Source organism: Acinetobacter parvus DSM 16617 = CIP 108168, from assembly GCF_000368025.1.
GTDB lineage: Bacteria > Pseudomonadota > Gammaproteobacteria > Pseudomonadales > Moraxellaceae > Acinetobacter > Acinetobacter parvus.
The window spans coordinates 1192511-1274599 of the sequence record NZ_KB849212.1 but is presented as its reverse complement, the minus strand read 5'-3'; the positions used below and the strand labels follow the sequence as shown (position 1 = coordinate 1274599).

Genomic DNA, 82089 nt, shown 5'->3' with positions numbered 1-82089 from the left:
TGAAAACAATAATAAATATTGGCGTCCCTACGGGGATTCGAACCCCGGTTACCGCCGTGAAAGGGCGATGTCCTAGGCCTCTAGACGATAGGGACGTTTCAGAGGTGGGCGTATATTAGGTTGAATTAGGTAGGCTGTCAAACACTTTTCCAAAGAAAATCTAAAAAAATCTTGTGGGTGTCTAAAAATAAAGCGTTGTGCGGAATAAATAAGCAAAAATAGTTTTAAGGTCAGTTGTTTCAGCCAAATCACCTTTTATGGAGATAAAAAATGCAACTTGAGCAAGCCAAAGCGATTGAAGCTTTGGCGAAGTGCAAGTGCATTTTTATTGAGCCAATTTTATGTACGGTCACGATAGAAAATATAATGGCTGAGATAACAGGCTGCAATAAACAGTAAACATCCGATAAAGCCAGCCTGCATTTCAGGATCTGCCGCCATACTTAAACCTGTAATAAAGCAGAAGACAAAACCCAGAATCGGAACAATCGGATAAAGTGGCGCAGCAAACTTGAGGTCTTTTGCGGAGTGACCAGCCTTGTACCATGCACGTCTAAAGTTGAACTGACTCCAGCAGATGCTCATCCACACAATCACCATAGTAAAAGCGGCAATACCGAGTAAATTCTTAAAAATGGTTTCAGGGGCAAAATGCTCTGATAACAGTCCTGGAATTGCACCAAACATGGTGACCACCAGCGCGATTATAGGTGTGCCGCTACTTGACAGGCGTGAGAACACCTGTGGAAGCTGGCGCTGGGCGGACAATGACCACATCATCCGTGATGCTGCATACAGACCAGAATTGGCGGCAGACAACAGTGCGGTAATAATCACGAAGCGCATAATGTCATCGGCATAAGGAATACCAATGTAGTTAAACACAGTCACAAAAGGACTGTTGCTTACACTTTCACCACCCAGGCCTGCAACCTGAAATGGCAATAAGGCACTAATCACCACGATGGTGCCGACAAAGAAAATCAGTAACCGCCAGATTGCGGCGTTGATGGCTTTTGGCACATTCACCGCAGGGTCTTTAGTTTCACCTGCCGCTACGCCAATCAGTTCAGTGCCTGAAAAGGCAAAGTTTACAATCAGCATGGTGGTGAAAATTGGAACCAGTCCCTGAGGAAACCAGCCTTGTGCAGTAAGGTTGTGGAATAAGGGGGCAGACTCGGCACCGTGGAAAGGAATCAGGCCGAAAATTGCCAGCAAACCCAGGATAATAAAGGCAACCACAGTCACCACCTTAACCAGTGCCAGCCAAAATTCAGATTCAGCAAAAATACGGGTTGAGCTGAGGTTCAATGCAAAAATGGTGATGGCAAAGATAATGGTCCAGATCCACATGGAAATATGTGGAAACCACTCCTGCATCAGCAAGGCCGCAGCCGTAAATTCGGTCCCTAGGGTTGCGGTCCATGTCAGCCAGTAGACCCAGGAAATCATGTATCCCGTACCTGGACCAATGTATTTTTGCGCATATGCACCAAAGGAACCCGCTACAGGCATGTGTACCGCCAGTTCACCTAGACAGAGCATGACCATATAGGCGATCAGGCCACCTAAAATATAGGCAATGATGGCAGCTACTGGACCTGTTTGGGCGATGACTTCACCAGAACCAAGAAATAGACCTGTACCAATTGCACCACCTAAAGAAAGCATGACTAAATGGCGGGTACTCATCGCACGTTTCAGTGCCTTGGTTTCTGAATTCGCATTTGAGTTGGAAGATTGCATAGCACAATTTGTCCAAGCATGAAGAAGCGGCTATTTTATGGAAAATTCGGAAATGTGCAATCTGAATAATGGAAAGATTGAGAGAAAAGTATAATTATTGGATAAACAGAATATGGCGTCCCTACGGGGATTCGAACCCCGGTTACCGCCGTGAAAGGGCGATGTCCTAGGCCTCTAGACGATAGGGACAGGTGAGGCAGTCATTTATCTGCATGGCGCAGATGAAAAATACACATAAGAAACTTGGTGGAGTCAAGCGGGATCGAACCGCTGACCTCTACAATGCCATTGTAGCGCTCTACCAACTGAGCTATGACCCCAGTATGTGTGACAGCAATCTTAGGAGGATTGCCATCACACGTCAATGATTAGATTGAATTAATTTTCACTGTTTGCATCATTTTTCGGCAATTTCAGCGTTTCATTCAACTTTTCCCAAACTTTCAGTTCTTTCTTGCTTGGAGAGCCAATAATCTCAAGCGCATGGCGTAGACGGGCAAAGGTCAGGTCAGGCCCAATAGTCACCATGGATTGCATGACAGGCGTGGAGCTGGTTGAACCTGCAATCGCAATAAAGAATGCAGGCATGAAGTCACGCAGCTTCACTTCCATCTGGTTTGCCAAGTCCATCAGGGTCTGGCTGACTGTGTCATTGTTCCAGGTGAACTGGCTTTCCAGACGCCAAATGGCAAACTGTAGACTTTGGCGAACCTGTTCTTCAGTCAATTTCTTGCTTTCAAACTGCTCCTTGCTAATTTGAGGCATGTGGTTAAAATAGAAACCTGCCCAGTTTACTGCTTCAGACAACAGGTTAATACGTGGCTGAATGGCGGCGGCAATATCTTCCAGCGTTTGACGGTCATTTTTCCATGCCAGTAAACGGTCCAGCAATTGTCCAGGAGTCAGTGCCTTGATCCATTGACCATTCAGCCAGTTGAGTTTTTCAACATCAAAGATTGGACCACCTAGTGAAACACGTTGTACATCAAAGTTTTCCACCATTTCCCCTAAGGTGAACACCTCACGCTCATCTGGCATTGACCAGCCCATACGGCCTAAATAGTTGAGTAGGGCTTCTGGTAACACGCCAATGTCGCGATAATAGTTGATGGAGGTTGGATTTTTGCGTTTAGACAATTTTGATTTGTCTGGGTTACGCAATAAAGGCATGTGGCACAGGGTTGGCATGTCCCAGCCAAAATATTGATACAGCAACTGGTGCTTTGGTGCGGAAGGTAGCCATTCCTCACCACGCAATACATGGGTGATTTCCATCAGGTGATCGTCAACCACATTGGCAAGGTGGTAGGTCGGCAAGCCATCAGTTTTTAACAATACCTGCATGTCCACCTGTGCCCATGGAATCTCCACTTCACCACGCAACAGGTCATTGATCTTACATACACCGTGTTCAGGGACTTTCATGCGGATCACATGGGGCTCGCCCGCAGCAAGACGACGTTCCACTTCTTGCTGTGATAATTTTAGCCCACGACCATCATATTTTGGTGTTTCGCCACGCGCCTGCTGTTCAGCACGCATCTGGTCAAGTTCTTCCGCGGTTGCAAAACAGTAGAAAGCATGACCTTTTTCAACCAATTCCAGAGCATACTGCTTATAGATCCCCATCCGTTCCGACTGGCGATAAGGCGCATGCGGCCCACCCACATCTGGACCTTCCGACCAGTTCAGACCCAGCCAGCGTAAAGAATCCAGAATCATCTTTTCAGATTCGGGCGTTGAGCGAAGCTGGTCAGTATCCTCAATACGGAGAATGAACTCACCACCATGCTGTTTGGCAAAACACAGGTTGAACAGGGCAATATAGGCAGTGCCTACATGCGGAAAGCCTGTAGGAGAAGGTGCAATACGGGTACGAACTTTCATAGAGAAATGAGTTTTTAAAATAAAATTGACACCATTATAACGAAAAAGCCTAGTCACGACATGACTAGGCTCATTTAAACATGCAAGGGGACTACATATTTAAAAGATCAGGAATTTTGCTGCTGGAACAGGCTCTGCACAAAACGTGAAAAACGCTGGTTCTGCGTTGCAAAGAAATTCTGTGTTGGCGTGGTGCGGATGGTGTTCAGCATTTTCAATTCATCATCTGTCGCTGGAATCATACTGATGTTGCGTTTTTGCTGATCCAGCGCCTTGCCGATAAGTGAAGATGAGGTCGATTTATCAATCGTTTTTATGTTACTGCTTTCTTTAATTGCAGCAGCATGCCCGAACTGGACTGAACATGCCAAAAATAGACTTAAGCATAGTGTTTTTTTTAATTTTAATGCTCGCATTGATACGCCCCTACATGATTTCGAGTCTAAAAGACTAACTAAGCAAATATACTATTGCTTTAATGATACAATTTAAACATAAATATTAATGAAAAAGTGGAATGGCATCACATTTTTGCAAAAAAAGATAAAGTTCCATTAATTTTATGTCCAATATTTACCCATTGGAGCGTAAAACCTCGGGGTTTAGCCCGAGGATATAAGCGACTGGCGTAAGCCATTAATGCGGTGTTTGCTGTTGTTGAATATACTGCTTAATAATCCCAATAGGCGCACCTGCGCATGATGCAGCGAAGTAACTAGGCGACCACAAGGCATTACCCCATAATTTGCTTTTAATTTCAGGGTGTTTGGTTCGTAAAATTCGACTAGATGCACCTTTCAAGCTATTTACCAAACTAGAAATAGCGACTTTAGGCGGATAATTGACGAGCAAATGTACATGGTCATGTTCACCGTCAAACTCTACCAACTCAGCTTCAAAGTCTAAGCAGACACGTTCAAATACTTCCTGCATGGTTTTAAGCATGGCTTTGGTAAAAACATCTCTGCGGTATTTAGCTACAAAGACTAAATGAACGTGCATATTAAAAACACAGTGGCGACCTGTTCTAATCTCTTGACTATTACTCATAGACCAAATATATTTTAAGTATGAAAACACTTAAATTACGCATAAAAGACAAACATTGCAAGGTGCTAAATCAGATGGCATCTGAGGTGAATTTTGTCTGGAATTACGTGAATGATTTGTGTTTTAAACATCTACAACGAAAACAACAATTCTTTTCAGCATACGATATTGCTAAATACACAAAAGGCACATCGAAAGAATGCAATTTGCATAGTCAAACCATTCAAGCCATAACAGAAGAACTCATTACACGCAGAAAGCAATTCAAAAAAGCAAAATTAAAATGGCGAGTCAGCAATAAAAAATCAGCTAGGCGTTCATTGGGCTGGATACCGTTCAAGAAAGTAGCAATCAAATATGCTAATGGCTATGTTCAATACGGCAAGCATCAATTCAAACTATGGGACAGCTACGGACTAAGCAAATACAATGTTAAAACAGGCTCGTTTGTAGAGGATAGTCGTGGGCGTTGGTATGTCTGTCTTGTAGTTGATTCAATTAAAACAGAGAAAACCAGCGCTAAAACCTCAATTGGTATAGATTTGGGATTAAAAGACTTAGCTACTTGTTCAGATGGTATAAAGCTCAAAGCCCCTAAAATCTATCGCCAATATGAACAAAAACTTGGCATTGCTCAACGTGCAAAAAATAAGAAACGCGTCAAAGCGATTCACGCCAAGATTAAAAATATACGTCAAAACATGTTGCATCAATTCAGCCATAAACTGGTGAATGAACATGCAGCAATCTTCGTTGGCAATGTGAATGCCAAAGCGCTCGCACAAACTAAATTAGCTAAATCAGTGCTAGATGCAAGTTGGACAACACTAAGAACCATGCTCAAGTATAAATGCGAGAACGCAGGGGTATGGTATGAAGAAGTCAATGAAGCGTATACCACCCAAACTTGCTCGTGCTGTGGCTCACGCTCCAGTAGTCCGAAAGGTAGGTCAGGCTTAGGAATAAGAGAATGGCAGTGCATGGAGTGCGGTACGCTCCATGATCGGGATGTAAATTCCGCACTGAATATTCTTGCGCTCGGACATGAGCGTCTAGCAGTAGGAATCCCCGTCCTTTAGGTCAGGGAGGATGTCAATCAGAGAAGCAATAAACACTCAGAACAAAAGCTGCGTCAATAAACGTGAAAAGCAAATACACAGCATGTATTTGCTTTTTTTGCAAAAAAGATGAAGAAAACGGTTTTATCTATAGAAATTTAAGAATTCTCTACAAAAAGTCGTTTGGTACTGGCATAAAACAAGGTAATAATGTGCAGTTACATTTTTAGCTATTGATCTATTTCTTATGTCGCATATTTCTGTCTTACTTCATGAAACCGTTGATGGCGTATTGGCAGGTCGCGACACAGGCATTTATGTCGATGCCACCTTTGGTCGGGGCGGACATACCCGACTGTTACTTTCAAAGCTGGATCAAAATGCGCGTGTTTACGCATTTGACAAAGATCCCCAGGCGCTTGAGGTTGCGGCACAACTGGAACAGGAAGATTCCCGTTTCAGGATCATCCATGCCAGTTTTGCCGATATTCAGGCTGAGCTTGCCAGAATTGGCATTACTGAAGTCGATGGCATTATGGCGGATTTGGGCGTGTCATCGCCGCAGCTTGATCAGGCAGAGCGTGGCTTTAGCTTTATGCAGGACGGGCCACTGGATATGCGGATGGATAATTCGCAGGGTCCAACCGCAGCACAATGGCTGCTTGAAATCGAAGAAGAAAAACTGGCCAATATTATTTATCAATATGGTGAGGAGCGTTATAGCCGCCGTATTGCCAAGGCAATTAAGCAGGCGGGTGAAATCACCACCACCGCGCAGCTTGCTGAAATTGTCAAAACCGCACATCCAAAATGGGAAAAGCATAAGCATCCCGCAACCCGTAGCTTTCAGGCCATTCGTATTGCCATCAACAAAGAGCTGGATGACATTGAGACATTCCTGCCGCAGGCGGTAGAATTGCTCAAGGCAAAAGGGCAGTTAGCGGTGATCAGCTTTCATTCTCTGGAAGACCGTTTAATCAAGCAGTTTATTCAAAAAGAATCGAGTTTGGCTGAAGATTCAGGCTGGGGCATGCCACAGGCACAGGTGGATACCCGACGTTTAAAGAAAGTTTCACGTGTTCGTGCCAGTGAAGCGGAAGTCAAGGCAAATCCCCGTTCGCGGAGCGCATGGTTGCGCGTGGCGGAGCGTTTAGAGCAAAAAGGCAAGCAATGAACAATAACAACAATGATGATATTTTATCAAGCGGCAACAAGGGACTAAAAAAGGTTGTTGTTTACGCTGTACTTGTTGCGCTGGTGTTTGTTAGTGCAATGATGGTGGTGTTTCAGGTATTTGAGTATCGCCATGATTATCGTGACTTAAGTGCCTACATGCGTGAAAAGGATGATTTAAACGCGGAATGGGGCCGTTTGCTGATTGAGCAGCAAACCTTTGGTGCCACGGCACAGATTGGTTCCCGTGCGGTCACGCAATTACGCATGTTTTCACCACCCGCGGCACAAACGGTTGTGATTTCTCTCCCTATGACTTCAAAGCAAGACAAATAAGGTATGCTGTATGGCAGATAAGCGAAGCAAACCAATACGAAAAAAACAGCAGTCCATTTCGGAAAAACCCACCCTTGCGCTGGATATGTGGCGATTTTACCTGCTTTGGGGAACGGTGCTGCTGTGCTTTGTGGTGATTGTAGCGCGTGCTTTCTATGTACAGGTGATTAATAAGGATTTCTTGCAGAACAAGGCCAATGCCAACATTCTGCGGACTGAACGTTTAGAGGCCATGCGTGGGGTGATCAGTGACCGTCATGGCGTGCCACTTGCGATCAGCACCCCAATTATGAAGATTGTCATTGACCCAAGGGATTATTGGGAAACCAAACAGCTTTATGATGAAACGATGGCTGAGCTCAAAAAAGAACCGACCAGTCGTAAATTAAAACGCCAGTTGCCTGATAAAAACCTGAATCTAGATGAGTTGGCGGATGCGGTGGGTATTGATCGCCAGAGCCTGAAAAAGCAGATGAGTGATCGCCCACGGTCACGCTATCTAGTGCTGCAAAAGGAAATTCCGCCGCAACAGGCTGACTTAATTGTTAAGCGTAACTTTCAGGGTGTCTACGCGGAAAAAAGTTATAAACGCTACTATCCTCAGCCCCAACCCAATGCACAGATTATTGGCTTGACCAATAGTGAAGGAACAGGAATTGAAGGTCTGGAAATGCAACTGAACAAACAGTTGGCAGGGCTGGATGGTGAGCAAAAAATTATTCGGGATAAAAAAGGCAACCGTTTAAAGGTTTCAGAGGTCATTAAAGAAGTTGAATCGGGCGAAAATATCACCCTCAGCATTGATTCGCGTTTGCAGTACATCATGTACCGTGAACTGACCGCCGCAGGGGTGGCGAATAATGCACGTTCTGCAACCGCGATTGCGGTAGATGTGAAAACGGGCGAAATCTTGGCAATGACCAGTTGGCCGTCCTATAACCCGAATGATAAAAATGGGCTTTCCAATAAGGACGCGATGCGTAACCGTGGCGCCATTGATATGTTTGAGCCAGGTTCAACCATGAAGCCGTTTACCGTTGCGGCGGCATTAGAAAGTGGCAAATACACGCCGAACAGCATTGTCAACACCTCACCAGGTTCGATGCGTTTGGGTTCACATACAATTCGCGATACCCATAACTATGGTGCATTGACCCTGACAGGTATTATCGTTAAATCTTCCAATGTGGGGTCAGCCAAACTCGCCTTGTCTTTGCCTAAAGATGCCATCCCCTCTTTCTTCCGCCGCGTTGGTTTTGGGCATCGTTCAGATGTTAAATTTCCAGGGGAAAGTGCAGGTCTGCTGTACTCAGGTGATAAATTGAATCTGTCACAATTGGGGACGATGGCCTATGGTTATGGCTTAAATGCAACAATTTTGCAGTTGGCACAAGGTTATGCCATCTTGGCAAATCATGGGGTAGAAGTACCATTAAGCCTGCATAAACTGGATCGGCCACCTGAGGGCAAGCAGGTGCTTGATCCTAAAATTGCCGATCAAGTGTTGATGATGCTGGAGCAGGTCACTATGCCGGGTGGAACTGCGACTCAGGCCAATATTGCTGGCTACCGTGTGGGCGGAAAAACAGGAACCGCACACAAGTTGCGCGCAGACCGCAAAGGCTATTCCAATAATGAGTACCGCGCTCTATTCGCAGGGGTTGCGCCGATCAGTGATCCACGTTTGGCCATGATTGTAGTGGTGGAAAATCCACAGGGACGCTACTACGGTGGTTTGGTGGCTGCACCTGTGTTTGCACGAATGATGCAGGAGTCCTTGCGCCTGCTCAATGTGCCACTGGATAAACCCTTAGATACTCCAAAAAACCCAGTCCGTAGGTAGATTATGTCGATTAGTTTTCAACAGATACATCAAATCAGCATAGATGCGGCTTGGTATACGCAACCGTTTAAAGGTTTCTGTCTGGATAGCCGCAAGATTGAAGTGGGGCAAATATTTATTGCCTTAAATAGTTATAGTCAACCTGAAAAAACACGCTTGTTTGCTGAGAATGCCTTGAATGCGGGTGCATTGGCGGTGATTAGTGAAACAGATTTAGGCCTTGCAAATGAATGGGTCTGTCCCGAAGTCCGTTATTTAATGGGTGAATGGCAGAAACAATATTTGCAGGCAGTCGATCCTGTAACAGCGCTGCGTGGAATTGCGGTCACGGGCACCAATGGTAAAACCACCATTTCACGCCTGATTGCTGAACTGATTAGCTCACAGGGCCAAGGCTGTGCAGTGATGGGGACAACGGGCAATGGCATTCTGCCAAACCTTACGCCATCAACACATACCACTTTAGATGCTTTGCAGTTGCAGAACGCATTGCATGACTATGCCAAACAGGGTGCCAATTTTGTTGCACTTGAGGCCAGTTCACATGGTCTGGAGCAAAGCCGTTTAAATGGCTGTGAGATTGAAATTGCGGTTTATAGCAATTTAAGTCGAGACCATCTGGATTATCATGGCACACTTGAAGCCTATGCTGCGGCAAAGGCTTTGCTGTTCAGGTTTACAAGCTTAAAAGCTGTCATCATTAATCTGGATGATACACATTCCAGTCTCATGCTGGATGCAGCCAAAGCCAATCCATCCCAGCCAAAAATTTTGACTTATTCCCTGACCCAGACAAATGCCGATTATCATATCGCCGATTTGCAATACCGTTTGAGTGGGGCAAGTTTTACGCTTATTAGCCCAGCGGGTCGTTATACAGTTCAAAGTCCACTCCTTGGGCATTTTAATGTTGAAAACCTATTGGCGAGCCTGATTGCAGCAGAATATGCAGGTTTTGCCCTGGCTGATCTGGTGCAGTTTGTACCACAGCTCAAGGGTGCACCAGGGCGGATGCAGGTGATACAGGATGCCGAGCGTTTATTTGTGGTAGATTATGCCCATACCCCTGATGCCTTGATTCAGGTTTTAACCACTTTAAAACGGCATGTCACTGGACAGCTTTGGGCAGTATTTGGCTGTGGTGGTGATCGTGATCGAGGCAAGCGACCCCTCATGACTCAGGCCGCACTGGATCATGCCAATCCTGTGATTTTAACGTCTGATAATCCACGTACTGAAAATCCTGAACAGATTTTTACAGATATGAAGCAGGGAATTGATTTTGCTGATCATATTGTGCATGAAATCCATGACCGTCGTGAAGCGATTAAATTTGCGGTGGCACATGCACAGGCAGGAGATATTGTGGTGATTGCAGGCAAGGGGCATGAAAACTATCAGGAAATTGATGGGGTTCGTCACTGGTTTGATGATGTGGTGGAAGTACAGTCAGCAATTGCTGCACAGTCACATTCTGTAGATTCGGCTTATCCTGCACAATAGGGTCAAAAGGTAAATAAAAACCATGCATACCTCAACCACCAGTACCGTTCCACTTACTCCCTGGACCGCAGAGCAACTTCAACAGGCAACTCAGGGTGAATGGCATCAGCATAAGATTCCTCAAGGGGAAATTAAGCGAATTTTGACTGACTCACGTCATGCGGAAGAGGGTGATGCTTTCCTTGCATTAAAGGGTGAGCGTTTTGATGCGCATGACTTTGTAAAGCAAGTGGCGACACAGGGTTGCCAGATCGCCATTGTCGAGCGACCAGTTGATGCGGATATTGCCCAACTGATTGTAAAAGATACCCGTGTGGCCTTGGGGCAGCTTGGCGCCTATCGCCGTCAGCAGAATCCACAGCTCAAGGTGATTGCCCTCACAGGCAGTAGTGGCAAAACCACCACCAAGGAAATGCTGGGCAGTATCCTGTCTCGTTTGGCACCCACCCTGATTACGCGGGGTAACCTGAATAATGATTTAGGTGTGCCGATGATGTTGCTGGAACTGCGTCCAGAACATCAGTATGCAGTGATGGAGTTGGGAGCCAGTCATCAGGGTGAGATTGATTACACCTCAAATTTGGTACAACCGCATGTGGCTGGGATTCTGAATATTGGAACAGCACATTTGGGTGAGTTTGGTGGACGTGATGGAATTTGCCGTGCCAAGTCAGAAATCTACACACATATCTTGCCGAACGGTAGCGCAGTTGTCCCTGCACATGATGATTTCACGGCCACCATTCGCCAAAATGCAGGCAATCACTCCATCCTGAGTTTTGGCGAGGGCGGTGATGTGTATGCAAGCGAAATTCAGCTTAACCCACAGTCCGCACAATTTAACCTGCATACCCCGCAAGGTAGCCGAGCAGTGAGCCTGCCATTTGCAGGGGCGCATAATGTGCAGAATGCCGCGGCGGCAACGGCTTTTGCTTTGGCGATTGGTATCGAACTGGATGATATTGTCCTAGGTTTGGAGCGGGCGCAGGGAGCGAAAGGCCGTCTGAATTTCATTCAGCAGCAACATTGTTTATTTATTGATGACACCTATAATGCCAATCCAACTTCAATGCGTGCCGCAGCACAGGTGTTGTTGCAGCAGCAGGGCTTAAAAGTCATGGTGATGGGAGATATTGGCGAATTGGGTGACAGCAGTTGGCAGGAGCATCATGATCTGGGTCGTGATCTGTCAGCGTTGCCACTCGACCATTTGGTTGTTGTGGGTGAGTTTGCCACGGCAGCCCAGCAGGGTTCGGCGCATTCAGAAAAGTTATGTGCATGTGCAACACAGGCAGAGGCTTTAGCATTTTTAGTTAATTTAGTTCAAACACATCAACACCAGCCGATCAGTTTCCTGTTCAAGGGGTCGCGCTATACCCATATGGAAACGTTGATGGCGGATTTGATGGAGAAAATTTAAATGTTGTTATGGTTATTTGAGCAATTGGCGGACTATAACAGTTCCTTTCAAGTTGTTCGTTATTTAACATTGCGCTCTTTATTGAGCTTACTGACAGCCTTAACAATTGGGCTGGTATTAGGCCCAGTGATGATTCGTAAATTGCAGGCATTAAAATATGGTCAGGCAGTAAGTTCCTTCGCACCTGAAAACCATGCCAAGAAAATGGGTACGCCAACTATGGGGGGAATTTTGATCCTGCTCTCAATTGGCATTAGTACACTGCTTTGGGCAGATTTATCCAATCCTTATGTCTGGATTGTTCTTGGTGTGATGGTGGTATTTGGTGCGGTTGGCTGGGCAGATGACTGGATTAAAGTTCGTTATAAAGACAATGCGGGCTTACCTGCACGTAAAAAGTTCTTTTGGACTTCAGTTGCTTCGCTCGGTGCAGGTATTGCCCTATATATGATTGCCAAACAACAGGATAATCCTGTTTATACTGCGAATATGCTGGACTTGTTGATCCCTTTCTTTAAAAACCTTTCCATCCCACTTTCGGCTGTTCCATTAGGGTTGGCATTTATTGGCTTTACTTATTTGGTGATTAATGGAGCATCCAATGCGGTGAATCTCACCGATGGTCTGGATGGTCTGGCGATTATGCCAATTGTCATGGTTGCGGCAGGTCTGGGTGTGTTTGCCTATCTGTCAGGTGACATCCGTTTTGCCAACTATCTGCATATTCCTTATGTAAAATATACATCGGAACTGGTGGTGATCTGTTCTGCCATGGTGGGTGCTGGTCTGGCATTCCTTTGGTACAATGCACATCCTGCACAGGTATTTATGGGTGATGTGGGGGCATTGGCACTCGGTGCAATGCTGGGAACGATTGCGGTGATGGTTCGCCAGGAAATCGTATTTGCGATTATGGGCGGTGTATTTGTGATGGAAGCGGTTTCGGTGTTCCTGCAAATTGGTTCATTGCGGATGCGGAACAAGCGTGTATTCCTCATGGCGCCTTTGCATCACCATTATGAAAAACAGGGCTGGAAAGAAACCCAGGTGGTGATCCGTTTCTGGATTATTACCATTTTCCTGGTTGTGTTGGGATTAATGACCTTAAAATTACGTTAAGCCATGATTCAAGAGAGAAGCTGGTGAATACCAGCTTTTTTTATGTTTGGAGAAAATAGATGAGTGTATTGATGTGTCCTGTTTGTCGCCAAGCATTGAATTTGGCCGCAAATTCTTGGCAGTGTGAAAAAGGGCATCATTATGATGTGGCCAAACAAGGCTATGTTAATCTGCATGTGGTCCAGCATAAACACAGTAAAACCCCAGGGGATACGCCAGAGTCGGTACTGGCACGCCGAGAATTTTTACAGGCAGGTTTTTATCAGCCCTTACAGCAGGTGATGGTGGAGTTGCTGCAACAACTCAAGCCAAAAGCGGTTCTGGATATTGGCTGTGGCGAGGGCTACTATACCCATGCCATGCAGCCTTGGACAAAACACTGTGTTGGTGTTGATATTGCCAAAACCGCAGTGCAAAGGGCAGCAAAACTCAATTCACGGGTAATCTGGGTGGTGGGTACAGGGGCAATATTGCCTGTACAGGATCATTCGGTTGATGTCTGTACCAGCCTATTTAGTCCCATTCCTCAGCAGGAAATTACAAGGGTATTGAAAGATGAGGGTTATCTAATCATTGCCACACCTGCACCAAGACATCTTTATGCATTGCGTGAGGCATTATTTGAACAGGTCAAACTGCATGAGCCGCAGAAATTTGTTGAGCAACTGAATGCTGAATTTGAAGTGAAACATGAACAGCTTGTTGAAGCACCCTTGTCATTGGATCAGCAGGCATTAAAGAACCTGATAGCCATGACCCCTTATGCATATAAAGCCAATCCAGAACGGCGAAAGGCGATTGAGCAACAACAGTATTTTGCAGTGACAGCCGCATTTCAAATTTATGTTTTCCAGAAAACAAACAGGCCATCAATTTGATGGCCTGTTTGTTTTACTGAATTTCATTGATGAGGTTTTCAATCTGATCCCTTTGTGGGGGATTCTGTTGAGAGGAACCCATTGCTGGTGGCTGTTTTTGGGTTGGCACCATGATTTGCTCCTCACCTGTGGTTGAATCAGGTAGGTCTGAGAAGTCATTTTGTGCTGAGCGATCAGGTACTGGTGGTGCTGGACGGTACAATGGACGTGCCAACGGTGGAGAGGCGCGATATTCCTTTTTGTCGTCGCCTTGCTGGAGCTGTAGCTTATCGCGGGAAATAGGCTCTTTTGCCTCCCTATCCAGACGTACCCAGGCAGATGGCGTATCTTTTAGTGAGTTCGCCATAAAGTTGGTCCAGATTGGCAAGGCTGCGACACCACCATATTCACGGCGGCCCAGAGTCCGTGGCTGGTCAAATCCAACCCAGGCAATTGCAACCAGTTTTCCATTAAATCCAGCGAACCAGGCATCTTTGGCATCATTGGTGGTTCCTGTCTTGCCACCCAGATCATCACGACCAATTTTGAGTGCGGCACGACCTGTACCATGCTGAATCACGTCACGTAAGATATTTGCCATGTCATAGGCCGAGCTTGATTTTAAAATACGTTGTGCCTGACGATAGTCACTGTTGGTTTTGCTTGCTTTATCAGAGTCTGTAGCTGTAATTTGGCTTTCAGAAGCAGCAGTTGCATCATCTAGAGTCTGATTGGTGATTTCCTTAACGTCACCCTCTTGCTGTTTTTCAGCTTCTTCGGGTTGTGGCTCATTATACGCATTGGGATCATTAATACATGGAATACACGCATACTCAGGCTTGGTCTCGTAAATCACCTTGCCAGAGGCATCTTCAATCCGCTTGATGAAATGGGGCTGGATTCGGTAGCCACCATTGGCAAAGGTGGCATAACCTGTCGCCATTTGTACAGGCAGTACCTGTGGGGTTCCCAGCGCAATGGTGTAGTTACGGGGAATCTGTTCCTCTTCCAGACCAAAATCCATAAACAGTTGGCGTGCACGCTCAATACCCACATTTTGCAACAGTCGGACTGATACGGTATTTCGTGATAAATAGAGTGCACGACGGAGTGGAATCATCCCCAGATAGCGTCCATCGGAGTTTTTGGGGGACCACTTGCCAATGGTGATTGGACTATCGTTCACCATGGTGTACGGGGTCATGCCACGTTCTATTGCGAGTGCATAAACGAAAGGTTTAATGGTTGAACCAGGCTGTCTCCAGCCCTGTACAGCACGGTTAAACTTGGATTGATAGAAGTTATAACCGCCAACCACCGCTTCAATTGCCCCGTCATTTGGATTGAGGGCAATCAATTGTCCCTGAACTTTAGGCACTTGAACCAAAGACCAGACGCTCTTGTTCTCATTTGGACGCAAACGGATGATATCTTTTACTTTTACAATTTGTGAGGCATTTGAGGGCGCACCACCTACGCTGTTGGCATTACGATAAGGTCTTACCCAGGACATGCCTGACCAATTCACTGTAACTGTGGACCCATCCTGCATTAATGCATCAAAGGAATGATTATTGACCTTAACCACTTCTGCTGGATAAGTATTGGCATAGGCCATAAACTGGTTGAGTGGTTTATCATGCGCTTCAGGACCGCGCCAGCCATGACGGCGGTCATATGCTTCCAGACCCTCCTGAACAGCTTCCTCTGCATAACGCTGGCGATTACTGTCAATGGTGGTATAGACCTTATAGCCAGAATCAATTGCCTGTTCACCAAAATGCTCAACCAGCTCGGCCCGTACCATTTCCCCCACATAAGGAAAGACGTTGCTTACGGAACGGTCAATCATGTTGAGGTTAATCGGTTCGGCAACAGCTTTCTGGTATTGGGCTTGATTGATATAACCCAATTGCAGCATGCGACCAAGAATCCAGTTTCTCCGCTCAAGCGCACGTTCTGGGTTGACCACAGGATTGTATTTGGAAGGTGCTTTTGGCAAGCCCGCAATCATTGCCATTTGTGCTGTAGTTAATTCATTAATATTTTTGTTGTAATAGATTCTTGCCGCCGCCGCGATGCCGTAAGCATTTTTGCCTAAAAAGATTTTATTAACATAAGAACTTAAGATTTCCTGCTTGGTCAGGTTTTGCTCTATTTTGCGAGCAAGAAAAACTTCAGTCAGTTTGCGTTTAAGAGTTCTTTCAGGACTTAAATAATAGTTTTTTGCCACCTGCATGGTAATGGTTGAACCGCCTGTTTGCACATCCGAACCTGTCACGGATTCAGTTAAGGCTCGCCCCAAGCCCTTGAAGCTAATACCGTTGTGTTCAAAAAAAGAGGAATCCTCAGCAGCCAGAAAAGCATGGATAAAGGTAGTAGGAATTTCCTCATACTTTACGGGAATGGAGAGTTTGCCACCATACTCAGCAATGAGCTTGTTATCCGCCGTATAGACTTGCAATGGTTTTAATAAAGGTGCCTTTTTTAATGAACTCATATCTGGCAATGAGGGTGCTAGATAGAGATACATGCCATAAAATCCCATTGGAAGTGAGACTAAGATAATAATAAGGATCAAAAAAAATGGCCGAACAATACCAGAACTGGATAGCTTTTTCATAATAAGTAAGTTTTAATAAGAGCGAATGGCAAACTAATTATGGTCAGTATATCCTTTAGACATACGGATTGTTAGATGAGATATTGTATCCGTATCAATTAAAGACCAAAACAGATTAGTGGGTTGTACTTTTGGGGATAAAAAAATAAATAGGAAAGAACTGTGCTCAGGTTATATCGTAAACCAAGTAAGGGGTTAGTAGGGGTCGATATTAGTTCGACAACTGTTAAGTTATTAGAGCTCTCTGTAAAGAACGGTAGATATTGGGTTGAAAGTTATGCCGTGATGCCACTGCCTGAAAATAGTGTGGTGGAAAAAAGCATTCTCAATCCAGAAGCAGTGGCTGACGCACTTGAAAGAGTCGTTAACCTTGCGAACCCTCACACTACGCATGTGGCAGTTGCCGTGCCTACCTCAATGGTGATTCATAAAATCATTGAAATGGATGCCGATATGTCGGATGAAGAGCGAGAAGTTCAAATCCGTATGGACGCTGAGCAATATATTCCGTTCCCTTTGGATGAAGTCAGCCTTGATTTTGAGGTTCTGCCCGACCGTCTGGCAAACCCGAATCGTGTCAATGTACTTTTGGTGGCCACACGAACTGAAAACGTGGATACCCGTGTTGAAGTTCTGGAACTTGCTGGTCTAAGCGCGAAAGTTGCTGATGTCGAAAGCTATGCTATGGAACGTGCCTTTAGCGTATTTGCCGATACATTGCCAATGGGCGCAAATACCGTTGGTATCTTGGATATTGGTCATACCATGACGACCTTGTCTGTTATGCAGAAAGGCAAGATTATTTATACTCGTGAACAAGTGTTTGGTGGTCGACAATTAACTCAGGATGTTCAGAGCCGTTATGGTTTGTCTTTCGAAGAGGCAGGCCGTGCGAAAAAAGAAAGAACCTTGCCAGATGACTATGACACTGAAGTACTGGAACCATTCCTTGATGCAGTAGTTCAACAGGCCGCTCGTTCACTTCAATTCTTTTTCTCCTCTTCTCAATTCAATGAAATTGATCACATTCTACTTGCTGGCGGGAATGCGAATATCCCAGGTCTGGCAAAATTATTACAACAAAAACTAGGTTATCGCGTCACGATTGCCAACCCGTTTTTACAAATGGGCTTTTCTCCCCAGATTGACATTAAAAAAATTGAAAATGATGCTTCCTCATTGATGGTGGCATGTGGTCTAGCATTGAGGAGTTTTGATTAATGGCAAAGATTAACCTACTCCCTTGGCGTGATGAGCTAAGAGAACAACGAAAGAAAAAGTTTGTTGCATTTTGTGTTGGGGTCGCTGCATTAGGGGTTGCATCAGTCTTTTCGGGTTGGGTGTATTTTGATCAGAAGTTGGATGATCAGGAACAGGCCAACCAATTGATTGTCAGTACCAACCAAAATCTGGATGCCCAGTTAAAATCACTAGACGGTCTGCAAGAGCGCCGTAATGCGATTATCGAGCGTATGAAATTGATTCAGGGATTGCAGGGGCAACGTCCAATAACCGTGCGTCTGGTTGATGAACTGGTACGTGTGACACCGCCAACCATGTATCTTACTAAATTTACCCGTACAGGGGATAAGTTCACCATTGAAGGAAAGGCGGAAAGTCCAAATACAGTGGCTGAACTGTTGCGTAATCTTGAGGCATCACCTTGGTATCGCAATGCCTTTATGAATTCATTTCTGGCAGCTGAAGAGAAAAAAGATAAAACAGCAGCATCTCTTGTGCCACGTGTTGAAGAAAACTATGGAAGCTTTGTTGTAACCGTGGATTTAGGGGAAATAGGGACAACTGCGGAAGCTGATCCAGCAGCATCAGGAGTGGCGCAATGAACTTAGAGAAGTCAGATGATTTAAATCAAGAGACGGTGGCGATCAAGAAAAAGAAGATGACTGTAGAGCAGTTCTTCCAACAATTTAATACGTTGGATATGAATAACTACGGTAGCTGGCCTGCGTCTGTCAAAATAACCTGCTGGATTTTTATTTTTCTGGCTGTGCTTGCGCTTGGCTATTTTGTGGTGATCAAGTCACAGTTGGAGGAAATCGCAAATGCACAGGCAAAAGAGCAGAGCTTGCTGAATGAGTTTAAGGAGAAAGACTCAAAACTGCGTAATTTGCAACAATATCAAACACAATTGCAGGAAATGGAAGCAAACTTTAATCAGCAATTGGAACAGTTACCTAAAGAGACTGAAATTCCAAGTCTGGTTGAAGACATTAACTTGACTGGTGTGAACTCTGGCTTGAAGTTTAAAAATATTCGTCTGGAAAATGAAGTTAAGCAAGAGTTTTTCATTGAGCAGCCCATTAGTATTGAAGCTACGGGGGATTATCATGCATTTGGGGCGTTTACAACTGGGATTGTTGCCTTGCCACGTATTGTAACCTTGCATGATTTTACGGTTGAAGCAAAACAAGATACTGAGAAAAAATCTGATATTCCAGTCATTAATTATACGGTAAAAGCAAAAACTTATCGCTATGTCGGTGCGGATGAGCAAACAAATAGTGATACGGTTGCTGCACCTCAAACAGGTAGTAATCAACCTACACCTGCTCAGGGAGGAGAGTAATAATGAACCAGTATAAGTTGTTACTATGTTTCTTCATTGGCATGTCGTTGATCGGATGTGATTCGCGTATTGATGCAGTCAATCAACAGATGGCAGAAATTCGCAATCAGCCACCTTTACCGATTGAACCTGCACCTATATTTATACCTGTACCATTATTTAACTATGCAGCACATCAGTTAAAAAGCCCGTTTATGCCAAGTTCTCTGGCTGCTGAACTTAAGATTATGGCAGGTAAGCGTGTTTATCCTAATTTTAATCGTCAGCCACAGCCATTAGAGAGTTATGCTTTGGAATCGCTGATTATGAAAGGCAGTATGCGCGGTAAATCCAATGATACAATTGCCTTAATCCAAACGCCTGATGGACAGATTGAGCGTGTTCAGGTAGGTAGTTATCTGGGTATGAATCAGGGACGTATTATTAAAATTAGTCCAACTCAGATTGATTTGGTGGAGATTGTGCCAGATGGGCGAGAGGGTTATGTGGAAAGGCCTAGAACACTCGTTTTAATTGGACCAGCACAGTAGATTAAGGGAATAACAATGAAAAAACAGTTTAAAGATTCTTTATTTGGGGAAGCGAAGACCATGAATCATGCATTCCGTCAGTTTTCTATGGGTGCTGTTGCCATCGCAATCATGCAGGTTGCATCAGCACAAGTGAGTATGACCAATATTGTGCCAATGAGTTTGGCCGATCAGGGTACAGAAATCCGTGTCATGTTTAATGGTTTGCCGCCTCAGCCACAGGCCTATCAGCTTGAGCAACCTTCCCGCTTGATCCTGGATTTTGATAAGGCACAACAAAGTTTAAAACAGACCTCGATACCAGTTTCAACCAGCGAGGCAAGTTCCATTGAGGTTGCTGCGGATGATCAGCGCTCTCGTGTCATTGTGAACTTAAAGGATGCAGGTGCATTTACCACACGTGTAGAGGGAAACACCTTTGTTCTTAAAATTAATTCAGTTCGACCATCGGCAACGAATGCGCCTACGGTAGCACGTCAGCCTCAACAAGGCGTATCTAATATTGGATTTCAACGAGGCAAGGATGGCGAGGGCTTGGTTGTCATCGACCTTTTGGGAGGTAATACCCCTGTTGATGTACAGCAACAAGGTAGTAAGATTGTGGTGCGCACAATGGGCAATAAAATTCCAGCTCACTTGGCACGTCGTTTAAATACCAATGACTTTGCTACCCCTGTTGCCAGTGTGGATGCTTATAATGATAAAGGTAATGGTGTGATCACCATTCAGTCTGCAGGCAGTTATGAATATATGGCTTATCAGGCAGAAAATAAATTAACGATTAGTTTAAAACGTCCAGAGGATAAATCTCCAGCAAAAGCAAAATCACAAATCTATACAGGTAATAAGATTTCTTTAGATTTTCAGGATATCGAAGTACGCCGTGTCTTACAACTTCTTGCAGATTTCACTGGCATCAATATGGTGGCAGCTGATACCGTACAAGGTAATATTACGCTGCGTTTGAAAGATGTGCCTTGGGATCAGGCTCTGGATATTGTATTAAAAACCAAGAATTTGGATAAGCGCCGTAATGGCAATGTGATCTGGATTGCACCTGTTTCTGAGTTAATTAAGGCAGAAGAAGAAGAAGCCAAAGCGATTGCACAGAGCGTTAAACTGGCACCATTGCAGACAGAGTATATTCAGCTTAGTTATGCAAAAGCTGCTGATATTGAGAAATTAATTACTCAGGGTAAAAATAGTGGCTCAGGTAACAGCTCTTCAGGTTCGAATAATAATGCTGATCCATTGGGAGATAGTGTTGGGAGTTTATTGAGTCCTCGTGGTACGGTTTCTACTGACCCTCGCACGAATACACTGATTATTAATGACACGTCACAAAAAATTGATCAAATTCGTAAAATGGTTGATTTATTGGATGTGTCGGTTAAGCAAGTGATGATTGAGGCACGTATTGTCAGTGCAAGTACCGATTTTAGTAAAGAGATGGGGGTGAAGTGGGGTGTGCTTTCTCAAGGAATTACCAATAATAGGAATTTATTGGTAGGTGGAAGTGATACAACCTTGTGGAATTTGAGAGAACCTGAGAAAGATTCTGAGTTAGGTGGTTATAAGTATACAATTGAACGTCCAGATAATTTGAATGTGGATTTAGGAGCGGTAACGCCAGGTGCCAGTCGTATTGCATTTGGCTTAATTAGCTTGTCTGACTTTATGTTGGATTTAGAGCTTTCAGCTGTACAGGCAGATGGCTATGGTGAAGTCATTTCAACACCAAAAGTAATGACAGCAGATAAACAGTCCGCAAAAATTGAGGCAGGTACACAAATTCCATATGCCTCTTCTTCAGGTTCTGGGGCAACTGCGGTACCTAAGACAGAATTTATTAACGCCACCCTCAGTTTGGATGTAACCCCAAGCATTACTCCTGAAGGTAAGGTGATGATGAAATTGAATATTACAAAAGATTCGCCAGGTCCTGCAACACCAACAGGGCAGCTAACCATCAATAAAAATGCTATTGATACCAATGTATTGGTGGATAATGGTGAAACTGTGGTGTTGGGTGGTATTTTTGAAGAAACCAGTAATAACTCTCAAACCAAAGTACCATTCTTGGGTGATATTCCATATCTTGGAAAATTATTCCGTCGTGATTCGAAAACTGAAAATAAACGTGAACTACTTATTTTTGTGACCCCGAGAATTGTTAATGACACCTTGACCAGAAATCATTAATATATTTTCAATAGTTGCAATGAATATAGGTGGCGCGTTGCCAAGCAAAGCGTTTGAAACTCTGCCAAATATTTATTTGGTGGGGCCAATGGGGGCGGGAAAAACAACAGTTGGTCGACATTTAGCCGAGTTGTTAGGGCGAGACTTTCTTGACAGTGATCATGAAATTGAGCGGAAAACTGGTGCGACCATTCCCTGGATTTTTGAGAAAGAAGGTGAAGCTGGATTTCGGCTGCGTGAAACCAATGTGTTAAATGAACTCACTACGCGCTCCGCACTGGTTTTGGCCACGGGTGGTGGAGCGGTTACTCAATCTGCGAATCGAGAGTTCCTTAAACAACGTGGTATTGTTGTCTATCTTTATACACCTGTAGAACTTCAGCTACAGCGAACCTATCGTGATAAAAACCGTCCATTATTACAAGTCGAAAATCCAGAACAAAAACTACGAGAGTTATTGACTGCACGTGATCCTTTATATCGTGAAGTTGCACACCATATTATTGAGACAAATCAGGGTGCTGCACGTGATTTAGCACAACGGATTCTCCAAATTATTTTATCTCGGTCCGTCAAGTGATTCTTTTAGTGGTTTAATTATATGCAAACATTATATGTTGAATTAGGTGAGCGTCGTTATCCGATTTTTATTGGCAGTCATTTAGATCCTGAAAAATTACTTAAACCTTATCTGCATGGTCGACAAGTGATGCTGGTTTCAAATACAACAGTAGCCCCTCTATATATGCAGCATTATGTGGACGCATTGAGTGCTCTGGATAAACAGGTTGCACAATGTATATTGCCTGATGGTGAGCAATATAAAGATATTCAGCATCTAAACCTGATTTTTGATGCCTTACTTGAGGCTGGCTTTAACCGTGACTGTACTGTATTGGCACTGGGTGGTGGTGTAATTGGAGATATGGCGGGTTTTGCATCGGCCTGTTTTCAGCGTGGGGTAAATTTCGTTCAGGTACCGACCACCTTGTTGTCCCAGGTGGATTCAAGCGTAGGCGGTAAGACAGGAATTAATCATCCACTTGGCAAGAATATGCTGGGCGCTTTTCAACAGCCTCAAGTCGTATTGGCCGATATGGCCCAATTGGATACTTTGCCTGACCGTGAACTGTCTGCTGGTTTGGCTGAAGTGATTAAATATGCCTTGCTGGGTGATGTGGAGTTTCTGGTCTGGTTGGAGCAGAACATGGATGCACTGGTAGGACGTGATGCCAACCTGTTGGCTGAGGCGGTATATCGTTCCTGTGCACATAAAGCCAGAATTGTCGCTAATGATGAAAAAGAGCAGGGCGAACGGGCATTATTAAATTTAGGGCATACCTTTGGCCATGCGATTGAATCCTATCTGGGTTATGGTGTTTGGCTGCATGGTGAGGCTGTTGCAACAGGTATGGTCATGGCGGCGGACTTGTCCTATCGCCTGGGCTGGATTTCGGCTGAAGATGTGCAGCGTACAAAAAAAATCATTCAACGTGCCAATTTACCGATATCATGTCCAAAAATTCCATTAGCTGAGTTTTTGGCTTATATGTCACATGATAAAAAAGTCTTAAATGGTCAGTTGCGTCTGGTTTTACTTCAGGAGTTGGGGCTAGCTGTCCTCACCAGGGATTTTGATCTTGAGCTGATGAAGCAATCCATTCTTGCAAATCAATCTGCGTAATTAACCTTCAGGAAAAGCATGGCTGTGTCACGATCAATCTCGCAAAATATTCAACAGTACAGTTGGCTGGTTTTTGCGCTAGTTTGTTTAATTGCTGCATTGGTTTTTTGGGCGATTACAGATAATAAAGCGTTGGTGGAGATTGAACAGCCAGTTAAAACTGAAGCGCAGGTGCAGATTCAGCCAGAGAAAGTTGCTGCGACTGCCCATTTGGGAGCACTCTCTGACGAAGTGAAACCCCTAGACTTAACCACACGGGTGGTAGTGTCGAATGAGCATGCGCCCGAATTTCGCGGCACAAAGTTTATCAAGGAAAATCAGCGTCAATGGACTATGGAAATTTTTCGTAGTTCAGATGAAGCGATTGTGAAAAACTTTCTGTTAAACCGTGCCGATCGGAAAAAGTTTATCTATTTCCGTTTAAGTGGTCAGGATCAGGTTGAGCAGTATGTTTTGGCCTATGGTATATTTTCGAATGCAGAAGATGCCAACCGCCAATTTACCCAGTTAAATCTGGTTTTGCCTGAATCCATTCAACCTAAAGCTCAGCAACTATCAAGCTATGCCGATTTTGTAAATGATCTGGGTTCTGATGAGCTAAAATCTGCTGCAAACCAGCTATATGCGATTCAATTAAAACCTGTGGCCCTCCCGAAAGTTGATGAAACGCTGCTGATCGGCACCAACACCTTGCAAAGAACAGCTGGGACTGGGGGTGAGCGTGCATTAAGTGACCCAGTGACAACCGTGAAAACCACGGTAACGCAACGTGATGCACAGGGTAATGTGGTTAATGTGAGGCAGAGCCAGTCTGCGGCTCAACCTATTTCCAGTTCTGAAAAATTAAAAGAAAATTCAGATTCCGAGAGGAGAGAGATCAGTGATCCATTCAACTGATTTTGCACCAATATGAAACAATATTGATTCTTTTTATGGCAATGTGATTTTTTTTGGTGCAATTTTATTTCTTGATGTTTAGAGCTTAGTTTCTATAATTTAAAGTTATTTTAATTTTTTTAATGATTTAGTAAATGTATATTTATTTGGCATATTTTTTGCTTTCTTATGATGCTAATTTGTCTACTTATTGCCCTTTTTTGTGCGAAAAGATTCATTAATTGAGTGAAATAGAAAGTTTTTTGTACTTTACAAGTGTTTGTTAAAGTGTAATAACTGAAAACACTTTATATAGTGAAATACGCTGATTCTTGCATAAGAAAGACGTATATTTGCAAATCCGCCAGTGAAAATGTTTTTTTGCGAAGCATTGAACTTTAAATGAGTTAATCGACAATATCGCAGAAAATGAATTGATTGTTTGTTGCTCGAAAGAGCCATGTTGAAAGAAGGGTACGCTATGCACATGCCATCGCCTAATACTGTAGCTCCCGCTCAAGGTCTATATCAGCCTGATGAGTTTAAGGATAACTGTGGTTTTGGTCTGATTGCCCATATGAAGGGTGAATCAAGCCATCATCTGGTCGAAACCGCGATTCACAGTTTAAGTTGCATGACGCACCGTGGTGGTATTGCCGCAGATGGTAAGACGGGAGATGGGTGCGGATTGCTATTGGCTATGCCGAAACAGTTCTTTCGTGACGAAGCTCAGAAGTTAGGTGCTAATCTTACTGAGATTTTTGCTGCGGGTACTGTATTTTTAAATATTGACCCTGCTTTAGCTCAAAATGCAAAGAATATTTTAAATAAAGAAATTGCAGCAGAAGGTTTAACGGTTACGGCATGGCGTGTTGTACCCACAAATAATGATGCTCTCGGTGAGATTGCTCTGCAATCATTGCCTGCATTTGAACAAATTCTTGTGAATTGCCCAATGGGCTTAACTGAGGTTGAGTTTAACCGTAAACTTTTCCTGGCACGCCGCCGTGCTGAACAACAATTACAAAATGATCCTTTGTTCTATGTCACCACTTTGGCGACCACAGTCATCAGCTATAAAGGCTTGATGATGCCAGCAGCGATTGCCGACTTCTATACCGACTTGGCTGATGAGCGCTTAAAATCACATATCGTGGTATTCCATCAGCGTTTCTCGACCAATACTTTGCCACGCTGGCCATTGGCACAACCATTCCGTTACCTTGCCCATAATGGTGAAATTAATACCATTACAGCAAACCGTAACTGGGCTTTGGCACGTACGCCTAAATTTGAAAACCCATTATTGCCAGGTTTAACTGAGCTTAATTCGATCGTAAACCGTACTGGTTCGGATTCATCAAGCCTAGACAACATGCTTGAAATTCTTGTGGGTGGCGGAATGGACTTATTCCGTGCGCTACGTATGTTGGTTCCACCAGCATGGCAGAATGTTGAAACTTTAGATGCTGATCTACGTGCATTCTATGAATTCAACTCTAAGCACATGGAAGCTTGGGATGGTCCAGCAGGTTTGGTGATTCAGGATGGTCGTCACGCGATCTGTATGCTAGACCGTAATGGCTTGCGTCCAGCGCGTTGGGTCATCACTAAAAATGACTACATCACTTTGGCATCTGAAATCGGCGTGTGGGGTTATGAGCCAGAAGATGTGGTGTCTAAAGGTCGTGTTGGTCCTGGTCAAATCCTAGTGGTTGATACATTGACTGGCAAAGTGCTAGATACCAAAGATGTCAGCAATCATCTTAAGAACATGCGTCCATACCGTGAATGGTTGCGTGATCATGCGATTCGCTTACAGGCCAATCCACAGCTTGAAGAACAACTTTTGGATCAAGGCCTTACAGGGGATAAGTTAAAAGCAGCACAAAAAATGTTTATGGTAACATTTGAAGAGCGCGATCAACTGTTACGTCCTATCGCAGAAAGCGGTCAGGAAGCTGTCGGCTCAATGGGTGATGATACCCCAATGGCAGTATTGTCTCGTCAAGTGCGCCATGTTTCTGACTATTTCCGTCAGCAGTTTGCTCAGGTCACCAACCCGCCAATCGATCCATTACGTGAATCGATTGTGATGTCATTGGAAACTTGTTTAGGTCGTGAGCAAAACGTATTTGAACAAGGTCCAGAGCACGCTGACCGCATCATTATTTCCAGCCCTGTATTGTCTAATTCAAAAATGCAGCAGCTTCGCGATGTTGAAAAAGAGCGCGAAGGCTATGGCGTTGTTGATATTGACCTGAACTATGCAGAAACCGAAGGTTTACAGGCAGCAATCGCACGCATCTGTGAAGAAGCTGCACAAGCTGTTCGTGATGGTAAAACTTTAATCGTTTTGACCGATAAAAATATTCGTGAAGGTTTCTTGCCAGCAAACTCTGCATTGGCAACAGGTGCGGTACATCACCATTTGATTAAAACGGGTTTGCGTACTGATGCAAACATTTTAGTTGAAACAGGTTTTGCACGTGATCCACATCAGTTTGCAGTACTACTAGGTTTTGGTGCGACTGCGGTATATCCATATCTTGCCTATGATGTCATCAATGATCTGGTTGCTAAAGGTGAGTTACTGGGCGATCCAATTCATGCACAATCCAATTTCCGTAAAGGGATTGAGAAAGGCTTGCTCAAGGTTCTTTCTAAAATGGGGATCTCGACAGTTGCTTCTTATCGTGGCGGCCAATTGTTTGAAGCGGTCGGTTTGTCCTCTGAAGTGGTTGATAAATGCTTCCTTGGCGTACCAAGCCGTATTCAGGGTGCAACCTTTGCTGATCTTGAAAATGACCAGAAGAAACTGGCAAGTTTAGCTTGGTCAAATCGTAAGCCAATTGATCAGGGTGGTTTACTCAAATTCGTATTTGGTAAAGAGTACCATGCGTTTAACCCAGACGTGATCAATGCTTTGCATAAAGCTGTACGTTCTGGTCAATATCAAGACTTTAAAGAATATGCTGAGCTAGTAAACAACCGTCCAGTTGCTACGATTCGTGACTTATTCAAGTTAAAAACAACTAATTCGATTGCGATTGATCAAGTTGAAACGATTGAAGAAATTCTACCGCGTTTTGACTCTGCGGGAATGTCTTTAGGTGCATTGTCTCCAGAAGCACATGAAGCCATTGCAATTGCGATGAATACGATTGGTGGTCGTTCGAACTCAGGTGAAGGCGGTGAAGACCCTGCACGTTATGGCACCATTCGTAACTCGAAAATCAAACAGATTGCATCAGGTCGTTTTGGTGTAACTCCTGCGTACTTAACCTCTGCTGAAGTGTTGCAGATTAAAGTGGCACAGGGTGCAAAACCAGGTGAAGGTGGTCAGTTACCAGGTGGTAAAGTGAATGGCTTAATTGCACGTTTACGTTACTCAGTACCAGGTGTGACTTTGATTTCTCCGCCTCCACATCATGACATTTACTCAATTGAAGATTTGTCACAATTGATCTTTGACTTGAAGCAAGTCAATCCTCAAGCGATGGTATCGGTAAAACTAGTATCAGAGCCAGGTGTTGGAACGATTGCGGCAGGTGTGGCAAAAGCATACGCTGACTTTATTACCATTTCAGGTTATGACGGTGGTACAGCAGCATCTCCACTTTCATCGATTCACCATGCAGGTTCGCCGTGGGAACTGGGTTTAAGTGAAGCGCACCAAGCACTTCGTGTCAATGATTTGCGTGGTAAGGTTCGTGTGCAAACCGATGGTGGTTTAAAAACAGGTCTAGACGTAATTAAAGCTGCAATTTTAGGTGCTGAGAGCTTTGGTTTTGGTTCTACGCCAATGATCGCATTAGGTTGCAAATACCTGCGTATCTGTCACTTGAATAACTGTGCAACTGGTGTTGCAACACAGCAAGACCATTTACGTAAAGAGCATTATATTGGCGAACCAGAAATGCTGATCAACTTCTTCAAGTTTATTGCTGAAGAAACACGTGAATGGCTGGCTGCTTTAGGTGTTGCATCACTCAAAGATTTGATTGGTCGTGTTGATTTGCTTGAGGTTTTACCAGGCGAAACTGAAAAGCATGCGCATCTTGATCTCAGTGCATTATTGACATCACATCCTGCTGCTGAAGGCAAAGCTCAATATTGCCAAGTTCAAGGTAATGCACCATTTGATAAAGGTGTTTTAGCTGAGAAAATGGTGGCTGAGATGTTGCCAGCAATTGAAGCAGGTACAGGTGGTTCGTTTAACTTCACTGTCGGTAACTGTGACCGTTCAATTGGTGCGCGTATTTCTGGTGAAATTGCACGCCGTTATGGCAATTTGGGCATGGAAAACAATCCAGTAGTCATGAATCTTGTCGGTACTGCTGGTCAGTCACTTGGTGTTTGGAACGCTGGGGGTTTGCATATCAAACTTGAAGGTGATGCAAACGATTACGTGGGTAAAGGTATGGCGGGTGGTCGTGTGTCGATCTTCCCACCAAAAGGTTCACCGTTCCAAACACAAAATACTGCAATCATCGGTAACACTTGTTTGTATGGTGCGACTGGCGGTAAGTTATTTGCTGCGGGTACTGCGGGTGAGCGTTTCGCTGTTCGTAACTCAGGTGCTTTTGCGGTTATTGAAGGTGCGGGCGACCACTGTTGTGAATATATGACAGGTGGTGTGGTGACAGTACTGGGTAAAGTCGGTCATAACTTCGGTGCGGGTATGACAGGCGGTTTCGCTTATGTACTTGACCTTGATAATGATTTTGTAGACTACTACAACCATGAGCTGATTGACCTCAATCGTATCTCTACCGAGTCGATGGAAGATCACAAAGAAAATCTACTGCGTATCCTTGATGAACATATCAAAGAAACAGGTAGTGCTTGGGCATATAAAATTCGTAATGAGTTCGACTTCTATAGTCGTAAGTTCTGGCTTGTAAAACCAAAAGCTGCTAATTTGCAAACGCTTTTGAAAACAACCCAAGCTGATCCACAATAATTCCACGACTGCAAAGACATAGGCAGGTGCAGAGATGAGAGACATCGCTGCGCCTACCCACGGAGAGAGACATGGCAGAACGCCTCAATAATGACTTTCAATTTCTGGATGTACCACGTCAAGATCCAGAGAAAAAAGATATTACTGTCCGCAAAGCAGAGTTTGTGGAAATTTATAAACCTTTTACAGCGGAAGTGGCTGCAAACCAGGCTCACCGCTGTTTAGGGTGTGGTAACCCGTATTGTGAATGGAAATGCCCAGTACATAACTACATTCCAAACTGGTTAAAGCTGATTGCAGAAGGTCAAATTTTTCAAGCGGCTGAACTTTGCCACCAGACCAATACCTTGCCAGAAGTTTGTGGTCGTGTATGTCCTCAAGACCGTTTGTGTGAAGGTGCATGTACTTTAAATGACGGCTTTGGTGCGGTCACGATTGGTAATGCAGAAAAATATATTAATGATACAGCGTTCGCTTTGGGCTGGCGTCCAGATATGTCTGGCGTGAAATGGACCAATAAAAAAGTGGCCATCATTGGTGCGGGTCCAGCAGGTTTAGGCTGTGCGGATATTCTTGCCCGTGGCGGTGTGAAACCAGTGGTATTTGACAAGCGTCCTGAGATTGGTGGCTTACTAACATTTGGTATTCCAGAATTTAAAATGGAAAAAGATGTGATGAAACGTCGTCGTGAAATCTTCACGGGGATGGGCATTGAGTTCCGTTTGAATACTGAAATCGGTGTTGATGTCACGATTGAACAACTGCTTGCTGAATACGATGCCGTATTTATGGGGATGGGAACTTATACCTACATGAAAGGTGGTTTCCCTGGCGAAGATCTTGATGGTGTTTACGATGCCCTAGATTTCTTAATTGCGAATGTAAATCGTTGCCAGGGTTGGGAAAAAGATCCAAGCGAATACATCAGTGTTGATGGTAAGAAAGTGATTGTTCTGGGTGGTGGTGACACTGCAATGGACTGTAACCGTACTGCATTACGCCAAGGTGCACATGATGTGACATGTGCTTACCGTCGTGACGAAAGCAACATGCCGGGTTCTGCGCGCGAAGTGAAGAATGCCTATGAAGAGGGTGTAAAATTCCTATTCAATCGACAACCAATTGAAATTGTAGGCGAAAACGGTAAGGTGACTGGTGTTAAGGTTGTCACTACACAAATGGGTGAGCCTGATAGTCGCGGTCGTCGTAGTCCTGAACCTGTTCCGGGTTCTGAAGAAATCTTACCAGCAGATGCGGTATTACTCGCGTTTGGTTTCCGTCCAAGTCCTGCTGATTGGTTTGGTTCTGCAAATGTAAGTTTAGATGGTTCAGGCCGTGTCGTTGCGGCAGAACAACAAGAATTTAAATTCCAAACATCTAATCCAAAAATCTTCGCTGGTGGAGATATGGTGCGTGGTTCTGACCTGGTTGTGACTGCAATTTGGGAAGGTCGCCAAGCAGCAGAAGGTATTTTAGATTACCTTGGTGTTTAATCCAGAAAATATTGTAAAATACGTCTAAGTAGAGCCTGCATTTTGCAGGCTCTACTATTTTCATCTTATCTTTTAGGTCGTTTTAGCAAATCTTGTAAGCTTTCTGCCCTGTCGCTGATCATTTTTCAGCATGATACTTGAAGACCAATCAGGAAATTGTGCAGGCAATAAAGATGGCTGTTGTAAATGCAAATTCAGAGAAAATTATTTAAATCGCCTCAAGGCATTGGGGATTACCGTACGACGGTTACAGTTCTCCGATGATTCTATGCAATGATATAAAGATTTCAACAAATAAATGTTACACAGCGAACAAAAAATCACATTACAATGAATTATGGCAAAAATATAAAGAAAAACCTGAGGATAAATTTTTATGAAAGTGATCAAACAAACTGCGCTCGCAACTGTATTGGCAAGCACCTTATTGTTCACAGGCTGTGGCTATAACACCTTGCAGGTGAAAGATGAAGCCGTGAATGCTTCCTGGTCTGAAGTACAAAACCAGTATCAACGCCGTGCTGACCTTGTGCCTAATTTGGTCAATGTAGTGAAAGGCTATGCCAAACATGAAGAGCAAGTCCTCACAGAGGTGACGCAAGCTCGTTCTAATGTTGCGGGTTTAAAAGTAGATAAAGAAGTGTTGGAAGACCCAGCGCTATTCGAAAAATATCAACAAGCACAAAGTCAATTGACAAGTGCATTATCTCGTTTAATTGCTGTTTCTGAAAATTATCCAGATTTAAAAGCCAATGAACAATTCCGTGATTTACAAGCACAATTGGAAGGTACAGAAAATCGAATCGCGGTTGCTCGTAACCGTTATATTACGACAGTGCAAGATTACAATTCATATGTGCGTCAGTTCCCACAAGCAATGACAGCAAAAGTGATTGGGATGAAAACCAAGGAAAACTTTAAGGCAGACTCATCTGCACAACAGGCGCCAACAGTTTCATTTAATTAATCGTTGAAATTGTTTTCGGCTTAGGAGGGGCGTATGTTGATCAAGTTAAAGCAAAAATTAAAATATGTTTTAACCATCATTTTTGCAATGCTTTGTTTTCAACATACAACCTGGGCTGAGACCGCCACTGCGACAGATCAAGGTGATCTAGTGGTTGCTGGAAAAATTATTCAGCAACAGCAGCAACAAACTAAGTCATCGACAACCACAGAACAGCCTCCCGTACTAGCTACAGTTGCCAATGATATGGCGGATGGGGAATCTATACGTGGTTTACCCACTTTAAACCAACCTGTGATTGATCAAGCTAAGATATTGAACGAGGCTGAAATCCAGCAACTCAATCAAAAAATTCTAGCCCTTTATCAACAGGGTAAAGCTCAAATTGGAGTCATTATTGTACCCACCACAGGTCAGGAAGCGATTTTTGATTTTGCTTTGCGTACAGGTGAAAAATGGCAGCTAGGTTCAGCAAAACGTGATAATGGTTTGTTGATGGCAATTGCAGTCAATGATCGCAAAATCCAGATTCTGACGGGTTATGGGCTGGAAGGTGTTTTACCTGATGTAGTACTCAGCCGTATTATTCGCAACCAAATTACACCTGCATTTAAACAGGGACAATATGCACAAGGGATTTCGGCTGGGTTGGATGAAATTAGCCGTATTGTAAACCTTGATCCAGAGATCGCTCAACAATCTGCTCAAGAGCTCAAAGAGCGACATGAGCAGGCAATTCAAGCACAACAAGCCAAAGATAATACGCTTACGATGGCGCTATTTATTTTAATTGCTGGTGTCGTAGGTTCCTTTATTGTGGGTAACCGTTTAAGTGCTTCCACTGCGGCTGTGGCAGCAACGGTTGCGGGACTGGTCAATGGTGCTGGTCTGGTGATGAGTTTATTGCTTGGTGTGGGAATTTTCTTTCTATTGATTACTTCATTGGCCCAGCTTATTTTTCAAGCCTTTTTGTCGGGTGGTGGACGAGGGGGCGGTAGAGGGGGCTTTGGTGGCGGCAGTGGCGGTGGTTATAGTGGCGGTGGCGGCAGTTTTGGCGGGGGAGGAGCATCAGGTTCATGGTAACAAAGACAGATACAACACAGATTATTACCCAGCCTAAGCTGGATGAGCATGTTCAACCAAGTTTAAAACGCTGGTTTAAACACTTCCTTTATATATCTTCTACGCATCGTTATTTCAATAAGCAAGATAGAATGCACATAGCCAACGCTGTGCAACAGGCTGAAAAAGGTCATGTCGGTGAAATTCAGGTAGTGATAGAGGGGCATATTCCTTGCTCACAGGCCTATCATCAAAATACGAGATTACGTGCTCAACAGCTGTTTGCTGAATTAGGGGTATGGGATACCGAACTCAATAGTGGGGTTTTGCTTTATTTGAACCTTTGTGAGCGCAAAGTTGAGATTGTGATTGACCGCGGTTTAAAAAATGCAACACAAACTGAGACGTGGAATACAATTTGCCAAAATATCGTTGTTACCTTGGCTCAAAAAGAATATTTACGAGCTGTGACTGAAGGTGTAGATGACATTGGACAAGTATTGAATCAATACTATGTCGAATCTGATCTGCATAATCAAAATGAATTGCCGAATGAACCTATTATTTTAAATTAAATGCTTATGTTAAAGTATAGAAAAATCCACTATCCCCCTATATTTGAGTAGGTTGAGCATGTTAAAGCACCTAACAGTCAGAAATTTAACGGTATTTCCTGAGGCAAACTTTGATTTTGCACGGGGTTTGAATATTATTATTGGGGAAAATGGTTGTGGAAAGTCGCATTTACTTAAAAGTATGTATGCAGTACTTGCAACAGGTTACCAAAGCAAACAGCATTTAAATGAACGTCCAACACAGGTATTTTTGCAAAAAAGTTATGCCGATAAATTATTGACAGTATTACGTCCTGAAACTTTAGGGCGATTGGCTCGACGTAAACAAGGCGCAGAGCGTTGCGAACTGAGCTTTAATTTTGATAATAAAAGCCTGGATACAAGTTTTGTATTTTCAACACGCAGTAAATCTGAAGTACAGATGGAGAAAGCACCTGAGCAATGGTTAGTAAAGCCCCCTGTCTTTATTCCTACACGTGAGTTGCTTACTTTATGCCCTTGGTTCATTTCCCTATATGAGCATACCTATGTTGAATTTGAAGAAACATGGCGAGATACCTGTTCATTACTAAATGCGCCTACGGTTAAAGGAGCAAGAGAAAAACGCATTGCTGAGTTATTAAAGCCACTTGAAGAGGCCATGGGTGGCAAGGTATTTGTAGACAGTAAAAGCGGACGATTCTATCTAAGTATTGTGGGTGAGGGAAATTTGGAAATGCCCTTAATTGCAGAAGGACTACGTAAACTGGCAATGTTAGCACGTCTCATCAGTACAGGCACTTTACTTGAACAGGGCTATTTATTTTGGGATGAACCTGAAACCAATTTAAACCCCAAATTAATTAAATTGATTGCCAAGGTTTTACTACATTTATGTCAAAACGGCATTCAGATATTTATGGCAACTCATTCTTTATTTTTATTAAGGGAAATTGAAATTTTGAGCATAGAAAAGCAATTTGCCCCGATTCCTAAAAAATATTTTGCTTTACGTCCCACTGATCAAGGTGTTTATCTTGAACAAGGTGAAAGCATAGATGCCTTGCAAACACTGACATTATTAGATGAGGAACTCACTCAATCTGATCGTTTTATGCAAGTAGGCTAGTCGATGAAAAATAAAATTATAGAGGGGCAGCTCACCTTTTCTTTTACTGAACCGAATGCGACCAAGTATGATGAATGGTCATTTTATCGCAATCAGTTCAATGCGGTATGTGGTGGTACAAAAGCGGTTGATTTGCTGTATTTAGAACAGCAAAACTTTTGGTTGATTGAAATCAAGGACTATCGGCAACATACACGTACTAAAACGATTGATTTAGCCGATGAGATTGCTTTAAAAGTCCGAGATACATTGGCAGGGTTGGTTGCTGCTCAAGTCAATGCCAATGAGCAAATTGAACGGGATTTTGCGAAAGAGGCACTTAAAAAGAAAAGAATTCGAGTTGTATTGCATTTAGAGCAGCCTATACATACTTCGAGACTGTTTCCCCGAGCAATCAATCCTGCTGATGTCAAACTTAAATTGAGACAAAAAGTCAGGGCAATAGATACTCATCCATTGGTGGTTGATCAGAAAAATAAGATGCTATGGTCAGTAACTTAACTGATCGTTTTTAATGTTAGTATAGGTTAATCCTTGTTATTTGGGCATGTATGAGATTTTACATTCTCTATTCCGATAAACGGTTGATAAAAATTTTGATCTTTATTAAGAGTTTTTTTGTGATTTGTTTCGCTCATTTTTACAACAATTAGAAAATAATCAAGGTTGAACCCCTACTACGTTAAAGATAAAAAGCGAAAGTTGACATTTTTTGTCATTTTTTTCTTTCAAGTGTCAGGATTGGTTTATATATGAGCAATCGAAAAATTGTTTAAGTCTCTGTTTTTTTGCGTTAAAATTGGCTAAGCTAAGGATTGGCATACAATATGCTAAATACAAAGTAGCTCGAAAGGCTTATAAAAATTTATACATTGGAGAAATGTTATGAACACAATGCAAAAAGGTTTTACCCTTATCGAATTGATGATCGTTGTAGCGATTATTGGTATTTTGGCTGCAATTGCGATTCCTGCCTATCAAGATTACACTGTTCGTGCACGTGTTTCTGAAGGTATTACAACCGCTTCTGCTATGAAAGCTACTGTATCAGAAAATATTTTAAATGCAGGTGCTCTTGTAGCAGGCACACCTAGTACGGCTGGTTCTGCTTGCGTTGGCGTTACTGAAATTTCTGGTGGTACGGGTAATGTAGCTTCTGCAACGTGTGGAGCTAGTAAGGCAGGACAAATCATTGTAACAATGGGTGCTACAACAGCAAAATCTGTTCCTGTATATTTGACACCGTCATATACTGCTTCTGCAGTTACTTGGTCTTGTTCGACTACAGCAGGTAATGAAAAATATGTACCTTCAGAGTGTCGTAAAGTTGGAACCTAATGCTTAACTTTAATAAGCATTTAAAAAATAAAGAGCTTTTTATAGCTCTTTATTTTTTAACATTTATTTTGGGTCTTTCAATACATATAAGTTCAAATTTTTATAATGAATCACGAGTTCTTGAGACTTTTCTTTTATTAAGCTTAGTTTTTAACAAAAACTTACACCTAAAAAAAATTGAATATATTTTTATTATTTTTATTATTTTTCACTTATTATTTCTAAGAAATAGTCAATTTATTATTTTTGAAATATTATTATATTATCTTCTTTATAAAGCATTTTTGATTATTAATTATAATGAGTTATTAGCAAAATTTATTATTTGGATTAGTTTCTCAATTTTTTCCATATTGCCAATAGAGATTGTAAAATATATACACAATAGCATATACTCCAATTGGTACCCAACGCCATGGAACATCCGAGTCTATAACAGTTATTTTTTAGTACTATCTGTTTTTGCAGTTTGGTTTTACTTAAAACAAGAAAAATTTAAAATTATCTATTTATTTTTTTTATTTTTGGCATTTTTATCTATTCTTTTAGATGGTGGTCGTTCAGCAACTTTAGCGTATAGTGTTTTTATTGCATGCGTATGTATATTTAACCGTGCTGTACGATTTAAATTATTATTCACGTATGCTGCTACATGGCTCACATATTTTTCTATTTTATTTTTTTCAAGTCATTCTGCTTCTAATGTAAGGTCAATTGTTAGAGAATCAACGAGTGGACGCTATGAACTTTGGGTAAGTGCTTTTCAATGCTGGTCACAAAATCCAATCTTTGGATGCGGGTTTTATCAATTAGATCAGTACTCAGGTGTGATTTCAGCACATCCACACAATTTATTTATTCAAGTTTTAACAGAAACAGGCTTAATAGGATTTGGTTTTCTTATTTTAGTCATTTGGAATATTTTAAAAAGAATAAAATGGAATCTTAAGGAAAATTATTTTGTAATTTCAGCTTTTATAGCAGTAAGTATCGACTTATCTTTTTCAGGTATACATATTTATCCTGTTACACAAGTTGCACTTTTATGGTTATTCGTCTTTTTACTTAAAAATCCTGAATTTGAGCATGCGGCTTCTTTTCATCCATCAACATATGAAGCTTCAAGAGTTTCCCAAGTTTTTGGGTATATAGCCTATATTTCAATTGCTCTAGCTTTTATTTATTTGTTTTTTTATACATCTGCCTTATCTGAAAGTTTAGCATCAACACCACCCCGATTTTGGGAGTATGGTTATCAACTATTTTAAAATATCAATGTCGTGAGATTTGAATGTCCAATCGTTTAAAGTTTTTCCTTAGTCACTTATTACTCTCTTTCCTAATCGCTTTATTCGTGATTGGACTCGTTTTTTTTATTTGGTATCCAGCACCGCTAGCCACTGCCGTCGGGGTGACGCATATCTTTTTAATGCTCTTGGTCATCGACGTGATTTTAGGGCCACTTTTAGGTTTATTGGTCTATAAAGAAGGTAAAAAAACACTCAAATTTGACCTAAGTGTCATTATTCTCATTCAAATCGCGGCTTTGTGTTATGGGGTGTTTAGCATCGAACAAGGCCGCCCTGCGTGGATTGCATATACGGTAGACCGTTTTGAACTAATTAAAAAGAATGAAGTATTTGAATACAATATCACAAAAGCCTTACCACAATATCAACATGTATCTTGGTTCAAGCCACAGTTTGTCGGTGTGCAGTTTGCTAAAGATTCTAAAACTCGTAATGATGATATGTTTGCAGAATTAGTAGGAGTTTCTATTGCTCAAAAGCCAGAGCGTTATGTTGATTTTAAGTTGGTTAAACCACAGATGCAGCAATATGCTAAGCCATTAGATGAACTCAAAAAATATAATGATCCTCAACTTGTGCAAAAAACGTTAGCCAAGTATCCTCAAGCCACAGCATTTGTACCATTGAAAGCCAACGCTGTGGATATGACTGTGCTGATCAATAAAGAAAACGGTGAAGTCGTAAAGATTGTTGATTTGAGACCTTGGAATTAAAAGAAACACCAAGCTATAAAACCAGTTTTATTGAGCTTCAATGTATAATGCGATGAAGCTCTTTTTTATATCGAAATATGCAATCATTATGTTTATTACTGACAGCGCTGCTGCTTAGTTTCTCTTGGCTATCGCCATTTCACACCTATCCCTGGGTGACATTTTCCAGCGAGTTGGCGACTTTCGCTGCTGCACTAGCATTACTTACACTCTTTCTCAATCGAAATATTCAAATTCCCAAGCTGCAACTTTATATATTGTCAGTTGCATTTGTTCCATTATTGCAGTGGAGCTTTGGTCTAGTATTTGATTTTAGTATTGCCTTATTGAGTAGTGTGTATTTACTGGGTTTCTGGTTCATGGTAGTGATGGGGTATAACCTATCGTTACAACCAAGTGCTCGTGAACAGTTGATGAAACAGGTTTGTTGGCTATTACTTATTATCGCGAGTGTTACCAGTCTGATGGCGATGGTGCAATGGTTGGGACTTGAATCAAGTTTATATGGCATTATGCAGCTTAAAGGCAATCGTCCCTATGCCAATTTTGGTCAGCCCAATAATATGGCGACTTTTTTAGTCATGGGGTTAATGGGGGCTTTATATTTATATGAAAAACATAAAGCTTCTGTATGGCTGCTTGGTTGTACAAGTTTGATCATCCTGTTTGCTATCGCATTGAGTCAGTCCCGCACATCATGGGTAGTGTGTTTATTTATTTTTATCTATTGGATTTACAAACAGTTTAAGCAAACTCCACGTTTAAATGTTCTCAAGCTGTCGTTATGGTGCATTGGGTTTTTTGCAATAGCAGCTTGGGGGATTCCTGTCTTTACCCATGCAATTGAAAGCTCTACAGGAACGGCGGTCATTGAAGCTGATAGCATTGTAGAACGAGCAAGTTCGGGCTATCTGCGCTTTGAAATCTGGACGCAAATGCTTTTGGCATTAAAAGAACAGCCGTGGTGGGGATATGGCTGGAATCAAACCAGTGTTGCGCAGATGACGGTTTTCCCCCTGCATCCGTCACATGAATGGGTCACCAGTGGGCACAATGTGTTACTGGACATCTTAATTTGGAATGGCATTCCACTGGGACTTTTGATTATTGCCTATATGGCAGTATGGTTGCTTTGGCTCAATAAAAATACCAAAGACACTATTTCAATTATCGCGATGCTGATGGTGAGTGCCATCCTGATCCATGCAATGCTTGAATTTCCACAGCGTTATGCCTATTTCCTATTACCTATGGGCTTTCTGTTGGGATTGATTCAGGCTCAAACGCCTAACCTAAAAGGTATCACGCTTCATAAAAATGTGATTCGTGGTTGCTGGGTGATTTCGCTGGTTTTGCTATTCATGATCTGGAGGGACTATAAAGTTTATCAGGAAAACAGCCAATTGCTATTCAAGGGGCAGCAACCTACAGTAGAAATTATGGGGAGTTCACGTATTTTATTACTTAGCCAATTCCAGCAACGTCTGGTTTGGATTGCACTAAAACCAACCGTGTCTATGTCGGATCAGGATTTAATGCAGTGGAGTGATATGGTTAAGAACAAGGCAACACCTTATAACCTGAAAAAATATGCCCAGTTATTGGTTTACAACCAGAAAATGGCTGAAGCAGAGCAGCAACTTTTTATATTGCAACAGTTATATGGAGAGAATATAAGGTTGGCTGATATTGTTGAATTAAATCATCATTTAAAATAACAGCCTCTACCTAAGTTTAGTTTTAGGCTGAAAGCAAAGATTATTTCGGCTTCAGCCTGAAACTGACTGTTTAAATCTGGCTTTGGATATAGTTTTCAATGCCAACATTTTCAATGAGGTCGAGTTGGGTATCGAGCCAATCCCAATATTCTTCTTCTTTTTCTAGGATTTCCTGTACCAAGTCACGGGTCACATAGTCCTGTTGAGCTTCTGCAAGTTCAACCGCCTGTTTAATTGCGGCTATATTTTCCTTAACCTTGCGAATGTCACAATTCAGAACTTCCTCGGTATGCTGACCAATATAGAGCTTGCCGAGGTGTTGTAGATTCGGTAATCCCTCTAAAAATAAGATACGTTCAATAATCTTGTCCGCATGCTTCATTTGGCGAATGGACTCTTTATATTCGGCTGAACCCAATTGTGAGATTCCCCAATCATTAAACATGCGGGAATGTAAAAAATATTGATTGATTGCAGTTAAATGGTGATAAAGCACCTGATTCAGTTGATTAATGACTTCACGATTGCCTTTCATTGCCCTTGCTCCAAAAACACCCATGCCTTTATTGAGGCAATTTATATGATTTTAATCAACAAATAATGATCTGGCGAGTGGTTTATAGAACAGCAAATGAAAATCACAATCAAAAATGTCCTGATATTATTATGATTTTTATCCGAATAGCCGTAAAACCTCGGGGTTTAGCCCGAGGATATAAGGCTGCAATCCGCTAGTCCCCCTTTTGGGGATTGGCTAGGATTGCTAAAAACATTTGAATCTAGTAATCCATGTGCTATGATAATTACGTTGTATATTTTTAGTCAGCAGACTGATACAACACGAAAAAAAACAGTTTTCCCCATTGTAATCCGTGCACTCTTTGCAATCCGAAAGGTAGGACTACATTGGAATAAGAAGCAGAGAACTATAGTATCTGTTTCGTGGCAGGACATTGCCATCTAGCAGTAGGAATCCCCGTCCTTTAGGTCGGGGAGGATGTCAAGCAGCAACAGAAATACGTGCGGCAATTTCAGCAAGCTCATCACTGATGATGTTGCGAGCTTCTGGAGCACAGCGACCACAGCAGGTGCCTAAGTCGAGTAAATCACGAATTTCACGATAGCTTTCAGCGCCATTTGCAACGGCGTCCTTGATATCTTGGTCTGTGATTCCACGGCATAAACAGACATACATGGGAGTGATCCACAAATACAAATGCGATAATTGTTATTATTGATAATTATTATTGTTTGTCAATGAATTTCATTCTGGAAGTGGGATTATTATCATTGGGAATTTGAATAAAAAAATACCACCTGATCGGTGGTATTTTTTCTTTATTTTATCTATTTGATAAATATAGCATTTAATTCTGTGTTGGAATAATAACAATACCATCCATTTCGACTAGTGCACCTTTAGGTAGGCTTGCGACACCCAATGCTGCACGAGCTGGATAGGGTTGAGCAAAATATTCACCCATGATCTGGTTTACAAGTTGAAAGTGGGAAAGATCTGTCAGGAAAATATTCAGTTTGGCAATGTCTGCCAGACTTCCGCCCGCAGCAGCACAGACCGCTTTAAGGTTGTCAAATACTCGGCGAATCTGGGCTTCAATCCCTTCTACAAGTTCCATACTGTACGGGTCTAAACCAATCTGTCCTGAAAGGTAGAGCGTATTGCCAACCAGAATTGCCTGAGAATATGTTCCAATAGCAGCAGGGGCGTGTTCAGTATGAATAACTTGACGTGGCATTAAGCTCTCCTATGTCATTTTTTCTATCTTGTAACCCTGTGACTTTAACACAAAACTATAGGTGCGAAACTGCTGAATACTGTGTAGTCGTTATTGTTTTTAAATTTTTATTTTGGCAAATCAGCTTCAATATTTTTCTAGTATATGTTTGCCTGGAAATACTTTAGCCGACTTTGGCAACATCAGCCTGAACAATAGGCATATTTAGGCGTTCAATACGTGGAAAGCCAAAATGCATGCGTAGATCACGAATGATTTGAGCAATCTGTTTACGGTTGCTGACCACAATATTCACGTAGGTTTTTTGATCATGGGAATCGACTGTTTCCACCCCGATTTTGGCTTTACGGCATTGGTAGATCAACTCTGAAATCTGTTCATCATTCATGATCATATGGATGCAGAGATAGGCACTGAAACGTACATCATCCACTTCTTCAGACTGCCAATGCAGCGGCATGATATTTTCTGGATGCAGTTGTTGTTCATGCAGTAAATTACGACAGCGCGATCGATGCACAATCAAGCCACGTCGAGATAAATGTCCCTGAATCGGGTCACCCAACACGGGATTGCAACAGTGTGCATATTTGACATCAACCCCTTCTGTACCCAGGATCAAGCGGTCAGATGCTTCATGATGCTGTGAATGGTAATCCTGTGAAAATAGATGGTTTGCGACGAGTTGGGGCAATAGGTCACCCACCGCAATTTGTTCAAATAGGGTGTCTTTACTGCTCAAATGTCGCCATTCTAGAACATTAATCCAGTCAGTTTGGGAAAGGTCATCAATTGAGCGGTGAAACAGTTTTAAAGCACGATTGAGCGCCTGTTGACCAACCAGACGCTGTTCGTCAATATCCTGTTCTCTTAGCATGTTTTGCAAGGCACGACGTGCTTTCTGGGTGTTAATAAAACTCAGCCAGTCAGGGTTTGGGGTTGCCAGTACATCGGTAATAATTTCGATAACCTGACCACTATGCAGGGGAGTGGAGAGGGGGCGAATTTCACCATCAACCTTAGCACCTACCGCATGGTTACCCAGAAACAGGCTAGCAGAATAGGCAAAGTCCACCACAGTCGCACCTTGAGGTAGTTCATGCAATTGCCCATGTGGTGTGTAAACCCAGATTTTTTCCTGATGCAGATAATCCAGCAAATCGCTAAATGTGGTTTTGGCACAGTCACTATCAATTAAGGTATTGAGATTTTGCATAGAAGCCTGAATGGCTGAACGGCAGGCCTGAGGTGCATTTTCCCCCAGTACCAAGCCAAAGCGAGCTGCTTTACGCATCAGTTCAGTCTGGATGGTCAATGAAAGGGTGGTTTTTTCACCTTTCAGTTTGATCATTAAAGACTGGTTGCCACCAGGTAAAGGGCGGCGAATATGGTCTTCATATTGTAGAACCTGAAAGTTGTCTTTTAGCGCCTCCACCAGACGGTCACAGTCCGCAATACTTTGTAAAATAATTTCAAAGGCATGGCTATGACTAAGTTCATTTAGGTCAATCTCATTTTTTACAAAGTGGCGTAACAGCTCAATATTGTTATTTTTCTTTTTAATACGACCCTTGATGTCATGGATTTTTAATAGGTCAGTCAGTTTCTGTTCCCATACCGCCTGATATTCACAGCGTTTAGGCTTGGTTTCCAGCAATGCGGTTTGCACATCATTAAACATGTCCAGATCAAGATTCTGATAACACAGATGTTCCAGATTGTCCGCCATTTCATTCATACCGACAAGGCGAGCCATTGGTACAAAAATATCAAAGGTTTCCTGTGCAATGCGTGCGCGCTTGTCTGGGCGCAACGCACCCAATGTGGTCATATTATGATAACGATCGGCGAGTTTAATAATAATGACACGTGGGTCCTGTAAGGTGGCTTGCAGAATTTTTCGAAAAGAGGCTGCCTTGTTATATTCCTTGTCACTGGAATGGCTGAGCTTGGTTACACCATCAACTAGTTCCGCAACCACAGTCCCAAACTTCTGGCCAATTTCTTCTTTGGAGAATTCCGTGTCTTCAATCACATCATGTAACAAGGCTGCCATGAGCGTATCCGCATCAAGACGCATATGTGCCAGAATACAGCTGACAGCAATCGGATGCAGAACGTAGGGTTCTCCACTTTTACGGGTGATGCCACTATGCGCTAAATCGGCAAAATCACAGGCAGCAAGCACGTGTTGAACATCACTATCCTTAAGATAGGCTTCAATAATGACCTTGAGTTGTTGCTTGGCTTGGCTGACCTCTTCGCCTGGCATAAAACACCTTTTTTGATATGAATTAGAATAAAATGACACTAGTCTCTAATGAAAAGCATATTGTGAAACTTGTCAATTTGTTCATTATAAAAACTCGTAGATTTTTCCAATGAAGCATATTGCTTTTATCAATATATAAAGCAGTTTTTTTCAAAACAAAAAAGCCCAGTGTATTCACAGTGGGCTTTATGCAAAGCAAATTCGTTTTAGAAAGTGAAGCCTTCTAAATTTAATGAATTTGTAGACAATACCATATCAAGGTTTGAAGTCTGATAGTCTTGGTCGCGTTGTTTTAGAATCTCTTTAGTGACATGACCCACTGCGATTTCACGTAATGCAACCACGGTTGGTTTGTCATTATCCCATTCTACAGTTGGTTCGATACCTTGACGTGCCAATTGACGTGCACGTTTACTCGCCACCAGTACCAACTCGAAGCGGTTATCTACATGGTCTAAACAATCTTCAACGGTTACACGTGCCATAAGTTGTCTCGTCTGAACATCACAATTTAAAAGACTGAGTAGTATAAAAGGCTTTTATGCAAGACTCAAGCCATTCCCGATTAAAGTCAGTCGCGATTAAGCGTAATCAAGTTTGCGATGAGTTGTTGGTGGCGAGCGCTTTGCTGTGTGGTGACCAAGCGGTTGGCAGTGATGATCGCCTCTAAATCATGAACGGCCTTGTTAAAATCGTCATTGATAATCACGTAATCAAAATTGGCAAAATGACGCATATCCTCCACTGCACAGCTTAGACGATGTTCAATCACATCCACTGAGTCTGTACCACGGTTGGAAAGACGTTGTCTTAAATCGTACTGGGTTGGAGGGAGGATAAAAATTTGTTTTGATTCAGGGAAAAGCCGACGTACCTGTTCAGCACCCTGCCAGTCAATTTCGAGTAATACATCGTGGCCTTGTTGTAATTGTTCTTTTACCTTAGCCTGAGACGTACCATAATAATTTCCGAATACTTCTGCATACTCAATAAAACCGCCCTGTTCAACTTGGGCCAAAAATGTTTCAGTATCAGTAAAATGATAGTGAACACCGTCAAGCTCACCAGGACGTTGGCTTCGTGTGGTGTGTGAGACAGAAACATGCAAGTTGCTGACTCGATCGAGTAGGGCTTTAACGAGAGATGTTTTGCCTGTTCCTGATGCCGCAGAAACGACAAACAATAGACCCGACATGATATTTTTCCTGATATGATAAAATATCTTGGCTATTGTAGTGTAGCGTGCCATGAAACGAAATAGTTTGGCGTAAATATTCAGATGATGAGAGGGGATGTTATGGAAATTGTACTCGCCAATCCACGAGGTTTTTGTGCTGGTGTTGACCGTGCGATTGCCATCGTCAATCGTGCATTGGAATGTTTTGACCCACCGATTTATGTACGACATGAAGTGGTGCACAACAAGTTTGTGGTGGATGATTTACGTCAAAGAGGTGCTGTTTTTGTAGATGAGCTTGATCAGGTTCCTGATGATTCCATTGTCATCTTTAGTGCACATGGTGTTTCCAAGTCTGTACAGCAGGAGGCGGATCGCCGTGGCTTAAAAGTGTTTGATGCAACCTGCCCACTTGTCACCAAGGTTCATATTGAAGTAACCAAGTACGCGCGTGAGGGCACCGAAGCCATTCTGATCGGGCATGAGGGGCATCCTGAGGTTGAAGGCACAATGGGGCAATATGATAAATCTGGTGGTGGAAAGATTTATCTGGTTGAAGATGAACAGGATGTTGAAGCTTTGGTCGTTGAGCATCCTCATAAAGTTGCATTTGTCACTCAAACCACACTCTCGATTGATGATACAGCCAAAGTAATTGATGCCCTAAGAACCAAGTTTCCAAAGATTCAGGGACCACGTAAAGATGATATCTGTTATGCAACACAGAATCGTCAGGATGCGGTACGTGACTTGGCGGAGAAATGTGATGTCGTATTGGTCGTGGGTTCGCCAAACTCATCCAATTCAAATCGTTTGCGTGAACTGGCTGAGCGTATGGGTAAATCAGCTTATTTGGTCGATAATGCAGATGAACTTGAAAAAGATTGGTTTAAGCCAGATAGTAAAATTGGTGTGACAGCTGGCGCATCTGCACCTGAAATTTTAATCAAACAAGTGATTCAGCGTTTGCAAGACTGGGGTGCGACCGCTCCGCAAGAGCTTCAAGGGCGAGAGGAAAATATTACGTTTAGTCTACCTAAAGAGTTACGGATACAAGTGATTCAGGCCTAATTTGTATAGAAAAATGTGAACTCAAAACGGATGGACGACACTCCATCCGTTTTTTTATTACTCTTATCTGCTTTGTATTGGTTCTGTAAAAAATAAATTTAATATAGAGTAAGGAATTTTAAAAGAGTTGGGTGTAAGCGATGGGGGAAAATCGGGGATTCACCTTAATAGAATTGATGGTGACGATTGTTGTGCTGGCAGTTGTTGCAACGATGGCTGCTCCGTCTTTTATCCAAATGGTTCGGAGTAATCAATTGCGAAGCGATACCCGTGATTTTGTGGATTTATTGAGCGAAACGAGATCAGAAGCGATTTTTAAACAGAGTGATCGGATCGTAGCGTTAGATAGTAGTGTGGCAACACCTTTTAAAACTTGGGTGCCAACGCATGTCACAAAAACGAGTGGGGATAGCAGTGTGACTTTTAATCGTTTGGGGCAGACCAGTGTTTCTACAAACGGACAGTGCTTTATTTTTGAACACAGGAGTGATGCTGCGTTAAAAGCATATGTGTATGTACAAAAGGTTGGAACGGTTGTTTACAATAAAGCAGCAACAAGTTGTCCGACTTGAGGGGAAGGAATAATAAAAATGATGAAACGTCAAACGGGAGTTGGGTTGGTGGAGGTGCTTGTGGCTTTAGTACTTCTAAGTATTGCTGTATTGGGGTTTGTGGCATTACAGATTAGAGCCATCACGGCTAGCAACGAAGCGACGATGAATGTTCAGGCGACCAATATTGCCCGAGATTTGGCGGAGCGGATGCGTATGAATCGGGATGGGCTGGCGGGTTATGTTGCGAATACTGATACCACGGATTGCGCAACTGATTTTTGCGACCCTGTAGATATGGCTAAATACGATTTTAGACAAGTAAGCAGCCGTGCAGCTGACTTGGGTATGAGTATGGATGTGCTTAATTGTCAAGGGTCTACCTTAGTTCGAAAATGTATATATGTCGCGTGGGAAGGAACAACAGCGACCAATGGTACAAGTAGTTCTGATTGCACCAATGGTGCGGCTTATGTACTAAATGCGAAATGCATCATCATGGAGGTATATAACTATGGCTCATAAGCGATATACCTCAGGTTTCACCCTCATGGAGTTGATGATTGCTTTAGCATTAGGATTGTTAATTGTTGCCGCAGGATTGGCTGTATTTTTAAGTAGTCAGCGGTCTTTGAATTTGCAGTCTGGCATGAGTGAGTTGCAGCAAAATGCTAATTTTGGTTTATCTTTAGTCACACATGATCTGCGTCATACCAATTTAAATACTGCCTCTTCACATAGGGTGAATGATGATGACAAAGGTTCGGGGATTATTTTTAAAAAAGAAAATCTACCAAGTACATTGCAAGCACCAGCTAATTTAGAAGCTGAATTTGTTACTTTGCAAAATAAGGATACTGACAACACTACTGGGAAAAGTGATCGTTTAACGATCCAGTATGTCCCTGCAAGCAGTGAGATTTTTAATTGTGAAGGCGTACAGGTGACGAATGCGTCCTCGAAAACCATTGTGCAACGTTATTATGTGGCAGAAAGTCCGCAACAAGTCACAGGTGAGCCGACCTCATATTCATTGTACTGTGATGCTGCTTATTATGATGATGCAGGGCTAGTCGGTTTAGATGACAATGCACAACAAATTATGCAGCGTGTTGATGCGTTTAAAGTACGCTTAGGGGTAAAAAATCCTGCGGGTCAGTTACGCTATATGACAATTGATGATTATATTGATGCAATGGCTACTATTCGTGCTGCTTGTGCCACCCGAACGGATGGAGATACCTGTTCAAAAAACTATTTGAACGTTGTTTCTATGGATATTGGCATTTTGTCTCGTTCTACGGGAACAATTGGTGCTAATGCAAATTTAAATACTCCAACCAGATTTAATGTTGCGGGAACGCCAGTCACGCTTTCAGGGGATGTAGCAGTAAATAAGCGATATTTGCGTCAGGCGGTAAATCAAGTGGTCGCTATTCGTAATACATTGGGAGCATCGTAATGAAACAACAAAAAGGCGCAACACTCATTACGGTATTGGTCATTTTGATCGTTATCACATTACTGGGGACTATAGCGGTAAAAATGGGGATTGTGGGCTTAAAAATTGCAACCAATAGTCAGGTGAATGCGTTGTTGTTAGAAAACTCTGATTCAGCGTTGTTTAATATTGAAAACCCTGCTGAGATTCAAAGACAACTGGCCTTGGATGGAATGTTTAGCTATTTTAATTCTGCTGACAATATTGATGATGAATTGGTATTTTGTTACCGCTCTTCTATGAATACATTTTATTCTATGGATAAAGCCAGCGTCATCGAAAAAGATGGTAAAACCACTAAAATGGGGATTACAGGTTTCTGTGAAGCTGGTGAGTTTTCATCAGGTCGTTCAGCAGTACAGGCACAAATTTATCTGAAGAAAAATATTGAAGAAAATCCGACACCTTTTAGTGCTGTACCAAAAGGAACGAGCCTAGGGCAAAGTGAAGTACCTTTAGTTGCACAGAATATTGGGGTAACGGTTATTTCTATTTTACCAAGCTATGCTAATGCAACAAATGAACAAATCGAGGCATGTTTTAAAAAGACAGCTATTTTGGAGAAGGCAAAAGAGGAAAACTGCCCAACTAGTATTAATTCTGATGTTAATAAGAAAAAATGTACGGTTGGACAATGTTTTGATAACTTGAGCATCCCTTATAATCTACAACATGCAGACTATATCGTTGGCGGTTCGCCAAAATTAAAGTCTTAACATATATCGACCTGTAAAGAGGGTGAGAAAATGAAAAATTTTAATCAGAAGTTACTTTCGGCATCGGTATCCATGTTAATGACCGTGTCGATTTGCCATGTTGCAACGGCTCAAGCTAGTGATATTGATATCTATAAACTACCTGAACAAAGTAAAATGACTTTGTTGCTCATGTTTGATACTTCGGGAAGTATGGGGGTTGGGTATAATTATAATAATAATAGTGATAGAAACGCATATAATAGTATTTATCAGGACTATAATCTATGTAAATGGAGTGGTAGTTCAAATAGTAGTATTAAATCTGAATCTAAAACTTATAAAATTGGAACTCGTAGTTCTAAAACCTATAATGTAAATTATTGTGAAATGTCTAATACAGTTTATAATGGTTTGAATGCCACAGATAAAAAACGTATTCAGAGTGAGTGTGTGTTAAATGGTACAGTTTATAGGTGTTACGATCGTTTATCGCGTTTAAAAATGGCATTATCTAAGGCATTAAGTGGAACGGAAATTGATAGTTCTATTAATATTGGTTTAGGTCAGTTTTCTTCTCAAAAATCAACGAGTGCTTATTCTCAAGATGGTGTTAGTGGTCGAATTCTTTATCCCGTTGTACCTTTGACTGATGAAAATCGAGAGACCTTAATTGATAAAATGGTTGCTTTGGATGCTTATAATGGTACACCATCTGCTGCGGCTTATGGTGAATCAGGAGCATACTTTCTAGGTAAGAACACCTCTGGTTTGAATAATAGTGGTTATGGTTATTCTATTTTAGAATCAAAAACAGGAACGGGAACTACTCGAAATAATGGTTATGCTGCACCAGTGACATCAACAGAGTTGGCAAATACGTGTAATGGTCAAGGGATTTATTTTTTAACAGATGGTGTGGCTAACAATTCAGATCAAACTAAAACTCGAGCTATTATGAGTAAATCATTTTCTATTTCTTCTTGGTCTGGAATGAGTGGTGGGGCTAATGATGCAGGTTGGACGGAAATTGGACAATTTGCAAAATCGTTGCGAAATACAAATATTAAAACAGCTGTAGCGGGTTTTGGCTCCGACTTTCCTAAAGGTTCAACTTATGAAAAAATCTTACCCGTTGACATTTTAGATCAAGATGGGGATGTTGTTGAAACGGTTAATCGTCCTTTTTATGACTGTTCTCAATTGCCAACTTCTACGGCAAATGAGCAATCTGTAAAAAATACTTGTAACTGGGGAGCAAAAACACATACCCAATTACCAAATGTAGGTGGCTTTGGTAATGGTGGTTTTTACTCAGTCCAATCAGATGTGGAGATTGTGAATAGTATCAAATATTTTATTGAAGATATTAAACCTCGATTTAAACCGATTGCTACAGGTTCGCCTACCAGTCCTGTGGATGCTTTAAACCCAATTCAATTACAACCTTATGGTTATTATGCAAGTTTTACACCTAAACCACAGGAAAACTACCAGTTATGGTTAGGTAATCTAAACAAATACCATGTTAAAGATGGGCAATTATATAATAATAGCAAAACACTGGCACTGATTCAGAGTAGTGGAAAGCTTAATCTTAATGCTTATGGCATATGGGGTACAAATGGTGGAGGCGTATTAGAAAAATTACCATTAGGTACATGGACTAACCCAGCTAACGCAACCCAAAAATCTTCAAATCGTAAGGTTTTTACTAACCGTCAGATCAATACGAGTAATCAGGCAGAAGAAGCAACAAGTTTACAAAGTGTTAATCTAACGACTTTATTTGCATCTGGTACAGATGGTAAATTTGTTAATGACCCTAAGAAAAATTATTGGCTTAACATATTGGGTTATAAAGTATCTGAAAATGCAACAGGCTTGACAATCAATACTTTGCCAACAGAAGAACAACGTCAATTAGGTGCAGTCATGCATTCTAAACCAATTTTATTGACTCAGGAGGGTCAAATTGTAGTTACCAAGGATACGAGTACTCCTCCTAAACCAGTAGTGACAACTACTGCTCGTCAAGACTATCTATTATTTGGTACCAATCAAGGTATGTTGCATGTTGTAAAAGTAGGTACAGATACCGATACAGATAGAGGAGAAGAGGTTTTTACTTTTGTTCCACATGAAATGATGGAAAAACAGTACAAAGGTTTCTTAAGTGAAGGAAATACTAATTTAGGCAGAGATAATCTTTATTATGGAATAGATGGGGCATGGACTGCTTATAGTCAGTATGTATCTAAAACAGGGAGTACAAGTACGTTAACAGTAAAAGGCAAAAATGATGATGGGGATGATCTCAGCAATCAGGCTGGTTTACAGCTCGTATATGGCGGTTTACGTATGGGTGGAAGAGGCTATTATGGTCTAGACCTAAGAACGATTACTAGCCCAACGCTAAAATTTCATATTAACCCTGATGCAGCTGCACCGAATACTCCTTTAAGCTATATGGGACAAAGTTGGTCTAAGCCAACAATTGCTTGGGTCAATTGGGGGGGGGCTCGTAAACTGGTGATGTTTGTTGGAGGAGGATATGATGCAGGTGGTGTAAACGGCGATGGTTTGGACGCTAGTGGTAATCGAGTAACTAATGGAGGCTATGAAAATCCAGCGTATGAACAAACCAATAAAAAAGGTGCGGGTGTTTATATGTTTGATGCAAATGATGGTTCATTATTATGGTGGTCAAGTGCCAATGTGGGAACCTCAACTGCTACTACAACTGATTCTGGCACAATTGCAACCAATGATGATAATTTAAAATATAGTGTAGTTAGTCAAATCAATGCTGTTGATCGTGATGGTGACGGTTTAGTTGATCATTTATATTTTGGCGATCTAGGTGGTCAGGCATTTCGTATTGATTTAAATAATAAAGCAAGTACTTTGGGGGCTTTTGCGAAACGGGTTGTTCGTTTATACAATGCCCATGTCACAACTGGGGCAAGTCCTCGTTTTTATGAAATGCCTAGTTTTTCAGTTCATACTGGCGTAGATGGATATTTTGGTGCAGTTGCGCTGAGTTCAGGTAACCGCAGTTCTCCATTAGCAGGAACAAATACGGTAAATGGTTCAGTTGTTACTACAATAACAGCAAATGATGGTGTATACGTTATTTATGATAATGATGTCGCCCGTAAAGACCTCTATGATGATATTGCTTTAAGAACATCGCCAACAGGTACAGGTGTTACTTTGACTGATGCAAGTGCCTTTGCAACATTAAAGGCAGGTATCGCACAGAAGACAGGTACTAATTACAATGGTGGTTGGAAATATCAATTTCATACTACAGCAGGAAAGTACAAAGGTATGAATGAACTCTACGCTTTAGATAACATGTTGTATGTGAATGTTTATCATAAAGATGGTACAGGAATTTCGGGAGCCTGTGGTTCAGGAGTCAAAGGAGATACTGAGCTTTATCAATTCTGTTTACCTACAGGAAAATGTCCATTTGAATATCCGACTACCGCGACTGGTCCGAATAAAATTGTGTTGGGAGGAGGGATTCTTGGTACTGGTTTAGGGGTAGGCTATAGTAATAAATTGGATGAGATGAGCATAATTAAAGGGAAAGAAGGATCAGATTGCACAGATACAGCTAATAAAAATAAACCAGAATGTCAGCTATTTGATACAGGCAGCCGCTTACAGCATTTACGTTGGTATGAGAAGCGCTAAGGGGAAATCATGAAAAAAACACATGGCTTCACATTAATTGAGCTAATGATTACAGTGGTGGTGGTAGCAATTATTGCTGCCATTGCCGTACCTTCGTATCAACAATATATAGAACGAAAGGACTTAGCAATTGCTCGGCAAGAAGCATTACGTATAGCTGCGGAATTAGAAAGATTTAAAGCCAAAAACTTTAGTTATAAAGGTTTTGATGCAAGTTATTTATATACATACGAAAGCACAGATGCTGATGGAAATCATGCAACTGCCAGTTATTATAATAAAACGACGGGTCAATTATTGTTGCCACTAGGCTCAACGAGTTCCACTGCGAAATATACATTGACCTTGGTGGATGGGGGGGCAGCTCATAAACCCTTAACGATTGTTAAAGGATCTGATGGTCAAGAAACAGCAGATTCGGAGAGTGTGAAAGGTTTGAGCTGGGTAATGTCGCTAGAGCGAGCTAAGGATAGTGATGGTTTGCCAAAACAGCCACGTAATTACGATCTGCTTTTAAGCAATACAGGTATACGTTGTATGACAAAAGTCAAAGATGTAGTGACAGGTTATGCAAATTGTGGCAGTTATAGCGAGTCATGGTAATGAAAAAATATTCTTCAGCTTTTACTTTAATGGAATTGATGATTGTTGTCGCAATTATTGGCATCTTGGCAGCAATTGCTTATCCATCTTACACACAGTACAAAATCCGTACCAATCGCGCAGATGTACAAAGTGAAATGATGCAACAGGCACAACGTCTACAGAGTTATTACGTTATCAACCATAACTATACCAGCGCAACACTGGATAATGGTGCAACTACAAAGGATTACCCAACATCTAATCCTGTTTATAGCATTACACTGGTCCCGAATGGTCAAACGTATACGTTAACTGCAGAACCTAAATCTGGTACTGTTCAGGTGGGTAATGGAAGTGTAATTTTAGATAGTCAGGGAAGGAAGTGTTGGACTAAAACAACTACAGCTTGCGTTCCCTCAGCCACCTCCAACTGGGACGGGCGCTAAATAAATTCAAACCTGTAGATAAACAGATTATTTACTTTTAATCAAAACAAAAATAACGTAGAATATCGCCCTCTATGAAAGGGGTTTGAAGTGTTGCCGATGGTCGGCGCAAGGATAATCCGTAAAAATTATAAGGTTGTTCTCATGGTTGTTATTCGTTTAGCGCGCGGTGGTGCAAAAAAACGTCCATTCTATCAAATCGTTGTAACTGATAGCCGCAATGCCCGTGATGGTCGTTTCATTGAACGTATTGGTTTCTTTAATCCAACTGCACAAGGTCAGGCGGAAAAAGTTCGTTTAGATGCTGACCGTTTTGCCCACTGGATTTCACAAGGTGCTCAGCCTTCTGAACGTGTTGCTTCTTTAGCTGCTCAAGCTAAAAAAGCTGCGACTACTGCATAAGTATTGTAGTAGGTAGCCCATGACACCAACACAGAATGTACCCGAAGATCGTATTCAGATTGGACAGTTACGTTCAGCTTATGGACTGAATGGGTGGCTCTGGGTTTATTCTAATACTGAACCTATGAGCAATATATTTGACTACCTTCCTTGGTACATTGAGACCAAGGCAGGTTGGCAAACCATAGATGTAAAACGTTGGAAACCACATGGCAAAGGTCTGGTTGTTTCGCTAAAGGGTGTGAGTGATCGTACTGGTGCGGAAAACTTAGTCGCTGCCAATATCTGGATTGCCAAATCACAGCTTCCAAAAGCAGATGTGGATGAGTATTACTGGTCTGATCTTAAAGGCTTAACCGTGTTAGGTCTTGATGATGAAGAACAAGAAGTCAACCTCGGTCAAATCTTTGAGCTTTTTGAAACAGGTGCCAATGATGTCATGGTGGTCAAGGCGACTGCTGACAGTATTGATGCCGAAGAGCGAATGATTCCGTGGCATAAAGATGTGGTACAGCGTGTTGATCTTGAAGCTGGTCGCATTTACGTCAATTGGGGCGTAGATTACTAACTCTTTAGAGGATGGTAGCGCAGCAGGAAAATAAAGGAGTCTGCGGTGTTTTTTGCAGTCATCACATTGTTTCCTGAAATGTTTGAAGCGATTACAGCGTACGGGATTAGCGGTCGAGCCGCAAAAAAACAGATTGTACAAGTCACTTGTATTAATCCGCGAGATTTTGCAGAGGGTAACTACAAACGGGTGGACGAACGTCCTTTCGGTGGTGGTCCTGGTATGGTGATGATGGCTGAGCCGCTAGCAAAAGCAATTACCCATGCCAAACAACTTGCTTCGCAAGCAGGCTGTGTTCATGCTCCTGTGGTGTATATGTCACCGCAAGGCAAAACCTTAAATGAACAGGCGGTACAACAATTCGTTGATTACGATGGATTGATTGTATTGTGTGGGCGTTATGAAGGGGTCGATGAACGTTTAATCCAGCATTATGTTGATCAGGAATGGTCCATTGGGGATTACGTGTTGTCGGGTGGTGAACTTCCTGCCATGGTATTGTTGGACAGCATTATTCGCCGTTTGCCGAATGTCATGTCTGACGAGCAATCTGCGATACAGGATTCTTTTGTGGATGGTCTTCTTGATTGTCCACAATATACCAAGCCAGACCATTTCGAGGGGTTAGATGTGCCTGAGGTACTTAAATCAGGACATCATGCCAATATCGAAAAATGGCGTTTTTTGCAGCGTTATCAACGTACTTTGGATCGTCGACCAGAGTTGGTGGAAAAATTCGAGTTGAGCAAGCAGCAAAAAAAATGGCTACAAAATTCGCAGGATTAAACCTATATCGGTTGATCCTTGCACCAGACGAGAAGCTTCGCTTCGAGTTCTACTTAAACCTGGTTTAAGTTAAAAATAGGCTCTTTAAGACATTCTGTTTTAAAGGGAAAGTTAAACGGGAGATATGCGCCTTAGCCTCTATTCCCAGCGGTGTAAGAGACCTCTTCTCTCCCGCACATATTGGAGATTCCACAATGAGTGGTAAACATCCTTTAGTTCAAGCTGTTGAAAATGCACAGTTAAAAACTGATATCCCTGCTTTTGCTCCTGGTGACACTGTTATCGTTCAAGTTAAAGTAAAAGAGGGTGACCGTGAGCGTCTTCAAGCATTTGAAGGTGTTGTAATCGCGAAGAAAAATCGTGGTTTGAACTCTGCTTTCACAGTTCGTAAAATTTCTAGCGGTGTTGGTGTTGAGCGTGTTTTCCAAACTCACTCTCCAATCGTTGCTAAAATCGAAGTGAAACGTCGTGGTGACGTTCGTCGTGCTAAACTTTACTACCTACGCGAGTTGTCTGGTAAAGCTGCACGTATTCGTGAAAAGTTGCCAGCGCGTAAACAAGGTTAATTTTAGCCTCGTTTTAAAGCAAAAAAATGCGCCATCTGGCGCATTTTTTTATACCTGTTTTATAGTCCCTGCAATTTCAGGCGGTTGGCATGTTGACGGTAAATATCCACTGGGTTAGGTGCGAAAATTGATTTCAAGCCCAGCACCTGATTGACTTCATCAGCATGGTTCCAAGGTAGGTTGTCCCGCACCGTCTTACCAAACTTGGCACTGCAACGGCTGACCATACCATCATTGTCACCCTTGATGTCAACAATCAGGCTCGTTCCTGCAAACAAGGGATCAAGTGGATCAAGGATGTTGGTCAGCGCCTGTGTGCCAGAGAATGAATACATATAAATGCCTTTATCCTGATAAGTGCCCTCACCACAGGCTGTGGTTGGTACACCCATTGGGAATCGAGTGTTAAATGCCGTTGAGCCCTCAACCGAGATGCTGCGTCCTGCCGCCATCGCGTTATGTGGATAGCTTTTAGCATCAAGTCCTTGTGCCCAAGTGATTGCACCAGAGAAAAAGTTGACAATAGCCCCGCCAGCAGTACCTAATCCCGTGCCATCTACTTTCGTGATCAGGCTGGCGACAGGCGAGCCTTTATGGGTGCCACTGACACTGGTGAGTGACGCCACTTTACTTGGCATGACGCCTGCAACATAGCGAATGGTTGGGCCGCCCTGACTGTGACCAATCAGGTTGACCTTTTGCTGTCCCGTAATGGCAAGGATTTCCTCAACCTGCTGTACTAGCTGTTCACCACGAATTTCATTTGAGTTAAAAGGTGAAAGTCGTGTCGCCCAGACATTTGCACCATTACGAGCAAGGTCAGGTAGGATTTGATGCCAATAATCAACGCCTAGTGGGTCACTTCCAACGCGTGAAAAACCTGCCACCCCATGTACAAAAACAATGGGATACTTGGTTTTGGCATAGCTGGAGAGCACAAAGCTTTCCTTGACCTGGGTGGCGTTGGAAGCGTAGCTGGCTGATGCACTGATTGCCATAATGGATACGGCAAGATAGCGAATAAGTTTTTGCATGATATTACTCTCAATTTTTGTTTTTCATATGGGGCTTCATGTTCTTGCGAACTGACATTGCATCCGTGCTAAATCGCATTATTTCAATGTCTTGTATTGGGTGTTGCTAGTTGCTAAAGGGTAAGTGGCCTCCTTGGTCATAGACCGTTTCAAATGTTTGTAGACGTTGCTGTTCCTGTGCGGACTGGAACTGTTGCTGTTTGAGCTGTTGAATGGCCTGATCTTTGGCCGATGCACTCATATTGCTGTCCACAATGGTCTTGCGCTCATCCAGATAGGACTGTACGCGTTGTTTCCAGTCTGAGCGTTGCTGGTCCAGTTGTTCCAGACGTTGGGTGGCAGCTTCGCCAACCAGGTTGACCCGCATATCCCGCAATTCCTGTGCTGAACCATTTCTGGCCTTGATCTGTTCAGTTAAGGAACGTAAATCTTCCAGTTTGGATAAATCCTTGAGGTTTTCCTGCCAATCCTGGGGAAGTTGGTCAAAGCGCTGTTGTAGCTGCTTGGCCTTGTTGACAGCATCCAGGTTTTTATTTTCTAAAATGCGCATACGGTCAAGCGTGTATTGCTGGTAAATGTCCTCTGTACCAAACAGGCCCTCAATTTCAACTTGAGAAAAGAAACGCTGCTTTAGGTCATGCATTGCATCGAAGATTGCCTGAAAATAGCCATAACTTTCCTGAGCAGGCTGATTCATCTGCAATTTACCCAGCTGTTCCCGATAGCTCAAATAACGTGACCATAATTCCTGAATCTGCTGCTGCTCCGATGCCTGAAAACCTTTGGCAACATAGCGCTGAAAACTCTGGCGGATTTCATCAATATTTCGTTCGCCATATTGGGAAATGAAATATTCAAAGCAGTCTCGGGTCAGCGCATTCACAACTAATTTTTGCGATGCATTAAACTGTAGTTTGCAGTTGATTTCAGTATCCATTTGGCTTGTGCTGTTAAAAGCTGCGTCACTTGCATGTGCTTGGCCTGAATTATCTGAATGGTCTGCTGAATTAAAGGTGTTGCTGGATTGACCAGTTGATTCGAGCTGTGGCTGCTGATCTTGAGGGTATAACCAGTACACAACACTCAGCATTGAAACTGAAATGATCAAGAAGCTACATAATAAGAATATTTTTTTTCTAATTTTATTCATTCAGCATAATCCATTTGCTTTAAATTTCAAAAACGAAAATAAATTTATCATATTTGTTGCTTTTTTAAGCACGTAATTTTTAAAAATCCGATGAATAGTTTTGATAAGATACCGCTTTATAGTTTGACCTTTCATTTATGAAAAAAAGTTCTTATCGCCATCTGAGTGGTGTTTTCTTATTAAATAAGCCCTTAGGTTTAAGTTCCAATTCCGCACTTCAAAAAGTCCGCCGTCTTTTTAATGCGCAAAAGGCAGGACATACAGGAGCCCTGGACCCGCTTGCAACAGGCCTGTTACCGATCTGTCTGGGTGAGGCGACCAAGTTTTCACATTATTTACTGGATTCAACCAAGCGTTATCAAACCACGGTGAAGCTGGGGCAAACCACCACCACAGGCGATGCTGAGGGTGAGATTCTCCAGCAGAGAGAGACGCCTGCATTAACGGCGGAAAGAATTGAACAGGTATTGGCGCAATTTCGTGGTGACATTCAGCAGGTGCCACCGATGTATTCAGCCCTGAAACGAGATGGTCGCCCTTTGTATGAGTTAGCGCGTCAGGGGATTGAAATTGAACGTGCAGCACGTCCAGTCACGATTTATGAATTAAGTCTGATCGATTTTACTGAAGACAGTTTGACTTTGGACGTGACCTGTTCCAAGGGAACCTATATCCGTGTTTTGGGAGAGGATATTGGGGAAGCTTTGGGCTGCGGTGGACATTTAACAAAATTACATCGTACTCAAACAGGGCATTTTGAGATTAATCCAGACTATAGCATTGAATATCTGGAAAGCCTGACTCTGGAACAGCGTGATGCATTATTACTACCTGTTTATGCACCTGTTGAGCATTTTCCCAAAGTACAGTTACCCGAGGGCCGTGAAAAGTATTTCTGCAACGGTCAGGAAAGCAATATTGAGCATGAGGCGGCGGCTGAGGTGCTGGTATTTGATGGCGAACGCTGTCTGGGTCTGGCGGAAATCACCGATAAAAAACGCATTGTACCAAAACGCCTGTTGAACCTATAATAAAACATGCAGCATTTAGCAGTATAAGTTGAGGTGAAAGATAACATTCTTATACACAAAGATACGCAAATCGAAATTGTTTAAAAAATAGACACTTTCTAGTATGAAAGGCGAGTCAAGTCAAACAGTAGGATGTGATCTCAACGCATCTTGCTGTTCAGCTAGCCAACAATAAACAATAACAACAGAGGTGATGGATGAATATTTTTGAAGCACTAAGAGAAAGTCATGAGCGTCAACGTGATCTTTCCGAAAAATTAATCAAAACCAGTGGCATGAGTGAAGAAAGAAAACAATTATTTGAAGATCTTAAAAATGAACTCTATGCCCACTCAGTTGCAGAAGATCGTTTTCTTTATATTCCTTTAATGTTTGATGATGTTGGTCTGGATATCACACGTCATGCTTTAGCAGAGCATCATGAAATGGATGAATTGGTCGAGAAACTGGAAGAGACTGAAATGAGTAGTCCAAGTTGGTTGGGGATTGCCAAACAACTCAGTGAAACCGTGCATCATCATTTGCAAGAAGAAGAGCATAAATTTTTCCAACAAGCGGGTAAAATTCTAGCAGACAAAGAAAAAGAAACTTTGGGCAAGAAGTATCTGGCAGAATATCGGAAATATAAAAAGGCCGAAAAACCGAAATAAAAATGAGTGAGTATTTAGATTCAAGTCTATGGGGTGGGGCTTTTTCGACGAAACGTCACCCCGATAGACGCCACAATAATACACAACAATGCAACCCACTGGAGCAGACTGATTTGCTCATGTAATATCACCAAGCCTGCGAGCGCAGCCAAAGCAGGTGACAAACTCGACAGGGTGCCATAACTCAATTTGCTGAGTTGTTTCAGTGCCATCAAATCCAGCGCATAGGGAATGGCGGTTGCCAATAGGGCAATGACCAGTGCCTTGCCCCAGTATTGGGTATCCAGCAAAGCGGGTGCATTATTCCACAAACCAAAAGGCAGTAAAGTGAGGGCGGATAGGCCAATGGCAATGGTCAGCGCATGCATGCCAATATTTTGCTGAACCACACGGTGCCCGAAATAGATGTACAGGGCCCAAAAGAAACCAGCCCCGAGTGCGCATGCCGCGCCGAGATAGGAAAAGTTTTGGGCATTGGCATCATGCCACGGCACCATCAGGGCAATGCCTAAAATCGCAAAAGCCACCCAGATATAATCGCTACGCTGTTTAATTGAAAGCAGGGCCAGACCCAAGGGTCCAATAAATTCCAGCCCCACAGCAATTCCCTGTGGCAATTTTCCTAAAGAACTGTAGAACAGGATGTTCATACAACCTAAAGACGCACTGTAAAGTAACAAGTCTCGCCATTTGAGCTGTTTAAGTCTGGATAAAATCCTCCATGAACGGAACATGATCGTAACCAGAACCGTGGCGAAACAGAGCCTTAAAATCGTGACGGTCAATGGATCAAGGGTTGCAATCAACTGTTTGGCAAATGAGGCACTGATCTGGTAGGCCACCATGGATAAAACCATGTACAGCACGGCAAGCAATTGGAGATTTTTCATAGGGCCTCTTTTTGCTGACGGGCATGCTGGGTGGTCACGGTGCAGCCAATGGATGCAATGATAATGGTCATCAAGGCCAGCCATTGATTCCACAGTAATGTTTCACCCAGAAAAATAAATCCAGACAAAGCTGCCACAGCAGGCTCCAGACTCATTAGGGTTCCAAAGCTAAGAGGTGTTAAATTGCGCAGCGCGATCATCTCTAATGAAAATGGTAGGGCACTGGCTAAAATTGCCAGTCCAATAAAATAATATAAATTTGGCAGTTCAAACACATGCCCGACTGCACCAGAGAAAGCCGCGAAAGGCAGCAAGCATAACATGCCAATACTCATCCCCAAACAAACGGTATGATTGCCAGAAATGCCAGAGGGCTTTTGCCCTGCAATGATATAAAATGCCCAGCATGCACCTGCACAGACCGCAAACAATACACCGATTAGGTCGAGACCCTGCTGGGCCTGTTGTAAGGGAAATAGCAATATCAAGCCTAGAATGGCACAGCCCACCCAGATAAAATCATAGCGCTGTCGTGCATGAAATAGTGCAACACTTAAAGGGCTGATAAACTCAAAGGCAACCGCTAAGCCCAAAGGTAAACGCTCTAGCGATAAATAAAACAAGGCATTCATCCCCGCGAGGGCCATGCCGTAGCTGAGGATTGCTTTCCAGCGTATATTGCTGAAATTGATCTTCCAGATTTTAAAGATGACAGCCAAAATCATTGCGCCCATAAAAAAGCCACAGCTTAAACTGTGGCCTTTCCTGAATTGTCCTGATTAGAACAATACACGTACGCGGATCGTACCTTCAACTTGGCTTAAGGTATCAAGTGCTTCCTGAGAAGCAGATGCATCTACATCCATCACGAGGTAACCAATGTCACCTTTGGTCATTAAAGACTGACCTGAGATGTTGATGCCTTGTTCAGCAAACAGGGTGTTGATTTTGGACAATACACCTGGAATATTTTTGTGAATGTGCAGTAAACGATGTTGGCCTTCAGTCAATGGCAATGCGATTTCTGGGAAGTTCACCGCAGATAGCGTCATACCCTTATCTGAGTAGGCAACGAATTTCTCAGCAACTTCCAGACCGATGTTCGCTTGTGCTTCCATGGTCGAACCACCTACGTGAGGGGTTAAAATCACATTGTCCAAGCCACGAAGTGGTGAAACAAATTCTTCGCCGTTTGCTTTAGGCTCTTTCGGGAACACGTCAACCGCCGCACCCGCAATGTGGCCTGATTTAATCGCATCAGCCAAATCTTCGATGATGACACAGGTGCCACGTGCCGCATTGATGAAGATCGAACCCTCTTTCATCTGTGCAAACTGTTCTTTCTTGAAGAAGTTACGTGTAGATGGCACATCTGGAACGTGTAGGGAAACCACATCAGCAGTTGCCAAAAGCTCATCTAAAGAACCCACTTGGCGTGCATTACCCAACGGTAACTTGGTCACGGCATCAAAATAGATGACTTTCATACCCAGACTTTCTGCCAATACAGAAAGTTGTGAACCAATTGAACCGTAACCAACGATACCTAAAGTCTTACCGCGTGTTTCAAACGAACCGACCGCAGACTTGTTCCAGCCACCTGCATGTGTATCTTTTGATTTTTCAGGTACACGGCGCAGTAATAAAATGGCTTCAGCAAGAACCAGTTCCGCTACTGAACGCGTGTTTGAATACGGTGCGTTGAACACAGGAATACCACGCGACATTGCCGCTTTTAAGTCAACCTGATTGGTCCCAATACAGAAACAACCCACCGCAATCAATTTATTTGCTGCTTCAAAGATTTCTTCAGTCAATTGAGTACGCGAACGAATACCAATAAAGTGAGCGTCCTTGACCGCTTCTTTCAAAGCTTCGCCTTCAAGTGCAGTTTTGTGGTAGTCGATGTTGGTATAACCCGCTGCATTTAAGGTATCGATGGCATTTTGATGCACACCTTCCAATAAAAGAAAACGGATTTTGTCTTTAGGTAGAGAAAGATGTTGGCTCATTACGGCTCCGCTACAAAGGCCAAAATTTAGGTGCCGTATCATAGCATAGAGCGTGCAGTTATAGATATTTGCTTTAAAATTACCACAGCAGAATTGCTGATAATTTTTCAGCTTTACAGGAATTTTATGGCTGATACACATTTTGTTGTGATGGTATCGTGATCCTGAGCTTTATCCCTTGCCTGCTTCAATGTAAAATGCAGTAATTGATGGTCAAACCTCAACAAGACAGGGGTTGTGCCGTCCTGTGGCGTTTCTATATTCTGGATGTTGCTGTAATCTTGTGAATGTTTTTAAAAACATGAGGTTGCTACCCAGAAATCCGATATTTATTTCTTGCTAGGCCCGTAAACGATGAATGCTTCAGTTGATTTAACACCTGAGTTATTGACCCAAATAACGGCAATTGTGGGTGAAAACCGTATTAAAACCGATGCCGATAGTCTGCAAAACTGGGGGCGGGACCATACTAAACATTTTGACCCGAACCCATCAGTCATCGTTTTCCCGTCAAGCACGGAGCAGGTTCAGGCGATTGTGAAACTTGCCAACCAGTTCAATGTAGCAATTACACCATCAGGTGGCCGTACAGGACTTTCAGCAGGTGCGGTGGCAACCAATGGCGAGATCGTGATCAGCTTTGACAAGATGAATCAAATCTTGGAATTTTTGCCAGCAGATCGTATGGTTCGCGTTCAAGCGGGTGTTGTGACTGAACAATTGCAAAACTATGCCGAACAACAAGGCATGTATTACCCAGTTGATTTTGCATCTACAGGTTCTAGTCAAATTGGTGGAAATATTGGAACTAATGCAGGCGGTATTAAAGTCATCAAATACGGTATGACACGTAACTGGGTGCTTGGTTTAACGGTTGTGACGGGTAAAGGCGATATTTTACGTTTAAACAAAGGCATGATTAAAAATGCGACGGGTTATGCGTTGCAGCATTTGTTTATCGGTGGTGAAGGCACATTAGGTTTGGTGACTGAGGCTGAGATTAAACTTGAGCGTAAGCCACAAAACTTACAAGTCATGGTATTGGGTACGCCTGACTTTGAAGCGGTAATGCCTGTATTACATGCTTTCCAAAAAGAAATCGACTTAACTGCATTCGAGTTTTTTGGTGAAGTGGCAATGCAAAAAGTCTTGGATCGTGGTCATGTACAGCGTCCATTTGAAACAACTTGCCCATTCTATGTATTACTCGAATTTGAAGCGCCGTATGAGCCGATTATGGACAAAGCAATGCAGATTTTTGAGCATTGTATGGAACAAGGTTGGGTGATTGATGGAGTAATGAGCCAAAGCTTAGAACAAGCTCAAAGCTTATGGCGTTTACGTGAAGATATTTCGGAATCGATTGCGCCGTATATTCCTTATAAGAATGATATTTCAGTGTTGATTACGCATGTCCCTGCCTTTATCAAAGAGATTGATGCGATCGTTGCGGATAATTATCCAGACTTTGAAATCTGCTGGTTTGGTCATATTGGTGACGGTAACCTGCACTTAAATATTTTAAAACCTGAAAATCTGACCAAAGATGAATTCTTTGCCAAGTGTCAGGTGGTGAATAAATATGTATTTGAGACCGTGAAAAAATATGATGGTTCTATTTCTGCCGAACATGGTGTCGGAATGACCAAGAAACCATATTTAGAATATTCACGTTCACCTGAAGAAATTGAATATATGAAAGCATTGAAATTGGCATTTGACCCGAATGGGATTATGAATCCTGGGAAATTATTTGATCTCTAATGCTTGATTAGATAAAAGAATTTCTGCTAAAAGCGTATCGAAAGATGCGCTTTTTTGTTATACCTAGAACTTAATAAGTAACCGAACTTTAATATTACAACGACTTTTAATGAAAATATCTCATATAGTCAAATCATTATAGAACTAATACAACTCAATCGATGAATTATTTCGATTTTTTTTCGAATCCTGTATGGATAATAAAGTAGTTTGACTATATTTTCTATTTTAAATATTCTTGCTATTAAGAATAGCCATGCTTTAACTGAAAGTCAGGAAAAAGTACAAGCTCATTATTATCAGTAGAGGGGTAATACCCCCATTTTTAATTGAATTAATGGGTAGAAAATCTAAAGCCCGTGTTATTGTTTAAAAATAGGTGGACAACCATTTACTGACATATGAGGTCGTTCATGATTATAAAAGTACTGCCAGTTAGTTGTATAGTCCTGCACCTCGCTCAGATCTCGAAATAAATATTGATTTAGACATTCATAACGTACTTTACGATTAAATCGCTCAACATATGCATTTTGCTGTGGATGGCCTGGTTGGGTAAATACATGCTCAATACCATGCTGATCACACCACTTTTCCACCAGCCTGGCATTTGGTAAATCACCACATCCGCCCATAAATATTTTTTAATTTCGGCCTGAATGTCATATTCGCTGTCGGTACGGGTGACCTGTACGGTATGGCCCAGCGTTGTTAAATGGCTTTCAGAAAACTGGGTGAGGGTGTCATTCAATTCGCCATTGGAATGTTCAAATTGTTTGGCACCGTTAATAATTAGAATATTGCTCATGGGATACTCAAAAATAGATTGCTAAAACTTGAATGCATTTTAGGGAATCTATTCATGAGTGAAAATGCGTAAATTAGCAAAATACTATTGATCAAAAATCAATAATTAGCTGCTGTGCTTTCTTGCCTTATACACTTTACGAATCATCCAAATGGCAAATATGAGCAGATAAAATGCCCAGAATTGAATCAGCCAGAGTAGGGTTTCTTTAAAATAAGCTAAACCGACTTTGAATGATTCTGCAATTCGTGTCATTAATGGATCACTGTCCAATGTAGCGATGCGATGGATATTTAAATCATGGCGTTTACGGACTTTCGGCTGTTGATAGAACTCAAGCCGAATGGTGCTATAAGCCAGGCGGTCTTTGACTTCCAAATCGGTCAATTGTTGCAGTTGGTTGTTGACCGCACTGGATGGGCTGTTACTTTGGTTTGCGGTATTGAGCTTTTCTTCGAGTCGCTTTAATTCATAGCGTTTTGCTTCATAGCTTTGGCTGTTAAAGTTCAGCATAAGCGGCAGAAGATTATTCAGAAAAGTTGTGACTTGGTCATTGGGGAGGCGTACGGTGAGCTGTACGGTTGGCGTGATCTTTTCATAAATGTCGACACTGCCATCAATACGGTTACGCTGGGAACTGTCACTGACCTGATAATTGACCTGTTTTTCTTCGATGTAGCCATTGTATTGCAATAACTGTTGTTCCAGGGTTGATGTGGTTTTTAACACATCTTGCACTTCAAATTGCAGTTGAGCACTTTTGACCAGTTGACGGCTTTGCTCTAGGGCGCTTTGCTGGGTACTGACCAGTTGTTCTGGGTTTTTGGCGGCGTTGGTGTGAATTGCTTTGCTATCTAAGGCTGCGCTTTCTGTGGCAACCGCGGCATCGCTTGCCGCACTTTCTTCTTTTTTGGAGCAGCCAGCCAAAGTGCTGCCCACGAGTAAAATAATCGTTAAATTTCTGACTAAATCTGCCATATCATGACGCCCAATCTATTGTGATATTGATGTTATAAAATCAGTCTTTTTAATACTTTATGTCATTATCAATTATCTGATCATGACAACAAATCTTTTGCAAGCCATAACATTTTATTGCTTGGCAAATAAGTTTTGCATAGTAGCATAAATGAATCGGGCAAATTGGAATGATACAAAATGCATAAAATCTGGTTGATGCTGGGATGCAGCCTGTTGCTGGCAGCATGTAACCCACCTATTGCACAGTCGCAGCAACAGGCGGCGGTGCAAAAAAGTACCGCAATGCATGTGGTTTTATTAGATCAGCCAAACCTGTTTCATGATGAAACCAACTTGAAAATAGACCAGCAGTTTAACAGTGCAGAGAATCCAACCGATGCACAGGTGACGGTTGAACAGGTCCAGCAGGATGATTCAGTGATTGCGGTACGAACTCAATACCAGTTGAAACGTGATCAGGAGGTCTGGAAGATCGTGAACAAGAAACAAAGTTATCAATGTGCCAGGGGAGACAATGCCGATAAATTCCAGTTTGCGCTTTGTCCATGATTGATCTGTGAGCTGTGGTGTAGCCTAAAAGATAGACAAAACTGTGGATAACTTTTCGGTTATTCACATATCTAAACAATCATTCGGATTGTACAAATTGCGGTCATTTTGAAAAAATGCTAAAGTTGCGTCTGGAAATTTGGCCAAAAGGTAAAAAATTTTACCAGCCTCACGTAAATAAATCATTTTTCTTATATACGCCCTGTGAATACGCTGTTTTCACATTTATCACATGCTTTCTCACAGCATGACATCAAAATTTAAATTTCAACCATAAAGTCTTGTGGTGATGATTCCATTTCCGTTTATGGGAAATGGAACGAACCCGAGTTGGTTATTTTTGTGAATAGAACATGACAACAAATCATCAGAACATGACGTTAAACCGTATAATCGCGGGCAACATTATCCTGATCAAGGTCATTGACCGCTTTCCCTTGGGTAAAACCATCTTGATGGGTTTGCTAATTATGCTGCTAGGAACACTGTTTCTGGTGGTTGATTGGCATCTGGTTTACCCAGCCACGGGCGGTACTGAAACAGATTATGCTGGAACGTCAAGCTGAGGGGATTCATTAATAAAAAGCTGGGAGATGATCCCAGCCATTAAACTCCTGTTTAAAATATCAACACAACTGTGGATATCTTTTAGAATACCCACAGTATTTAAATATCCTTACTTAATCACACCACAGGCAACCCGATCTCCGCCACCACCCAAAGGCTTAGGTGAATCTGAATAGTTATCGCCACCTGCGTGAATCATGATTGCCCGCCCCTGAATATCGGCAAGTTTCAGGCGTGGCGCAAGCACAGGCGTTGTTGCAAAACCCTTGTCATTCACGGTTAGGGCAGGTAGGTCACCTAGATGTCCATCCAGTGGTGTACCGTGATGGGCAACTTTCTCTGGATTGAGATGTCCACCCGCAGCGAGGGCGGCTCCCATTTTACCGTCTTTCTTAACAGCTTCGCATGAGGCATTTTCATGGATATGGAAACCATGCTCACCTGGGGAAAGCTTTCCAAGTGCAGGGGTGATGAGCAGGCCTTTCGGTGTTTGCTGGAAAGACACGGTGCCAATGGAGGCACCCACACCATTGGCATCCACTTGATGAACCGTGATCAGCTGTTTTTGGTCTGATGATGTAGGCTGTGTCTGGATTTTATCTGCGTTGTTATCCAGATTAACCGATGAACAGGCGGCGATACTTAGGCCGAGGCAACCCAGGAGGGAAAACTTTTGAATTATTGAAGTCATTGCGAGGCATCCTTAATTGATTATCTTTATCAATTAAATTCAAGCAAAGTTTGGGGGAACTCGCAAGCTTCTTTAATTATTTGATAACAAAAAGGTTAAATCAACTTACTTGGTTTCAGATGGAGTCTCAAGTGTGGCAACGGGTTCTTCCACATTCTCATGCAGCCATTCACGCCAAATCGCCAACAGGATTGCCAGAATGACTGGACCGATAAACAGGCCAACCAGACCAAAGCTTGCGATTCCACCCAGTACACCGAACATGATCAACAGGAATGGAATCTGGGTTGCGCCTGAAATCACTAGTGGGCGAATCACGTTGTCAGAACTGCTGACGATCAGCAAACCCCATACAATCACACCAATCGCTTCAACAGTCTGTCCCTGCGCAAATAGCCACAGTCCCACACCCAGATATGAAACAGGGGTGCCAAATGGAATCAGGGCTAAAATAAAGGTGACCATCGTCAGCAGCATTGGGTTCGGTATACCCGCAACAAAATAACTGAGACCTGCCAAAAGGGCCTGTGCAACCGCAGTAAGGCCTACGCCATATACCACTGCACGGGTTGTTTCTGAAATGGTGTCAAGATAGTGGTGTACGCGTGGGCCAATCACCATTTCCATGGCACGGCTGACCTGTGCCAGAATCATCTGCCCATCCCGATAGAAGAAGAATAGGGTCATGATGGCAAACGTCAATTTGACCAGGTTGCGGCTAATCTCACTGAGAACAAAACGCCCATAACTCAAATGACCCTGAATCCATTCCGCAATATTCTTGGTAATGCTGTTTGGGTCATTACTCAGTTCGTTCACGGTACGGCTAATATCCTTGCCCACCACAGGCAAGTTTTTAATGAAGTCAGGAATCTGGATATGTCCTGAAAACAGTTGTCTCTGTAAATTAAAATAGAGGTTACGCCCTTCCAGTTGCAGCATGAAGATGGCGCAAATAAACGGAACCCCAATCACCAGAATGACCAGACTGATCATGATGGTGGCATTGAGGGTGGGGCGATTTTCCCCAAAGAAACGGCGCTGTACCCATAAATACACAGGCCAGGTCATGTAGGCAATAATTGCTGCCCAAAGTACAGGCACAATAAAATATTTGAGAATACTGAATCCCAAATAGATTAAGACAAAGAACAGTCCAAACAATAAAACACGTTGTAATGTGGGAGCGTATTGTTGCACAAGCGTCCGTCTCTAAAGATAAAAGTTGGATAAAATCATATTAACTGAAAAATGGGTCCAGTAAAATTTTCATTCGGTAATTTCACGTTTAAATATCTGGATGAAATGAGGAGGATAAAGTTGATGGTATGTTTCAGCCAGACGATTATTTTCAATGGAGTGGTCCATGATCGGCAATATGTATATCTCTGCATTTACCAAAGTTTTAAGGCTGCAATACAGCAACTTACCATAGCAACATTTACTATCGATTTTAATACAGGAGTTGGTAAAGACTTACAAAGCGTATTGTTATATTGAATTCATCATACATGCATAAAGTGAATTTAAGGAGCAGTTCGATGACACATTCAAATAATCAGGACAATACCTCTCCAAAAACAGGTCAGGACCATCATTCACAACAGAATAGCAGCAATGGTACACAAGCCGAAAGTGCAGTGGCTGCTCTTTTGAACGGTGATAAGCTCAGTTATCAGCAAGTGGAAGGTCTGACGGACAGTGATCAATTACAGCAGGCTATAGAAAAGCAAGATATTTCTAAAAATCCTGAAAATGCAGTACAGCAGCAAGGTGCGGAACGTGAACAGGCAATCCAGTCAGATGATGGCAGTCACGGTAACGAGACCATCCGTAAAGCTATGGAAAACCTGGATCGTGATGAAATGAGGCATAACCTGAAAGATAAGGGTGATGACACAGATCAACCTAGTCCAAATCCCGCACCTTTTATTGAACCTAAATAAAGATAGGTTTTAGTCGGTGCAGTTGTATAAATGGTTCATACCTTGTTCCATCCTGGCGTGATGGAACAAGGTGGTTTAAAACCATTGACTTGGATCATCCACCAACTGATTTAAAACAGGCTGCCACTGACTCTGGATAGTGACAAAGTTCTTCTGTGGCTTATCAAAAATACTGAGTCCCTGCATCGCCAATGTTCCATAGGCACTCCGTTCGGAAATCCATGCCACAGGCTGCTGCTCAATCTTGCTGAAGAACTCCTGAATATCCTTGGAGCTGGCGCTGTTTGGCTTGACCCGATTGGCAATCAGCAGAATCTGAACTTTGCCCTTACGAATCCGTTTAATGTCTTGTAAATGCTTAAGGAAGCGACGGGTACTGTCAATGTCGAAAAACGACGGCTGTAATGGCGTGACAATCGCATGTGCTTCACTAACCAGTTGTTCCGCATGTTCCCCTGAAAGGGCACCAGGCGCATCAATAATCAGGTAGTCCAGATTCTTGGGTGCCTCACCAATCGATTTCTCATGTCGCCAATCCAGACTCTGAATTTCGGTCACCGTTTTAGGACGCTGCTTGAGCCATTGTAAGGCGGATTTCTGGTTATCCGCATCGGCTAGCGCAACTTTATAGCCTTTTTGTGATAATGCGGCAGCAAGGGTAATCGCCGTCATGGTCTTGCCACAACCGCCTTTCTGATTTGCAATTAATATGGTTTTCATGAAATTTGCGTTTTAACGAGCCTCTTATATTCCATTCTACCTTAGCATCTTTTTCAGCGTGGTAGGTTACAATTTAGGCTCAGAACAGAGGGAAATTTTATGTCGGTTTGGTTGGCAATGCTGATAGGCGGATGTATTGGTGTGGTGATCACCACCATTATATTATCCAGCACACGCAATGGACGTATTCAGGCGGAATATGAACAATATATTGCTGAACTTGAATTGGCACATAAACAGGCACTGGTTGACGCGCAGAAGCGCAGTGTCAACACCAGCCGCGCGGTATTAAAGGGTAAAATGGCCGAGCAGTTTGCCCCCATTTTGCCTGAGTTCCAGTATCTTCCCAGTGATGCCAAGTTTCTGGGTGACCCCGTGGATTATGTGGTGTTTGATGGCTATACCGACTTCCGTGATGGCGATGGTGATGCCGAAGACATTGAAGTGATCCTGCTGGATATTAAAAGTGGCAGTGCCCGCCTGAGCAAGGGACAGCAGGCCATTGCCCAAGCGATACGTGAGGGACGGGTGCGCTTTGAAACCCTGCGTATTGATTTTAATGATTAATCCGTAATCTCAAAATTGAGTTTTTGTACCCGTGCCATCAGCATCTTTTGTGCAATGCTTGGAATGCCCTCGGCATCAAAATATTGCTTTTCAATAAACTTGAATTTTGCTTGTTGCAGGCTGCGTTCAATGTCCCGATTCAGGTGGCAGCCATCGCCAATACATTTCTGAATTGGGGTCAGCAAGGTCTGTAAAGACTGCATCTTGACCGAGTTGGGATGCTTGACGTGCTCAACCAGATGCAAAGTTCCTGTTGGTTTCAGCACCCGATAAATTTCTGCCAGTGCCTGATCCAGTCGGGCAATACTGCATAGTGTCCATGTGCAAACGATATGATCCAGAGACTGGTCGGCAAAAGGTAGTTTCTCTGCATGGGACTGCACATGCCTGACATGGAAGGGTGCATGTTGAACCCGTTCAATCGCCAGATGGTAAATGTCTGGATTCGGTTCAAGCGCGTACAGTACATCGACATTGCCATAAAATGGAATGTTTAAACCTGTTCCAAAACCAATCTCAAGCACTTCGCCCTCAATCGGCAGCAGCAGTTCACGGCGTTTATCCATCAGGCTGGCGGTTTGCATGACCTGATTGAGCAGGTGCGGGAAAACCCGACGTTGATAAAATTGATAAATCATAGAGTTCCATTCATTGATTTAAAAAAAGGGAGTGGAGTCGTCACAAAAATATGACAGAGTGCGTTTGACTGTTACCAAAAAAAGCACTTTCTTGCATGCTCTAAGCATACTATGAACAGAAGTGATTTTCTAAGTTTTAAGCGTTATTTTTGAGGATGCTCAGCATGAACAAAAGCCTATGGATCAGTTTATGCATGGTGGCTGCAATTGGACAGGCACATGCATCTACCCGTGGTGCGGAATATAATATTGCCAATGGTTTATCGCCTATTTTAAAAGACCAGTCCATCTCTGTGTTGCAGCCTTTTTATGGTAATTTTCGTATCCTCGGTTCAAAGCTTTATCAGGATGATGAACAGGCAAAATTCTCGCCAATTGACTATGCGGTGAGTTGGGGTTTGTTTGCCAAGCCCGAGATCGCACGTAAAATCTCAGTAAATCAATATGACCGCTATTTGAATTGGAAAATAGATAAGCTACCTGTTCCTGCAAATCAAGCCATGCAGATGGTGTCGAATATGCATATTATTCCCGCCACTCCCAAGATTGCCCAGCAGATTAAACAGGTAAAGCGCGGTGATTTGGTGCAGCTCAAAGGTGAGCTGGTTGAGGTGCGGGACAAGGAGCTGGTGTGGAAGTCGTCATTGACCCCCACAGATACAGGGGATGGCGCCTGCGAACTATTCCGCGTGAACTCTATCCAGTGGATTGAGAAGCAGAAGATTTAAATTGGATCTTTCTTAAGATGTAGAGGGGCTAAATGCTCCTCTACATCTTTATAGTTTTTATTCGGTTTGCATTTTTGAGTCAGCAGTTTGAGTGCTTTTCCAGTGATGCAACTGACTTTGTGCATGCAGGTACTGGTTTAACTGATCCACCTGTTTGCCTGTGTCGGGTGTGGCTGAACCAGATAAAGTGCTTTGTTCCAGAGCTTTGGCCTGATTCTGCCAGTAATCCGACAACAAACCCTGAATATAGCGACCTTGCTCGGTTTTTAATTCCAGCTCTTTTAGCATCGTCAATGCAGAGTGGATATTATCTTTCTGGCGCTGCTGTTCAAATTCTGGTGTCAGCGTATTGGCCTCTTTCATTTTCGCCAACTCGATTTCCATACTGTCACTCATTGCGGTAAAACGCTGGTCATAATCTTCCAGAATGGCAATGTCATGTCCATCATCAGGCGTGGCAGGGAATTGCTTGATGGGTGTCTGGTTCAGTTCGCCAATTGAATTGTTGACTGAACTGCCTTGCTTTTCATTATTTGGGGCAGGTGGTTGGTCCTTGTTACAGGCACTGAGCAGTAGGGCGGTGCTGAGTACACAGCTTATTGCAAATATTGTTTTGATGTTTGGCATGGTCAACTCGATCTATAATGAATTTGATGTTTTCTGAAAATGATACGCAAAAGTAGTGTAAGGAAAATCTATCTGATCTTGTGTGCTTAGGCCTGTAAAATCAAATACAATTTGTTCAAACCTTGCTTTAAGTCTTTGTTGATGCTGTGCTGACATTGCCGCAATAAAACTGGTGGACAGCAGGCGTTTGCTGACCACTTGTTCGACTGTTCCCCGATGCAGCAACTGAAATGTATCTAACCCAATAAACCTAAATAATTCCTGATTTTCAAACACCTGTTTCCATTTTTCACTATGGTAACGTGGGGTGTCCGCCTCAAATGGGGCAATTTCATCCGCCAATGCCCTGACCCAATCTACCTGAATATCGCGTTGATTCCAGACCAGTCCTAGATGTCCTGATGGTTTTAATACACGATGCATTTCAGTCAGTGTTTCAATGTTTGAGAACCAATGGAAAGACTGGGCACAAACCATGGCATCAACCGATTCATTTTGCAAAGGCAGTTGGTCACTGAAAGCCTGTACACATTCAACTGTTGGATGGGCCTGTTGAAGCTGTTGAAGCATTTCTGCCACGGGCTCCACCGCGATCACTTTTGCCTGAGTTTGAATGAGGTAAGGTAAGAATTTGCCAGTCCCAGAACCGAGGTCAATAACAGTGGAACTTTCACCTATCTGGAGGCGATCTTGTAGCCAAATCGCTATTTCTTGCGGGTAACTGGGACGGACCTGCTGATACAGTTCAGCACCTGAACCGAAGCCTTTTGCCGCAGATGGATGTAGGGATTGTGTCATTTTTTGCGCTTTTTAATCTGTCTTATCTCTATAAAATAAGATACTCCGCAATAATGAATTGGCAAAGTCCTCATTTGATGCGTTTTTGATACCCGCCTAGGATCAACTTTTTAGTGTGAGCATGGATAAGCAAATAGTATTTGAAGATGAACATATTCGCGTTATTTTTTTAACAGGTTCAAGTGACACTTTGGTGATTTCTTTTGGTGATCTGATTAGCCGTGCCAAAGGCATGTCGATTAATGCTGAAAAATCATTATTCAAATATCAATACAATGTGATTGGCATTATGCCAAAACAGAAATCTTGGTTTCCTAAAAGCAGCATGCTTGAGATGCAGCGACAGATTCAGCCGATTTTAGAACAGTTTGAGCAGATTGTTGGTTACGGTGGATCAATGGGGGGCTATGCCGCGATTAAATATTCTAATTTATTGAATATGCATAAAATCGTTGCTTTTGTACCACAATATTCGATAGACCCTGATGTGGTTCATGATCGTCGTTATGCCGAATTTTTTGATGCCGCATTGCATCAGGATATGCAGATTCAGACGGATGAAGTGGATTCATCTCGTGAATACATCATTGTCTATGATCCATACTATGCAGAAGATAAAGAACATTTCTTAAAAATACAGCCCTTATTACCACATATGCATGTGATTCACTTGCCTTTTACAGGGCATGAAGCACTCTCGGTTTTGGCAAGTTCGCAATTACTCAATGATTTTGTTGAGCAGCCTTTTGACATCACCTATTTCTATAAACGGGTGAGGGAAGTCAAAAAGCAAAGCAAGTTCTACTATCGCTATGTATTAGATGCATTATTGACCAAACATCATCAGGCTTTATTGCGAATCTTGCAAAATAACGATTTTGAATTAGATGAGCGTTATTTTGATGTTGTTCTTAAGCAAAAATTGGTTCAACAGTTATTTAATCTACAACAGGGTACTGAGCAAAATTTACGGAAGTTAGGTATTCATCCGCATTTTATCCAACAGATGGACAGCTCAGTGCCAACCATTCGCACGATTCAAAATACATTGTTGGTTTTTAATTTAGTCAGTTTAAAGCTAGAGGCTTATAATGCTGAAGCAATTCAGGCGAATCAACAATATCTATTGCCATTGAAAGCCAGTGCGAATGCCGTTGTTGAACTTGAGTTAAATGCAGAATCTTATGTTTTGACGATGAATGATCGTGGGATTCATAAGTTAGTGAAAGTCGGTGAAGCTTTGGCTTTGGATCAGTCTTTATTGATTTTTAAACGTTATCCTGAATTTTATCAACTCAGTTATAAAAACTTAACCTTGAGTTGTGATGATCATGGGCAGGGACATTTTATTGAAAATCATGTGGATGAGCAAACTCACCTACATCTTGCTGAATCGTAAGTAAAAAAGCCCTCTACAATCGCAGAGAGCTTTTTAGATTGAATTGAAAAGACTAGTTTGCACCCACTTTGGCATTGGTACCGACATTGGCATTCACGCCCAAGACTTTCACGCCAACATTTGCACCTGCCTGAGCCTGTTTCTTATCTGCATTCAAGCCTGTTTGTGCTTGAATGGATGAGTTTCCAACATTAACCCCTGCTTGGGTATTCAGGCCAATCGATTTTTGCTCAGCCTGATGTTGCTGATGACGTTTTTTTGCTTCCGCTCTTTTTTCAGCAGCAAACTCCTTACCATCAGCAGCTTTCTCTACCGCATAATCCTTACCATTTTTAACCACTTTCGCGGTTTTATCCACCACCTGTGAACCCACATTACTTGCTGTAGCCACCGTTTTGTGGGTTGCTTGCACACCTGTGTTTACAGCGGCATGACCGACATGATGAGCTGCGTGACCTACGCCTTGGGCGGTATTTTTGACTGCACCTGCAACGCCGCTAATCAAGCCACCAGACTGTACATTGACCTGAGCTGAGCCATTGGCATTTACCCCGACGTTTTGTGCAAAAATAGAGGCAGAAGCGAGAATACTTGTTGTCAAGATAGCTGTTTTGATCATTTTCTTCATTGCGATTTCCTTAAGCGATGTACCGTTTGGGGTACTTCATCAACGCAACTGCATCATAGCCAGTAAAAAAGCCGAAATGTATGGATTTCAGCAAAACTTTACAACCAGATTACAGCTTAAAAACACTCTGGAGAGAAATTGTGGAGATGCCAAACTTAGCCACACTGTTCTAAAGCAGTTTGGTTAAAGTGGCTTTTTAACTTCTCAAAGTTCTGTTTTACCTCAGGTTTCTGAATATCAAACACTGTGGTTTTTCGCGTTTTCTGATCTAATACAGGTTTTTCAGTGGTTGCATTGAATAAACGATTCGGCACATATTGAAAGGTTTCAGAAAAAGCCCGATTCAACTGATTGCCTTTAAATTCCCATGATTCCGTGCTCTGACCACCATCAAAATAACCTGTAAACTGGATCATGCAATGATCCTTATATTTATTTAAGGATGCGGCATTGGTCTTGGTATCGGGTAGGGCATCAATGTTCTGAACCTGTTGCAGTTGTTGCAAAGGTGGCTTGGTTTGGGTGGATAATGTAGAACATGCAGTGAAACCAATACTACTGATGAAAGAAAGCAAAATGGTTTTAAAAGGCGTAATAGTCATTGTTTCATTCATTCCTGTAAATCGTGTTAAATCGTATTAATTTGATGAGGGTTGGCTGAGTTCAGCACGTTCAATGGGCACATTGCCATCATTTGTACCCACTACAGCATCTTTGGTGTCTTGCCATTTTTTAGCAGTATATTGTTTGGCTTTTTCAGTCTGTTCCTGAACAATGACGGATTGTTCAGCAGTGTATTCCTTGGTACTTTTCCACTTTTCGCTCATTTTCTGAGAGGTGTTTTCAGATGCACCCTGAATTGAGTCGCCAAGATTTTGTAGGCCTTTGCCTGTTTTATACAGCAATACACGACCGAGGCTAGGGTTATCACCATAAGGGAGTGTTTTTTCAGCCGTTGCAGTGTTTGTATTTGCTGTAGTTATATTTGTTTCGGCTGCCCAGAGAGAAGACGATGCGATCAGTGCAGTCACTAAACACAGTGAAGGTACTTTTTTCATCATCTTTTATCCTTTAAGCGATACGTAATCGAGTTTTTATATCTTATTAGGATGATGGTAAAAGTGAATATGTGATTATTGTTTAACGTATGTAGAATAATTTGTAGTTTAAGCAGCATTATCTTAAGAAATGCTTTTTATATTATTTTCAAATAACTTTTGAAAATTAATTACAGGAAGAATCGCTGGATCTAAATTTGACACTAGCAATACATTGCTTATAAATGCTCTAACATACGGATAGGCAATTGCAGGTGCATTAATATGTAAAAACTTTTCTGTTTTTACTAGTTCTTCATTTAAGATTGTATCTGTTTGGAAAATAGCTTCATAATCGCAATCAAGTTGGAATTTATTTTCAGCATTCAATGAAATTGAAAATTGAATGATAGCATCCATGTTACTTTCACTATTAACTATACCTACTCTTAATGACAACTCGAAGTCATTAGAGTTTTCTTTTACAAAGTCATCGATAATGGTATTTAAAGTTAATTTTCTAGTATGAAAAGTTTTAAGAGATATTTGCATTGTTAGGCTGCAACTTTATAAGTATCAGGTGTTGGCGAAATAGGATTTGATGCTGTAAAAACAGCATCAAACCTTTGTTGATCGTTAAAATTAATTGTTTGTATTTGATATATTTCTTCAATCTTAGAAGAAATGATGTTTTCCCAATCAGAAGAAGAAATAATTTCATTAAACGCTATTGAAGTATAGTGAGTGCCATTAACTATTGCAGTATCATCAATGTGTGCAAAACTTACGTCACAATTATCTGATTTGGTATGCTTTTTTAAAAAATTAGCATATTCCTCATGATTCATTGAGTGAAGTCTTGCTATAGCACGCTCAAGTCTGCTAGTAGTCATTATGTTTCCCCTTGACTTACAAGACACTTATATCTTGTAGATTAATTATACCATCTTTTTTAACACACAAGACAGTACTGTTCGGAACGTTAGATTTTAATTCTATATTTCGTTCATATGCATTGCTGGCAATTTTACATATATATAAATGATTTAATACGGCATGTAAATCTAAAAGATCGGCAATCATGTCCCAAATTCTCTTGTTGTCTTCAGAGAATATTCGGTCAGAGGGGAATTCGGAATTATGCTTTTGTAATAGTTCGCTTCTTAACGAATTAAACTCTTCTATTCCATTGTAATCTGTTACGTCTAACAGATGTTCATCATCAATATGTAAATTAACCTTTAAAATACTAATTTCATGCTCACGGAATCCTTTTTTATACTTGCACCAATTTCTTGCATGTTCAATTGGACACCCAATGCCCTCTGTAAAAAAATAAACACCACTTCCAAGCCAATCATTTGTAGCCTCACTTTTTTTAAAATTTTCCTTTAGAATTCTATCTTTTGCTGAATTCTTAGTCCCATGAAAAACGCTTTCTTGCATGTCACTTACTTATAATAAATAAAAAGCTATTTGTTAATGTATTGTAATCTGAACAAATTCTAAAGAGTAGAGAAAATAATATTATTTGAAATATTAAAAGCACCCTGTTCTTTAAACAGGGTGCTTTACATCTAACCCTGCAATACACTTACATCTGCAATCGCTGTGAATAAATCACGCAACTGAGCCAATAAACGTAAACGGTTGGCTTTTAACTCTGCATCATCTGCCATGACCATTACACCTTCAAAGAAGGCATCGATTGGCGCACGAAGTGCAGCAAGCTTAGACAACGCTTCTGTATAGTTACGTGCAGCAAGTAAAGGCTGAACCACTGGTGTCAATGCTTGAAGTTCTGCATAAAGCGCTTTTTCAGCCGCTTCAACCAGATTCGCTTCAACCACAGCCCCTTCAGGCGTTGCTTCTTTTGCAAGAATATTGGCAACACGTTTGTTTGCCGCAGCCAATGCAGCCGCTTCTGGTAAAGTACGGAAATGATTGACCGCAGTCACACGCTTATCAAAATCAAGAGGAGATTTTGGTGCAAGTGCTTGAACCGCTTGAATCACATCAACCGCAACGCCTTGGTCTTCATACTTAGCACGGTAACGACCTTCTAAGAAATCAATGACATCTTGGACTGTCTGGATTGTAGAGTTATCAGAAGTCATTTGTGTCATCACCGTTTGACCTGATACACGACTAATATCATCAATTACTAACTTATATGCAGTAGCTAAGATATCTTTAAGGTTGAAATCCAATTCATTTTCAATGATCAAACGTAAGATACCGATTGCAGAACGGCGTAAAGCAAATGGATCTTTAGAACCTGATGGAACTTGTCCAATTGTGAAAATACCAACAAGCGTATCTAAACGATCTGCAAGCGCAATCGTTGTACCCGTCTTGGTTTGCGGTAATACATCACCAGCAAACTTAGGTAAATACTGCTCACCTAAAGCTTCAGCAACTTCATGATTCTCACCTTCAAGGCGAGCATAGTACGTGCCTGCAATCCCTTGAAGTTCTGGGAATTCACCCACAAGTTCAGAGGTCAAATCACATTTAGCCAGTAATGCTGCTTTTTCAGCATCGGCTGCATTTGCACCCGTAATTGGAGATAGTGCAATTGCTAATTTCGCAATACGTTCTGATTTGTTCCAAAGCGTACCCAGCTGTGCTTGGAATACCATATTTGCGAGTTTTTCTTTACGAGATGCAAGCGGTTGCTTTTGATCTTGTAGGAAGAAGAATTCTGCATCGGACAAACGAGGGCGTACAACTTTCTCATTGCCTTCAATAATTTGAATCGGATCTTTTGACTCAATATTTGAAATAGTAATGAAGTAAGGCTGTAATTTACCTTCGGCATTGATCAAACAGAAATACTTTTGATTGTCCTGCATGGTGGTAATCAAGGCTTCTTGAGGAACAGCTAAATAACGCTCTTCAAAAGTCGCACGTAATGCAACAGGCCATTCAACCAAGCTGGTGACTTCATCAAGTAAGTCCGTTGGAACAATCGCAGTTGCATTGACTTCATCAGCTAACTTTTTCACTTGTTCTTGAATGGTTGCTTGACGTTTTTCGAAGTTCGCAACCACATAAGCTTGTTCTAAAGTCGCCAAATAGTCATTTGCATGCGCCAAAGTCACTGCTTCAGGTGCATGGAAACGGTGACCATAAGTCACATTACCTGCTTTATGATCTTGAATAGTTACTTCAACCACTTGATCATCTTTCAACAATACGACCCATTTTACTGGACGTACGAATTCAGTACGGCTTGCCGCTGAACGCATACGTTTTGCGATTGGCAAGTTATCCAATGCAGTTTGTAAAATTTGTGGCAGTAAAGCATCAAGGCTTTGACCTTTCACATCTTTCAAGAAGCAAACTTTTTCAACTTTACCAGCTTGGAACGTCGAAAGTTGATCAACCGTGATGCCTTGACCACGCATAAAGCCTTCAAGTGCTTTAGTTGGTTTGCCTTCTGCATCATAAGCGGCTTGAACAGCAGGGCCGTCAAAGCGTTTTTGTGTGTCTGCTTGAGCAGCATCAATATCAACAATTTTGAGTGCTAAACGACGTGGTGCAGCATAGGCTTCGATCGCAGCAAAATTTAAGCCTGCATCTTTTAAGCCTTTTTCCGTTTCAGCTTTTAAAGCATCACGTAAAGTTTTTAAGCTTTTGGGTGGAAGTTCTTCACAGCCAAGTTCGAATAAAACAGTATGCTTTGTCATTATTTATTCTCCTTCGCTTTTTCAGCTTGGGCTGCTTCTGCTTCAACTTGTGCTTTTAACTGCGCTAATACTTCATCACGTAAATGTGGTTCTGCCATTGGGAAACCGAGTTTCGCACGCGCAGCCACATAACTTTGAGCGATTGAACGCGCTAAGGTACGAACACGTAAAATATAACGTTGACGCTCAGTTACAGAAATCGCACCACGCGCATCTAATAAGTTAAAGCTATGCGATGCTTTAATCACTTGCTCATAAGCAGGAAGTGGAAGTTCAGCTTCCATTAAACGAGCTGCTTCAGCTTCATAGAAATCGAATAATTCAAATAATTTATCGACTGGCGCATATTCGAAGTTATAGGTCGATTGTTCTACTTCATTTTGATGGAATACATCACCATAAGTCACAGTACCGAACTGACCTTTGGTCCAAACAAGATCGTAAACTGAGTCTACACCTTGAAGGTACATCGCAAGACGTTCTAAACCGTATGTGATTTCACCAGTAACAGGGTAGCATTCAACACCACCAACTTGCTGGAAGTAAGTGAACTGAGTCACTTCCATACCATTTAACCAAACTTCCCAACCTAAGCCCCAAGCGCCAAGTGTTGGAGATTCCCAGTTATCTTCGACGAAACGGATGTCGTGTGTCAGCGTATCAATGCCGATTGCTTTTAATGAATCAAGATAAAGCTGTTGGATATTGTCTGGGTTTGGTTTAAGTACTACTTGGAACTGATAATAGTGTTGTAAGCGGTTTGGGTTCTCACCATAACGACCATCTTTAGGACGGCGTGAAGGTTGAACATAAGCCGCGTTCCAGGTTTCTGGACCTAATGCGCGTAAGAAAGTTGCAGTGTGGAATGTCCCTGCACCCATTTCCATATCATATGGTTGTAATACGACGCAGCCTTGCTCCGCCCAATAGTTTTGTAGGGCAAGAATTAAGCCCTGAAATGTATCAATATGCGATATAGCACGACTCATGGTGCATCCACTGGAATCAAACAAAAATTGTGGTTAAGTATAAGGATTTTCGGGTGCAGTGCAAAGGATTCAAGCGTTTCAGCGACAAGTTCTGATAATAAATTACTCTGTACACGACAAATTTCACAGAACCCTTATCCTATCAGGATTCTGCTTTCTTAAAATTGCCAAAATTTCCTTAAACTCTTCTTTTTTCCCAAAACCAATTAAATGCTGAATCGCCATTTGAACATAGTCTAAACCATAGCGAAATAAACTCATTGAGAGTCGTCCATGCTTCTTTATTTTTATCGCTTTTTTTTGATTATGTTGCCATTCACCCGTTAAGTAACACCAACAGAAGCTTATAGCTAACACCGCAATCAAT

General features: G+C 42.2%; 77 protein-coding genes, 3 tRNA genes and 5 pseudogenes. 48 read left to right on the top strand and 37 right to left on the bottom strand.

Features of this window, described 5'->3' with window-relative positions:
- Nucleotides 1-19: 19 nt before the first annotated feature.
- The 7 genes from F988_RS12755 to tnpA all read right to left on the bottom strand — a co-directional run bounded on the left by F988_RS12755 (nt 20) and on the right by tnpA (nt 4683).
- Nucleotides 20-95: transfer RNA gene (locus F988_RS12755), tRNA-Glu, on the bottom strand.
- 244 nt (nt 96-339) lie between these two features.
- Nucleotides 340-1746, bottom strand: coding sequence for an amino acid permease (locus F988_RS12750; RefSeq protein WP_004683436.1), 1407 nt, complete (start codon nt 1744-1746; stop codon nt 340-342).
- 113 nt (nt 1747-1859) lie between these two features.
- Nucleotides 1860-1935 (bottom strand) — tRNA-Glu (locus F988_RS12745).
- A gap of 55 nt (nt 1936-1990) precedes the next feature.
- Nucleotides 1991-2066 (bottom strand) — tRNA-Ala (locus tag F988_RS12740).
- A 58-nt stretch (nt 2067-2124) separates the two neighbouring features.
- The gene (gene gltX, locus F988_RS12735) at nt 2125-3633 is read right to left on the bottom strand and encodes a glutamate--tRNA ligase (protein WP_004769930.1); all 1509 of its coding nucleotides are present in this window, start codon (nt 3631-3633) and stop codon (nt 2125-2127) included.
- Between the two features lie 107 nt (nt 3634-3740).
- A complete protein-coding gene (locus F988_RS12730) occupies nt 3741-4049 on the bottom strand; it encodes a hypothetical protein (protein ID WP_004683432.1) in 309 nt (102 codons plus the stop codon).
- 220 nt (nt 4050-4269) lie between these two features.
- Complete coding sequence (tnpA, locus tag F988_RS12725; protein WP_004683430.1) at nt 4270-4683, bottom strand: IS200/IS605 family transposase; 414 nt, start codon at nt 4681-4683, stop codon at nt 4270-4272.
- A gap of 20 nt (nt 4684-4703) precedes the next feature.
- Here tnpA and F988_RS12720 point away from each other — a divergent pair, with 20 nt between their 5' ends.
- From F988_RS12720 to F988_RS12685, 8 genes are all read left to right on the top strand, one after another.
- Nucleotides 4704-5762: an RNA-guided endonuclease InsQ/TnpB family protein gene (locus tag F988_RS12720; protein WP_035330077.1), complete on the top strand. Its 1059-nt coding sequence runs from the start codon at nt 4704-4706 to the stop codon at nt 5760-5762.
- Nucleotides 5763-5988: 226 nt separating this feature from the next.
- Nucleotides 5989-6915, top strand: a complete 927-nt coding sequence (rsmH, locus tag F988_RS12715) for a 16S rRNA (cytosine(1402)-N(4))-methyltransferase RsmH (protein ID WP_004683427.1) — start codon at nt 5989-5991, stop codon at nt 6913-6915.
- On the top strand, nt 6912-7250 hold the full coding sequence (ftsL, locus tag F988_RS12710; protein ID WP_004683425.1) for a cell division protein FtsL: 339 nt from the start codon (nt 6912-6914) through the stop codon (nt 7248-7250). Before rsmH ends, ftsL begins: the two co-directional genes overlap by 4 nt.
- 10 nt (nt 7251-7260) lie before the next feature.
- Nucleotides 7261-9093: a penicillin-binding protein PBP3 gene (ftsI, locus tag F988_RS12705; RefSeq protein WP_004683423.1), complete on the top strand. Its 1833-nt coding sequence runs from the start codon at nt 7261-7263 to the stop codon at nt 9091-9093.
- A 3-nt stretch (nt 9094-9096) separates the two neighbouring features.
- Nucleotides 9097-10596 carry a UDP-N-acetylmuramoyl-L-alanyl-D-glutamate--2,6-diaminopimelate ligase gene (locus tag F988_RS12700; protein WP_004683421.1) on the top strand — a complete coding sequence of 500 codons (1500 nt, stop codon included), beginning with the start codon at nt 9097-9099 and terminating at the stop codon, nt 10594-10596.
- 22 nt (nt 10597-10618) lie between these two features.
- Nucleotides 10619-12016 carry a UDP-N-acetylmuramoyl-tripeptide--D-alanyl-D-alanine ligase gene (locus tag F988_RS12695; RefSeq protein ID WP_004683420.1) on the top strand — a complete coding sequence of 466 codons (1398 nt, stop codon included), beginning with the start codon at nt 10619-10621 and terminating at the stop codon, nt 12014-12016.
- A complete protein-coding gene (gene mraY, locus F988_RS12690; RefSeq protein WP_004678787.1) occupies nt 12017-13135 on the top strand; it encodes a phospho-N-acetylmuramoyl-pentapeptide-transferase in 1119 nt (372 codons plus the stop codon).
- Between the two features lie 59 nt (nt 13136-13194).
- Nucleotides 13195-14013 (top strand): putative RNA methyltransferase, encoded by an 819-nt coding sequence (locus tag F988_RS12685; RefSeq protein WP_004683419.1) that lies wholly within the window; start codon nt 13195-13197, stop codon nt 14011-14013.
- 13 nt (nt 14014-14026) lie between these two features.
- Here F988_RS12685 and ponA read toward each other — a convergent pair whose 3' ends face one another.
- Nucleotides 14027-16615 (bottom strand): penicillin-binding protein PBP1a, encoded by a 2589-nt coding sequence (gene ponA, locus F988_RS12680; protein ID WP_026040046.1) that lies wholly within the window; start codon nt 16613-16615, stop codon nt 14027-14029.
- A 162-nt stretch (nt 16616-16777) separates the two neighbouring features.
- Here ponA and F988_RS12675 point away from each other — a divergent pair, with 162 nt between their 5' ends.
- The 19 genes from F988_RS12675 to F988_RS12585 all read left to right on the top strand — a co-directional run bounded on the left by F988_RS12675 (nt 16778) and on the right by F988_RS12585 (nt 39744).
- Complete coding sequence (locus tag F988_RS12675; RefSeq protein ID WP_004683415.1) at nt 16778-17836, top strand: pilus assembly protein PilM; 1059 nt, start codon at nt 16778-16780, stop codon at nt 17834-17836.
- A complete protein-coding gene (locus F988_RS12670) occupies nt 17836-18459 on the top strand; it encodes a PilN domain-containing protein (RefSeq protein ID WP_004683413.1) in 624 nt (207 codons plus the stop codon). Before F988_RS12675 ends, F988_RS12670 begins: the two co-directional genes overlap by 1 nt.
- On the top strand, nt 18456-19202 hold the full coding sequence (locus tag F988_RS12665) for a type IV pilus inner membrane component PilO (RefSeq protein WP_004683412.1): 747 nt from the start codon (nt 18456-18458) through the stop codon (nt 19200-19202). Before F988_RS12670 ends, F988_RS12665 begins: the two co-directional genes overlap by 4 nt.
- Nucleotides 19203-19204: 2 nt before the next feature.
- Nucleotides 19205-19732 (top strand): pilus assembly protein PilP, encoded by a 528-nt coding sequence (locus F988_RS12660; RefSeq protein WP_004683410.1) that lies wholly within the window; start codon nt 19205-19207, stop codon nt 19730-19732.
- A gap of 60 nt (nt 19733-19792) precedes the next feature.
- The gene (pilQ, locus tag F988_RS12655; RefSeq protein ID WP_010589334.1) at nt 19793-21934 is read left to right on the top strand and encodes a type IV pilus secretin PilQ; all 2142 of its coding nucleotides are present in this window, start codon (nt 19793-19795) and stop codon (nt 21932-21934) included.
- A gap of 19 nt (nt 21935-21953) precedes the next feature.
- On the top strand, nt 21954-22514 hold the full coding sequence (gene aroK / locus F988_RS15505; protein WP_004683407.1) for a shikimate kinase AroK: 561 nt from the start codon (nt 21954-21956) through the stop codon (nt 22512-22514).
- A 21-nt stretch (nt 22515-22535) separates the two neighbouring features.
- Nucleotides 22536-23618 carry a 3-dehydroquinate synthase gene (gene aroB / locus F988_RS12645; RefSeq protein WP_004683405.1) on the top strand — a complete coding sequence of 361 codons (1083 nt, stop codon included), beginning with the start codon at nt 22536-22538 and terminating at the stop codon, nt 23616-23618.
- 18 nt (nt 23619-23636) lie between these two features.
- Entirely contained in the window at nt 23637-24515 is an 879-nt protein-coding gene (locus F988_RS12640; RefSeq protein ID WP_004683403.1) for a hypothetical protein, read from the top strand.
- 466 nt (nt 24516-24981) lie between these two features.
- Complete coding sequence (gene gltB, locus F988_RS12635; protein ID WP_171055704.1) at nt 24982-29460, top strand: glutamate synthase large subunit; 4479 nt, start codon at nt 24982-24984, stop codon at nt 29458-29460.
- 71 nt (nt 29461-29531) lie between these two features.
- Nucleotides 29532-30953, top strand: a complete 1422-nt coding sequence (locus tag F988_RS12630) for an FAD-dependent oxidoreductase (RefSeq protein WP_004683401.1) — start codon at nt 29532-29534, stop codon at nt 30951-30953.
- A 376-nt stretch (nt 30954-31329) separates the two neighbouring features.
- Nucleotides 31330-31920, top strand: a complete 591-nt coding sequence (locus tag F988_RS12625) for a LemA family protein (protein ID WP_004678771.1) — start codon at nt 31330-31332, stop codon at nt 31918-31920.
- A 33-nt stretch (nt 31921-31953) separates the two neighbouring features.
- Nucleotides 31954-33003: a TPM domain-containing protein gene (locus F988_RS12620; protein WP_004683398.1), complete on the top strand. Its 1050-nt coding sequence runs from the start codon at nt 31954-31956 to the stop codon at nt 33001-33003.
- Nucleotides 32997-33557, top strand: a complete 561-nt coding sequence (locus F988_RS12615; RefSeq protein ID WP_004683397.1) for a TPM domain-containing protein — start codon at nt 32997-32999, stop codon at nt 33555-33557. The genes F988_RS12620 and F988_RS12615 overlap by 7 nt, the downstream gene beginning before the upstream one ends.
- Before the next feature lie 58 nt (nt 33558-33615).
- The gene (locus tag F988_RS12610; RefSeq protein WP_004678766.1) at nt 33616-34665 is read left to right on the top strand and encodes an AAA family ATPase; all 1050 of its coding nucleotides are present in this window, start codon (nt 33616-33618) and stop codon (nt 34663-34665) included.
- Between the two features lie 3 nt (nt 34666-34668).
- Entirely contained in the window at nt 34669-35166 is a 498-nt protein-coding gene (locus F988_RS12605; RefSeq protein ID WP_004678765.1) for a hypothetical protein, read from the top strand.
- Between the two features lie 393 nt (nt 35167-35559).
- Entirely contained in the window at nt 35560-36003 is a 444-nt protein-coding gene (locus F988_RS12600) for a pilin (RefSeq protein ID WP_162130237.1), read from the top strand.
- Nucleotides 36003-37271 (top strand): O-antigen ligase family protein, encoded by a 1269-nt coding sequence (locus F988_RS12595; protein ID WP_004683394.1) that lies wholly within the window; start codon nt 36003-36005, stop codon nt 37269-37271. The genes F988_RS12600 and F988_RS12595 overlap by 1 nt, the downstream gene beginning before the upstream one ends.
- A 23-nt stretch (nt 37272-37294) precedes the next feature.
- A complete protein-coding gene (gene tfpZ / locus F988_RS12590) occupies nt 37295-38026 on the top strand; it encodes a TfpX/TfpZ family type IV pilin accessory protein (protein ID WP_004683393.1) in 732 nt (243 codons plus the stop codon).
- Nucleotides 38027-38103: 77 nt separating this feature from the next.
- Nucleotides 38104-39744 (top strand): PglL family O-oligosaccharyltransferase, encoded by a 1641-nt coding sequence (locus tag F988_RS12585; RefSeq protein WP_004683391.1) that lies wholly within the window; start codon nt 38104-38106, stop codon nt 39742-39744.
- 70 nt (nt 39745-39814) lie between these two features.
- Here F988_RS12585 and bfr read toward each other — a convergent pair whose 3' ends face one another.
- The 6 genes from bfr to gmk all read right to left on the bottom strand — a co-directional run bounded on the left by bfr (nt 39815) and on the right by gmk (nt 44968).
- Nucleotides 39815-40279, bottom strand: a complete 465-nt coding sequence (gene bfr / locus F988_RS12580) for a heteropolymeric bacterioferritin subunit Bfr (protein WP_004683390.1) — start codon at nt 40277-40279, stop codon at nt 39815-39817.
- Between the two features lie 465 nt (nt 40280-40744).
- Nucleotides 40745-40939, bottom strand: a complete 195-nt coding sequence (locus tag F988_RS12575) for a bacterioferritin-associated ferredoxin (RefSeq protein ID WP_004683388.1) — start codon at nt 40937-40939, stop codon at nt 40745-40747.
- Between the two features lie 172 nt (nt 40940-41111).
- Nucleotides 41112-41501: a RidA family protein gene (locus F988_RS12570; protein ID WP_004678749.1), complete on the bottom strand. Its 390-nt coding sequence runs from the start codon at nt 41499-41501 to the stop codon at nt 41112-41114.
- Between the two features lie 163 nt (nt 41502-41664).
- On the bottom strand, nt 41665-43773 hold the full coding sequence (locus F988_RS12565) for a RelA/SpoT family protein (RefSeq protein ID WP_004683387.1): 2109 nt from the start codon (nt 43771-43773) through the stop codon (nt 41665-41667).
- Between the two features lie 206 nt (nt 43774-43979).
- On the bottom strand, nt 43980-44258 hold the full coding sequence (gene rpoZ / locus F988_RS12560; protein ID WP_004678747.1) for a DNA-directed RNA polymerase subunit omega: 279 nt from the start codon (nt 44256-44258) through the stop codon (nt 43980-43982).
- Between the two features lie 86 nt (nt 44259-44344).
- Nucleotides 44345-44968: a guanylate kinase gene (gene gmk, locus F988_RS12555; protein WP_004683385.1), complete on the bottom strand. Its 624-nt coding sequence runs from the start codon at nt 44966-44968 to the stop codon at nt 44345-44347.
- Between the two features lie 102 nt (nt 44969-45070).
- Here gmk and ispH point away from each other — a divergent pair, with 102 nt between their 5' ends.
- The 12 genes from ispH (at nt 45071) to rplS (ending at nt 55826) form a co-directional block, all read left to right on the top strand.
- Complete coding sequence (ispH, locus tag F988_RS12550; RefSeq protein WP_004683384.1) at nt 45071-46021, top strand: 4-hydroxy-3-methylbut-2-enyl diphosphate reductase; 951 nt, start codon at nt 45071-45073, stop codon at nt 46019-46021.
- 140 nt (nt 46022-46161) lie between these two features.
- Complete coding sequence (locus tag F988_RS12545; protein ID WP_004683383.1) at nt 46162-46593, top strand: pilus assembly FimT family protein; 432 nt, start codon at nt 46162-46164, stop codon at nt 46591-46593.
- A gap of 18 nt (nt 46594-46611) precedes the next feature.
- On the top strand, nt 46612-47097 hold the full coding sequence (pilV, locus tag F988_RS12540; protein WP_004683382.1) for a type IV pilus modification protein PilV: 486 nt from the start codon (nt 46612-46614) through the stop codon (nt 47095-47097).
- Nucleotides 47087-48034 (top strand): PilW family protein, encoded by a 948-nt coding sequence (locus F988_RS12535; RefSeq protein WP_004683381.1) that lies wholly within the window; start codon nt 47087-47089, stop codon nt 48032-48034. The genes pilV and F988_RS12535 overlap by 11 nt, the downstream gene beginning before the upstream one ends.
- Nucleotides 48034-48789 carry a pilus assembly PilX family protein gene (locus F988_RS12530; RefSeq protein WP_004683379.1) on the top strand — a complete coding sequence of 252 codons (756 nt, stop codon included), beginning with the start codon at nt 48034-48036 and terminating at the stop codon, nt 48787-48789. Before F988_RS12535 ends, F988_RS12530 begins: the two co-directional genes overlap by 1 nt.
- 30 nt (nt 48790-48819) lie before the next feature.
- Nucleotides 48820-52473 carry a PilC/PilY family type IV pilus protein gene (locus F988_RS12525; protein ID WP_004683377.1) on the top strand — a complete coding sequence of 1218 codons (3654 nt, stop codon included), beginning with the start codon at nt 48820-48822 and terminating at the stop codon, nt 52471-52473.
- A gap of 9 nt (nt 52474-52482) precedes the next feature.
- Nucleotides 52483-53076 carry a type IV pilin protein gene (locus F988_RS12520; protein ID WP_004683376.1) on the top strand — a complete coding sequence of 198 codons (594 nt, stop codon included), beginning with the start codon at nt 52483-52485 and terminating at the stop codon, nt 53074-53076.
- The gene (locus F988_RS12515; protein ID WP_004678726.1) at nt 53076-53504 is read left to right on the top strand and encodes a type IV pilin protein; all 429 of its coding nucleotides are present in this window, start codon (nt 53076-53078) and stop codon (nt 53502-53504) included. Before F988_RS12520 ends, F988_RS12515 begins: the two co-directional genes overlap by 1 nt.
- A gap of 144 nt (nt 53505-53648) precedes the next feature.
- A complete protein-coding gene (gene rpsP, locus F988_RS12510) occupies nt 53649-53906 on the top strand; it encodes a 30S ribosomal protein S16 (protein WP_004678724.1) in 258 nt (85 codons plus the stop codon).
- 19 nt (nt 53907-53925) lie between these two features.
- A complete protein-coding gene (rimM, locus tag F988_RS12505) occupies nt 53926-54474 on the top strand; it encodes a ribosome maturation factor RimM (protein ID WP_004683374.1) in 549 nt (182 codons plus the stop codon).
- Between the two features lie 45 nt (nt 54475-54519).
- Nucleotides 54520-55260, top strand: a complete 741-nt coding sequence (gene trmD / locus F988_RS12500) for a tRNA (guanosine(37)-N1)-methyltransferase TrmD (protein WP_004683373.1) — start codon at nt 54520-54522, stop codon at nt 55258-55260.
- A 194-nt stretch (nt 55261-55454) separates the two neighbouring features.
- Entirely contained in the window at nt 55455-55826 is a 372-nt protein-coding gene (gene rplS, locus F988_RS12495) for a 50S ribosomal protein L19 (RefSeq protein ID WP_004660214.1), read from the top strand.
- A gap of 59 nt (nt 55827-55885) precedes the next feature.
- On the opposite strand, the gene F988_RS12490 is transcribed toward rplS, so the two are convergent.
- Nucleotides 55886-56860 carry a lipase family alpha/beta hydrolase gene (locus F988_RS12490; protein WP_004683372.1) on the bottom strand — a complete coding sequence of 325 codons (975 nt, stop codon included), beginning with the start codon at nt 56858-56860 and terminating at the stop codon, nt 55886-55888.
- A 106-nt stretch (nt 56861-56966) separates the two neighbouring features.
- Nucleotides 56967-58010: a lipase secretion chaperone gene (locus tag F988_RS12485; RefSeq protein WP_004683371.1), complete on the bottom strand. Its 1044-nt coding sequence runs from the start codon at nt 58008-58010 to the stop codon at nt 56967-56969.
- A gap of 137 nt (nt 58011-58147) precedes the next feature.
- Between F988_RS12485 and truB the strand changes: the two genes are divergently transcribed.
- Both truB and F988_RS12475 read left to right on the top strand, forming a co-directional pair.
- Complete coding sequence (gene truB / locus F988_RS12480; RefSeq protein WP_004683369.1) at nt 58148-59041, top strand: tRNA pseudouridine(55) synthase TruB; 894 nt, start codon at nt 58148-58150, stop codon at nt 59039-59041.
- Between the two features lie 197 nt (nt 59042-59238).
- Nucleotides 59239-59691: a hemerythrin domain-containing protein gene (locus F988_RS12475; protein ID WP_004683367.1), complete on the top strand. Its 453-nt coding sequence runs from the start codon at nt 59239-59241 to the stop codon at nt 59689-59691.
- A gap of 26 nt (nt 59692-59717) precedes the next feature.
- On the opposite strand, the gene F988_RS12470 is transcribed toward F988_RS12475, so the two are convergent.
- From F988_RS12470 to serA, 3 genes and pseudogenes are all read right to left on the bottom strand, one after another.
- Complete coding sequence (locus F988_RS12470; RefSeq protein WP_004683366.1) at nt 59718-60581, bottom strand: EamA family transporter; 864 nt, start codon at nt 60579-60581, stop codon at nt 59718-59720.
- A pseudogene (locus tag F988_RS12465) lies at nt 60578-61315 on the bottom strand (EamA family transporter); the annotation flags it as partial. The pseudogene F988_RS12465 and the gene F988_RS12470, both read right to left, overlap by 4 nt.
- Before the next feature lie 45 nt (nt 61316-61360).
- The gene (gene serA / locus F988_RS12460) at nt 61361-62593 is read right to left on the bottom strand and encodes a phosphoglycerate dehydrogenase (RefSeq protein WP_004683364.1); all 1233 of its coding nucleotides are present in this window, start codon (nt 62591-62593) and stop codon (nt 61361-61363) included.
- 354 nt (nt 62594-62947) lie between these two features.
- Between serA and F988_RS12455 the strand changes: the two genes are divergently transcribed.
- Complete coding sequence (locus F988_RS12455) at nt 62948-64357, top strand: FAD-binding oxidoreductase (protein ID WP_004683362.1); 1410 nt, start codon at nt 62948-62950, stop codon at nt 64355-64357.
- Between the two features lie 362 nt (nt 64358-64719).
- On the opposite strand, the pseudogene F988_RS14835 reads toward F988_RS12455, so the two are convergent.
- The 3 genes and pseudogenes from F988_RS14835 to F988_RS12445 form a co-directional block, all read right to left on the bottom strand.
- A pseudogene (locus F988_RS14835) lies at nt 64720-64965 on the bottom strand (integrase core domain-containing protein); the annotation flags it as partial.
- Nucleotides 64953-65165 (bottom strand): annotated as a pseudogene (locus tag F988_RS12450) (NAD(P)H-dependent oxidoreductase); the annotation flags it as partial. The pseudogenes F988_RS14835 and F988_RS12450, both read right to left, overlap by 13 nt.
- A gap of 105 nt (nt 65166-65270) precedes the next feature.
- Nucleotides 65271-66143 carry a DUF4349 domain-containing protein gene (locus tag F988_RS12445; RefSeq protein ID WP_004683359.1) on the bottom strand — a complete coding sequence of 291 codons (873 nt, stop codon included), beginning with the start codon at nt 66141-66143 and terminating at the stop codon, nt 65271-65273.
- 180 nt (nt 66144-66323) lie between these two features.
- Here F988_RS12445 and F988_RS12440 point away from each other — a divergent pair, with 180 nt between their 5' ends.
- Together F988_RS12440 and F988_RS15730 are read left to right on the top strand one after the other, a co-directional pair.
- Nucleotides 66324-66695 (top strand): hypothetical protein, encoded by a 372-nt coding sequence (locus F988_RS12440; RefSeq protein WP_004683358.1) that lies wholly within the window; start codon nt 66324-66326, stop codon nt 66693-66695.
- A gap of 389 nt (nt 66696-67084) precedes the next feature.
- Nucleotides 67085-67195: pseudogene (locus F988_RS15730) on the top strand (multidrug transporter); the annotation flags it as partial.
- Nucleotides 67196-67371: 176 nt separating this feature from the next.
- Here the strand turns inward: F988_RS15730 and sodC are convergent.
- Entirely contained in the window at nt 67372-67953 is a 582-nt protein-coding gene (gene sodC, locus F988_RS12430; protein WP_004683354.1) for a superoxide dismutase family protein, read from the bottom strand.
- Nucleotides 67954-68058: 105 nt separating this feature from the next.
- Entirely contained in the window at nt 68059-69153 is a 1095-nt protein-coding gene (locus F988_RS12425) for an AI-2E family transporter (RefSeq protein ID WP_004683352.1), read from the bottom strand.
- A 341-nt stretch (nt 69154-69494) separates the two neighbouring features.
- Between F988_RS12425 and F988_RS12415 the strand changes: the two genes are divergently transcribed.
- Complete coding sequence (locus F988_RS12415; RefSeq protein ID WP_004683350.1) at nt 69495-69899, top strand: hypothetical protein; 405 nt, start codon at nt 69495-69497, stop codon at nt 69897-69899.
- 75 nt (nt 69900-69974) lie between these two features.
- Here the strand turns inward: F988_RS12415 and F988_RS12410 are convergent, their stop codons facing one another.
- Nucleotides 69975-70619 (bottom strand): ParA family protein, encoded by a 645-nt coding sequence (locus tag F988_RS12410; RefSeq protein ID WP_004683349.1) that lies wholly within the window; start codon nt 70617-70619, stop codon nt 69975-69977.
- Nucleotides 70620-70718: 99 nt separating this feature from the next.
- Here F988_RS12410 and F988_RS12405 point away from each other — a divergent pair, with 99 nt between their 5' ends.
- Nucleotides 70719-71186, top strand: a complete 468-nt coding sequence (locus F988_RS12405; RefSeq protein WP_004678687.1) for a Holliday junction resolvase-like protein — start codon at nt 70719-70721, stop codon at nt 71184-71186.
- Here F988_RS12405 and F988_RS12400 read toward each other — a convergent pair.
- Entirely contained in the window at nt 71183-71824 is a 642-nt protein-coding gene (locus tag F988_RS12400) for a class I SAM-dependent methyltransferase (RefSeq protein WP_004683347.1), read from the bottom strand. The two genes, F988_RS12405 and F988_RS12400, sit on opposite strands and share 4 nt — an antisense overlap.
- 194 nt (nt 71825-72018) lie before the next feature.
- On the opposite strand from F988_RS12400, the gene F988_RS12395 reads away from it, so the two are divergent.
- The gene (locus F988_RS12395) at nt 72019-72552 is read left to right on the top strand and encodes a hypothetical protein (RefSeq protein ID WP_378251352.1); all 534 of its coding nucleotides are present in this window, start codon (nt 72019-72021) and stop codon (nt 72550-72552) included.
- 57 nt (nt 72553-72609) lie between these two features.
- Here F988_RS12395 and F988_RS12390 read toward each other — a convergent pair whose 3' ends face one another.
- Nucleotides 72610-73179 (bottom strand): hypothetical protein, encoded by a 570-nt coding sequence (locus F988_RS12390; RefSeq protein ID WP_004683343.1) that lies wholly within the window; start codon nt 73177-73179, stop codon nt 72610-72612.
- A gap of 12 nt (nt 73180-73191) precedes the next feature.
- A complete protein-coding gene (locus F988_RS12385; protein ID WP_004683341.1) occupies nt 73192-73977 on the bottom strand; it encodes a class I SAM-dependent methyltransferase in 786 nt (261 codons plus the stop codon).
- Between the two features lie 121 nt (nt 73978-74098).
- Here F988_RS12385 and F988_RS12380 point away from each other — a divergent pair, with 121 nt between their 5' ends.
- Nucleotides 74099-75376, top strand: coding sequence for a hypothetical protein (locus tag F988_RS12380; RefSeq protein WP_004683339.1), 1278 nt, complete (start codon nt 74099-74101; stop codon nt 75374-75376).
- A gap of 52 nt (nt 75377-75428) precedes the next feature.
- Here F988_RS12380 and F988_RS12375 read toward each other — a convergent pair whose 3' ends face one another.
- From F988_RS12375 to F988_RS12335, 9 genes and pseudogenes are all read right to left on the bottom strand, one after another.
- On the bottom strand, nt 75429-76004 hold the full coding sequence (locus F988_RS12375; protein ID WP_004683338.1) for a hypothetical protein: 576 nt from the start codon (nt 76002-76004) through the stop codon (nt 75429-75431).
- Between the two features lie 155 nt (nt 76005-76159).
- Nucleotides 76160-76606 (bottom strand): hypothetical protein, encoded by a 447-nt coding sequence (locus F988_RS12370; protein ID WP_004683337.1) that lies wholly within the window; start codon nt 76604-76606, stop codon nt 76160-76162.
- 36 nt (nt 76607-76642) lie between these two features.
- On the bottom strand, nt 76643-77062 hold the full coding sequence (locus F988_RS12365; RefSeq protein ID WP_004683335.1) for a hypothetical protein: 420 nt from the start codon (nt 77060-77062) through the stop codon (nt 76643-76645).
- A 123-nt stretch (nt 77063-77185) separates the two neighbouring features.
- Nucleotides 77186-77593, bottom strand: coding sequence for a protein-export chaperone SecB (locus F988_RS12360; RefSeq protein ID WP_004683333.1), 408 nt, complete (start codon nt 77591-77593; stop codon nt 77186-77188).
- 2 nt (nt 77594-77595) lie between these two features.
- Nucleotides 77596-77934 carry a hypothetical protein gene (locus tag F988_RS12355; protein WP_004683332.1) on the bottom strand — a complete coding sequence of 113 codons (339 nt, stop codon included), beginning with the start codon at nt 77932-77934 and terminating at the stop codon, nt 77596-77598.
- A gap of 16 nt (nt 77935-77950) precedes the next feature.
- The gene (locus F988_RS12350; protein WP_004683331.1) at nt 77951-78487 is read right to left on the bottom strand and encodes a hypothetical protein; all 537 of its coding nucleotides are present in this window, start codon (nt 78485-78487) and stop codon (nt 77951-77953) included.
- Between the two features lie 131 nt (nt 78488-78618).
- The gene (gene glyS / locus F988_RS12345; protein WP_004683329.1) at nt 78619-80733 is read right to left on the bottom strand and encodes a glycine--tRNA ligase subunit beta; all 2115 of its coding nucleotides are present in this window, start codon (nt 80731-80733) and stop codon (nt 78619-78621) included.
- Nucleotides 80733-81722, bottom strand: a complete 990-nt coding sequence (gene glyQ, locus F988_RS12340; protein ID WP_004641159.1) for a glycine--tRNA ligase subunit alpha — start codon at nt 81720-81722, stop codon at nt 80733-80735. The genes glyS and glyQ overlap by 1 nt, the downstream gene beginning before the upstream one ends.
- 123 nt (nt 81723-81845) lie before the next feature.
- Nucleotides 81846-82089, bottom strand: a pseudogene (locus F988_RS12335) (IS4-like element ISAba33 family transposase); the annotation flags it as partial.

What these genes read in the sequence shown, in the direction of transcription:
- F988_RS12720 (WP_035330077.1), top strand. Translation starts at nt 4,704, where the DNA reads ATGAAAACACTTAAATTACGCATAAAAGACAAACATTGCAAGGTGCTA.
- rimM (WP_004683374.1), top strand. Translation starts at nt 53,926, where the DNA reads ATGACACCAACACAGAATGTACCCGAAGATCGTATTCAGATTGGACAG.
- F988_RS12595 (WP_004683394.1), top strand. Translation starts at nt 36,003, where the DNA reads ATGCTTAACTTTAATAAGCATTTAAAAAATAAAGAGCTTTTTATAGCT.
- F988_RS12585 (WP_004683391.1), top strand. Translation starts at nt 38,104, where the DNA reads ATGCAATCATTATGTTTATTACTGACAGCGCTGCTGCTTAGTTTCTCT.
- glyQ (WP_004641159.1), bottom strand. Translation starts at nt 81,722, where the DNA reads ATGAGTCGTGCTATATCGCATATTGATACATTTCAGGGCTTAATTCTT.
- F988_RS12390 (WP_004683343.1), bottom strand. Translation starts at nt 73,179, where the DNA reads ATGCCAAACATCAAAACAATATTTGCAATAAGCTGTGTACTCAGCACC.
- ftsL (WP_004683425.1), top strand. Translation starts at nt 6,912, where the DNA reads ATGAACAATAACAACAATGATGATATTTTATCAAGCGGCAACAAGGGA.
- F988_RS12360 (WP_004683333.1), bottom strand. Translation starts at nt 77,593, where the DNA reads ATGCAAATATCTCTTAAAACTTTTCATACTAGAAAATTAACTTTAAAT.
- F988_RS12375 (WP_004683338.1), bottom strand. Translation starts at nt 76,004, where the DNA reads ATGAAGAAAATGATCAAAACAGCTATCTTGACAACAAGTATTCTCGCT.
- ispH (WP_004683384.1), top strand. Translation starts at nt 45,071, where the DNA reads ATGGAAATTGTACTCGCCAATCCACGAGGTTTTTGTGCTGGTGTTGAC.
- ponA (WP_026040046.1), bottom strand. Translation starts at nt 16,615, where the DNA reads ATGAAAAAGCTATCCAGTTCTGGTATTGTTCGGCCATTTTTTTTGATC.
- F988_RS12605 (WP_004678765.1), top strand. Translation starts at nt 34,669, where the DNA reads ATGAAAAATAAAATTATAGAGGGGCAGCTCACCTTTTCTTTTACTGAA.
- sodC (WP_004683354.1), bottom strand. Translation starts at nt 67,953, where the DNA reads ATGACTTCAATAATTCAAAAGTTTTCCCTCCTGGGTTGCCTCGGCCTA.
- aroB (WP_004683405.1), top strand. Translation starts at nt 22,536, where the DNA reads ATGCAAACATTATATGTTGAATTAGGTGAGCGTCGTTATCCGATTTTT.
- F988_RS12660 (WP_004683410.1), top strand. Translation starts at nt 19,205, where the DNA reads ATGAACCAGTATAAGTTGTTACTATGTTTCTTCATTGGCATGTCGTTG.
- F988_RS12640 (WP_004683403.1), top strand. Translation starts at nt 23,637, where the DNA reads ATGGCTGTGTCACGATCAATCTCGCAAAATATTCAACAGTACAGTTGG.
- pilQ (WP_010589334.1), top strand. Translation starts at nt 19,793, where the DNA reads ATGAATCATGCATTCCGTCAGTTTTCTATGGGTGCTGTTGCCATCGCA.
- F988_RS12625 (WP_004678771.1), top strand. Translation starts at nt 31,330, where the DNA reads ATGAAAGTGATCAAACAAACTGCGCTCGCAACTGTATTGGCAAGCACC.
- ftsI (WP_004683423.1), top strand. Translation starts at nt 7,261, where the DNA reads ATGGCAGATAAGCGAAGCAAACCAATACGAAAAAAACAGCAGTCCATT.
- F988_RS12630 (WP_004683401.1), top strand. Translation starts at nt 29,532, where the DNA reads ATGGCAGAACGCCTCAATAATGACTTTCAATTTCTGGATGTACCACGT.
- F988_RS12410 (WP_004683349.1), bottom strand. Translation starts at nt 70,619, where the DNA reads ATGAAAACCATATTAATTGCAAATCAGAAAGGCGGTTGTGGCAAGACC.
- F988_RS12385 (WP_004683341.1), bottom strand. Translation starts at nt 73,977, where the DNA reads ATGACACAATCCCTACATCCATCTGCGGCAAAAGGCTTCGGTTCAGGT.
- F988_RS12350 (WP_004683331.1), bottom strand. Translation starts at nt 78,487, where the DNA reads ATGCAAGAAAGCGTTTTTCATGGGACTAAGAATTCAGCAAAAGATAGA.
- F988_RS12665 (WP_004683412.1), top strand. Translation starts at nt 18,456, where the DNA reads ATGAACTTAGAGAAGTCAGATGATTTAAATCAAGAGACGGTGGCGATC.
- F988_RS12695 (WP_004683420.1), top strand. Translation starts at nt 10,619, where the DNA reads ATGCATACCTCAACCACCAGTACCGTTCCACTTACTCCCTGGACCGCA.
- rsmH (WP_004683427.1), top strand. Translation starts at nt 5,989, where the DNA reads ATGTCGCATATTTCTGTCTTACTTCATGAAACCGTTGATGGCGTATTG.
- glyS (WP_004683329.1), bottom strand. Translation starts at nt 80,733, where the DNA reads ATGACAAAGCATACTGTTTTATTCGAACTTGGCTGTGAAGAACTTCCA.
- F988_RS12515 (WP_004678726.1), top strand. Translation starts at nt 53,076, where the DNA reads ATGAAAAAATATTCTTCAGCTTTTACTTTAATGGAATTGATGATTGTT.
- F988_RS12610 (WP_004678766.1), top strand. Translation starts at nt 33,616, where the DNA reads ATGTTAAAGCACCTAACAGTCAGAAATTTAACGGTATTTCCTGAGGCA.
- F988_RS12730 (WP_004683432.1), bottom strand. Translation starts at nt 4,049, where the DNA reads ATGCGAGCATTAAAATTAAAAAAAACACTATGCTTAAGTCTATTTTTG.
- F988_RS12475 (WP_004683367.1), top strand. Translation starts at nt 59,239, where the DNA reads ATGAATATTTTTGAAGCACTAAGAGAAAGTCATGAGCGTCAACGTGAT.
- F988_RS12380 (WP_004683339.1), top strand. Translation starts at nt 74,099, where the DNA reads ATGGATAAGCAAATAGTATTTGAAGATGAACATATTCGCGTTATTTTT.
- serA (WP_004683364.1), bottom strand. Translation starts at nt 62,593, where the DNA reads ATGAGCCAACATCTTTCTCTACCTAAAGACAAAATCCGTTTTCTTTTA.
- rpsP (WP_004678724.1), top strand. Translation starts at nt 53,649, where the DNA reads ATGGTTGTTATTCGTTTAGCGCGCGGTGGTGCAAAAAAACGTCCATTC.
- F988_RS12570 (WP_004678749.1), bottom strand. Translation starts at nt 41,501, where the DNA reads ATGCCACGTCAAGTTATTCATACTGAACACGCCCCTGCTGCTATTGGA.
- F988_RS12525 (WP_004683377.1), top strand. Translation starts at nt 48,820, where the DNA reads ATGAAAAATTTTAATCAGAAGTTACTTTCGGCATCGGTATCCATGTTA.
- pilV (WP_004683382.1), top strand. Translation starts at nt 46,612, where the DNA reads ATGATGAAACGTCAAACGGGAGTTGGGTTGGTGGAGGTGCTTGTGGCT.
- rpoZ (WP_004678747.1), bottom strand. Translation starts at nt 44,258, where the DNA reads ATGGCACGTGTAACCGTTGAAGATTGTTTAGACCATGTAGATAACCGC.
- F988_RS12355 (WP_004683332.1), bottom strand. Translation starts at nt 77,934, where the DNA reads ATGACTACTAGCAGACTTGAGCGTGCTATAGCAAGACTTCACTCAATG.
- F988_RS12400 (WP_004683347.1), bottom strand. Translation starts at nt 71,824, where the DNA reads ATGATTTATCAATTTTATCAACGTCGGGTTTTCCCGCACCTGCTCAAT.
- F988_RS12490 (WP_004683372.1), bottom strand. Translation starts at nt 56,860, where the DNA reads ATGCAAAAACTTATTCGCTATCTTGCCGTATCCATTATGGCAATCAGT.
- gltX (WP_004769930.1), bottom strand. Translation starts at nt 3,633, where the DNA reads ATGAAAGTTCGTACCCGTATTGCACCTTCTCCTACAGGCTTTCCGCAT.
- truB (WP_004683369.1), top strand. Translation starts at nt 58,148, where the DNA reads ATGAAAAAAAGTTCTTATCGCCATCTGAGTGGTGTTTTCTTATTAAAT.
- F988_RS12620 (WP_004683398.1), top strand. Translation starts at nt 31,954, where the DNA reads ATGTTGATCAAGTTAAAGCAAAAATTAAAATATGTTTTAACCATCATT.
- F988_RS12415 (WP_004683350.1), top strand. Translation starts at nt 69,495, where the DNA reads ATGACACATTCAAATAATCAGGACAATACCTCTCCAAAAACAGGTCAG.
- F988_RS12575 (WP_004683388.1), bottom strand. Translation starts at nt 40,939, where the DNA reads ATGTATGTCTGTTTATGCCGTGGAATCACAGACCAAGATATCAAGGAC.
- F988_RS12445 (WP_004683359.1), bottom strand. Translation starts at nt 66,143, where the DNA reads ATGGCAGATTTAGTCAGAAATTTAACGATTATTTTACTCGTGGGCAGC.
- F988_RS12615 (WP_004683397.1), top strand. Translation starts at nt 32,997, where the DNA reads ATGGTAACAAAGACAGATACAACACAGATTATTACCCAGCCTAAGCTG.
- F988_RS12565 (WP_004683387.1), bottom strand. Translation starts at nt 43,773, where the DNA reads ATGCCAGGCGAAGAGGTCAGCCAAGCCAAGCAACAACTCAAGGTCATT.
- rplS (WP_004660214.1), top strand. Translation starts at nt 55,455, where the DNA reads ATGAGTGGTAAACATCCTTTAGTTCAAGCTGTTGAAAATGCACAGTTA.
- F988_RS12365 (WP_004683335.1), bottom strand. Translation starts at nt 77,062, where the DNA reads ATGAAAAAAGTACCTTCACTGTGTTTAGTGACTGCACTGATCGCATCG.
- F988_RS12455 (WP_004683362.1), top strand. Translation starts at nt 62,948, where the DNA reads ATGAATGCTTCAGTTGATTTAACACCTGAGTTATTGACCCAAATAACG.
- F988_RS12670 (WP_004683413.1), top strand. Translation starts at nt 17,836, where the DNA reads ATGGCAAAGATTAACCTACTCCCTTGGCGTGATGAGCTAAGAGAACAA.
- mraY (WP_004678787.1), top strand. Translation starts at nt 12,017, where the DNA reads ATGTTGTTATGGTTATTTGAGCAATTGGCGGACTATAACAGTTCCTTT.
- tfpZ (WP_004683393.1), top strand. Translation starts at nt 37,295, where the DNA reads ATGTCCAATCGTTTAAAGTTTTTCCTTAGTCACTTATTACTCTCTTTC.
- F988_RS12440 (WP_004683358.1), top strand. Translation starts at nt 66,324, where the DNA reads ATGCATAAAATCTGGTTGATGCTGGGATGCAGCCTGTTGCTGGCAGCA.
- bfr (WP_004683390.1), bottom strand. Translation starts at nt 40,279, where the DNA reads ATGAAAGGCAATCGTGAAGTCATTAATCAACTGAATCAGGTGCTTTAT.
- F988_RS12685 (WP_004683419.1), top strand. Translation starts at nt 13,195, where the DNA reads ATGAGTGTATTGATGTGTCCTGTTTGTCGCCAAGCATTGAATTTGGCC.
- F988_RS12700 (WP_004683421.1), top strand. Translation starts at nt 9,097, where the DNA reads ATGTCGATTAGTTTTCAACAGATACATCAAATCAGCATAGATGCGGCT.
- F988_RS12545 (WP_004683383.1), top strand. Translation starts at nt 46,162, where the DNA reads ATGGGGGAAAATCGGGGATTCACCTTAATAGAATTGATGGTGACGATT.
- F988_RS12530 (WP_004683379.1), top strand. Translation starts at nt 48,034, where the DNA reads ATGAAACAACAAAAAGGCGCAACACTCATTACGGTATTGGTCATTTTG.
- F988_RS12600 (WP_162130237.1), top strand. Translation starts at nt 35,560, where the DNA reads ATGCAAAAAGGTTTTACCCTTATCGAATTGATGATCGTTGTAGCGATT.
- gmk (WP_004683385.1), bottom strand. Translation starts at nt 44,968, where the DNA reads ATGTCGGGTCTATTGTTTGTCGTTTCTGCGGCATCAGGAACAGGCAAA.
- F988_RS12535 (WP_004683381.1), top strand. Translation starts at nt 47,087, where the DNA reads ATGGCTCATAAGCGATATACCTCAGGTTTCACCCTCATGGAGTTGATG.
- F988_RS12520 (WP_004683376.1), top strand. Translation starts at nt 52,483, where the DNA reads ATGAAAAAAACACATGGCTTCACATTAATTGAGCTAATGATTACAGTG.
- F988_RS12405 (WP_004678687.1), top strand. Translation starts at nt 70,719, where the DNA reads ATGTCGGTTTGGTTGGCAATGCTGATAGGCGGATGTATTGGTGTGGTG.
- F988_RS12470 (WP_004683366.1), bottom strand. Translation starts at nt 60,581, where the DNA reads ATGAAAAATCTCCAATTGCTTGCCGTGCTGTACATGGTTTTATCCATG.
- F988_RS12395 (WP_378251352.1), top strand. Translation starts at nt 72,019, where the DNA reads ATGGTGGCTGCAATTGGACAGGCACATGCATCTACCCGTGGTGCGGAA.
- gltB (WP_171055704.1), top strand. Translation starts at nt 24,982, where the DNA reads ATGCCATCGCCTAATACTGTAGCTCCCGCTCAAGGTCTATATCAGCCT.
- F988_RS12370 (WP_004683337.1), bottom strand. Translation starts at nt 76,606, where the DNA reads ATGACTATTACGCCTTTTAAAACCATTTTGCTTTCTTTCATCAGTAGT.
- aroK (WP_004683407.1), top strand. Translation starts at nt 21,954, where the DNA reads ATGAATATAGGTGGCGCGTTGCCAAGCAAAGCGTTTGAAACTCTGCCA.
- F988_RS12750 (WP_004683436.1), bottom strand. Translation starts at nt 1,746, where the DNA reads ATGCAATCTTCCAACTCAAATGCGAATTCAGAAACCAAGGCACTGAAA.
- tnpA (WP_004683430.1), bottom strand. Translation starts at nt 4,683, where the DNA reads ATGAGTAATAGTCAAGAGATTAGAACAGGTCGCCACTGTGTTTTTAAT.
- F988_RS12485 (WP_004683371.1), bottom strand. Translation starts at nt 58,010, where the DNA reads ATGAATAAAATTAGAAAAAAAATATTCTTATTATGTAGCTTCTTGATC.